The sequence below is a fragment of the Mitsuaria sp. PDC51 genome (assembly GCF_900113225.1).
Classification (GTDB): domain Bacteria; phylum Pseudomonadota; class Gammaproteobacteria; order Burkholderiales; family Burkholderiaceae_C; genus Roseateles.
The window spans coordinates 2,393,135-2,508,477 of sequence record NZ_FOZE01000001.1 but is presented as its reverse complement, the minus strand read 5'-3'; the positions used below and the strand labels follow the sequence as shown (position 1 = coordinate 2,508,477).

The following is a 115,343-nucleotide window of genomic DNA, read 5'->3' as shown; positions in this document are numbered from 1 at the left end:
CCGGCGGCGCTGGCCGGCACGGTGGGCGCCGTCGTGTCGACCTACGTCTGTCACCGGCTGCGCCAGCGCCTGTCGCGGGCGCTCGGCCACGACGCCCCGGTGGCTGCGGCAGAGGATCTGATCGCCTTCGGCGGCGCGACGCTGCTTTGCCTTGCATCGCTCGGCCAACAAGCCGACACCGCCCGGCTCGACGCGGCCTCGACTGAGGACTACGACGACGCGTTGGCAGCCCTGGGCTGGCCGCACAGCTGAGCACAACTGAGCGCTTTCGAACGAGGCCTGCGACGGCAGCGCGCCGATCACGGCGCGTCGCCGTCAGACCTTCGACGCGATTGCCGTGATCACCGCGATCAATCCCCCGCAAGCGACCATCGCGCCGAGGTAGATCCCCCACGCCAGCCACCGCGCTGTCCGGCGAGGCTCCGCCGCACCACGCGACAGCATCGCGCCCGCGGCCGACAGGCCGATCGCGATCACGGCCGCCGCGAGGAGGTTGCGGCCCTCGCCGAGCTCGTCGCTGATGTCGAGCCAGACCGCCGACGCCACCGCCGTCACGAGCAGCAGGCTGGTCGCGCGGATCTTGTCGAGCAAGCTGACCGGCGGATCAAAACGCGGCTGTCGCAGCCGGGCTTCGTCCGGAGGCGCGAAGGGCGCAAGTCCGGGCGGCGCCCAGCCGGGCGACTTGAACAACAGCCGCGCCCGATCCAACCAGCGCGGCGTGGCCCGCGCGCGGTGGAGCAGCTCGCCATAGAACTGCCCGACGGCCTGCAGCGGATACCAGCTGCGCAGCGGCTTGACCGTCCCGTAGACGCAGCGCTCGGTCTCCTCGGCGAAGGTGCCGAACATCCGGTCCCAGATCACCAGCACCGCGCCGTAGTTCTTGTCCAGGTAGCCAGGATTCACCGCGTGGTGCACCCGGTGGTTGGAGGGCGTCGAGAACACGCGGTCGAGCCAGCCGAGGCGGCCGATGTGCTCGGTGTGGATCCAGAACTGGTACAGCAGCACGAACAGCCCGGCGCCCAGGTACAGGTCCACCGGCAGGCCCAGCAGCGCCATCGGCAGGAAGAAGGGCGCGCCCATCACCGCGTAGAAGCTCTCCTGGCGCAGCGCGGTCGTGAGGTTGAAATGCTCGCTCTGGTGATGCACCGCATGCGCGGCCCAGAACAGCGCGCTCTCGTGGCTGACGCGATGCAGCCAGTAGTCGCAGAAGTCGTAGACCACGATCGCGGTCGCCCAGCCCCATGCGCCCGACCAGGTCGAGGACGGCAGCAGCGCCAGGTGCGGCAGAGCCCAGGCGTACAGGCCGCTCTGGAACAGCGGGGTTACTGCCGCCACCGCCAGACTCAGCACGCCCTGGCTGAGGCTGCTGATCGCATCGGGCAGCCGGTAGTTGTCGCGGCCGGTGAGCCGGCCCCACAGCCATTCGAGCGCGATGCAGAGCCCGAACAGCGGGACGGCGATGAGGAGAACGCGATGCATGGCTGGCGGTGGCGGCAGTCGGTGACAGGCGCGGTGACGGAAGCAGTGACGGCGAGCGGTGATGAGGGGCAGTAACGAGGGGCGGCGGGAGCGGACCTGCGATTGCTCAGAAGCGATGCCACAGGCTCAGGCTGAAGGTCTGCTGCGACTTCGAGTTCGTCAGCGGTGACCGCGCCGCGTCGCCGACCAGGCGCGCGTTCAGCCACTGCCCGCTGACGGACCAGCGCTCGGAGAACTTGTGCTCACCGCTCAGCGCCACGCTCCAGTCCATCATCCCGGCGCGCGGGCGCCACTCGGGCAGGCCGCTGGCGAGCGACTCGCCGGGACCGACGCCGTAGCTGCTGCGCAGGTGCGCGCCGTTGGCCGCGGTCGCCGCCAGCGTCACCGCGATCAGGTCCTCGCCGACGGGGAGGCCGGAGGTGATGCCGAGCTCCAGCAACTGCCCGTCGTGATGACGTGCGCTGCCCCACGACAGGCCCGATTGCAGCAGCAGCCACGGCGTCGCCTGGACGTTGGCGAAGGCCTCGGTGGTGACGCGCGGGCCCAGCCGGTCGATGCCGTTTGGCGTGAACCGCGACGGGCGGCCGAACTGCGGCCAGAGCCGGGCGCCGACCTGCCAGGTCCTGGCGGCCTCGGCGCCGGCGAGCAGCGGCACGAGGTTCCAGCCGATGCCCAGGTCGGTCGACACGAAGGCGCCGCTGGGCGCGAGGTATTCCAGCGCCGGCAGGAGGTCGTCACTGCGCGAGCGGCTACCCGGCGCCGACGGCCAGCTGTGGGCGGTCGCCCCGCCGGACCAGCTCGCGGCCTCGGGCGGTGCGTCCATCAACACGAGGCTGCCGGCGGCCCAGCATCCCGCCGAGCCGGCCATGAGGCCGGCGCCAAGCAAGGGGAGGGTGGCTCGCGCGGCGCAGCGGAGGGCGGCGGCGCCGCGCGCGGGCGGGCAAGGGACGGAGCGGCGCATGGACGAAAACAGGTTGCGGGATTCTAGGAAGAGGTCCCCGCCGCAACCTTGCGGCAATCTGTCGCCGCGAATCGACCCGTTCTCGCCCCCCGGTCGCCCCCGGTTGTCCGATCCGCTCGATCCGATCGGGCCGCCTGGGTCGTCCGAGCCGTCTGAGCGCCTGGAAGTGCCGTCAGTGCACCGTCAGTGCGCCGGCGCGGTGGCCCGCAACAGCCGCAGGTCGTAGAGCCCGCCGGCGATCGAGCCGGGCTCCGCAACCAATCGCACCCGCACGGCGCCGTCCGCCGCTCGCGGCCAGTCCTCGGGCAACGGGAAGTCGCGGCTGTAGATCTCCGCGCCCGGAGCCCGGTCGGTGGCCTCGTCCGCGCGCAGCGTCAGATCCGCCAGCCGCCGGTCGTTGACCCAGACCGAGAACCGGCGGCCATCATCCAGCGCCGAGAAGGCCAGCCGCAGCAGCCGGCCCTCGCGCTTGGGGTCGTTCAGGCGATAGCTGAACCACGCCGTCGCGTGACGCCAGCGGCGGCCCTTGTTGAGGCCGGTCTCGACGCCCTCGCCAGCGAAGCCGTGGTCGCTCTCGGGCTGCTGCTCGCCGGGCGCGACCGCATCGACGGTGCGGGCCTGCAACGCCAGCCGTTCGCGCTCTTCCAGGGCCAGTCGCTCGCGGCGCGCCTTCGCCTCGGCCGGCGTGCTGCAGGGCCAGTACAGGACATAACGCGAGTCATGCACGCGGAAGAAGGGCTCGAGCACCAGGTCCGGCATCGGCGCGCCATCCGGTCCCTGCAGCAGCGAGCCGGCGCTGAAGCTCAGCGAGCGACCCGGCACCGGCGCGAGCCGTCCGCCGAAGTCCGCCTTCGCGGTGACGAACTGCGGCGTCTGCGCCAGCGGCACGAGCGCGCCCTGCGCGACGTGGTCCATGCGCGCCTCGCCGGCCCGGTACTCGAGCCGCTCGCCGGCGATCGGCGTGGTCCGCGCCGCGAGCACGATCGGGCCGTGCAGCACCGCGACGAAGTCGCTGCGCGTGGGCAGGGCCTCGAGCGTCGTGCGCATCGGCAGGCGGACCTCGACGACATCGCCGGCGCGCCAGTCGCGCGTCAGCGCGACATAGCCGCCCGGCTGTCGGTCCGCGGCGCTCAGGGCAAGCGCTTCGCCGTTGACCTTGACCCGGAGCGCGCCCGGCGCGAGCCATCCCGGATGCCGGATCTTCAGCGTGAAGCGGGCCTGCGTTGGCGCTTCGTCGATGACGATGCGCGTCGTCGCCTCGTCGGGGAAGCGCGTGCGCTGCGTCAGCCGCAGGCCCCGCTCGCGCCAGTCGAGGGACGAGGCCACGAACAGGTTGACGAACAGCACCGGCGCGCCCTCGGCATTCGATCCCTCGTCGCGCGTGTAGATGAACTGCCCATGCCGCGCGTGGCTCTCCAGCCCCGAGCCGACGCAGCACCACATGCCGAGATCGACCTGCGAGTACACCCGGTAGTGGTTGGGCCGCATCGGCGTGAAGTAGACGAAGCCGCCCGCCGGATGCTGCGACGCGAGCACATGGTTGAACAGCGCGCGCTCGTAGTAGTCGGCGTAGCGTGCGCGCTCCTCGTCGCCGGCCGCGTGCGCGTGCAGCAGCTCGGTGAGCTTGAGCATGTTGTAGGTGTTGCAGGTCTCGGGACCTTCCACCTCGTCGAGCATGGGCTGGAAGTCGGTCAGCGGATGGAAATGCTCCCTGACGCTGTTGCCGCCGATGGCGACGCTGCGGCGCTCGCGCACCGTGGTCCAGAAGAAGCGCGCGGGCGCCAGCCAGTCCTTGTCCGCCGCGCCGGGGTCGCGCTCCTCGGCGATGCGGGCGAAGCCGATCACCTTGGGGATCTGCGTATTGGCATGCAGCCCGGTCAGCGCGTCGCGAGGCTCGCGCAGCGGATCGAGGATCGCGCGGTGCGAGAAGCGCTCGGCCAGGCGCAGGTAACGCGCGCCGCCGCTCATCGCGGCGATGTCGGCGAAGACCTCGTTCATGCCGCCGTGCTCGGCGCGCATCAAGTCCTGCAGCTGCGCGTCGCTCAGCGGCTCGAGCAGGGCCAGCGCCCAGGCGCCCAGGTCGATCAGCATCTCGCGCGCCAGCGGCTCCTGCGTCAGCTGCCACGCGTCGCGCAGGCCGGCGAAGGTCTTGTGCAGGTTGTACCAAGGCACCCAGCGCCCGTTGACGGAGAAGCTGTCGACCTTGAGCTCGCCGCGCGCGACCTCGCGCCAGGCGGCCTTGCCGTCGGGGATGCCGCCGAGGTAGCCGTCGCCATGGGCGAGCTGGCACTGGCGGAGCTCGCGCAGCACCTCGACGAGCCGTCGATGCACCTGCGGGTCGCCGGTGGACGCCGCCATCATCGCCAGCGCCGACACGTAGTGCCCGCCCATGTGACCGTCCAGGCCGCTGCTCTCCCAGTTGCCGTAGGACGGCTTGGGCTGCGGCAGGCCGGCCTCGCGCCGGAAGGGCGCGAGCAGCCGGTCCGGATCGAGCGCCATCAGGTAGCGCTGGTCGACGTCCTGCGCCGCCTTCAGCGGGCCGTCGAGCAGCCGCACCTGCGACAGCGGCACGCGGGCGGCGGTCGACATGGCCTCGGTCGCGTGGCGCCGTGTGATCGCGGAAGCGGCGTCCTCGGGGGCGGACGCCGGCGTCGCGCCGGCGTGGGCCATCGCATCCGTCGCAAGCAGCGCGCCGAAGGCGGGACCGAGGAGCGCGCGGCCCGGGCCGCCCATCGCCGCTCCGGCCGCGCTCGCGACGCCGCAGGCGCACTGGCGCAGGAAGTCGCGCCGCATCAGTCGCCCGCGCGCGCGGCCCAGAGCGACACGCCGCCGCTCGACTGCGCAGTGAAGGTCACGACGAAGGCCCCGGCCTTGGAGTTCCACTGCCGCGACAGCACGCCGGCGAAGGTCCCGCCCGCGGTCCCGCTGCCGCTCAGCGTCAGGCTGATGCGGTTGTTGCCCTGGTGCGTCCAGGTCCCGCTCGCGCCGCCGCTGACCGTGCCATCGCCGCCGAGCTTCACCGCGGTGGCGGTCTTGGACACGGCCGTGATGTCGAGCCCGTGGTTGATCAGCTGATAGCTGCCCGCCGTCTCGGCGGGGCCGACCGCGGCCGTCACCGCTGGCGTCGCCAGTGACAGGGGCGCGTAGCGGAAGGGCGCGGCGACCAGCCAGTCGTCGGCGTTGAGGAACATCTCGTGCACGCGGACCTGGTGCAGTTCGCCGGTGCCCGGGAACCGGGTGTGGAAGATCAGGAAGTACTGCCCGGTGCCCGCGTCGAAGTAGGCCGAGTTGTGCCCCGGCGAGACGTAGCCCAGCGGCGTGCCCGTCTCTCCGGCCGCCAGGCTCCATTGGTGGCCGCCCATCAGCTTCTGTCCGTGCGGCGCGATGCTGGCGTCGTCGAACAGCGTGCCCGCGGCGCCCTTGACGGTGGCCATGTCGGTGCCGCGTCCGTCCAGATATGGGCCATCGGGATTGCGCGAGCGCGACACCCGCAGGTTGTAGCCGCCGTTGGCGTCCAGCCCGCCGAAGCTGCAGAACAGGTAGTAGTACTGCGAGGCCGGGCTGTAGAGCACGTAGGCGCCCTCGATGCGCGCATGGTTGCCGCCCATCAGGTGCTTGCCGTAACCCTGGCCCGCGAGCGGCAGGCCGCTCGTCTTGTCGAGCTCCAGGATGAAGAGCCCGCCCGAGTACGAGCCGTAGACCATCCAGAGCCGACCGGAGGCGTCCTTGAAGACGTTCGGATCGACTACGTTGGGATGCACGGTGGCGTCGTAGATCGTGCCGTCCTCGCTGGGCAGGCCCCACTGGCCGGACTTCAGCAGGATCTGCTGGTTCACGTAGGGCCCGGTGACCGCGTCCGCGATCGCCACGCCCAGCGCCGAGCGCGGCGAGTCGCCCTTGCAGGCGCAGTAGTACATGCGGAACTTGCCGTCGTCGAGCCGCGCGACATCGGGCGCCCACAGGTCGGTCACCTGCGCCCAGGCGAAGGTGTCGGCCAGCGCCGTCGTGACCTTGTTGAACAGCGGATTGGCGTCGTTGACGCCGTCGGCGACCGGCGTCCAGTTCATCAGGTCGGTGGTCTTCGCCGCCGCGAGGTGCGAGCCGAACACGAGGAAGCTGCCGTCCACGCGGATCACCGACGGATCGTGCACCGAGATCTCGGTGAACGGGATCGCGGCCTGCGTCGGAGCGGGCGCGGGTGCTGGAGCCGGCGCAGGGGCCGGAGCCGGAGCCGGCGCGGGACTCGGCGCCGGTGCCGCGCTGACGTCGACGCTGGACGACCCGCCACCACCACCGCCGCATCCGGTCAGGACGAGCGCCGCCGCGCCGCCCTGCGCGAGCAGGGTGCGTCTGTTGAGGGTGCTCATGCTCAGCCCTCCAGCGCGACGACGACGATGGACTTGGGCGGCAGCGGCAGGCTCAGCGCGCCGTCCTTGGCTTGCGCCTCGTAGGCCTTGGGCTTGACGGCCTCGGGCTTGGCGAAGGTGTTCTCGCTGTCCATGGCCTCGGCGCTCAGCACCTGGCCGACGGCGCGGCGCGCGGCGGCGCCTTGCACGGCCAGCTTCACCGTCTGCGCCTCGCGCGGGTTCACGTTGATCAGCGCCAGGTAGAGCTTGCCATCCTTGCCGCGCGCGGCCGACGCGCTCACCGCCGGCAGCGACTTGCCGGCCAGCGCGTACTCGGGGTTGCCGCTCAGCGTCGCCGGCAGCGTGGTCGCGTCCTGGAACGGCGTGTACAGCGCGAAGGCGTGATACGTGGGCGTCAGCACCATGCGGGTCTTGTCCGTGTGGATCATGGCCTGCAGCACGTTGACCATCTGCGCGATGTTGGTCATGTGCACCCGGTCCGCATGCGCATGGAACATGTGGAAGTGCAGGGCGGCCAGGACCGCGTCGCGCAGCGTGTTGCGCTGGACCAGGAAGCCCGGGTTGGTGCCCGGCTCCGGGTCGTACCAGCTGCCCCATTCATCCAGGTAGAGCCCGATGCGCTTCTGCGGGTCGTTCTTGTCCAGGACCGCGATGTTGGCGGCGACGGTCTTCTCGAAGTCCTGCGTGTAGGACAGCAGCGAGATCCACTCGTCTTCCTTGAAGCCGGCCGCCGATCCCTTGCCTTCCCACTTGCCGCTCGGGAACACGTAGTAGTGATGGCCGATCGCGTCGAAGTTGAACTTGATGTTCTGCGTCGACAGCACCTCGGTCCAACGCGTGTCGTTGGCATTGCCGCCGCTGGCGATGAACTTCGGACGGTTGTTGTCCGGCGTCTTCAGGAAGGTCGCGACCTGGCGGTACTGGTTGACGTAGTACTCCGGCGTCATGTTGCCGCCGCAGCCCCAGGCCTCGTTGCCCACGGCGAAGTAGCTGACCTTGAACGGCTTGTCGCGACCGTTCTTGCGGCGCAGCTGCGCCAGCGTGGAGTTGCCCTCGGCCGTCATGTACTCCAGCCACTCGGCCATCTCCTGCGCGCTGCCGGTGCCCAGGTTGCCGTTGACATAGGCCTCGGCGCCGAGCTGCTCGACCAGGTCGAAGAACTCGTGCGTGCCGACGGCGTTGTTCTCCGCGACACCGCCCCAGTGCGTGTTGACCTTGACCGGCCGCTTGCCGCGCGGGCCGATGCCTTCGCGCCAGTGGTACTCGTCGGCGAAGCAGCCGCCGGGCCAGCGCACCAGCGGCACCTTCAGCGCCTTGAGCGCGCCCACCACGTCCTTGCGCCAGCCGCGCACGTTGGGGATCTTGGAGTCGGGCCCGACCCACATGCCTTCGTAGATGCCGGTGCCCAGATGCTCGGCGAACTGGCCGTAGACATTGCGGTGGATCACCGGACCGGGCTTGCCCGCATCGACGGTGAGCTGAACATCGGCCGCGTGCGCGCTCCAGGCGAGCAGGGCGCCCGCGGCCAGGCCAAAGGCCGTCCTCTTCATGGTCATGCTTGTCTCCAGGTGTCGTTATCGTTTCGTCGGCACTCTGCGGTGCCGAAACGACGAAGGACCGTTCCCGGTCCTTCGTTCTTCAGTCCACGCGCACGGTCAGTGCGAGTGCCGCGGCACCGCGGAACCGCGGCAGCCACGCAGGAAATCGAAGTCGCAGCCCTCGTCGGCCTGCAGCACGTGCTGGACATAGAGCTTGCGGTAGCCGCTCTGGTCCGCGGGATCGGGCTGCTGCTTCGCGGCCCAGTCGGCCAGGCGCGCCTGCAGCTCCGCGTCGCTGATGTCCAGGTGCAGCCGGTTGGCGGCGCAGTCGAGCTCGATCCAGTCGCCCTCGCGCACCACCGCCAGCGGGCCGCCGGCCTTGGCCTCCGGCGCGACGTGCAGCACCACGGTGCCGTAGGCGGTGCCGCTCATGCGGGCGTCGGAGATGCGGACCATGTCCTTGATGCCCTGCGCCAGCAGCTTGGGCGGCAGGCCCATGTTGCCGACCTCGGCCATGCCGGGATAGCCCATCGGGCCGCAGTTCTTCATGACGAGGATGGAATCGGCGTCGACCTCGAGGTTCGGATCCATGATCCGCGCCTTGTAGTCGTCGAAGTCCTCGAACACCACGGCCCGGCCGCGATGCTGCATCAGCGCGGGCGTCGCCGCCGACGGCTTGAGCACCGCGCCGCGCGGCGCGAGGTTGCCGCGCAGCACGCAGATGCCGCCGTCCTCGATCAGGGGCTTGGCGATCGGGCGGATCACTTCCTCGTCATAGATCGGTGCGTCGTGGCAGTTCTGCCAGAGCGTCTTGCCATTGACGGTCAGCGCGTCCTTGTGCGGCAGCAGGCCGTTGTCGCCGAGCCGGCGCAGCACGCCGGGCAGGCCGCCGGCGTAATAGAACTCTTCCATCAGGAAGCGGCCCGAGGGCAGCAGGTCCACCAGCGTGGGCGTGCCGCGGCCGATGCGGGTCCAGTCCTCCAGCTCCAGCGGCACGCCGATGCGGCCGGCGATCGCCTTCAGGTGGATGACCGCGTTGGTCGAGCCGCCGATCGCGGCGTTGGTGCGGATCGCGTTCTCGAAGGCCTCGCGGGTCAGGATCTTGGACAGGCGCAGGTCCTCCCAGACCATCTCGACGATGCGCATGCCGGAGAGGTGCGCCAGCACGTAGCGGCGCGCGTCGACCGCCGGGATCGCGGCGTTGTGCGGCAGCGAGGTGCCCAGCGACTCCGCCATGCAGGCCATCGTCGAGGCCGTGCCCATCGTGTTGCAGGTGCCCGCCGAGCGCGAATGGCCGGCCTCGGCGGCGATGAAGTCGTGCATCGAGATCTCGCCGGCCTTGACCTGCTCGTGCAGCTGCCAGACGGCGGTGCCCGAGCCGATGTTCTTGCCGTTCAGCTTGCCGTTGAGCATCGGCCCGCCGGTGACCACGATGGTGGGCAGGTCCACGCTGGCCGCGCCCATCAGCAGCGCCGGCGTGGTCTTGTCGCAGCCCACCAGCAGCACGACGGCATCCATCGGGTTGCCGCGGATCGATTCCTCGACGTCCATGCTGGCCAGGTTGCGCGTGAGCATCGCGGTCGGGCGCAGGTTGGACTCGCCGTTGGAGAACACCGGGAACTCCACCGGATAGCCGCCCGCTTCCAGGATGCCGCGCTTGACGTGCTCGGCCAGCTTGCGGAAGTGCGCGTTGCACGGCGTCAGCTCGGACCAGGTGTTGCAGATGCCGATGATCGGCTTGCCCTCGAACTCATGGTCCGGGATGCCCTGGTTCTTCATCCAGGACCGGTACATGAATCCGTTCTTGTCCTGGGTCCCGAACCATTCGGCGGAACGCAGCTTGATCTTCTTCTTGGCCTCGGTCATTGCAGGTAGTGGGTGATGTCTCCGTGAGCCATGCTAGGGAGACAGGTGATTCGGATCCAATCAAAACTTCCGGGATTCCGATATCGAATCGGATATCACGCCAATCCGGCGTCGCCGAAGTCGGGCATGCCGTCCGCGGTCCATCCCAGGTGCTTGACGAAGGTGTGGCGATCGGGGTTCCAGAGCGGATCGCCGACGATCTCGGTGTAGGTGCGGGCGTGATAGACGAGCAGTACCGTGCGGCCGTCCTCGTCCAGCGCGAAGCTGTTGTGCCCCGGGCCGAAGATCGGCTGGGTGGGGCTCGTGGTCAGCACCGGCGCCGGCGACTTGGTCCAGCTCGCCGGATCCATCGGATCGGCGGACTCGTCCATCCACAGCAGGCCCATCGCGTAGTTCTCGTCGGTCGCGCTGGCCGAGTAGCTGATGAAGACCTTGCCGTGGCTGTGCAGCACCGACGGGCCCTCGTTGACCAGGAAGCCGCGGCATTCCCAGTCGAACTCCGGCTTGCTCAGCATCACCGGTGCGCCGGCCAGCTGCCAGGGCGTGCGCATCGGCGCGATGTAGAGGTTGGAATTGCCCGGGATGTCGAGCGCCTTCTGCGCCCACAGGTAGTAGAGCTGGCCGCGATGCTCGAAGGTCGTCGCGTCCAGGCAGAAGGTGTCCATGCCGGTGTCGATCTGCCCGAGGAACTCCCACTCGCCGGCCATCGGATCGGGCGACCGGTTCCGCAGCGCATACATGCGGTGCTGGAACAGGCCGCCGACGATCTCGCGGCTCGGCGCCGCCGCGAAGTAGAGGTACCAGGCGCCCTGGCGGAAATGGAGTTCCGGCGCCCAGATCAGCTCGCTCCAACGCCCCGTGTCCGGCTTGCGCCAGACCACCCGCGGCGTCGCGTGGGGCAGGTCCTGCCACGCGTCCGCGGCGCGCAGCTCGATGCGGTCGTACTCCGGCACCGAGGCGGTGAAGAAGTAGCGCGCGCGGCCGGCCCCGTCCACATGACGGGTCAGGTGGGGATCGGCCCGCTGCGGGATCAGCGGGGTCAGGACTTGCGGGTCGTCGAGCATCGCGGCGGGATCAGAGCTTCCAGCGCAGGCCCACGGCCACGGTGCGGTCGTAGTAGCGCACGTCACGCACCAGCGACGGGTCCTTGTCGAAGTAGTCGTGATAGGCCTGATTGAGCAGGTTGGTCACGTCCAGCGACACCGTCATCTGCTTGGTCAGCTCGTAGCCCAGCGACAGGTCCAGGGTCTTGAGCGGCGCCACCCACAGCTGGTGCTGGGTGCTGCGGTACGGCGACTCGGCCAGGAACTTGTCGCGCCAGTTGTAGGCCAGGCGCGCGTAGATGCCGTTGCGCTCGTACATGCCGACGATGTTGTAGGCCTTCTTGGACTGGCCGAGGAAGGGGCCGTCGGTGCCGTCGGGCTGCGTCTGCTTGCCCGTCATGAAGGTGAAGTTGGCCTCCATGCCGAAACCGCCCAGCCAGCCCGGCAGGAAGTCGTAGAACTGGCGGTAGCTCAGCTCGTAGCCATGCAGGTTGGCGCGGGTGACGTTGATCGGCTGCGTGACGTTGTAGGGCACGCCGTTGATCGTCGTCTGCGTCGTCTGCGTCATGACGCGGTTCTTGAACTTGTGCTCGAAGACCGTGCCGGTGACCGAGCCGGTCTTGGCGAAGTAGTACTCGAGCGCCACGTCGGTGTTGTTGGACTCGGTCGGCTTCAGGTTGGGGTTGCCGCCGGCCAGGGTGCCGAAGGTGACGCCGCCGCCGGGAGGCGTGTTGGTCTGGCCCGGGTTGTAGTCGACGAAGTTGGGACGCTCGATCGTCTTGCCCCAGACCAGGCGGCTGACCAGGCGCGGGGTCAGGTCGGCGCGCAGCGACAGCGTCGGCAGCGTGTCGGTGCGCGAGGTGTCGACCAGCACCGGCGTGATGACGTTGGTCGACGCGTCGCGGGAGTTGCCGCGCAGCGTCTGCTCGGTGCGGACCACGCGCAGGCCGGCGACGCCGGAGACCGGCACGCCCCAAGCGTCGAAGCCGAACTTGGCGCGGCCGTAGAGGGCGCTGGTCTTCTCCGTGTCGTCGAAGAGCGTCATCGGGTCGTACGGCGTCAGCGCCGTGCTGCCGGTCAGCATCTGCCGGAAGGCCTCGCCGTTGTCGAGCAGCCAGTCGCGGGACGCGAAGACGTACTGCTTCACGCCGAAGTCGCCGTAGGTCCTGGGCGAAACCTCGTAGATGCCGGGGAAGTTGGTCAGGGTCTGGCCCACCGCCGAGAACGAGGTCGTCCACGGCATGTTGGTGTTGATCGACATCGCGTCGCGCTTGGCCAGGCGCACGCCGGTGCTGAGCTCCTTCAGGAAGCCGTCGCCCATGTCGTAGTCGGCATCGGCGCGCCAGTCGGTGGACTTGCCTTCGCGGCGGCCGCGCACGTCGACGCCGCCGTTGACGCGGAAGTTCGCGGCGTCGGTCAGGTCCAGGCCCGGGTAGTCGATGTAGCCGCCACCGCCTCGCACCGCGGCGACGGTGCTGGTCGGGCTGTAGCCGGTGTCCAGGATGCGGTTGACCCAGTCGATCACGCTGCGGGTGCGCGCCAGTTCGGTGCTGACCTTGAGGCGGTCGGTGAGTCGCCAGTTGCCGCCCAGCGCCAGCTGGTTGTTGCCGACCTCGTCATGCTTGGCCTGCGTGGAGGTGAAGCCCCAGCCCGGGTAGTTGGTGTTGGTCGCGGTGTCCAGGTTGTCGGTGCCGGGCTTGGTCGTGATGACGGTGCCGGGCACCGGGCGCCAGGCGCCGTCGTTGAACATGCCGATGCCGCCCACCAGGAAGGACAGCTGATAGCGATGGTCGATGCGGGTGCCGAAGCCTTCGAGGTAGATCTCCGAATCCTTGTTGGGCTTCCACTGCAGGGCGAAGTTGCCGGCGACGCGCTTGCGGTCGCCCAGCGCGAAGACGCGCCCCATCGAGTCGGTGCCCAGCACCGGGTTCGCGCGGCCCGGCACGACGATGGATTCCGGGTTGCCGACGAAGCCGGTCTCGTCGTGGTACTGCCCGCGCTGGTAGGACAGGCCGATCAGCGCGCCCATCTCGCCCAGGTCGGTCTTCCAGCGGTTGGAGGCCATGCCGGAGATGTCCGGGTTGTTGGTCTTGGCCTTGTCGCGATGCTCGCCGCGGGCCGACAGCACCAGCTGCGCGTCCTTGAAGTCCAGCGGGCGGTTGGTACGCACGTCGATGACGCCGGCGGTGCCGCCCTCGGGCAGCGAGGCCTCCTGCGTCTTGTAGACGTCGATGCGCTTGAGCATCGTCGCGGGCACGTCCGACAGGTACAGGCTGCGGCCCGAGTCCGAGAAGAATTCGCGCCCGTTGAGCAGCGTCACCACGCCGCCCAGGCCGCGCACGATCACGCCGCTGGCTTCGCCGTTGTTGCGCTGGATCTGCACGCCGGTGACGCGGCCCAGGATCTCGGCGACGTTCTTGTCGGGGAACTTGCCGATGTCCTCGGCGACGATGGAATCCACCACCTGGTCGCTGTTCTGCTTGATGGTCTGCGCCGATTCGGCCGAGCGGCGCATGCCGCTCACGACCACGGTTTCCAGCTTGGTGTCGTCCGACTTCTTCTCGTCGGCCGGGGGCTGGCTCTGCGCCTGGACCTGGATCGCCGCCCCGAGGAGGGCGGCCGCGGCCACGGTGGTCCGCAGCCCGAAGGGAATCTTGCTCATGTTGTCTCCGTCGTTTTTCTGGCGTGTCAACCCGGTGACCGGGCGACTCCACAACCGCCGTGGGGTTGTTGTCGAGCGGAGCAAATGCTAGGGAGCCGGGTGATCCCCGGCCAATCACATTTTCCAGTTGGCCAATGCTATTTCCGGCATCAGGGCAGGCCCCGATATCGCCCGCGCGGCGGATGGGCGTCCCCACCGAATAGGGGGTGGCGTGGACCGGCCAAGACCTATAAATAGGGAAGGGGCCTGACAACGTTGACGAATTGCACCAGCAACATGTCGTCACAAGTGTTTCGGGCGCAGCCCCTCAGGGTTCCCCCTGAAGAGGGGGCGACGCAAGTGACCATCGGCCTATCATGCGGGCCTTCTCCGGTGATCAAAGGGTGACGACGGCCGAACCGGAGACGATCGGTCAGTCAAAGAAGGGAGGCCCTATGGAAGCAGTGTCCGTTGCCCGTGCATTCGAGGCAGCAGGAAATGGCGGCTACACGATGCCCGCGCTCAAGCGCCGCGTGTTGCTGGTCGACGATCACGAACTCGTGCGCGCGGGCATCCGCACGCTCTACCAGACGCTGGACGAGATCGACATCGAATGGGTCGAGGCCGCGTCGCTGCAGGAAGGCCTGCTGGCCTATGGCGAGCGGGGCGCGGTGGACGCGGTGCTGCTGGACCTGAACCTGGGCGACTGCAAGGGCCTGCAGGGTCTGCGCCAGTTCATGGAGGCCTTCCCCGACGCGCGCGTCGTCGTGTTCAGCGGCACGCAGGATGAATTCGTCGTGCGCCAGGCGCGGGCGCTGGGCGCCGTGGGCTACCTGCCCAAGGGCGCGCTGATGGCCGAGATGCGCAGCACGCTGCGCACGCTGCTGGCCGAGGGCCAGCGCCATCGCTCGACCCAGGCCGGCTCGCTGTTCCCGCGCTTCCCGTCCTCCGCCATGTATGACCGCGTGGCCGAACTGGGCCCGCGCCACCTGGAGATCCTGGAGCTGGTGCTGTCCGGCTGCAGCAACCAGGAGATCAGCAACTCCACGCAGCTGTCGCTGGGCACGGTGAAGAACTACGTGTCCTCGCTGCTGCTGGCGCTGGACGTCAAGTCGCGCTCGCACATGATCAGCCTGTTCCGCTGACGAGGTGGCCACGGCTCACCGAGGCGATCACCCGGGCGAGGAACGCGCGCCCGACACCACCTTTCCGCCGACCGAGATCCTCATCGACTCGCCGGGCGTCGACGACGTGCCGGCGAGCGCCGTTTCTGGCGGCCCGCCCTGCCGCGACGGCGGTCACGGGGCCGCCGGCCCAATGAACTCGCCCCCCGCCGCGACGCCCACGAGCCCACCCTCGGGAGGGATGTCGGGCGGGACACCGGACGAGGAGCCGCCGGCGCCTCCCCCGCGCCAGAAGCGGTCCCGGCGCGCGCCACGTCCCAGCCTGTTCGTGGCCGTCGCCGGCGCCGCGTCCGCGACCGACGAGGCCGTGCAGGAAGGCCGCCGGCGCGAACGCCGCGCGATCGCCCGCCGGCTGCAGGATGCCGGCTTCGACGAGGCCTGGAGCCACTGGCCGTGGCTGCTGATCGCGGTCGCGGTGCCGCTGGTGTCGGCGCTGCTGCGCGGCACGCCGACGACCGGGATGATCGTCTGGATCATCGGCGTGGTCGCGCTGGCGGTGGGCTGCGTCTTCACGGCGCGCTCGATGTCCTACCGCGGCGCCAAGGTCGACGCACGCACCGGTTTCAGTGACCGGGACGGGCGACGCCTGCTCTACCTGCAGGCCGCCGGCTGCCTGGGCCTGCTGTGCCTGCACCCCTGGCTGGCGGAATCGCCGGGATCGCGCGGCCTGCTCACCGGTCCGCTGCTGGCCGCGACCGCGGCGGTCGTGGGCGTGCTGCTCGCGCCGATGGGGCGCTGGGCGGCGGTGATCGCGCTGCTGCCGGCCTCGGAGGGCGTGGCGCGGCTGTTCGATCCGGCGGCCCGACCCGGTGCCGGGCCGGTGTGGTTCCTGGCCGCGGCGGTGATCGGCGGCCTGGCGCTGCTGGAGCATTACCGCTGGCAGCGCGCCAAGCGCCTGCTGATGGAACAGGACCTGCACGTCAGCACGCTGGAGCAGGACCGCGACGGCGCCATCCGCGCCGACCAGGAGAAGAGCCGCTTCCTGGCCATCGCGAGCCACGACCTGCGCCAGCCGGTGCATGCGCTGGGGCTGTTCGCGGCCAGCCTCGAGCGGCGGCTGCAGGGCACCGAGGAGGAGCCGCTGATCCGCAACGTGATGCGCTCGATCGAGGGCCTGGAGCGCTCCTTCAACGCGATGCTGGACATCTCGCGGCTGGACGCCGGCACCGTCGAGCCCAACCTGCAGCACTTCCCGCTGCGTGACCTGTTCCGGCGCCTGCACATGCATTACGCCGGCCAGGCGGAGGCGTCGGGCCTGGGCCTGCGCTTCTCGCCGGGCGGCAAGTCGGTGACCAGCGACCCGCAGCTGCTCGAGCGCATCCTGGGCAACCTCATCCAGAACGCGATCAAGTACACGGAGGAGGGCGGGGTGGTCGTGGTGGCCCGCACCACCGAGGAGTCCCTCAATCTGGAGGTCTGGGACACCGGCATCGGCATCAAGTCCAGCGACCTGCCGCGGATCTTCGCGGAGTTCTACCAGGTGGGCCAGAGCGAGCGCAGCCGCACGCAGGGCCTGGGCATGGGGCTGGCGATCGTCAAGCGCCTGGCGCACCTGCTGGGTTACCGGCTGATGGTGGCGTCGCGGCCGGGACGCGGGACGATGTTCCGCCTGAGCGTCCCGCTGGGCGGGCTGCCCGAGATCCCCGAGTTCACCACCGCCGCGGACACGGTGCCGATGCCGGTGATGGAACCGCGCTCGGTGCTGGTGATCGACGACGAGGAGTCGATCCGGCTCGGCCTGCAGCTGCTGCTCGAGGAATGGGGCTACGAGACCATCATCGCGGCGACCGCGGGCGAGGCGGCGGATGCGGTGCGGGCGCGGGCGATGCCGCCCGACCTGATCCTGTCCGACCTGCACCTTGGCGACGGGCCCGACGGCATCGCGGCGATCCGCGCGGTGCGCGAGCTCTGCGCGCTGCAGGTGCCGGCGATCCTGGTCACCGGCGACACCAGCCGCGAGGAACTGCGCCGCGCCACCGAGAGCGGCCACACGGTGCTGTTCAAGCCGCTGCAGCCGCGCAAGCTGTTCAACGCGCTGCGCGGCATGGTGTCCTGAGCGCCTGACTTCGTGCGCCCTCGCCGGGGGGCGACCCTCGCGCGCGGTCCACGCCGCGCCGCCTACAGTAACGGCCTCTTCACGCCCTGCCGAAGATGTCCGCCGACACCTCCTCCACGAGTTCCTCCACGGCCTCCGCCTCGAGCGCCCCGGCGCCGACGCCCCGCCGCCTGTCGGCGGCCGCCTGGGCGCTGCGCATCCAGTTCTTCGTCTCCGGCGCGTTGTTCGCGACCTGGGGCGTGCATGTGCCGACGGTGAAGGCGCATTACGGCCTGGGCGAGCAGTCGCTGGCGATCGCGATGCTGGCTTCGGGCGTGGGCGCGCTGCTGGCGCTGACGCAGGCGGGACGGGTCGTGGCGCGCTTCGGCCCGCGCGGCGTCGCGGGCGTGACCGGCGTGCTGTGCGCGGCGGGCGTCTCGCTGCTCATCGTGCCGAGCGCCTACCTGGGACTGGTGCTGCTGCTGGCGCTGTTCGGCGCGACGGCGAGTCTCTTCGACGTGTCCATCAACGCCGAGGCCACGGAGATCGAGCACCTCGCGGCGCGGCCGCTGATGAGCGGCTTCCATGCGATGTTCAGCCTGGGCGGCATGGTCGGGGCCGGTGTCGGCAGCCTGCTGCCGCTGCTGGGCTGGGCGCCGCAGACGCATCTGCTGGTGGCCTGCGGCGTCGGCATGGCGCTGATCGTTGCCGCCTGCGCGGCGATGCTGAAGATGCGGACCGAGCCCGGCGAAAAGCAGCCGCTGAGCCTGCCGCGCGGCGTGCTCGCGCTGATCGGCACGCTGGCGGCGCTGGGGCTGATCGCCGAGGGCGCGATGTACGACTGGAGCGTGCTGTTCATGAAGCAGGAGCGGGCCAGCGATGCCAGCGTCTCGGCGCTGGGCTACGCGAGCTTCAGCCTGGCCATGGCGCTGGGCCGCTTCGGTGGCGACTGGGTGCGGGCGCGTGTCGCGCCGGTGCCGCTGATGGTCGCCAGCGGCCTGCTCGCCGCGGCCGGCATGGCCACGGCGCTGCTGGTGCCGGTCGCGCCGGCGGGGCTGCTGGGCTTCGCGCTGGTGGGCCTGGGGCTGTCCAATGTCGTGCCGGTGCTGTTCAGCGCCGCGTCCAAGGTGCCGGGTGTCAGCGCGGCGCACGGCATCGCGGCGGTGTCGTCGCTGGGTTACCTGGGCATGATGGCCGGGCCGCCGCTGATCGGGATGATCGCGGAGCACTCGTCGCTGACGGCGGGACTCTCCTGCGTGGTCTTCTTCGCGCTGATCATGGCGATCAGCGCCAACCGCGCGCTGGGCGTGACGCAGCAGCGCGGCGCCACCGGGGCGCCCGCAGGCGCCGCGGACTGAAGGCGAGGCAAGGGCGCCGAGGCACCATGGAGCGAGGGGCGCGCGACCGCGAGGCTTGTAGGCGATCGCCTGACAGCCGCATCGGGCGATGTCCTCCGCGACGATGCGCCGTTGCCCTCGTGCCCGCGGATGCGGACCTCCGTACAGTAGATCCTGACAACGGAATTCGAGCTTCCGTTGTTCATGCTTCTCTCTCGCATGGTCCGTCTTTTCCCTCTGCAGACGGACGAACTTTCGGCCCCGGTCTCACGACCGGGGCCTTTTCTTTTGGCGCGTCCAGGGGACCGTCCGGCCTGCCTAAGATGCGCGCCATGGACAGCACGACAACGACGCAGCGCCTGCGCATCGACTGGCGCGGCCGGCCGACCGACATCGACTACGCCTGGGTCAACGACACCGCCCGCGGACCGGCCGGCGCGCCGGCGCCGGTGATGGTGTTCCTGCACGAGGGGCTCGGGTCGATCGCGATGTGGCGCGACTTCCCGGCCCGCCTGTGCGAGGCCCTGGGCCTGCGCGGCCTGGTGTACTCGCGGCCCGGCTATGGCCGCTCGACGATGCGGCCCCCCGATGAGCGCTGGGCCCCGGACTATCTCCACCGCCAGGCCCATGAGGTGCTGCCCGCGGTGCTGGCCGGGCTGGGCATCGACTCCCCGCCCTGGCTCTTCGGCCACAGCGACGGCGGCTCCATCGCGCTGCTGCATGCGGCCCGCCTGCCCACCGCGGGCGCGATCGTCGCGGCGCCGCACATCGTCGTGGAGTCGCTTTCCATCGACGGCATCCGCGACACCGTAGCGGCTTATGAGCGTGGCCCGCTGCGCGAGCGCCTGGCGCGCTTCCATGACGACCCCGACTCGCCCTTCCACGGCTGGAGCGACTGCTGGCTCAGCCCCGCGTTCCGCGACTGGTCGATCGTAGAGGAGATCCGCGCGATCCGCTGCCCGCTGCTGGCGATGCAGGGCGTCGACGATGAATACGGCACGCTCGAGCAGATCCGCGGCATCGCCCGCGCGGTCCCGCGGACGCGCCTCTTCGAGATCCCCGCCTGCGGACACTCGCCGCACAAGGACCGGCCCGCGGAGGTGATCGCCGCGGTCCGCGACTGGCTGGTCGAGGTCGGCCCCGGCGCGCCGCGCTGAGCGGTGTCGCGCGGGTCCGGGAGAGAGCCGCTCAGACCGGCAGCAAACCCATCGTCATCGCCTTGAGCGTCGCGGCGGCGCGCGTGCTGCAGCCGAGCTTGCGGAAGGCGCTTTCCAGATGGGTGCGCACGGTCGCCGGGCTGATGCCCAGGACCTTGGCCGCTTCCTTGTTGCTCTCGCCGATCGCGATGCGCGCGAGCACCTCGGTCTCGCGCGCGGAGAGCGTGACCGTCGCGGGCGAGGGCGCGGTGGGCGTCACGCGACGCGGTTCGGCGCCGCAGACGGCCGCGGTGGCCTGCGCATCGAGCCGGCCCGCCGCCACTTCGACCTGCAGAGCCGCGCGCGCCGCGTCGACGTCCAGCGCCGGCGCACCGGGCCGGGCGGTGCGCGCGGTGACCCAGGCGGCCGCCGCCGCGAGCACCCGCGCCGGTACGGGGATCGCCGCGCCGGACGCGCCCCGGAACGCGCCCGAACCGTCCATGCGCTCGTCGACGAAGGACGCCAGTTCGGCCTCCTCCTGCAGCGCGGTCAGTCGCCGGGCGGCGCGGCCGGTCCAGTAGGGCATCAAGCGCAGGCGCTCGCGATCGGCTTCGCCGAGGCGGCGGCCCTCGCTCCACAGCGCGTTGGGCACCGACGCCCGTCCGATGCCATGCAGCAGCCCGGCGCGGTGCAGCCGCGCCTGCGCCGGCTCGTCCAGGCCGAGCGCGGCGCCGGCCGCGCGGGCGGCCTCCGCGACGCGCCGCGACAAGCCGGTCATCCAGGGCAGCTTGAGATCGATGACGTCCGCGACGAGCTCCAGCGGCGTGTGCAGCGCGGCCAGCGCGCCGTTCAGGTCGGGCGCGTTGCCGGGCGCTCGCCGACCGGGGGCACCTTGGGCGCCGCGTTCAGGGCCGGCCATCGAGCTCGCCATCGCGGCGTCACCCACGGCCTCATGGGCGCCTTCGTCGAGCGCCGCCATCCAGTCGGCCGCGTGTCGCGTGGACAGCGCCACCAGCGCCTGCGGGTACTTGGCGTCGGCGCGCTCGGCGATGTGCCGCAGTGCCGCCGGCAGCCCGTGGACGCGGCTGAAGATCTCCAGGTCGCCGGCCAGCGCCACGGCGAAGACGACCGCCGGCACCGCGTCGCCGCGCAGGCCGGCGGGCTTGCCGCGGCCGTCCCAGGTTTCGAAGAGGTGGTGCATCGCGCGCTCGATGCCCACGGGCAGGCCCAGCAGCCGGGCGATCTCGCCGGCGACCTCGCAGTGGATCAGCGCCGCGTCGCCGAGCGTGCCGGCCAGCGCCGAGGCCTCCGCGGCCGAGCCGTTGGAGAGCATCGCGTCGCGGCCGCCGACGTCGTCGCCCATCAGCACCGAGAACTCCGGCGCGTTGGCCGTGCAGCCGGACCAGCGCAGCAGCGCGACGCAGGCCGCATGGCCGGGGGCCTCGTCGGCATCGCGGCCGAGCGCGAGGCCTTCAGCCCGCGCGGCCTCGGCGATGCGGGTCGCCAGCCAGGCGGCGCGGGTCGAGTGGTCGACCGGCTGGCCCATGCTGAGGTCGCCGACGAAGGCGAGCGCGCGCACGGCATCGAGCACCGGCACGCGCGAACCCGCCGGCGTCGGGGAGGGCGTCGACGGGATTGACGGAGAGATCGGAAGAGAAGCAGCGGTCACGGCATTCCAGGAGCGAGGTCCAGCGCACCGCGGGCCGCGCAAGGGGCGCGTCCGGCGCGCCCGGCTGGCCCGCGGTCGGCGCGGACCTTACCGGGATTGCCGGACGGCGTCCAGGATGAGCCTGGCGACCGCTTCGGGCTGCGATTGCTGCGGCACGTGCGAGGTGCCGACCCGCGCCACCTTGGCGCCGGCGCGCTGCGCCATCGCGGCCTGCGCCTCGGGCGCGATCATGCGGTCGGCGCTGGCCAGCAGGTACCAGGACGGCTTGCTCTTCCAGGCCGCGACCGACACCGGCTGCTCGAAGGCCTTGGCCTGGATCGGCCCCTGCGTCGCCGTCATCACGGCGGTGGTCGCGGCCGGCAGGTCCTGCGCGAAGTGGTCGCGCATGCCGGTGGGGGTTAGGCTCAGCCAGCCCTGCGCGTCGGCCTTGAAGTGCGCCAGGCCGGACGGCGTCGGGAAACCCTTGCCCTGCTCGGCGGTGTTCTGGCCGACGTCGGGCGCGAAGGCCGCGATGTAGACCAGCGCGGCGACCTTGTCCGCGGCGCCGGCCTCGGTGATCACCGTGCCGCCCCAGGAGTGGCCGACCAGCACCACCTTGCCGGGCTGCGCGTCGATCGCGCGGCGCGCGGCGGCGACGTCGTCGGCCAGCGAGCTGAGCGGGTTCTGCACCGCGGTGACCTGCACGCCTTCGCGCTGCAGCAGCGGGATCACCTTGGCCCAGTCCGAGCCGTCGGCGAAGGCGCCATGGACGATCACGACCGAGGGCTGCGGCGCCGGCGCCGGCGCCGGCGCCGGCGCCGGCGTGGCCGCGGACGCGAGGCCCGAGGCGGCGAGGGCGGAGGCCGCGGCGGCGGCAACGAGGAGGCGGCGGGCGATGTTCATGGGGAAGCTCCTGAGGACAGTGGAGGGGGTTGGAACAGGGCTCCACTGTCGCGAATCGAGGCGCGCGCCGGTATCGGACGAATGTCCGAGGGCACAGTGCCGGTGCCATTCGCACCCGCTGCCCATCCGGATTTACGCGGAGCTCGCCACACTCGCCGAGGGGCGAGTTGCGAGGCGCGTGGTTTGCGATTCGCGCGCCTTGGGCGGCTGACGCCACGTCGGGCCGCCACGCGCGCGGTGGCCCGCCGCCGGCACTTCCCGTGACGATGCGTTTGCGCGGCCGTTTGCGCCCGCGTGCGCGACCGGACCGGGCAAGTCCTGCCCCCGTCATGGCGACCCGCGTCCCCACGCGCCTTAGGGAAACAACCACCCCCGCACCGGGGGGGAGGCACGGCCCGACCCCCTCCTGCGAACCGTGACGGGAGTCACAGAATCGACCCGCCCGAAGGCCGCCCTCCCGCCGGCCGACAGCAGTCGCGGCGGCGTCCGTCATCCCGGTGCGCCGCCGCTCGAGTCCAGGTGGTCATCCCACCTTCATCCCGAAGAAGGACGCAGCAATGTTCAAGAAAGTCTGTTTGGCCGCGGCGGTGTTCGGCGCGATGGCGTCGGCCCATGCCGAGCAATACACCCTCATCAACGAAGGCTTCGACACCACGGTCGTCAACGGCGGCACGGTGCTGGCCCCCGACCGCCTGGGCGCGGCCGACTGGCGCTTCATCAACCTGAACTCGCCGTCGGGCGCGGTGCCGGGCTGGACGCAGGGCCTGGAGTCCAACTTCCCGGCCCAGGCCGGCGCCGGCGAATCCTTCCTGCAGGCGCGCTGGGCGGCCGGTCCGGACGGCGGCTCGCTGGGCAGCTGGTTGATCACTTCCGCCTTCTCGACGGCCTTCGACACGCAGGTCTCCTTCTGGGCCCGTGGCGGCGTCGACGGCAACTACGCCGACGACCTGACCTACGGCCTGGTGGACGCGGCCGGCGACCTGGCCAGCCTGCTGCCGGTCGCCACGATCACCGCCACCCTCGGCGAGTGGAGCCGATACACCTTCACGATCGCGGGCCAGGGCGCGGGCTCGAGCGCGCGCTTCGCCCTCGGCCACGTCGGCGCCGTCGACACCTCCGACATCGCCGCCGTCGACAGCCTGGTGGTGGCGCAGGTGCCCGAGCCCTCGAGCTGGGCGCTGGCCGGCGTCAGCCTGCTGGGCCTGATGGCCGCCCGCCGCCGTCGCGCCGCGCGTTGAGCGCCGACGCGCGCTTCCCGTTTCCCGATCCCTCCGAGTCATCTCCGCAAGGACAACGACCATGATCACCCGCATCTCCCTGGGCCTGGCGATCGCCGCGGCCCTGCCGCTGGCGGCGCAGGCTCACGAAGCCGCCGCGCCGGCGACTGCCGCCCCCGCCGCCCCGTCGGCGCCCTCCGCCGCGCCCGTCATGGCGCAGGAGTCCCTCGTCGTCGTGCGCGACGCCGAGACCGGCAAGCTCCGCCCGGCCACGGCCGAGGAACATGCCGCGCTGCAGGCGCAGTTGCCGGCCGCCAAGGCCCGCGTCGCGCTGCGCGCGGTGGCGCTCTCGCCGCAGATGAAGCTGCACAGCAGCGGTGCCACCGGCATCCGCGCGACCGACGAGATGGCGAGCCAGTCCGTCGTCGTGCGCGGTCCCGACGGCAAGCTGATCGAAGCCTGCTTCGCCAGCAAGGAAGAGGCCGAGGCCTTCATGAAGAGCGCCGCCGCCGCCAAGTCGGCCCTGCCCACGGAGTAAGCCATGCCCAAGACCTTCAGCTTCAAGCAGACCCTGCTGCGCTCGGCCGTCGTGGCCGCCCTGTGCGGCGCCGGCCTGGCGCAGGCCGCCACCATCGTCATCCAGAGCCGCGATCCGGCCGGCGTCGGCTTCAACGACACGACGCCGGTCGCGCCGGTGGGCGGCAACCCGGGCACCACGCTCGGCGAGCAGCGCATGTTCATCTACCGCTACGTCGCCGACGTGTGGGAACAGGCGCTGGAGAGCGACGTGACCATCACCGTCAGCGCCGCCTGGGAACCGCTGGCCTGCACCGCCTCGTCGGCGACGCTGGGCAGCGCCAGCGCCTGGAACTTCTGGTACGGCTTCCAGGGCGGCGCGCCCGACACCTGGTACCCGCAGGCCCTGGCCAACAAGCTGGCCAAGGTCAACCTGAGCGAGGGCCAGCCCGACACCACCGGCTTCAACAACGTCGACATCAAGACCCAGTTCAACATCAACCTGGGCAAGGAAGGCTGCCTGACCGGCTCCCCGTTCTACCTGGGCATCGACGGCAACTTCGGCAATGGCGTGAACTTCGTCGAGACGCTGCTGCATGAGCTGGGCCATGGCCTGGGCTTCAGCGTGCTGTCGGTGCAGACCTCGACCGGCAAGCGCATCAACCGCGCCGGCACCGCCTACACCGACGACGGGCTGCCCAGCATCTGGGAGCGCTTCATGTTCGACAACACCCAGGGCAAGACCTGGCTGAACATGACGAGCGCGGAGCGCAAGGCCTCAGCGGTGAACCCGCTGGGCCTGGCCTGGGTCGGGCCCAACGTGGTCGCCGGTGCCGGCATGCTGGCGGCCACGCCGGTGCTGAAGGTTGCGACCGCGGCGCCGGGTTATTCGGGCCAGTACCCCTACGGCACCGCCTCCTTCGGGCCGGCGGTCGGCAGCGGGATGACGCTGGGGTCGATCTCGACGATCGCCCCGGACACGGTCGGCGCGGGCCAGGGCTGTCTGCCGTTCAACGGCGCCGACACGGCCGCCAGCGCCGGCAAGGTGGTGGTGATCGATCGCGGTACCTGCGGTTTCGCGGTCAAGGCCAAGAACGCGCAGAACGCCGGCGCGATCGGCGTGATCATCGCCAACAACGTCGCGGGCGCCGCGCCGGGCCTGGGTGGCAGCGATCCGACGGTCACCATCCCCACGATCAGCGTGTCGCAGGCCGACGGCGTGAAGCTGCGCGCCGCCATCACCGCCTCGGTGCCCTACGGCATGCGCGGCAAGGTGGGCTACGCGACCGGCTCGCTGACGACCGACCCGAGCCGCCGCGCCGGTGCCGACGCGCTGGGCCGGCCGCTGCTGTACACGCCCAATCCGCTGGTGGGCGGTTCGTCGGTGTCGCACTGGGATGTCTCGGCCTCGCCCAACCTGCTGATGGAACCCAACATCAGCCCGGACCTGGGCCTGGTGCTGGTGCCGCCGAAGGACCTGACCAAGTCGCTGCTGAAGGACCTGGGCTGGTAAGCCTTCCGGCGACCTGACGCCCCTGAAGCCCGGCGCTCGCGCCGGGCTTCGTCGTTCAGGGGGACTGAATGGCTGGGAGGGCCGTCTTCTGCGGGACGATGTCGCCCGAAAAGGCGATGCCATCCGCGATGCGGACGCATGGCGGCCCTGGCGTCGAGGCGGTTGCGTCTTCAAACAGGCGGGGGTGCCGGACTGGCTGATAATCGCGGCCCCGGCTCGCCGGACCCTGGTTTTTTACTGGAAGCATTGATGAACAAGAGTGAACTGATCGAAGGCATCGCCACCAAGGCGGGCGTCACCCGTGCCGTGGCCGCGACCGCCCTGGACGCGACCCTGGAAACCATCACCGAAGCCCTGGCCGCCGGCGACCAGATCGCGCTGGTCGGCTTCGGCACCTTCAAGGTGAGCGAGCGCGCCGCCCGCACCGGCAAGAACCCGGCCACCGGCGAAGCGCTGGACATCCCGGCCTCCAAGGTCGCCAAGTTCACCGCCGGCAAGGCGCTGAAGGATGCGGTGAACAAGTAAGCCTCCCGGCGCTTGTCTCGCGACAACGCCCGCTCCTGCGATAAGCAGGGCGGGCGTTTCTGCTTTCTGGACCGCCGCGTTGGGCTTGACCTCGGCCTGGAGCTACGACGCCGGGACGTCTTGGGGCCTTGAGGCGGAGCCGCCTTTTCCGATGAAGATCAAGGGCGGGCTGGCAGCGAGGACCTCAGCCTTCGCGGAAGAACTTCAGCGCCGCCAAATCCGGAAACGCCGTGGGCCGCTTGGCCTGCGTGGCCGCGAACGCCTCCATCAAGTTCCTGTTCTGCCAGATCGCCGCCTGCAGCCAGCCCATCTGCTGCAGGCTGTCCTTGACGCCGTGATCGCGCGCGTAGTGGATCGCCTGCTTGCTGCCCCACACCGCCACCGGGGGCTTCTGCGCGATCTCGCGCGCGCACTGCAGCGCGGCCTCGACGCATTCGGCCGGCGTCGCCAGGACATCGTTCACCAGCCCGACCGCCAGCGCCCGCGCCGCCGGCAGGCGGCGACCGGTGTAGGCCATTTCCTTGACCACCCCCAGCGGGATCAGCTTCGGCAGGCGCTGCAGCGTGCCCAGGTCGGCGGCCATGCCGATGTTGATCTCCTGGATGCAGAAGAAGGCGCCGGCGTCCGCATAACGGATGTCGCAGGCCGCCACCAGGTCCACCGCGCCGCCGATGCAGCCGCCCTGGATCGCGGCGATCGTCGGCACGCGCAGGTCGTCCAGGCGGTTGAAGGCCTGCTGCATGTCGGCCAGCAGGTCGACGATCGCGGCACGCCCTTCGGCGCTGCGGTCGTCGAGCTGGATGCCGCCGTTCTGGAACACGTCCAGCGACATGCCCGCGCTGAAATGCCGGCCCGTCGACGAGATCACCAGCGCCCGCAGCGTCGGGCTGCGATGCAGCTGGTCCAGCACCGTCTCCAGCTCGCGCCACAGCTGCGGCGACATCGTGTTCATCGCGTCGGGCCGGTTCAGCACCAGGTGGCCGACGCCAGCGTCTTCGGTCAGGGTGAGGCATTCCATGCGGATCTCCTTGTTCCGTCCCTGCCGTCGGGCGGGCAGGGGACAGGCCATGCTAGCGGCAGACCCCGCCGCGCCGCGTCATCGAGGCGACGCGACCAGCTCCTGCGTCGGGCCGAAGAACTCGTAGCGCAGCTGCGCCTCGGGCACGCCGAGCTGGCGGCCGGCGCGGTAGACCGCCTGCATGAACGGCTTCGGTCCGAGCAGGTACAGGTCGACGTCGCGGTCCTCGGGCAGGTGGCGCGCCAGCAGCGCGTCCGTCACCTGGCCGACCTCGTGCGGCTCGTCGCCTTCGCGCGGCGCGTCGTAGACGTACATGGCCTCGACGTTGCGGTGCGCCGCGGCCAGCAGGTCCACGCGCTCGCGGAAGGCGTGCACGCCGCCGTGGCGCGCCGCATGGATGAAGCGGATCGGCCGGCCGCTGGGGGCCGCCGACTCCAGCATCGCCATCGCCGGCGTGATGCCGACGCCGCCGGTCACCAGCAGCAGCGGCCGGGTGGCTTGCGGGTCGAGCGTGAACTCGCCCGCCGGCGCCTGCACCTCCAGGCGCGCGCCGACCTCGACGCGGTCGTGCATCCAGCCCGACACCAGGCCGCCGTCCTCGCGCTTGATGCTGACGCGGTACCAGGGCTTGCCCGGCGCGTCCGACAGCGAGTAGTTGCGGCGCACCGTCCGGCCGTCGATGTCCAGCACCAGCGTCAGGTATTGCCCGGGCTGGAAGGGCGGGAGCGGCTGGCCGTCGACCGGCTCCAGGTAGAACGAGGTGATCAGCTCGCTCTCGCGCTCCTTGCGCGCGACGACCATCGTGCGTTGGCCGCGCCAGCCGCCCGGCAGCGCGGCGGTGGTGGCGTAGGCCTGCTCTTCGGCGTCGATCAGCAACTGGGCCAGCGCGCCGTAGGCCTCGGCCCAGGCGTCGATGATCGCGTCGGTGGCCACCTCGGCGCCCAGCACCTCGCGGATCGCGCGCAGCAGGCATTGGCCGACGATCGGGTAATGCGCCGGCTGCACGCCCAGCGCCACATGCTTCTGGACGATGCGGGGCAGGGCCGGGGCCAGTTCATGGACCCGATCGATGTGGCTCGCGTAGGCCAGCACCGCGCCCGCCAGCGCGCGCGCCTGCGTGCCCTCGGCTTGGTGCGCCTCGTTGAAGAAGGCCTTCAGCTCGGGATGCTCGGACAGCATCACGCGATAGAAGTGGCGCGTGATCTCCTCGCCGCGCGACTTCAGCAGCGGCACCGTGGCCTGGATCAGGGCGATGGTCTGGGGCTTGAACATGAGCGTCGGAACTCCGGATTCGTTGAGGATGACCGTCAGCAATCAGGAATCGTGCCAAGCATGCGGCGCTGGCAGCGGCGCCGCAAGTCATTGAACCGCCTGGGGTTTCCGCGCTGAACGCCGGGAATGTGGTCGGAATGACCGAGAATCGGCCGCTGTCGAAAGGACAACGAAAGTGTCGAAATGACAACGGAGACGCGGTTTCGCCAATTGCTCGCCGCGGTGCGCGGCCTGGTCCGCTGCGACGCGGCCGCGCTGCTGCGCCTGTTGCCCGAAGAGGGCGAGCCGGTGCTGCAACCGGTGGCCGTCGACGGACTGGCCGAGGAAGCGCTGGGCCGGCGCTTCCCAGCGGCGGCCCATCCGCGCCTGGCCCGCCTGCTGGCCAGCGGCGAGGGCCTGCGCTTCGCCGCCGACGCGGGCCTGCCCGATCCCTATGACGGCCTGCTCGAGCACCAGCAGGAACTGGAGGCCGTCCACGACTGCATGGGCGCACCGCTGCGCGTCGACGGCCGCGTCTGGGGCCTGGTGACGCTGGACGCGCTCGATCCCCACGCGTTCGACGAGGTCGGTCCGCAACGGCTGGCGGCGGTCGTGCGGCTGCTCGAGGCGGGCCTCGCGGCCGAGGACACGATCGCGACGCTGGCCCAGCGTGCCGCGCGCGAACAGGCGCTGGCGCGCGCAGTGCGGCGCGACGGTCCGCGCGAGCTGCTCGGACGCAGCGCGGCGATGGTCCGCCTGCGCGGCGAGATCGACACCGTCGCGGCCTCCGACCTGACGGTGCTGATCCTGGGCGAGACCGGCGTGGGCAAGGAACTCGTCGCGGAGCGCCTGCATGCCCGCTCGACGCGCCAGGACCGGCCGCTGGTGCAGATCAACTGCGCCGCCTTGCCCGAGACCCTGGCCGACAGCGAGCTCTTCGGCCACAAGCGCGGCGCCTTCACCGGCGCGGTGGCGGACCGGGTCGGCAAGTTCGAGCTGGCCGACGGCGGCACGCTGCTGCTGGACGAGGTCGGCGAGCTGCCGCTGCCGGTGCAGGCCAAGCTGCTGCGCGTGCTGCAGAGCGGCGACGTACAGCGTCCCGGCAGCGATCGCGTGCAGCGGGTCGACGTGCGGGTCCTGGCCGCGACCAACCGCGACCTGCGCGAGGAGGTCGCGCGCGGGCGCTTCCGCGCCGATCTCTATCACCGGCTGTCGGTTTATCCGCTGCGCGTGCCGGCGCTGCGCGAGCGCGGCCGCGACGTGCTGGCCCTGGCGGGCAGCTTCCTGGAGGAGAACCAGCACCGGCTCGGCGCCCGCAACCTGCGGCTGTCGCCGGCGGCGTCGCAGGCGCTGCTCGCCCACGACTGGCCGGGCAATGTCCGCGAACTCGAGCATCTGATCAGCCGCGCCGCGCTCCGCGCGCTGGCGACGGCCGGGCGCGGCGGGCGATGGATCGCGATCGAGCCGGAGCACCTCGGCCTGGGCGAGGGCGCATCGACAGCGCGCCCTGCGCCCACCGAGGCCGTCGCCGGGGCCGGCCGGGAACCCGGAATGCCCCGTGATCCGGTTGCGCCGGCGGTCGATGCGGCGCCGGGAGCTGAAGCGCATGCCATGGGGCCGGGCCTGCGCGCGGCGACCGAGCAGTTCCAGCGCCGCTGGATCGAGGACGCCTTGCGGCGCCACGATGGCGCGATGGCCGCCGCGGCCCGCGAGGCCGGCATGGATCGCAGCAATTTCCTCCGTCTGGCCAAGCGGCTGGGCGTCGGCGTGGCGCGATAGAGTCGGCCGCTCAGGGCAGGTCACGGACTCACGGGACAGTGAGGCGGACGAGGTACGGGATGACGGCTGACAAGCCAGGAAACGACGGACAGGACCGAGAGGGCGACGACGTCGCACGCCTGCACCAGGCGGGCGACGAGGCCTATCGGCGCCTGGTGGAAGGCGTGCTGGACTACGCGATCTTCCTGCTCACGCCGTCCGGCCGGATCGCGACCTGGAACGCGGGCGCGCGGCGCATCAAGGGGTATGAGGCGGACGAGATCATCGGCCGGCATTTCTCGGTCTTCTACACCCAGCCGGACATCGACGCGGCCTGGCCCGACGAGGAGCTCAAGCTCGCGCGCGAGCACGGCCGCTTCGAGGACGAGGGCTGGCGCGTGCGGCGCGACGGGTCGACCTTCTGGGCCAATGTCGTGATCACGGCGATCAAGCATGCGGACGGCGACCTGCTCGGTTACGCCAAGGTCACCCGCGACCTCACCGCGCGCATGGAGCAGGAGCGCGAGCGCCGCCGCATGGCGGAGCTGGTCGAGGAGAGCCGCCGCATGACCGAATTCATCGCGGTGCTGTCGCACGAGATCCGCAATCCGCTGGCGCCGCTGACCAACGTGCTGTCCCTGCTGGACCGCGAGACGCTGAGCCCACGCGCCACCTGGTGCGTCGAGGTCGCGAGCAAGCAGGTGCGGCAGATCAACCGGCTGGTCGAGGACCTGCTCGACGTCAGCCGCGTCACCACCGGGAAGGTGCGCCTGACCATGACGCCGCTGGAGCTGGGCGAGGTGGTGCGGGAGGCCGTCGAGGGCATGCGTCCGGCGGCCGAGGCCCGCGAGCATCGCCTGCAGGCCACCTGGCCGACGCAGCCGCTGGCGGTCACGGGCGACCGCACGCGCTTGATCCAGCTGGTGAGCAACCTGCTCAGCAACGCGATCAAGTTCACGCCGCCGGGCGGCACGATCGCGCTGACGCTGCGGCGCGACGACGATGCGGCGGTGATCACCGTCGTCGACAACGGCATCGGCATGACCGCGCAGACGCTGGCCCATGCGTTCGAGCCCTTCTCGCAGGGCGAGGAGCATGCGCGCGGTCACGGCGCGCATGGGGCGCACGGCGGCCTGGGCCTGGGGCTCGCGCTGGTGCGCAGCATCGCGGAACTGCATGGGGGCGGCGCGGCCGCCCACAGCGCGGGCAGCGGGCAGGGCGCGTCGGTGTCGGTCCGGTTGCCGCTGAGCGCCGACCCGCTGGCGGACGAGCCGGCGCACGCGATGAAATGACAAGGGCCGCGGCATCGCGCCGCGGCCCTGGGTCGCGCCCGGCGCCCGAGGCGCCGAACCGATCGCGGCGACTCAGCGCGCCGCGTCGATGCTGGCCGACGTGAACGCCGGATAACCGGCCGGGCGGCCGTTGTTGAGGTTGGTCAGGAAGTTGCTGTCCTTGACCGGCACGTTGGCCGAGCCGTAGTCGAAGCCGTTGAGCAGGCCGCGCATCGTCGCGTTGCTCACGCCGTCGCCGGTCATCGCGGTCCAGCTGACGATCGCCGGCGTGAGCCACTGGCCATACGGGTTCTCGGCGGCGATCTCGTCGGTGCCGGCGAAGCGCATCGCATGCGTCAGCGCGCCGTCCTTGTGATAGACGAAGCGCACGTGCCCGTTCTGCACGGCCAGCGTGCCGACCGCCGCGTTGGTCAGGTCGCCATGCGCGCTGTAGCCGGCATGGGTGACCACGCCATTCGTGGTCCAGATCGCCGCGTGCTCCCAGTCGTGGCGATGGCCGCCGCCAAGCGCCGTCACCTGGTCCTTCAGGAAATACAGCGCGTAGAAATGGCCGCAATAGACGTTGCCGCCGCTGGTGACGCAGGCATGGCGATGCAGCGTGTTCGCGTAGTCCAGGAAGTCCGCGCGGCGGCAGCCGGCGGTGATGCCGCCCGAGGTCTTCAGTCCGCCGTTCTGCTGCCCGCTGCGGCTGACGCCGGCGCTGGGCAGGCAGCCGTCGGTGTCGAAGTCGAACAGCGGATAGGTCGCTGCGATCGACACGTTCGCCGGCCAGGCCGCCGAGAGGGCGGGGAAGTCGTCGGCCCATGCCGACGGCGCGGCGACGACGGTCGACAGGACCAGCGCGGCGGCGGCGCTCAAGCGTCTCATGCGATTCATGCGCTTCGTGTGGTTCATGCGCTTCATGCGGTTCATGCGATGTCCCCTCGTGCTCAGTTGATGCGGATCTGCAGACCGGTGGCCGTGTAGGTCGGCGTCGCGGTGAAGCCCTCGACCACCACCTTGTCGAACTTGCCCTTCAGCGTCGCCGCCTGGATCGCCACCACGGTGTCGCCACTGCGCGGCACCGTGCCGGCCTGGAACTTCACCGTCAGCGTGCCGCCAGCGATCACCACGTTGCCCGCCGCGGTCAGGCTGCCGGCGTTGGCGGCGCCCAGGTGCAGCTCCAGCGCGCCGGTCGCGAGCTGGGTGTAGTTCACCACCGCCACCGGCGTGGCCGCCTGCGTCATCAGCGTGCCGGTGTCGACGTAGACATCGCCGGTGCCCAGCGCCTTGGCGCTGTCGGCGCGCAGCACGCCGCCCGAGACCTGCGTGCCGCCGGTGAAGGCATTCGCGCCCGCCAGGGCCAGCGTGCCGCTGCCGAGCTTGGTCAGCTTGCCGGCGCCGCGGATGTCGTTGCGCCACACATCCAGCGCCTGGAAGCCGCCTCGGGCCGCATCCATCGTGACGCTGACGTCGCCATCGAAGGCGCCGTAGCCGTCCGCCGCGGCGAAGAGGTTCAGCCGGCCCCAGCCCTCGGCATCGTCCATGACCGGCGTGCCGGAGGCCAGCGCGGTCGTCTTCAGCACCACGCGGCGCTGGTCGGCGCTGAGGTAGGGCAGGCGGGTCTCCAGCAGCACCTCCGCGCCCTTGGGCACGACCGCCGCCTTGGTGGTGGCGGCGATCGGCGCCAGGCCGAAGGTCATCAGGCGCAACACCGTCGCCTTGTTGGTGGCGTAGTCGGCGTAGGGGTCCTGCGCCAGCGGCAGCGAATGCGCATAGGCCTGCAGCGCCGCGGCGTCCTTCGCGCCGACGGCGGCCATCAAGGCCGTGCGCGCCTGGTCGTAGGCGGCCTGACGGCCGGATTTGTTGGGATCGGTCGCCAGGTTGGCCGCCGCGGCCGCCACGCCCTGGATGCGACCGCCGATCACGTCCAGCGGCGAATGCATGCCCGCGTAGATGCGGTTCTCGCCCAGCACCAGGGCACGGGTGACCATCTCCTGGTAGCGCTCGGGCACGAGGTAGGCCATCGCCAGCGCCTTGCGCACGGCTTCCGCGCTGTGGCCGCTGACGAAGCCGCCATCGGTCGTCGGCGTGCCGCTCTTGGCCGGCTCCAGCGCCGGCACCACCTTGACGCTGGCGCTCCAGCGCCAGGGGCGGGCGTACTTGTAGAAGCGCTTGGCCGGCTCCGTCGACGCGTTGTTGCCAATGTTGGCCACCAGGTCGATCGCGGCGCCGAAGCCGTGGCTGTTGGCGCTGCCCGCGTTGCCGATGTCGTTGCCCTTGTCGTTGTAGAGCACCGTGGTCGCGTCGGCCGCGATGTCCGTGATGGTGGTGCTCTGCTCGCTGAGCGTGCGCCAGGCCGTCGTCAACGGGCCCATGCCGTCGCTGATGCTGTAGCCCTTGCCGCGGCGATCGTCGAGGTAGGCGGCCAGCTCCTGCGCCGGCGTGCGGCGCGCGGTGGCATCGACGACGTACTGCACGTTGGCGGCATGGACCGCCGCGTTGAGCACCTTGCCGTCGGTCGCGTCGCCGGGCAGGCCGCTCCAGCTCGATGCGGCCACGGCCGCGAAGCCGTCGCGTGCCGGAGCGCTCGCGCCCGCGTCGACGAGCAGCGTGCTCGGCTGCCAGATGTCCAGGAAGCCCGACACCACGCGCACGCCGGCATTGGTCTGCAAGGTGGCGTAGCGCGCGTCGCCGCGCTGGTTGCTCGCGATGTTGTCGATGAAGGGCGGGACCTGCGTCTCGTCCTGCACCGCGGCGCTGTCGGTCGTGCCCAGGCCCTTGGGCGCGGCGGGGATGACCAGCGGCTGCTCCGGGCTGTCGTCGTCGTCGGAGGAGCAGGCGCCGAGCAGCAGCGCGGGCACGAACACGGGGAGCAGGGCGAGCAGCAGCGGGCGGCGCTTGGCCGGGAAGGCGGAGAGAGACATCGGTGGTGAGACAAGCGGGTGGGAACGGCGGCGGACTCTAGGGCGCCTCGATGTCGTGCCGATGACAACGCAGTCATATGGCGTTACCCATTCTCACCAGGGCTTGCGGACGAAGCCGGGACACTGCGGCGGTCCAGTGGGATGGACCACGGATTCACCAGTGTTCATCGAGGTCAAACGGGGGAAATCGTCATGACATTACGGCTTGCGGCGCAGCGCCGCGCGTTCCTGCCGCTGCTGGTTGGCGGCTTGCTGGCGGGCTTGCAGCTCACCGCCGCGGCGCAGGGCAACTACCAGCAGACCCATACCGGGCAGGGCACCTTCTACGGCTACGGCGGAGGCGGCAACTGCTCCTTGCCCAAGCCCACCGACATCCTGACCGCGGCGATGAACACCGCCGACTACAACACCGCGCAGGCCTGCGGCGCCTGCATCGAGGTGACCAACCTCAACACGCAGCAGAAGGTGGTGGCACGCGTCGATGACCGCTGCCCCGAGTGCGCGCCCGGTGACGTGGACCTGTCGCAGGAGGCCTTCGCGAAGATCTCGCCGATCGAGGCCGGACGCATCCCCATCAGCTGGCGCTACGTGTCGTGCAACGCGCGCTCGGCCAAGCTGTTCTTCAAGGAGGGATCGAGCCAGTGGTGGGCGGGGGTGCAGGTTCGCGATCACGCCGGCCCGGTGGCCTCGCTCGAATACCGGCCCAGCAGCGGCGGCGCGTTCACGACGCTCGGCCGCGAGATGTACAACTACTTCATCGCCCCGAGCGGCATGGGCCCCGGCCCCTACGACATCCGGATCACCGACGTCTTCGGCCAGCAGATGCTGGCCCCGAACGTGACGCTGGCGGTGACGACGGAGATCGACCTCGGCCAGCAGTTCCCGCTGGTCCTGCCGGCGGCGGGCTCGGGCGGATCGTCCGGCGGCGGCGGCACGCCGACGACCCCGACGACACCCGCGCAGCCGGCCACGGTCAGCATCAGCGTGGCCAACGACTGGGGCCAGGGCTACTGCAACAACGTCACCGTGGGCAATCCGAACGCGACGCCGCTGAACTGGACGGTGTCCTTCCCGGTCGTCGGCGCGATCTACACCGCGTGGAACGCGACGGTGTCGCAGAGCGGCGCCAGCGCGACCGCGGTCGGCGTCAGCTGGAACCAGACGCTGCAGGCCGGCGCGACCACCTCGTTCGGCTTCTGCGCCAACCGCTGAGCGGCACGAGACGGGCGGGGGCCGGCCCGGCGCGATGACCCTGACCGGTCAGAACGCCCAGCCGGCCTGGACCCAGACGCGCACGGCGCGGTCCGGCTCGGACTGCGCCCGCTCCGCGCCGTGCCCGGCGATCGAGAGCGTCCAGTCCATCGTCCGCCAGGTGCCGCGCAGGGCGGCGCCGTAGCTGTGCAGCGTGCGACGGTTGTCCGTCGGGAGGAAGGGCGCCTCGTTGAGCCGCACGCCGCCGGCGCCCAGGAACACGCTGGGAATGAAGGCCGGATTCGCCGCGTAGTAGAGCTCGCCGGACGCGAGCCAGCCCTCGTCGCCGACGGCCTCGCCCGAGGGGTAGCCGCGCAGGCCCTGCACGCCGCCGAGGACGAACTTCTGGTACGAGTCCAGGTTGCGCGAGGCGAGCTGCCCGCTGGCCGCCATCAGCACGCCCCAGCCGCCGCCGAGTCGCTGGTTGCGCTGCAGGTCGAGGTTGAACGTGCCGTAACGCCCCGCGGTGCGCGCGCTCAGGCTGTCGATGAGCGCCGCGTCCGATGAGGTGAAGCCCAGGTGCCCGCGGCCCACGCGCACCGCGATCCGTGTATCCGCGCCGGCGCCGACATCGTCCCGCAGGCCGAGCATCAGCTGCAGCGTGCCATGCGTCGCGCGCTTGCCGGTGGCGGTCCCGGTGGCGCGGATCTCGTCGTTCAGGCGACGGCGCTCGAGGCTGGCCTGCGCGGTGAGGTTGAGGGCGGTGCCGCGGATCAGCGGATAGCTGAGCTGCCATTCCGCCACGCTGGCCTGCCCGCGCGCGTCGAGCTCGGTGAAGGACGAGCCCAGCGCGTACTGGGTGCGCGTCACGCTCAGCCCCGTGCTCCATCCGCCGTTGCCGAGGGGGAGCTGCGCCGCCAGGCGGCCGTAGTAGAGGTCGCCCTCGCTCGCGAGCAGGCGGGCGCTGATCGATTCGCCGTGCCCGGTCGGGCTGTCCAGCACGATGGACCCACCGGCGCGGCGCTGGCCGGTGTAGCGCGAGCCGTGGTTGTCCGCCTCGATCCGGCCGCTGACCAGAGGGGCGGGTTCGGACTCGATCGAGATCGTCGTGTCCCCGGGCTGCGCGCCGGCCTGCAGCCGCGCCTTCAACCGGGCGCCGGGCAGGTCGGACAGCAGCAGCAGCGTGCGGTCCACCTGCGCCTGGTTCAGCGGCTCGCCGAGCGGGATCGCGGCCATGCGGGCCTCGAGGACCGAGGCGTCGATGCGGCTGCCGGGGGCCACCTGGACACGCACCTCGGCCAAGCGGCCTTCGATCACGCGGATCTCGACCTCGCCATCGCGGATCGTCTGCGGCGGCAGGACCGCGCGTGCCAGGAACCAGCCGTGATCGCGGTAGTGCTCGGTGATGCGGGCCGCGCCGCGCGCGAGCTCGTCCAGCGTCCGCGCGCCGTCGTTCAGGTCGGCGACCAGGGCCTCCAGGGCCTCGGCCGGGAACAGCCGCGCGCCGGTGACGCGGACGCGGCGCACGGGAATGGGGGTCGCGTCTCCGGACGCCGAAGCCTGGGCGGGATCGTCCGGGCGACGGGGCAAGGCGATGTCGCGCGGCGGGGTGGTGAGCAGGCTGGGCGGCGCGCTGGCGCGATTGGCGGCCTCCGCCGCCATGGGCAGTGCGTCCGCCTGGGCCTGCTGTGCCATCAGGAGCAGCAGCGAGGCCTGGACGAGGGTTCGATGAGCTGGGGGTGTGTCGCGCGGGCGGCGGATCATGAGGGGATCGTCGTGGGACCCGGCGACTCTATCGCACCGACTCCGGCGGCGGATCGCGGGTCTCGACCGAGAGCGTCCCGGTCCACCAGCGGCCGATGCCCACCGTCGCCGGTTCCAGGTGGTCCAGCGGTGCGGAGGTCATGGTCCGGGCCTTCCAGAACAGGTCGGCGAGCGCCGAGAGGTAACGCGACGCGGCCTGCTCCGAGCCGGTCGCGATCAGGCCGGCGCTGGCCGGGAAGACGGTCAGGACGCCCGGCGCATAGCGGATGTCGTAGTTGCGGCTGGACAGGCCCGTGGCCGACACCTCGTAGCGTCCGGGCGGGGACGATGCCGTCGCGCCGGTGAGGTAGCGCAGCGTGCCGGACAGGTCGCTGGTCGCGGCCGTCTGGCCGGCGACCAAGCCGGCATAGGTCACCGAGAACGCCGGGTCGGGCCGGCCGATGAGGCGACTGGCGTTCGTGACCGAGACGAGCAGCGGTGCGGGCGTGATCTCGTAGCTGTGCCCGGGCGTCACGGTGACGAGGTAGCCGAGGCGGTCGGCCAGCGTGCCCGGCTGGACCGCGTAGCGGCCACGGTCCTGGCCGGGCGCGCGGTCCAGGCTGCCGGTGAGGATCATCGCGGCGCTGTCGCCGTGCCGCTGGCCCGCCACCGTGTAGGCGATGCCGGGATCGCTCAGGCCGCCGTCGTAGACCTTGGTGTTGGCGCCGTCGGCGGGCGTGACCGTGAGCGAGGGGCGCTCGCGATACAGGACGTAGGTGCTGCCGTCGCCGACGCCGGTCGCGCCGGGCGCGTCGCCGGCCTGCCGGCCATAGCGGAAATTGCCGCTGCCGTCGGGCGCGCGCTCGGCGAGTGTGCCCGCCAGTCCGGTCCCGTCGAGGCTGCCGGTGTAGACGGTCAGCAGGCGGCCGGGGTCCAGGCTCAGCGTGGCGGTGCTGATCACGTCGCCGCCGGCCGCATCGCCGAGCGCGCGAGCGGCGCCGGCCGACAGGAGGAGGTCGCCGCCGGTGACGCGCCAGGTCCCGGAGGCGCTCAGGTCGCCAGCGGTCGTCGTCAGCGAGACATTCCCCGTGGCGCCGACGCCATCGACGGTCATCGCCTGGCTGTTCACGACGGCGAGGCTGCCGGCGTCGACGACGCGCAGCGTGTGCAGGGCATTGAGCGGGTCCTGCAGCAGGACGGCCGCGCCGCCAGCGTTCAGCGTCGTGGTGCCGCCCACGGCCAGCGCGCCCAGCTGCGAGACGCCGGACGCGGACAGGTCCAGGTTGCCGCTCACTGCCGAAGCGCCGAGGACCAGGGGGCCGGCGGCGGCAACGCTGGCATCGTTGGCGGTCAGGCTCAGCGTGCCGCCGAAGTGGTTGTCCGGGCGGGGCAGGGCGATGTCGGCGCCACCGGCGTCCAGCGTGGCGGGACCGGTCACCGAGACGGCGCCGACCTGCTGGATGCCAGGGGCGCTCACGCGCAGCGCGCCGCCCGCGGACGAGGGCGCGAAGACCAGCGGGACGCTGGTGTTGAGCAGCACGTCGCCGCTGGTGAGGCTCACGGCGCCGGTGAACGCGTTGCCGGCGTCGGCCAGCGTGATCGCCGAGGTGCCGCCGTTCAGCGTCGAGGTCCCGGCGACCGACAACGCTCCGGTCTGCTGCAGCCCGGGCGCGCTGGCCGTCAGCGAGCCGCTGAGCGTCGATGCGGCGAAGGTCAGCGGCGTGTGGGCCACGATCGTCGCGTCGCCGCCGGTGAGGCTCAGCGCGCCGCTGAAGGTGTTGCCAACGTTGGCGAGCGTGACGGCCGAAGTGCCGCTGTCGAGCGTGGACGGACCCGCGACCGACAAGGCGCCCGTTTGAAGCAGACCCGGCGCGCTCGCGGTCAGCGAGCCGGTCAGCGTCGACGCTCCAAACGTGAGAGGCGCGTTGGCGGCCAACGTCGCATCGCCGCCCGTGAGACTCATCGCGCCGCCAAACACGTTGGCGCCGTTGACGAGCGTGATGGCCGAGCTGCCGCTGTTGAGCGCGGTCGTGCCTGCGACTGAGAGTGCGCCCGTCTGCAGCAGCCCGGGCGCACTCGCAGTCAACGAGCCGGTCAGCGTCGATGCTCCAAAGGTCAGCGGCGCATTGGCGGCCACCGTCGCACTGCCAGCGTTGAGACTAATCGCGCCGCCAAACACGTTGGCGCCGTTGGCCAGCGTGATGGCTGAGCTGCCGCTGTTGAGCGCACTCGGGCCGGCGATGGAGAGGACGCCGCCCTGTGAAATTCCCGGTGCGGTGGCAGAGAGACCACCGCTCAAGGTTGAGGCCGCGAGGAGCAGCGGCGTGCTGGAGTTGATCGCTGCGTCGCCGCTGATGAGGCTCACGGCGCCGGTGAACACGTTCCCGCTGTTGGCGAGCGTGATGGTCGACGTGCCGCTGTTGAGCGTCGTCGAGCCTGCGACCGAGAGCGCGCCCGTCTGCAGCAGCCCCGGCGCGGTCGCGTTCAGCGAGCCGGTCAGCGTCGATGCTCCAAACGTCAGAGGCGCGTTGGCGGCCAACGTCGCATCGCCGCCCGTGAGACTCATCGCGCCGCCAAACACGTTGGCGCCGTTGACGAGCGTGATGGCCGAGCTGCCGCTGTTGAGCGCGCTCGGGCCGGCGATCGAGAGGACGCCGCTCTGCGAGATGCCCGGTGCAGTGGCATTGAGGCCACCGCTCAAGGTTGAGGCCGCGAGCAGCAGCGGCGTGCTTGAGCCGATCGTCACATCGCCGCCGATGAGGCTCACAGCACCGGTGAATACGTTGCCGCTGTTGGCGAGCGTGATCACCGATGTGCCGCTATTGAACGTCGCCGTGCCGGCGACCGAAAGCGCGCCCGTCTGCAGCAGGCCGGGCGCGGTCGCGTTCAGCGAGCCGGTCAACGTCGACGCTCCAAAAGTCAGCGGCGCATTCGCGGCCACCGTCGCATCGCCAGCGTTGAGACTCATCGCGCCGCCAAACGCGTTGGCGCTGTTGGCCAGCGTGATCGCCGATGTGCCGCTGTTGAGCGCGGTCGCGCCTGCGACCGAGAGCGCGCCCGTCTGCAGCAGCCCCGGCGCGGTCGCGTTCAGCGAGCCGGTCAGCGTCGACGCTCCAAACGTCAGCGGCGCATTCGCTGCCACCGTCGCATCGCCAGCGGTGAGGCTCATCGCGCCGCCGAACGCGTTGGCGCCGTTGGTCAGCGTGATGGCCGAGCTGCCGCTGTTGAGCGCGCTCGGGCCGGCGATGGAGAGGACGCCGCTCTGCGAGATGCCCGGTGCGGTGGCAGTGAGGCCGCCGCTCAAGGTCGAGGCCGCGAGGAGCAGCGCCGTGCTGGAGTTGATCGTTGCGTCGCCGCTGGTGAGGCTCACGGCGCCGGTGAACACGTTGCCGCTGTTGGCCAGCGCGATCGCCGACGCGCCGCTGTTGAACGCGGTCGTGCCTGCGACCGAGAGCGCACCCGTCTGCAGCAGCCCGGGCGCGCTCGCAGTCAACGAGCCGGCCAGCGTCGATGCGCCAAACGTCAGCGGCGCATTCGCGGCCACCGTCGCATTGCCAGCGGTGAGGCTCATCGCGCCGCCGAACGCGTTGGCGCCATTGGCCAGCGTGATGGCCGAGCTGCCGCTGTTCAGCGTGCTCGCGCCGGAGACCGAGACCGCGCCGCTCTGCGAGATCCCGGGCGCCGTGACCGTCAGTGCGCCGCTGATGCTGGACGCCCCGAAGGTCAGCGCCGCGCTGTTGCGCAAGGTCGTGTCCGCCGCCGTCACCGCGACCGCGCCCGAGAAGGCATTGCCGGCGTTGACCAGGCTCACCGTGTTGCCCGCGCCGGCCGCGGTCATCGAGGTCGCGCCGCCGATGTGGAAGTAGCCGCCGAAGGTGGTGTCGTCGGCCACCATGCCGGCGGCCGTGGTGATGCTCAGCGCGCCGGGCACGATCAGCCCGCCCTTGTTCCACAGCGCGCGCCGCGTGGCGACCTGGCTCTCGGCGCTGATCTGCAAGGGCGCCAGCGTCAGCACCGACAGCGTCGCCGGGCCGCCGATGTAGAAGCCGGTGTAGCCGCTGACCGTGTCCAGCGCCTGCGCGGAGATCTGGATCGGGATCGCCGCCGGCGCGCTGAGCCGGACGGCGGCGGTGCCGGATCCCCAGACGCCGTCGCCCCCCGCGTTGCTGCCCGCGATGTGCAGCGCGCCGGTCGACGCGGTGATGTCGACCTTGCCGTCGATCTTCACCGCCGCGTTCCCATTGCTGGTGCTGGCGGCGCCGCCGACCGTCGTGTTCGTGCCGTTGATCGTCACCGACCCGCCCGTCAGCGTGACCGCGTTCGAACTGCTGCCGATCAGCGCCACCGTGGATTGCTGGTTCCGGTAGGTGCTCGCCGACGGATTGGAGGCGGTGCCGGTGATCGTCAGCGCCCCGGCGGTCGACAGCGCGTCCAGCGCGCCGAGCGTGACCGCGCTGCCGGACCAGGTGGCCGTGTTGCCGGTCGCGGTCCCGGCCAGGGTGATCGCGCCGCCGCCACTGCTGCTCAGGGTGTTGCCCCCGTTGAGGTAGACGCCGATGTTGCCGGTCGAGAACAGCGGCGCGCCATTGGCGTTCGTGCCGGTGACCGTCGCGATGCCGCCGCTGGTGCCGTTCACCGAGATCGACCCGGCGGCGGTGCTGAAGCTGTTTGAGCGCAGCCAGACGCCGATCCCGTTGCCGCTGCCGGCCTGCGTCCCGGTGATCGAGATGCTGCCCGCGCCGGCGGTGGTCCAGACGTTGGTGCTCAGGTCCACCGCCGCGGCCGTGGCCGCCGAGGCGCGGTTGGCGGTGACCGTGATGTTGCCGCCGTTGGCGTTGATGTCCAGGAAGCGCAGGCTGATCGGGCTGTTGCCCGAGGTGGTGGTGGTCGCCGCCGCGCTCATTGACACGTTCAGCGCGCCGCTGGTGCTGGTGATCGTGCGATGCGTGCCCGCGCTGGCATTGGTGGTGATCCGGCCGTCGGCCTCCAGGCTGAGCGTGGCGGCCCCGCCCGCGGTCTTGGCGATGTTGCCGTTGATCGCGATGTTGCCTTCCTGCGCGCCCGCGCCGACGGTGCGGATGGTGACGTTGCTGCCGCTGTTGAGCAGCGTCTGGATGCTGTTGACGCTGACCAGCGAGCCGCTCGCGCTCGGCGTCCAGATGCCGCCGGAGAAGCCGCCCCCGGTCTGCGTGCCGGTGGAGATGGTGACGTTGTACGGGTCCAGCAGCCACAGGCCGCCGCTGGAGACCTCGACATCGATGCCGGTGGTGTCCAGCACATGGCCGGAGGTCTCGATGCGACCGCCGGCGCCGCTTTGCGGTCCGCCGACGGACTTCAGTCGGCCGAAGACGTTCGCGACCTCGGTGCCCCAGACGACGATCTCGCCGCCGTCGCCCCGCGTGGTGGCGCTCGCGTCGATGGCGGCCGTGGGCGCGACATAGGCGGCGGTCGCATTCGGCGACGGTCCCGCGCCCTGGAAGTTGCCGCCGACCAGCACCTGGCCGCCCCCGCCGGCGCCGCGGGCGTCCAGCCGCGCGCCGTCGAAGACGCCGACCTTGTCGCCCAGCACGCGGATCGTGCCGCCGACCCCGCCGGCCTCCGGCGCGCTGGCGTCGAGTCGCCCCTCGACCCGCGCGACGCCGGTGGCCGGGTCGGCGATCAACTCGATCACGCCGCGGTCCTGTCGCACCGTCCTGGCCTGCACGACGCCCGACGCGTTGACGACGGACTCGGCCAGCCCGTCCAGCCCCTTGGCGGTGAGCACGACATGGCCCCCATCGGCGACGATCAGCCCGCCGTTGGCGGCCAGCGCCTGGGCCGCGCCGCGGCTGATGGTGTAGCCCAGCGGCCGGCCATCGGCCAGCGTCAGCGAGACCGCGGACGCGCCCGCGAGCAGCACGCTGCCGCCGTCCGCGTTCAGCGTGCCCGCGTTCTCGACCTTGGCGGCGATCAGCGCCAACTTGCCGCCGGCGCCCGCTTGGATCGCGCCGCGGTTGACGACGCTCGCGGCGCTGTCGCCGGAGAACGCATGACGCCCGGCCTCGAAGTCCGCGTTGCTCAGCTGCAGCGTGCTGGCGACCAGGCTGCCGACGTCGACCCGCGCGCCGCCGCCGAAGAGCACGCCGTTCGGATTGAGCAGGAACACGGTGCCGTTGGCGCTGAGCTCGCCCAGGATGCTGCTGGGTTCACGACCGGTGACGCGGTTCAGCGCGATCGCGCCGGGGCCGGGCTGGATGAAGCGGACCGATTCGCCGGCGGCGATGCCGAAGCTGGTCCAGTCGATCGCCAGCCGGGGCGATTGCTGCGTGATGGTGGTGGTGCCGTTGCCCTGGACGATGCGGCCGTTGCCCGCGGTCACCTGGCCGCCGCCCGGCGCGGCCGCCGCGGACGGCGCCAGGGCCGCGCCCGCCAGCAGGATCGCCGCGGCGCAGGCGACCGGCAACGGGGCTGGCAGCGGAGCCGGCGGGGCACTTCGATGCGGAACGCGCGGAACGTGCTTGTTCATGGGCGGGCCTGCAGACGTGACGTCGCATTCTTACGCAAGTGCGGCGGAATCAGCCATCCAGGGCCTGCCGCACCAGGTCCGCCTGCTGCTCGCGGTGCAACACGGCCGACGCGGTCGCCCCCGCCGCGGAGGGCGCCCGCGAGACCTCGCGCAGCGTCACGCCGGCCGGCAGCAGCGCCGACAACTCGTCGCGCACGAAGTGCCACGCGCCTTGATGCCGGGTTTCCTCCTGCGCCCAGACCGCGGTCTCCAGGCCCGGATAACGCCGCAGCACGGCGCCCAGTTCATCGCTCGGGAACGGGTAGAGCCGCTCGACGCGCACCAGCGCGATCTCGGCCGCCCGCTCGGGGGCGTACACCGACATCGCGTCCCGTCCGTCGCGCAACTCGTAATGCAGCTTGCCGCTGCACAGCACGACGCGCCGCACGACGGCCGGATCGGCCGCGACCTCGTCCAGCACGGGCTCGAAGCGACCGTCGGCGAGCATCCGGACCGGCGTCTGGCTGCGCGCGTCGCTCATCAAACGGGTCTTGGGCGTGAGCACGATCAGCGGCTTGCGCCGCGGCGTCATCGCCTGGTCCAGCAGCAGGTGGGCGTACTGGGCCGAGGTCGACGGGCAGGCGACGCGCAGGTTGTCCGCGCCGCACAGCTGCAGCATGCGGCCCAGGAAGGCGTTGGACTGCTCCGGCCCCGCGCCCTCGTGCCCATGCGGCAGCAGCAGCGTGAGGCCGCTGGGCAGGCCCCATTTCTCCTCGCCGCAGCTGATGTAGTGGTCCAGGAAGATCTGCGCCCCGTTGACGAAGTCGCCGAACTGCGCTTCCCACACGGTCAGCGTGTCGCGGGCCTGCACGCTGTGGCCGTACTCGAAGCCGAGCACCGCCTCCTCGGACAGGAGGGAGTTGTGGATCTCCAGCCGCGCGCCGCGCCGCGCCGCGGGTGCGAGCGGCGTCCAGCTCGACGGCGCGGTGTCGGCCTGGTTGTGCCAGACCGCGTGGCGATGCATGAAGGTGCCCCGCTGCACGTCCAGCCCGGACAGGCGCAGCGACACGCCGGCGCGCAAGGCCGTCGCACAGGCGAGCGCCTCGGCCGTGCACCAGTCGACGCCCAGGTGCTCGTCCGCCGCGAGGGCGCGTCGACGCACCAGCAGCGCGGCCAGCATCGGATGCGGCTCGAAGCGCGGCGGCGGCGTCGTCAGCAGCGTCAGGGCGAAGCGCACGGCGGCCGTCGTCAGCGCGGCGGTGGGCTCGCCATGCGCGGGCGAGGGCGAGGGCGCGGCGACGCTCCCCGTCCGATCGGTTTCCCGCACGGCGGGCGCGGTCGCGTCGTGGCCGAGCGGCCGGGCCATCGCGCCGGGAAGGTCGCGAACCGGCCGGCCCGGCGCCGCGTCGGGATCGAAACGGTCGCCGGCGGCCGCCAAGGCGCGCCCCTCGGCGACCGACAAGCGGCCATCGGCCACCAGCCGGTCGGCGTAGAGCGCGGTCACGCTGGCGCGACGCGCCAGGCGTCGATACAGGGCGGGGCTGGTCAGCGCGGGAACGTCGTGCTCGGAATTGCCGTGGCGCCGATAACCCACCAGGTCCAGCACCACGTCGGCGGCGAAGCGGGCGCGATAGTCCACCGCCAGGCGCGCGGCCTGCAGCACCGCCTCGGGATCGTCGGCGCCGACGCGCAGCACCGGCGCATCGATCATCCGGACCGGATCGGTGCAGAAGCGCCCGGCCATCGGGTCCATCCGGTTGGGTTCGGTGAAGCCCAGCTGGTTGTTGATGACGATGTGCAGCACGCCGCCGACCTCGTAACCCGGCCGCAGGCCGAGCGCCAGCGTCTCCATCACCACGCCCTGGCCCGCGAAGGCGGCGTCGCCATGCAGCACGACGGCGATGCTGCGCTCACGCCCCGGGCCGTCGGCGCTGCGCGCCGCGCGGGTCCGGCCGAGCACCACCGGATAGACGCTCTGCAGGTGGGACGCGTTGCTCGCGAGCGCGACCCGCAATTCGCCTCGCGGGGTGTGCAGCCAATAGTCGCCGCCCAGCTGGTGGACCAGCTCGCGCTGGCGTTCCGGATGGACCGGCTCGGTCGCGAAGTGGTCCAGCAGCTCGGCGACCGGATGCCCCAGCAGGGTGGCGAGCAGGTTGACGCGCCCGCGATGCGGCATGCCCATGAAGACCTGGTCCACGCCCTGCGCGGCCGCCGTCTCCAGCACCTGCTCGAGCAGCGGCAGCAGCGCCTCGCAGCCTTCGAGCGAGAAGCGCTTGGCCTGCGGATGCAGGCGCGCGACATGCCGTTCCCAGGCCTGCGCATTGGCCAGGCGGCGCAGCAGCGTGGCCGCCTCCGGACCGGTCAGCACCGGCCGGTCCGACTCCATCCGGCGCTGCAGCCAGTCGCGTCGCTCGGCGCTGCGCACGGCCGAGGCGTCCAGCGTCAAGGTGTCGCAGTAGATCGCCCGCAGCCGGGCGAACAGCGCTTCGACATCGGTCGCGCCCATCACCGAACCGCCGTCGCCGGTCAGCGCATCGCCCGGCGCCAGGCCGAAGTCGGCAGGGCGGGGCGGCCGCACCCGCGAGCTCGTCGCCAGCGGGTCGAGCAGCGCATGGCGGTGGCCGTCGCGTCGGAAGGCCTCGATCAGGGCCGTGACGGCGGGGCGGGGCGCGTCCGTGCCCACACGGAAGGAACTCATGGGAGGTTCGCGCCGGGTCTGCTCACTCCAGTGCGGCGACGAAGCGGTAACCGACGCGGTGGTAGGTGCGGATGATCTCGACCGAGGGCGGCAGCGCCCCCTGCAGCACCGCGCGGATCCGCGCGATCGCCATCGCCAGCGCGCCGGGCTGCACATCCTGCTCGCCCCAGACCACGTCCAGCAGCTCGTCGGCGCTGACCACGCGGTCGCGGTGCTCGATCAGGTGGACCAGCAGGTCGAAGGGGCGCGGTTGCAGGTGACGCGACTGGCCGCTGACAACGATGTCACGACAGGCCGGCCGAACCATGCATTCACCGAAACGCCAGCTGGCGTCGGAGAAGGGCACCGAGGGTCGAAGAGGGGGTTCCGCGCGGCTGTCCGCATCAAGGCCCGTCGGGAGGAAAGCCGCATGACGCGGTGGCACGGCAATGAACATCGTGGGATCCTGAAGAGCTACTGCGAGCGTGTAGGTGAAACTCTACAGGACGATGCAATGAAAAACCTGTGCAGGAATCCGCACTTTTGCCACTTCGTGTAGTCGAACAACTACGTACCGTAGGGGGACGGTGGCGCCGCGGGCGTGCCGGGCACGACGCGCAGTTCGACCACCGTGCCCTGACCGGGTGCGCTGTGGATCGACAGCGTCCCGCCCAGCAGGCGGGCCCGCTCATGCATGCCCATCACGCCGTAGCCGGCGGGCCGGCCACCGGGGTCGAAGCCGCGACCGTCGTCGCGCACCGTGAGGATCCACAGGCCGTCGTCGAAGGACAGCGACAGGGCCGCCCGGGTCGCGTCGGCATGACGGCGCACGTTGTTGAGCGATTCCTGCGCGACGCGGAACAGCTGTGTGGCGGCCTCGGAGCCCAGCTGGCCGGCGCCCGCCGCGACGGCCACGTCGCAGGGCAGGCCGGTGTCGCGGCTGAACTCGGTGCCGAGCCAGCGGAAGGCCGCTTCCAGGCCGCCATCGAGCGCCGGCGGACGCAGTTGCGAGACCACCGCGCGCACGGCGGCGACGAGCCGGTCGACCCGCTCATGCAGCAGGTCCAACTGGCCGGCGTCGATCGAGGCGGTGGCCCGTGCGGCGCGCGCGCGCATGACGGCGATTTCCAGGCGCAGCGCCGCCAACTGCTGCCCCAGCTCGTCGTGCAGCTCGCGCGACACCCGGGTGCGCTCCTGCTCGAGCGCCAGCGCGTTGTGCTCGCTCAGCCGGTGCAGGGCCTCGCGGGAGGCGTGCAGCTCGGCGGTGCGCTCGTCGATGGCCCGTTCGAGCGTGCGCCGGCGCGCCCGCGCGCGGCGCTGGGTCCACAGCGTCAGCGCCCACCAGAGCGCGCCCAGCAGCGCGAGGTAGGTCAGCCGCATGCCGGGCGAGTTCCACCACGGGGGCGCGATGGTGAAGGGCAGCGCCAGCTCCGGTCCCGGCGGCTCCAGCGGCACGCGGCCGGCGGCACGCAGCGTCAGCACATGCCGGCCCTCGTCCATGGCGCCGACGTCGATCGACGCGCCCTCGACCGCACGCCACGGCGCCTGCGGCGACAGCCGGTATTCGATGCGGCGGTCGCGCGGCAGCGAGAGCGTCGGCGTGCCCAGCGTGATGCGCAGCTGGCGGTCGGTCCAGGGCACCGGCGCGGTCGGCGGCCCGCTGAACTGGTGGGTGCCGAATTCCAGCCGGTCCACCCGCAACACGGCGGGCGGGCCCGGCGGCGGCGGCCGCCGGCGCACCCGCGTCGCGCCGCCGCTGGTGCCGATCCAGGCGTCGCCGGCGGCGTCCAGGAGGAAGCTGTCGTCATTGACGTCGTTCCACACCAGGCCGCTGTCGCGGTCCAGCAGCCCCAGCCACTCGCCCTGCGGGCCGAGGCGGAAGACGCCCCGTCCGGTGCCCAGCCAGATCTCGTTCCCCGGGCCGTGGACCACCCACATCGGATCGGCCCCGCCGAAGGACGCCTTGGGGATCCGCCGCCGCAGCTGCGCGCGGTCGCCGGACAAGGTGTAGGTCGCCACGCCCTGGTCGTTCGAGGCCCATAGCGCGCCATCCGCGACCGTCGCGGTGTAGGCCGTGAGCACCCGGCCCTGGTCGTCGCGCAGCGGCACCCAGGCGTCGCCTTGCGCGCGGAAGACCTGCCACCGGACGTTGATGAACCAGTCCGTCGTGCCGTCGCTGAAGACCGAGATGGCCGGCTCGCCGCCGGGCAGGTCGGCGGCGACCGGCTCGCGCTTCACGCCGCCCCGGGGCTGGGGGATCAGCCGCTCGATCCGCGAGCGGCTCGTGACGTAGAGCTTTCCGCCATGCCCGGCCAGCAGGCCCAGCAGCGCAGGCTCGGTGAGCACGCGGCGGGCCGTCGTGCCGCCCGCCTTGATGGTGTTGAGCTGGCCGCGGTCCAGCCACCAGAGGTCGCCCGCGGCATCGATGGCCGCGCCCGCCACGATGCCGGCAACGCGGGGCGCCGTGGCGGCGGAAGGGGGCAGCGGCTGGAAGCGGCGGGCCGCGGCGTCGAACCAGGCCAGGCCCTCCCGGGTGATGGCCCAGTGACGGCCACTGCGGTCCTGCAGCAGGCGGAAGACGACGTCGGACGGCAGGCCCGAGGCCCGGCTCCAGTGGTCCACGTCGCCGTAGCCGATCCAGCGATGGAAACCCTGGCCGGACGCGCCCAGCCACAGCGCGCCGTCGCCGTCCACCAGCAGGCTGCGCACGGCCGAGTCGGGCAGGCCGTCATCGCGGGACCAGGTTTGCCAGGCCCGGCCGTCCCAGCGGGCGATCCCGGTCGCCGCGGCCATCAGGATGCCGCCGCGGGGATCCTCGATGAGGGGACTGCTGGCCTCCCATTCCTGGTTCACCATCGGCGCCTCGACGGTCTCGAAGCGCTGGGCGCCGGGCGCCAGGCGGGCCAGGTGGCTGCGACCGCGCGCCCACAGGCTACCGTCCCGGCCGACCAGCAGCGTCGCCCAGGTTTCCGGCGGCAGGCCCTGCGCGGCGGACCACAGCGTCACCGCCGCCTGGCGTCGGTCCCAGGCGCACAGGCCGTCGCCGCAGCCGAACCAGAGGCGGTCGCCAAGCCGCCGCAGCGGGATCGTCTCGACGTAGCCGGCCGCCGGCGGGCGGTCGAGGGCAGCCACGGGGAGGGGCTCGGCGCGGACCGTGGACGGTCCGGCATCGCTGACCGTGGCCGTCCAGAACCGATGGTCGCGATCGACCGCCACCAGCACGCCGCGCTCGTCGACGTCGAACTGGCCGTCGAAGGCCACGTCCAGCGGCTGGCCGTCGGCGCGCCGGATCTCCACCCAGTCCGCGGCCTCGCCGCCCTCCGGGCGTGCCGCGTCGCTCGACGGGCGCCGCAGGAACAGCCCCTGGTCGGTGGTCAGCCAGAGCCGGCCGAGCCCGTCGACACGGCCGCCCCAGATGCCGTTGCCGACGGCGGCCGGCAGCGGCTCGCGATGGACCCGGAAGCCGTCGAAACGGAACAGGCCGTTCTCGGTGCAGATCCACAGCACCGCGCGCCGGTCCTGCGTGAGGCAGGTGGGGGTGAGGTTCTGCAGGCCCTCGCGCTCCTGGTAGGAGGCCAGCACGATGCGCTCGGCGCGCGCGGGCAGGGGCAAAAGCACCGCCAGCAGCGCCAGGGCGAGGGAGGCGACGACAGCGAGGAGCGGGAGACGCGCCCGGCGCGAGGCGGCGGGTGGGCCGCTTGAGGGGAGCAGGTCGAGCAGGCGCCGCGCCGGCGACACGACCGGGGCGAGCCCGGTCGCGTGCTCAGTCGACGATGCCATGGCGCACGGCGTATCGCACCAGGTCGCTCAGGGAGGCCTGGTCCAGCTTGTCCATGAGGCGGGTCTTGTAGGTGCTCACCGTGTTCGGCGCGACCTGGAGCGCGGCGGCGATGTCCACCAGCGACTGGCCGCGCACCAGCGCGACCAGCACCTGGCGCTCGCGCGGGGACAGCGATTCCAGCGGCTCCGGCGCTTTCGGTTCCTGGCGGATCAGCGCGGCGCTGAGCGAGGGGTCGACGTAGCTGCGGCCGGCGGCCACGTGGTGCATGGCGTCGATCAGCAGCTCGGTGGAGATGTCCTTGGTCAGGTAGCCGCCCGCGCCGGCCTCCAGCGCGCGGCGCGCGATGTGCGGATCGGCATGCATGGTCAGCACCAGCACCGGCAGCTCGGCATGGGCGGCATGGATGCGCTGGATCAGCTCGACATCGGTGCAGCCCGGCATCAGCAGGTCCAGCAGCAGCAGGTCGACGCCGCCCTGCGCCAGGCGGGCCATCACCTCGTCGGCGTTGGCGGCCTCGCCGGCCAGCTCGATGCTGTCATCGAGCTCCAGGACCTTGCGCAGACCCTCGCGCACCAGCGCATGATCGTCCGCGATCACCACGCGGGTCTTGGCGGCGGGGCTCACCGCCAAGCCCCCCGGTCGCGCGCGGCGGGTCCGCGGGGATGCGAGGCGGATCGCGGGAAAGGAGCCGCCCGCGCAGGGCGCGGGCAGGGGCGGTCGCTGGATATGCTGGGTGTCATCGTCAATGCACGAACTTGCCTCCGGGGCCGATCATTGTCATCTCAACCCGATGGGTGCCGGCGTGGTCGGTGGGCGAGTAGGAGATCCGGTAGCCGCCCGCGTCCCAGCCCTGCATCGACTCGAGGGCGGCGATGAGCCGGGCGCGGTTCGGTTCCTTGCCGGCGCGGCGCAGTCCTTCGGTGAAGACCTTGGCGGCCAGGAAGCCCTCCATCGACCCGAAGCTGCGGTGCGGCACGCCGGCGCGCTGCAGCGCCTGGTTGTACTCGCGCTGCAGCGCGGTGCCTTCACCCCAGGGGAAGGGCACGACCTCGGAGATCCACACGCCGCTGCCCTCGCCGCCGAGCTCATCGGCCAGCGACTTGCCGCCGACGTAGGAGGTCGCGACGAACTGGCCGGCGTAGCCCTGCTTCTTCATCGTCTTGATGAGGGCGGCGCTCGAGGTGTAGGAGGCGATCAGGATCACCGCCTGCGGATGACCGGCGGCCAGCTTGCGGGCGACGTCGGCCACCTCGGTGGCGTCGCGCTCGACGGCGGCCATGCCCACGTTCTTCACGCCGCGCTGCGTCAGCGCGCGTGTCACCGACTCCAGCGCCGCCTTGCCGAAGGCGTCGTCCTGATGGAGCACCGCGACGCTGCGCAGGCCGCTGGTCGAGAGCTGCTCGACGATGTAATCGGCCTCCTGGTTATAGCCGGCGCGCACATGGAAGATCTGCCGGTTCAGCGGCGTGCGCAGCGCCTCGGCGCCGGTGGACGGCGCGAACAGCGGCACGCCCGCCGCGGTGGCGACCGGCACGGCCGCCAGCGTCGTGCCGGTGCCGACGGTGCCGAACAGCGCGAACACGTCGTCCTGCTCGATCAGCGCCTTGGCCTGGCGGGCGGTCTCGGCGGGGTCGTAGCGATCGTCGCGGGTGCGCAGCTCGACGCGATGGCCGTTGACGCCGCCGCGCTCGTTGAGCGCCTGGAAGTAGGTCCGTGCGCCCAGGTTGTATTCCTCGGCCAGCTTGACCGACGGGCCGCTGAACGGCGCGACCTGGCCGAGCAGGATGGTCCCGGTGACCGCAGGATCGGCCGCGGCGGCGGCGCCGGCCACCGCCATGGTGGAGAAAAAGACACCCAGTGTGGAGAACATGCGCATGGCAAGACTGCTGGTTGGAAGGGGTGGCCGCAGCTTACGGAGGGACCGCGCTGCAGACATCACCGAGCGCTGACGCCGCGTTCACCGGCGCGGAAATTTGCCCGGAAGACCGCCAGCCGCACTGCCGCACTGCCGCTCAGCGCCCGAGGTGCAGCTTGAAAGCGCCGACGAGCTCGGTCAACCGGCGCGCCTGCTGGCTCAGGCTGTCCGCGGCGGCGGCGGATTCCTCGACCAGCGCGGCGTTCTGCTGCGTCACCTGGTCGAGCACGTGCACCGCCTTGCTCACCTCGCCGATGCCCAGGCTCTGCTGGCCGGTGGCGGTGCCGATCTCGGTGATCAGCTCGGCCACCTGCCGGATCTGCCGCACGATCTCGTCCATCGTGGTGCCGGCGCCCTCGACCAGGCGCGACCCGGTCTCGACGCGGCTGACGTTCTCGCCGATCAGCGCGCGGATCTCCTTGGCGGCGGTGGCCGCGCGCTGGGCCAGCGTGCGCACCTCGCCGGCCACCACCGCGAAGCCGCGGCCCTGTTCGCCGGCGCGCGCCGCCTCCACGGCCGCGTTGAGCGCCAGGATGTTGGTCTGGAACGCGATGCCGTCGATGACGCCGGTGATGTCGGCGATCCGGGTCGAGCTGGCGCTGATGTCGCGCATCGTCGCGACGATCTCGGCCACGGCCGAGCCACCGCGGGTGGCGACCTCGCTGGCGGTGGCCGCGAGCGCCGTGGCGTTGCGCGCCGAGTCGGCGCTGCGCTGCACGGTGGAGGCGACTTCCTCCATCGCCGCGGCCGTCTGCTCGAGGCTGGAGGCCTGCTCCTCGGTCCGGTGCGACAGGTCCATGCTGCCGGTGGCGATCTGGGTCGAGCCGGTGGCGATGGACTCGCTGCTCAGCCGCACCTCCCCGACGATGCGCACCAGGCTGTCGTTCATCGAGCGCAGCGCGGCCAGCAGCTGGCCGGTCTCGTCGAGTGCGCCCACCGCGATGGTGGAGGTGAGGTCGCCGGCGGCGACCGTCTCGGCCACCCGCACCGCCTGGGCGATGGGCCGGGTGATCGAGCGCGTGAGCAGCACGGCGATGCCCACCGCCAGCAGCACCGCGATCACCGACAGCACGATCATCAGCGTGCGGGCGCCGCGGGCCAGCGCCGAGGCCTGCGCGCCGAACTCCTCCATGCTCTCCGCCTGGGTCTCGACGAAGCGCTCGACGGCCCCCAGGTAGACGGTCTGCAGCGGCAGGATGTCCGTCACCAGGAGCGTGCGGCCCTCGTCGACCTTGCCGGCCTTGATCAGGTCGACCAGCTGACGCTCCTTGTCCTTGAACTTCGCCCGGCCCTCGACCAGCGCCTGCAGCGCCGCCTTGCCGCGTTCGCTGTGCACCGTCGCGCCGAGCTGGTCGATCGCGCGACCGACCAGCGGCAGCGAGGCCTCGAGCTTGGCCAGCTCGCTGTCGACGATGGCGCGGTCGGACACGATCAGCGCGGTGCGCATCGCGCGGAGCTGCTTGTTGACCTCGTTCTCGACGGTCTGGGCCAGCTGCACCTTGACGAAGCGGTCATGCAGGATGACCTCGGTGTTGGCGTCCACCGCGCTGATCTTGGTGACGCCGATCACCGCCAGCACGATCAGCAGCGCGATCACTGCCGCGAAGCCGCCGGTCAGGCGGACACCGATCTTCAGGTTGCTGAATGCGGTCACGATGGTCTCCCTCGTTCGATGAGAGGGTTGTATCGCATCGGCAGGCCATCGCGCCACCGCGATAGCCCGCGTTCAGATCGGCGATTCGGCCAGGGGGAAGGGCGGGAAGGCGCTGTCGCAGGCCCGCGGTGCCTGGGAGCCGGCGCGCTGGTCGATCAGCTTGAAGGTCGACGACGCCGCGAAGGGGATCGTCACCGGTCCGGGGCCCAGCGTCAGGGTCGCGTCATCCGGCTGCGTGGGGCCGCCCTTCTTGCCGTCGGCGGTGAGGAAGCTCGTCGAGTCGAAGACGACGTTGTCCAGCGTCATCTTCAGCGGGTTGACGACGCTGCCGTTGCGATAGCCGCGGAAGACCAGCTTGCCGGCGCCGAACTTCGCGCTGCTCAGCACATGGATGTTCTGCAGCAGGATGTCGTTGATGTTGGGCGCGGTGCTGTGGTTGCCCGAGCTGTAGTAGGGCGTGAAGATCAGCGGCTGCTTGACGTTGCGCATGCAGACGTTGGCGAAGATCACGTTGCTGACCGTTCCGCCGACGCTGTCGTAGGTCTTGATGCGCAGGCCGTTGACCTGCGCGTCGTCGAAACCGTCGATGCTGAGGTCGTCGACCCGCACCTGGTTCACGCCTTGCGTGGTCTCGCTGCCGATCGACATGCCATGGCCGTGGTACAGGTCGTTGTGGGCGATGTAGATGTCGGAGGCCGGCGCGTCGGCGGCCTTGATCGCGATGTGGTCGTCGCCGGTGCTGATCGACGAATGCGCGATCCTGACCTTGGAGCTCTCGACCACGTCGATGCCATCGGTGTTGGCGGCCGTGGCCGGGGTGAAGCAGGTGCTGGGCCGGGTGGCGGCGACGTCGGGGTCGGGCGTGGTGCCGGCGGCGCAGGCGTAGTTGGGCTTGGAGTAGGCCAGCGACGGCGCCAGCACCTTGGTGCCCCAGGCCACGAAGCCGGTGAGCCCGCTGACGACGACGTGCGAGTTCGGCGAGTTGAGCAGCGAGATGCGATAGAGCGTGAAGTTGCTGCCGCCGATCAGGTTGACCAGGCGCGGATTGTTCTGCTTCTTGCCGGTCGCCTCCAGCAGGTTGGCGACGTCCCACCAGGTCATCTTCCCGGCGTTGGGGCCGGAGGTGAGTACCGCGCCGCCGCGGCCGTCGATGCGGCCGTCGCCGACGATGCGGCTGTTCGCGGCATTCTTCAGGCGGATCAACGCGTTGCACGACTTGCCGTCACCGCCGGCGGTGCCGCAGCGGCCGCCGCCGTTGTCGAAGTCCTTGGGGCTGCGGGACGCGAAGAGCGTCACGTTGCTGTCGACCCACAGCGTGACGCCGCTGTTCAGCACCAGCGGTCCCGACAGGAAGGCGTTGGCGTTGCCGCTGGCGACCAGGCGCACCGCCTGGCCGGCGGGGCAGTGATTGATGGCGTCCTGGATCTGGGCGGTGTCCGGTTGCGAGTGCGCGGGATCCGCGTCGACCGAGCTCGGCAGCAGGCCGCCGGTCTGCGTCAGCGAGGCGGTCAGGGTCTTGCAGACCTCGGTGGCGGTGGGCAGGCGCGGTTCGGCCGGCAGCGTCGGGTTGAACGACGCGGCGTGCGCCGCCGGCAGAGCGGCCGCGCCGAGCGCGGTGACGGCCGCGAGGTGACGGATCGAGCAGGACAGGGACATGGGATCCTTGAAGTCGGTGCGCCGGCCGGGCGGGCCGAGGCAGGCGCGAAGCGTTGATCAGGGGCCGGAGCTTACGGAGCAGCCGCCACCCAAACATCACCGAGTCCCCACCGTCGCGTCACCGGCTTGGAAACAGGCGGTATCGGTGGATGCACCGCTTCGGAGGTCACGCCCCTTCGTTAAGCTCGCCGGCAACCATGACCGCTGGAGACGACATGAGGAATGCGTGGGACGACGTCCCCGAGGCCGACGAGGCGCGGGTCTCGCGCCGGACGGTGCGCCGGCCGCGGCTGTGCACGGCGCGTGCAGCGCTGACGGTGCTCGCCCTGGGCCAGGCGCTGGGCGCGGCGGCCGATTGCGGCCCGGCCGCGCTGGGCACCTCGCGCGTGCTGACGCTGCCGCGCGAATCCGCGGCCTACGGTCGCGCGCAGCACGGGCCACTGCCGCTGCAGCCGGGCGAGGTGGTGATCACCTTCGACGACGGGCCGCGGCCGGCCTCCACCCCGCTCGTGCTCCAGGCGCTGAAGGCCGAGTGCGTGCGGGCGACCTTCTTCATGAACGGCGAGCCGATGCTGGCCGATGCGGCGCTCGCCAGGGAGGTGAAGGCGCAGGGGCACAGCGCCGGCCTGCACGGCTTCCGCCATCCCCACTTCGCGTCACTGCCCGCATCGGAGCAGCTGGATGACCTGCGGGCCGCCGAGGCCGCGTACCGCGAGGTCTTCGGCGGCCGGGCGGCGGCCTACCGCTTTCCCTTCCTCGAGGAAACACCGGTCCTGCGCGAGGCGCTCGCGGCCTCGCGCTACACCGTGATGTCGGTCGACCTGGGCGTCGAGGACTGGGAGCCCCAGAGCGCCCAGCAGATGCCCGACAAGCTCGCGCAGCGCCTGGGCGCCTCGGGTGGCGGCATCGTGCTGCTGCACGATGCGCAGGACCGCACCGCCGCGGCGCTGCCGCTGCTGCTGCGCACGATCAAGGCCCAGGGCCTGCGCGTGGTGCACCTGCAGTGGCGCGAGGAGTAGGTCCCCCGCCACGCGTCATGCGGCGCGGTCGGGCGCCTGCACTGCCATCGTGGCGAAGGCCACGCGGTTCCTGCCGTCGCGCTTGGCCTCGTAGAGCATCTCGTCGGCCCGGGCGAGGCAGGCCGCCGCGGGCGCGCTGCCGTCCGCCACCCAGGCCACGCCGATGCTGGTGGACACCGGCAGGGGCGTGCCGTCCTCGACGATCTGCAACTGCTCGACGCTGGCCCGGAGTCGCTCGGCGATGGAGCGCGCTACCGCCTCGGTGACGTTGGGCGTGTACACCAGGAACTCCTCGCCGCCGGTGCGGGCCAGCAGATCGGACTCGCGCAGCTGCGCCTTCAGGCAGCTGGCGAAGGCCACCAGGACCGCATCGCCGGCGGCGTGTCCGTACTGGTCGTTGATGCGCTTGAACCGGTCCAGGTCCAGCTGGAGGACCGCACTGTGGCCTCGCAGCTGCTTGGGCAGGCGCGTGCCGAGCCAGCGGCGGTTGCCCACGCCGGTCAACGGGTCCGTGTCCGCCAATTGGGCGAGGCGCACTTCCGCGCGCTCCTTGGAGATGGTGGCCACCATCAGGGCGATGCCGAAATGGCAGAACATCTGCACGAAGAACGCCAGCGAGAAGCCGGCGCTGCCCGCGGTGCCATTCAGGATGAACACCAGCCTGAGCGTGTAGACGCCGCCGCTGAGCGCCAGGAGCGCCGCGAGCAGCCGGCTCGATGGCAGGGCCTCGAGGCGATGGTTGCGCAGCATCTCGTGGGCGCTGCACGCGAGCGACAGCACGGCGGCCGCATGGAACACGCCGGCGCGGCTCAGGTTGTCGCGGGGGAACCCGGTGACCAGCCCCACCAGAAAACACAGCAGCACCGGCGTCAGCAGGAGCCCCCAGTGGACGCGGCGGCGGCCGCTCATCGCGAGGATGCCGGCGTGGAAGACCGCATAGCCGGCCGTGCCGAGCAGCAGGCTGCCGTGCGTCCAGACCGCCGCGGGCAGGGCGGCTTCCTCGCCGTTCCAAGCCAGCGCGGCTCCGGCGGCCAGCATGAGGTAGGCGGTCGCCAGCCCCATGAGGCCCTCGGGGCGGCATGAATTGCGACGGACGTGGACGATGGCGAATGCGCCGGCGAGCAGGGACGTGTTGTAGAACAACAGGACGGTCGGCAGATCGAGACGGGACAGCATGCGGGGACTCGGCCGGCGCACGAGCGGTCGGGTGCGCGGATCTGGCGGTTGGGGACCACCCCGCGCAGGCCGGCCCTCGGTATCGAACCTCGGTGGCTGTCGCCGGGGCAGGCGATCGCGGGGCGGTCCGCATCCCGAGGGATGGGCCGCGCCGCGCGCGCATTCTCGTCGCAGAAGCTTGCCGATGGACGACCGGGCGCCGCGGCGACGCGGGGCCGCCACGCGCCCGATGCTGGCTGCCGCTCAGCGCAGCGGTGCCGGATTCGCCAGGTAGGCCTTGAACAGGCGGGCGAACTGGCCGCCGTCCGTCGTGATGTTGACCGAGCCGCTGCCGCCGCCGCTGAACACGATCGCGAACACGCCGTTGGCGGTGTACTCGGTCGGATGGGTCAGCATGTACTGGACGTGGTTGTCGCGGTAATGCCCCCAGGTGCCGCCTGGCGTGGATGAGGGCACGCCCATCGGCGTCTGCCAGAACAGGATGGGCAGGTTGCCGAGCTTGCCCTGCACGGCGACCCATTGGGCGAGGTCCTGATGGAAGTTGGGCGTCGCCACGTTGTTCTCGTCCCAGTAGAACGGCCCGTTGCCACGACCGGCGCATTCGGACGGAGGCGGCGAGACCTCGAAGCAGCCAGCATCGCGGTCGCTGGTCTGGGCCACCATGAAGTCGGCCTTGTCTGCGCCCAGCTTCAGCATGAAGTTGCCGACGGTGGTGGCGTCGCGGCCCCAGAAGGACGGCGGGAAACCGATCCGGGCCTTGGGCGCGTAGGTCCGTCCCAGCGCCAGCAGGCAGCCCGCCATGCCGACGGCGTTGTCCGGCTGGTTCGCGCATTCGGCCACCTGGCTCACGCGCGCCGGCACCTTCGTCGGGTCGCCGCCCGGGGCGCCGGTCAGCACGAAGCCCCAGAAATCCGGCTCCAGGTTGACCAGCGTGGGCAGGTTGGTCGCGCCGATCTTCTGGTACATGAGCTTGACCTGGGCCCAGTAGGGGGTCATGAAGCTTGCGTCGTTGATCGCGGCCAGATTGCCCTCGCCCCGGCTCGCCATCTGGTAGAGCGTGAACATCGGCACCGCGCCGACGGCCGACACGTTCGCGGCCGTGTAAGTGACATAGGCCCCGTCCGGGCTGTTCCAGGTGGGCCACGCGCCGCCACCGACACCAACCAGGTAGGTGTCGATGATGTCGGGACGGATCTGCTGCGTCGTCATCTCCGCGATCGGGTTGCCGGCGCCCAGGCCGCCTAGCAGCCGGTTGGCCGTCCCCAGGGCCGTGGTGATCGAAGCCGCAGGCGAAGGTGCGGGCGCTGGAGCAGGCGCCGGAGCGGGTGCAGGCGAAGGCGAAGGTGCGGGCGCCGGAGTGGGTGCTGGTGCCGGCGCGGGGGAAGGTGCCGGGGCCGGGGCCGGCGCTGGAGCGGGCGAAGGCGAGGGCGAGGGCGAGGGCGAGGGCGAGGGCGAGGGCGAGGGCGAGGGCGAAGGTGCCGGTGCGGCACCAAGCGGCGGTGCCGGCGCGTCGGTCGCTGGCGATGAGGCCGATCCGCCGCCACCGCAGGCGGCGAGGCCTGCCGTCAGGAGGGCGAGCGCGAGCCGCTGGACCGCGGGCGTGGCGTTCGGGATGGACGACATGGGTTCCTTTCGAATGATGTGAAGCGTCATGCGCGCGCGGCGGTGACAGGTCCGTTGCAAGTTGGTGGCATCGCACTGACGAAATTTGTCAGCGTTTTCATCCAACGCGGCCAAGGAATGTCAGACGCGGCTCGGATGGAGCCGCTTTAGGTGCCTCGCGCGTCGTGCGCGCGAAGGCGTGCAATTCGCGGGCCAGCACTTGCCCATCGACAGCGAGGGCTTGTGCGATTCACCCCGGCTTGCCTTGACGCTTGCGCCAGGCCTCGATCACCCGCGCGGCCAGCGCGTCAGCCTCGCGCTGCTGCTCGGCCGTCAATGGCGACGGCACCATGCCCCACTGGCTCATCGTCTTTTCCGTGTCCGCCATCGCATCGCGGCTGGCCTTTTCCATCTCCGCGCCCGACATCAAACCCTGGATGCGAAATTGCGCTTCCTTGTAGGCCTGCCGCTGGACCTCGGTGATGCCCATCGCGCCCGGATTGAAGGCGAAGCTGAAGGTCACCAGCGCCATGAAATCGCCGTCCTCGGCCGTCTGGCGCGCCTCGCGCTGCAGCTGCCCGCGCAGCGCCGGATCGATCGGCTGCCGGTTCGCGTCCAGCCATTGCAGGTAGGGCAACGCGGCGTCCTTGGCGCCGCCATCGTGGGCACGCTTGAGCAGCTCGCCCTGGCGGGCGAGCGTGGCGGCATCGAAGACCTGGCAGTGACGCTGGAAATCCTGCGAGCGGCGGATCCACTCCTGGCTGGACAGGCCCGTGATCCGCTCGAGCTGCCGACCCGTCGCGGACGGCTGGTCGCGCTCCCTGTACTGGTGGTCCACCATCGCGTCCGCGCCCTGGCAGGCGGAGAGCATCATGGCCGCCTCCATCATGTCCTTCGGCGTCCCATGGCCGTCCAGCGCCAGCTGGACCCGACGCAGCGCGTCCTCTGGCCAGCCGGGCGCAGGAGGCGGGGCGCTCGTCGAGCCGGGCGCCGACGAGGCGACCGCCATCACGGCCGATGCCGCCTCGGACTTCGCCGCCGGAAGCGACGAGCCGGGTTCATTCGTGGGCGAGCTCGCCGCCGTCGCCTTGGCGGGGCCAGCGGCATCACTGGGCCGGCTCGACAGCCAACCGCCGGCCGCCAGCAGCAATGCGCCGATGACCACGGCCAACGCCATGCGGCGACGCGACCGATCCGCGCGCGAACCCTGATTCGATGCCATGCCGATGTGTCCTTCCTTCGTTCGAGCCTGCCCGGGCCGCGCCCAGGCGATGGCGGCCGGACAGCGTAACGCCGTGGACCGGTGCGACGCCCGCTCAGAACGCCGGCAGTCGCGCGCGGCCGGTGACCTGCAGGGTCAAGGCCCGACCCGGCGCGCGCACGCCGGTGATCGCCGGCACCGGTTGTCCTCCGCCGATCCACAGCCACACCGGCCCGTCCTCCACGACGCGCTGTCCATCGGACTGCACGACGCTCATCGCCTTGGCGTCCAGATCGAAGCTGAGCCGGCGCGATTCGCCGCCGCGCAGCACGACCCGCCGGAAGGCCACCAGCGTGCGTTCCGGCGCGAGGGCACCGGGGCGCCGGGCATAGACCTGGACGACCTCGGCCGCCTCGCGTCCGCTCTCGTTCTTCAACAGCACCGACAGCCGCGTGCCTTGCCCGGCCTGGACCCGGGGGCTCGCGAGCCGGGCCTGTGCATAGCTGAAGCGCGCGTAGCCCAGCCCGTGGCCGAAGGGGAACAGCGGCTCGCCCTTGAACCAGCGGTAGGTGCGCCCCTGCATGCCGTACTCCTTGAAGGGCGGCAGTTGCTCGGCGGACCGGTAGAAGGTGACCGGCAGCCGGCCGGACGGACTGAAGTCGCCGGCCAGCAGCTCCGCCACCGCCTGGCCGCCTTCGCCGCCCGGATACCAGGCCTGCACGATGGCCACGGCCTGCGATGTCGCGGCGCCGAAGGCCATGGCGCTGCCGCTGAAGTTCACCAGCACCAGCGGGCGGCCCAGGCCGGCCAGGCGCTCCAGCAGCTTCTGCTGGGGTGCCGGCAGATCGATCCGGGTGCGGTCCCCGCCCGCGAAGCCGGGCGCCAGCACCGTCATCTCCTCGCCCTCGAACTCCCAGGTCAAGCCGCTGGCGAAGACCACCAGGTCGGCCTCGCGCGCGGCGGCCAGGGCGGCCTCGTCGCTGGCGCCGGGCCGGCTCCACTGCAGGCGCTGCTCGCCTTCCCAGCCGGTCTGCAGCGCCTCCACGCGCAGGGCGTAGGTCCGCCCCGCCTCGAGCTGCACGCCGCGGGTGCTGGTGGGCCAGGCGATGTCCCACAGGTCCACCACCCGTTCGCCGTCGATCCAGACGCGGTAGCCCCGGTTCCCCTTCAGCCGGAACAGATGCTCGCCGCTCTCGGCGGCGCGCACGAAGCCGCTCCAGCGCGCCGATTCCTGGCGGTCATGCGCATCCGGCCAGCCCCATCGGAAGCGGGCTTGCGCCTCGACCGTCGACGAGATCGGCGGGCCCTCGAGCTGGAGATTGGCGAAGCGCTCGAAGCTCAGGCCGGGGCGGGTGCAGGCGGCGTCGGCACACAGCCGCTCGGCCGGCAGGTCTTCCAGCGGCGGCGCCACCCAGCCCGTGCCTTCGACGAAGTCGATCCGGGCGTCCGGATAGCGGGCCTTCAGACCGGCCAGCAGCGTGACCGGCCGGGACGGCGTCCCGTTGTAGTTGCCCACCAGCGCGTCGACGCTGTCGGCGTTGGGGCCGATCACCGCGATGCGCCGGGGCGGCGTCTTCAATGGCAGCAGCCCATCGTTCTTCAGCAGGACCAGCGAGCGACGGGCCGTCTCCAGGTTGAGCGCGCGATGCGCGGGCGTGTCGAACTCGTCCGCCGTGATCCCGGCGAAGGGCCCTTGCCCAGGCGGGTCGAGCAGGCCCAGGCGCAAGCGCACGTCGAACAGCCGATGCAGCGCCCGGTCGAGGTCGGCCTCGGCCAGCAGGCCCTGCCGCACGGCCGCCACGGTGGTGGTGGGCGAGGCGGTGCTGTTGCCGCCGAAGTCGCAGATCAGGTCGGTGCCGGCGCGCACCGCCAGGGCCACGGCGGCCTCGGGCGTCTTCACATGGTGGTGGGCGCTGTCCTGGTGGATGTCGGCCACCGCGCCGCAGTCCGACACCACATGCCCCTGGAACTTCCATTCCTCGCGCAGCCGCTGCCGCAGCAGCGGCTCGCTGGCGCACGCGGGCACGCCGTCGACCGCGTTGTAGGCGCACATCACCGATTCCGCGCGGCCTTCGGTGACCGCCGCATGGAAGGCCGGCAGGTAGGTGTCCACCAGGTCGCGCGGCGAGACCCGCACGTCCTCCTTGTGGCGATCGGCCTCGGGGCCGCTGTGCACCGCGAAGTGCTTCACCGCCGCGGACACGCGCGGATGCCGCGGGTCCGGTCCCTGCAGCCCCTGGATGAAGGCCACGCCCATGCGCGCGGTCAGCGCGGGGTCCTCGCCATAGGTCTCCTGGCCGCGGCCCCAGCGGGGGTCCCGGAAGATGTTGACGTTGGGCGACCACACCGTCAGGCCGCGGTACAGGCCGGACGAGCCGTCGGCACCGACGGTGCCCCGGAACTTGGCGCGGAACTCGATGCCGATGACTTCGCCCACGCGCTGCACGAGCGGCGTGTCCCAGGTCGCCGCCAGGCCGATGGCCTGGGGGAACACCGTCGCCACGTCGGCGCGCGCGACGCCGTGCAGGCCTTCGCTCCACCAGTTGTAGGCCGGGATGCCGAGCCGCGGAATGCCCGGCGACTCGTGCTGCAGTTGGCTCGCCTTCTCGGCCAGCGTCATCCGCGCCACCAGCGCCTGCGCCCGTTGCATCGAGGGGCTCGGCGGCGCACCGGTGGCGGCGGGCGGCGGTGCGTCCGCGAGCGGGGACGCGGTGGGGGCGGCCGCGACGCCGGTGGTCGACGCGCATGCCAGCGACGCGGCCAACGACGTCGCCAGCACTGTGGTCAGGGGCGAGGCCAGGACCGACATCGCGCGCCGACGCCAATCCGTCGAGGCTGCAGGCAGGGGTGTTTCAGCAGGCATGTCGTTTCAGAAGGCGTCGAGGGTCAAGGTCGCGGTCGGCAGCCCCTCGCCGCGCGCGCGCAGCGTGGCTGGGCCGCTCGCGCCGGTGGACTGCAGGATCACCTGCGCCTGCCCGTTGAAGACCCGGCGCTGCCACGGCGCGGCCGGCGTCGTCGCCCGCAAGGTGACCCAGCGCTTGCCGCCTTGCGCGTTGTCGGTCATCGCGCGCAGGCCGCCGGCCGGCGTGGGGAAGACCAGGGCGAGCGTGTTGCGGTCGCGCAGCTGCGCAGGATCCAGGTCCACCACGCCGAGGCCCTGCTCGAGCCTCGGCGTCACGGCCCGGCCGTTCACGTAGACCAACTGGCCGGCGCCCAGGTCGCCGATGAACAGCGTTGACCGCTCACCCGCCGCCGTGGTCGGGCGCGGGAAACTGGCGCGCACGAGGTTCCAGGCGCGGTCGGCGGGCTGCTGCTCGGGCGGCACCCATCCGAAGGGCTCGCGCCAGCCCGTCGCGCCGGTGTCCGCGATCAGCGCGGCGGCGTCCTCCGGCCGCTCGATGCCGCGATGCCGCCATTCGGTGAGCGGCACGAAGCGATGGCGCTCGGTCGGCTTGTCGGCCTCGTGCGAACCCGGATCGCCGTTGCCCATGCCGATCAGCCTCGCGGCGCCGTCGACTTCGAAGTCGATCCGCTGCCCGGCCGTGGGCACGACCCGGCCCTCGCGGTCGACCACGTTGACCGTGACCAGCGCCACGTCGGTGCCATCGGCGCGGATCTTCGCGCGGTCCACCGTCAAGCGCACCGCCGCGCCGTCGCCGGTGGTGGCCACGGTGTCGGAGGCGACCCATTCGCCGCGCCTGTAGCCGCGCGCCACCAGCGTGCCCGGCTCGTAGGGCACGCTCCACTGCAGGTGCCCGTAGCGCTGCAGCGTCTTGCGGCCCAGCGAGCGACCGTTGAGCAGCAGCTCCACCTCGTCGGTGTTCCCGTAGACCCGCACGTCGATCGGCTGGCCTTCGCGGCCCGGCCAGTTCCAGTGCGGCAGCAGGTGGACCATCGGCTCGGTGGTCCAGGCGGCCTTCAGGTAGTAGCCGCTGTCCTTCAGCGCGCCGGTCGTGTCCATCATCCCGAACTGGGACGAGATGGCCGGCCAACCGAAGGGCGTGGTCTCGCCGCGGTAGTCGAAGCCGGTCCAGACGAACATGCCGGCCAGGAAGGGCCGCTCGGCATTGAAACGCCAGGCCTCCTCGATGGTCGAGGTCGACGCGCCGCCCGAGCGCCGGTCATAGGCGGCGACCTGCACCCGCGCCGCGTCGTCGGCGTAGACGCCGCGGGTGGCGTAGGTCAGGCCCTCCTCGGTCACGACCATCGGCCGCTGGGGGAAGCGGCGGTGCATCGCGTCGATGTCGTGCTGGCCCTTGTAGTTGAAGCCGATCACCTGCGAGCCGACCGAGGTGCCCTCCGGCTGGCCCGAGCTGGACGCCGCCAGCGTCGCCGGGCGGGTGGGATCCAGGCGCGCCACGATGGCCTGCATCTCCCGCGCCAGGCGCGTGCCGATCTCGGTGTTCTCGATCGCCCATTCCTCGTTGCCCACCGACCACAGGATGATGGACGGATGGTTGCGGTCGCGCCGCACCATGCGCTCGAGCTCGTCGCGGATCTGCGGCGCGGTGCCCATCATGCGGTGCTCGTCGATGACGAGGATGCCCAGGCGGTCGCAGGCGTCCAGCAGCTCCGGCGTGGCCGGATGGTGGGCCGAGCGGATGGCGTTGACGCCCATGGCCTTGAGCATCCGCAGCCGCGCGTCGTGCATGGCGTCCGGCAGCGCGATGCCGATGCCGGCATGGTCCTGGTGGTTGTTGGCGCCATGCAGCTTGACGGGGCGGCCGTTGAGGAAGAAGCCCTGGTCGGCGTCGAAGCGGATCGAGCGGATGCCGAAGGGCGTGTCGTAGCGATCGACGACCCGGCCGTCGCGGCGCACTCGCGTCGTCAGGGTGTAGCGCTGCGGCGTCTCCAGCGACCACAGCCGCGGCATGGCCACCCGCAGCGTCGCGCCGCTCGTGACGGCGGTATCGGCGGCCACCTGGCGCGCCGGCACGGCGGTGCGCGCGACGACGCGGCCGTCCGGGTCGCGCAGTTCATGTTCCAGCGTGAACGAGGCCGCGCCCTTGCCGTCGTTGCGCACCGTGGTGTCGACGGCGACTTCGGCCCGCTGTCCCGCGACGGTCGAGCGCACGAAGGTGCCCCAGTGGTCCACATGCAGCGGGTCGGTCTGGCTGAGCCAGACATGGCGATAGAGGCCCGCGCCCTCGTACCACCAGCCCTCCTGCGTGGTGGCGTCCACCCGCACGGCGACGACATTGCGGCCGCCGTAGTTCAGGTAGTCGGTGAGGTCCACCCGGAAGCTCGAGTAGCCACTGGCCTCGCGCCGCAGGTAGTGCCCGTTGATCCAGACGACGCTGTCGCGGAAGACGCCGTCGAACTCCAGCGCGATGCGCCGACCCTGCGCCGACGCCGGGATGGCCAGCTCGCGCCGGTACCAGCCGATGCTGTTCTCGGGGAACGCGCGGCCGATCGCCTTCGAGCCATGGGGCGAGCTGCCGCGCTCGCTGAACGGCAGTTCCACCGCCCAGTCGTGCGGCAGGTCGACGCGGCGCCACGGCCGGTCGTCGAAGTCCGCCGCGGCGGGCCCGTCGCCGAAGCCGGCCTTGGCGAAGAAGAAGGCACGCGTGCCATGGTCGAAGTCCTGAGCCGGGTCCCAGGCGTGGCCCAGCGCGAAGCGCCAGCCGTCATCGATGCGCACGCGTTGCCGGACATCGTCGGCCGCGGCGGGGCCGGCGATCACGAGCATCGCCAGCGCGAGCAGCCAGGAGGTGAGCAGTGAGGGTCTCATGAGGAAGAGGGACTCGGGAGGCGCTGTCGATCGCGCCGTCCGGTGGTGGGACCTCGCGAGGCCGGCAGGGCCTGGCGAGGGCTCGATCGTCAGTTGGCCGGCTTGCCGATCACCCGCACTTCGCTGAGCGCGGCGGGATGGTCGGGCGTGACGGCGGGGAAGCGGATGCGCAGGAAGCGCGCGGCGACCACCGGCTCGAACAGTGCGAACTCATAGCTCTTCCGACCGGCCTTGGCCTCGCCGACCTGGCGCCAGTCGCTGGCGTTGTTGCTGATCTCGACGACGAAGTCGGGCGCCCGGTCATCGGGCAGGATCACCGACAGCCAGTGCAGCGTGTACAGGTTCTCCAGGTCCACGGCCCAGAACGCCGGACCGTCCTTCGCGGCCGCGCGCCACGCGGTCTGCAGCTGGTCGTCGTTGGCCAGCGGCGCCTCGTGGCCGGGCGCGGAGCCGCTGGTCGAGGTCGGCCGGCTGATGGTCACGTTGATCGGGTCGCCCTCGAAGGCCTTGCGCGTGACTGGCGGATAGGCGATGACCGGCTGGTCCGGCGCCAGCGGCGATTGCCCCGGGATGAAGGGATCGGGCCCGGTGGTTGTGATCTCGATGCGCGCCGGCTTCAGGCCGGGCGAGCTCGCTTCGATGACGCTGCGCCCGGCGAAGTAGGACCGGAAGCTGATCGCGGCCTGGCCGTCGCGGATGGCGACCAGGGACTGGTGGCTGAAGCGGATGCTGCGGCCCGTCGGGAACTTGCCCGGACCGCTCACGATGGTCAGCGTCACGTCCGGTGAATTGCTCAGCGCGCGGCCCGCCTCGTCCTGCACCGACACCACCAGCTGCGCGTCGTCCAGGCCTTGGGTGCCGTGGATGACGGTCTGGCTGGCCGCCAGGTGCAGTTGCGCGGGCTTGCCGTCGACCGGCCAGACCGGCGGCGGCACGCCGGCGTAGGCGTTGCGATACCAGTGGTACTGCCGCTTGGGCAGGCGGAAGTAGTCGATGAAGCCCATCGAGCCGAACTCGATGGAGGCGATGGAGCCATGGTCGAAACCGGCCCACAGCGCCTCGCCCGAGCGCCACGGGTAGCGCCAGGCGTAGGTGGGCGAGCCCGGGGCGCTCGGCGCGGCGCCGGCCTTGGCCTTCTGGTCCGGCGTCTCGGGCATCAGGCCGAAACCGGGCTCGTACTCCCCCGGGCGGTCGACCATCGTGGACCCGTACTCCGACACGATGGACGGCACGCCCGGATCGAGGAAGAGCGTGGCGCCATCGCCGTTGTAGCCGGCCACGTCGCCGAGCTTGTCGATCTCGCCGCGCTGGGCGCCGCCGATGGCCACGGGGCGCGTCGGATCGATGCGGTGGAAGAAGGCCACCTCGCGCCGCAGGAAGTCGCGCATCGCCGGCATCGCCTCGCCCTTGGTGAAGAAGGGCTCGTTGCTGGCGCTCCAGAGGAAGACCGACGGCCGGTTGCGGTGGATGCGCACCATCTCCTGGACCTGCTGCAGCACGCTGGCCTCGAAGGCGGGGCGATCGGCCGGGTCCGGCGGATAGGCGCTGGACAGCCAGTTGCCATCGGCGCCGAAGCCGCCGATGCCCCAGAAGGGCGCCTCCGACCAGAACAGCAGGCCCAGTTCGTCGGTCGCCTGCGTGAAGGCTGGCGAGTGCGGGTAATGCGAGCCGCGGATGAAGTTGAAGCCGGCGTCCTTGATCATCCGGACGTCGCGGCGCGCGGCGCCGTCGGTCACGCCGTCGCCCCAGCCGGCCTGGTCCTGGTGCACGTTGGCGCCGACCAGGTAGAGGTGCTTGCCATTGAGGAAAAAGCCGCGGTCGGCGGTGAACCTGAGGCTGCGGATGCCGAAGGGCGTCTCGAAGCGATCGACCGGCCGACCGTCGACGTACAGGCGGCTGATCATGCGGTAGAGATGCGGATGGTCGGGGGACCACAGCCGCGGGGTCGGGATCGCGGGCATCGTCTGGTCGTAGGTGACGGTGGTGGCGGCGGGCACGCTGCGCTCGCTGCGCCGCGAGGCCACGCGCCGGCCGGTGGCGTCGAGCACTTCGGACACCAGCGCGACCCGGGCCGCGGCGCGGGGGCGGTCGTTGCGCACCTCGGTCTGCACGCGCACGGTGGCGCGTTCGTCCGACACCTGCGGCGTGGTGACGAAGGTGCCGTACCACGCGACATGGATGGGGTTGGTGATGACCAGCCGCACGTTGCGATAGATGCCGCCGGAGAACACATGCTCGCCGGCGCGAGGCGCGACCCGCGCGTTCCATTCGTTGTTCACCCGCACGGCGACCAGGTTGGCCCCCGGTGTCGCGAACGGGGTGATGTCGATGCTGAAGCCGGTGTAGCCGCCGACGTGCCGGCCGGCGCGCTGGCCGTTGACGAAGATTTCGGCGTCCTGGAAGACGCCGTCGAACTCCAGCGAGACCCGCCGGCCGGCGACAGAGGCGGGCAGCGTCAGCTGCTTGCGGTACCAGCCATGGCCGACATAGAAGCCGGTGCCCAGGAAGTAGGGCTCGGAGAACGAATGCGGCAGGTCCACGCGGCGCCAGTCCGCCGTGTCGCGGTCGACGGCCTGGCCATCGGCCGGGTCGCCGAGCGTGAAGGTCCAGTCGCGGTTGATGAGCTCGCTGGAGCGCTCGCTCGCCGCGGCCGTGGCCGTCGCGGGGACGGCGGCGGTCGCCGCGCGCGCCAGCGGCGCGAGCAGGGCGGCGCACAGCGCGATGGCCAGGACGGGCAGCGTGGTCACGGGGCGGAAACAGGGGATCGGCGTGGTCATCGAGGGGATCTTCCGGCGCCTTGCGCCAGGTTCATGAGCCTGGCGAGGTAGGCGTGATGCGGGGGCAGCGGCGCGACGGCGCGGGCGATGGCCTCGCGACGCTGCCGCAGGATGTCGCGGGCGTGGTCCAGCGGCAGTTCCTCCAGGACCGGGTCGGTCCGCTGCGGCCAATGCCGCATGCCGGCGTGGATCGCGAGCCAGCTGGTCTCGTCGAAGCCCTCGTCCTGCTGCTGGTGCAGCACGCCGTGATGGCGCCAGAGCTCGATCTTGTAGGCCAGGGTGTCGGGTAGCTCCATCGTCGCCATGTCGCGCCAGAGCGCGCTGTCGCGGCGCGCGGTGAGGCAGTAGTGCAGGAGGATGAAGTCGCGGATGCGGCGGAACTCGCGCGTGCCGCGCGCGTTGAACGCGTCGATCGCCGCCTCGTCGATCGGCGCCTTCGCTTCGAGCAGCGTCATCAGGTGGGCCAGGTTGGTCTGGATGAGGAAGATGCTGGTGGACTCCAGCGGCTCCAGGAAACCCGAGGAGAGCCCGAGCGCCACGACATTGCGGACCCAGAAGCGCTCGCGGTGACCGGTGCTGAAGCGCAGCAGCCGCGGCTCCGCCAGCGGCTTGCCGTCGAGCTGCGCCATCAGCTGCGCGCGCGCGGCGTCCGGGTCGATGTACCGGCTGCTGAAGACGTGGCCATGGCCGGTGCGGCTCTGCAGCGGGATGCGCCACGCCCAGCCGCCCTCCAGCGCGGTGGCGCGGGTGTAGGGCGTCAGCGCCTCGCCGACGCGCTCGCAGGGGCAGGCCCAGGCGCCGTCGACCGGCAGCCAGTGGCTGAAATCGACGAAGGGCTCCTTCAGCGCGCGCCCCAGCAGCAGCGAGGCGAAGCCCGAGCAGTCGATGAACAGGTCGCCCTCGACCTCGCGGCCGTCGGCCAGGCGCAGCCGCTCGACGTCGCCGTCCTCGCGCCGGAGCACCTCGACGATGCGGCCCTCGATGCGCCGTGCGCCCCGGCGCATCGACCACTCGCGCAGGAAGGCCGCATACAGCATCGCGTCGAAGTGGTAGGCGTACTTGTAGGGCGCGCCGCCGTCCTCGTCGGGCACCACGAAGCGGCCCTGCATCGCCATCGCCGTGGGCAGGCATTGCTCGCCGAGCTCGCCCAGCGAGGCATCGGCCGCGCGCCGGTACTGGCCCCACAGCATGTAGGGGCCGAGCAGGCTGCCGAAGTTGCCGAAGGTGTGGAAATAGCGATCGCCGATGCTGTGCCAGTCGCGGAACTCGATGCCCAGCTTGTAGCTGCCGTGGGTGGCGTGCAGGAACTCCGCCTCGTCGATGCCGATGCGCTCGTTGAAGGCGCGGATCGAGGGGAAGGTCGCCTCGCCGACGCCGATGATGCCGATCTCCTCGGACTCGACCAGCGTCACCGACCAGCGCCCCTGCCGACTCGACGCCAGCGCGGCGGCGGTCATCCAGCCGGCGGCGCCGCCGCCCACGATCACGATGCGTTGGACCATCTGCTTCTCCTCTTTCGCAAGCCGGCGCCGACGCACGCGCGCAGCCTCGCGCGGGCGATGCCAACGCCACGATGGCCTCGCCCAATTTTTGGTATTACCACTTTGCCATGATGTTTTGTTGGTCAGACCGGTAGATACCCTGTTCCTCGGGGGCGAGGGCTCCCCCTATAAAAGGCCCACAAGGACAGGAGTCGCGTTTTCGCGCGCAGGGAGCCATGGCACAACATCCGTACGGCGGCGAGGTCCGCCGGCAATACCAGGTCGTGGCCGACCGGGTCCGCGTGCTGATCCGCGATGGGGCCTACCTCGCCGGCGCGAGGCTGCCGGGGGAACGCGAGCTCGCCCAGCAGCTCGGCGTGTCGCGTCCTTCCTTGCGCGAGGCGCTGATCGCGCTCGAGATCGAGGGCCGGATCGAGATCCGGGGCGGCTCCGGCGTCTATGTCTGCGCCGCGCCGGAGGAGCTCGGCGCGACGCCGACACTCGGGGAAAGCCCCGCGGAGCTGATGCACGCGCGGGTGGTGGTGGAAAGCGCGGTGGTCACGCTGGCGGCGGCGCGGGTCGACAAGGCCTCGCTGGATCGCGTCCGCGACGCGCTCGAGGCGATGCGGGCCGATGTCGCCGCGGGGCGCAAGCCGGTCGAGGCGGATCGGCGCTTTCACGTGAGCATCGCCGAGATGAGCGGCAATCTGGTCCTGGCCGGCGTGGTGGGAACCCTGTTCGACGGGCGCCACGGCGCGATCTCCACCCGCATGAGCGGCCGCATCGAGTCGGTGACCCCGCCGTGGCGGGACGCGCTGGACGAGCACGAGGCCATCCTGCGCGCGCTCGAGTCGCGCGATCCGCAGGCGGCCTCGGCGGCGATGTGCCGTCACCTGTTCGCGGCCCATGACCGCTGGGTCGGCGTGTCCGACTGAAGCGCCTTGCGGCGCGGCGACGACCGGCCCGCGCGTCAGGACCGGCGGGCGGGTCCGGCCTCCGGTGGCGGTCAGGGCGCAGCCGACAGCGTGACGACGGCGATCGAAGCCGGCGGCAGCATCAGCGTCAGGCCGTCCTTGCCGGGCTGCGCATCGAACGGGACCGGCACCACCGCACGGGGCTGCGCCACGGTGTTGTGGGCATCGATCGCGGTGGCGGTCAGCAGCCGGCCGTGCGCCGCGCGCTTCAGGCCGGTGGCGAGCTTCGCCGGCTGCTTCGGATCCAGATTGACGAGGGCCAGGACGACCTGGCCGTCCGGCGTGCGGGCCGCGCTGACGTCCACCGCCGGCAGCTCGACGTCGTCGATGCGGAAGCGGGGCGTCGTCAGCGTGGCGCGCAGCGGCGTCGCGCCGCGGAACGGCCGGTACAGGTCGAAGGCGTGATAGGTCGGCGTGAGCACCATGGACGGGCCGTCGGTCAGCACCATGGCCTGCAGCACGTTGACCATCTGCGCGATGTTGGCCATCCGGACCCGGTCGGTGTGGCGATGGAAGACATTGAAGCTGAGCGCCGCGATCAGCGCGTCGCGCAGCGAGTTCTGCTGGTGCAGCGCCGGCGCGCCGGGCGGCGTGTCGTACCAGCTGCCCCATTCGTCGACATACAGGCCGATGCGACGCGTCGGGTCATGCTTGTCCATGATGCGGGAGACGGCGGCGATGCGGCCCTCGATGCCCATGGCCGACTTCAGCGTGCGCGCCCAGGCGGTGGCGTCGAATCCGGTCGCCGCGCCCTTGGCGGACCAGTCTCCGGGCATCGTGTAGTAATGCAGCGTGAACGCGTCCATGTGCTTGCTCGAACGCGCCATCAGCACCTCGACCAGTTGGTCGTTGCCTTCCCCATCGCCGGAGGCCACGCGCACCACCTGGTTCAGGAAGGTGGCGTAGCGGTTGTGCAGGTCGGACTGGTACTCGCCGCGCATGTTGCCGCCGCAGCCCCAGCTCTCGTTGCCGACGCCGACGTACTTGACCTTCCACGGCTGCTCGCGGCCGTTGCGGCGGCGCTCCTCGGCCAGCGTGGAGGCGCCGTCGGCGGTCATGTACTCCAGCCACTGGCTCAGCGCGCGCGGCGGCATCGAGCCCATGTTGCCGGCGAGGTAGGCCTCGCTGCCGAGCTGCTCGACCAGGTCCATGAACTCGTGGGTGCCGACGCGGTTGCTTTCCGTGCCGCCCCACCAGCGGTTGACCCGGACCGGCCGTTTCGCCGGATCGCCGATGCCGTCGCGCCAGTCGTAGTCGTCGGCGAAGCAGCCGCCCGGCCAGCGCATCACCGGGATGCCGACCTGTCTCAGCGCCTGCACGACGTCATTGCGCCAGCCCCGGGTGTTGGGAATGGGGGACTCCGGGCCGACCCAGAGGCCGCCATAGACGCCGGTGCCCATGTGCTCGACGAAATGGCCGTAGACGGCGGGTTCGATCGCCGGGCCGGCGGCGGCCTGGCCGAGATCGAGGCGCGCCTGCGCCGGCGCGGTCGGGGCGGTCTGGGCCGGGGCCGCCGTGGTCAGGAGGGTGCAGCTCAGCGCCGCGAGGGAAAGCAACTGCGTCATCTGTCTCTTCTCATGGCGCTTGACGCCTGGGTTCTTGGAGAGCCGCCGAATCGGGAGGCCGCTTGAGAGCGCTACCATTGGTCAGTCCACTTGAGAGCGTTGGGAAGAGCATGGCCATGCCACACCGCGGCGGCGAGACCCGCCGGCAATACCAGTTGGTTGCCGACCGCATCCGGTCCCTCATCGAGACCGGCGGCTTTTCCGCCGGGGCGCGCCTGCCGGCGGAGCGGGAACTGGCGCTGCAGCTGGGGGTGTCGCGACCCTCGCTGCGCGAGGCGCTGATCGCGCTGGAGATCGAAGGCCGGATCGAGATCCGCGGCGGCTCCGGCGTCTATGTGACCAGCGTCCACCCGCTGGAGGACAACGGGACGCCGTCCCTGGGCGACAGCCCGGCGGAGCTGATGCATGCGCGGCTGGTGCTGGAGAGCGCCGTGATCACGCTGGCCGCGGCCCGCGTCACCAAGGCGGGACTGCAACGCGTGCAGGAAGCCCTGGACGCGATGCGCGCCGAACTGGCCAGCGGGCTCAAGCCGGTGGAGGCCGACCGCCGCTTCCACCTGAGCATCGCGGAGATGAGCGGCAATTCGGTCCTCGTCGACATGGTCGGATCGCTCTTCGATGGCCGCCACAGCCCGCTGTCGTTGCACATGAGCGGCCAGATCGAGTCGAACGACACCTGGAAGGACGCGCTGGCCGAGCACGAGGCCATCTACCAGGCGCTGGAGGCCCGCGACCCGCAGGCCGCGTCGGCGGCGATCTGCCGTCACCTGATCGCCTCGCATGCGCGCTGGACCGGCGATGCCGCGGAGATCCCGTCGCGCGGCGCCCTGATGCTCTGAGCCGCGGCGCTCACATCACCGCCCCGAGCTGCCAGGGCACGAACTCGTTGTCGCCCAGGCCGTGTTCCTCGCTGAGCGTGCGGCGGCCCGAGGCGGTTTCGCGCATCAGCTCGAAGAGCGCCGCGCCAGCCTCGGCCACGGTCTGCGTGCCGTCGACGATGCCGCCGGCATTGAAGTCCATGTCCAGGCGCATGCGTTCGAACAGCGCGGTGGTCGTGGCCAGCTTCAGCGAGGGCGTCGGCTTGCAGCCGTAGGTCGAGCCGCGGCCGGTCGTGAAGCAGATCAGCGTGGCGCCGCCCGCGACCTGACCCGTCGCCGACACCGGGTCGTAGCCCGGCGTGTCCATGAAGACCAGCCCGCGCGCGCGGACCGGCTCGGCGTACTCGATCACGTCGTTCAGCGGGCTGCCGCCGCCCTTGGCGACCGCGCCCAGCGACTTCTCCAGGATGGTGGTGATGCCGCCCGCCTTGTTGCCGGGCGAGGGGTTGTTGTCCAGCCGCGCGCCATGGCGCGCCGCGTACTGCTCCCACCACTGCAGGCGGTCCAGCAGTCGCCGGGCGACCTCGGGCGACGCGGCCCGCGCGGTCAGCAGGTGTTCGGCGCCATGGATCTCCGGCGTCTCCGACAGCAGGGCGGTGCCGCCATGGCGCACCAGCAGGTCGACCGCGGCGCCCAGCGCGGGATTGGCGCTGATGCCCGAGTAACCATCCGACCCGCCGCACTGCAGCCCCACCACCAGCGCCGACATCGGCACCGTGCTGCGGCGCGCCAGCCCCGCCTGCTCGGCGAGCTCGCGCACCAGCGCCTGGCCTTGCTCGACGGCTTCCCGGGTGCCGCCGGCCTCCTGGATGGTCAGCAGGCGCAGGCGTTCGCGGGTGGCCGCCGGCAGCGCCTGGACGAGCGGCTCGATCTGGTTGACCTCGCAGCCCAGGCCGACCAGCAGCACGGCGGCGAAGTTGGGATGCGCCGCATAACCGCGCAGCGTCCGCTGCAGCAGCACCAGGCCGTCGCCCTCCGCGCTCATGCCGCAGCCGCTGCCGTGGGTGATGGCCACCACGCCGTCCACGCCCGCCGGCAGGCCCGGCCCCTGGAAGACCTGCGCGATCGCCTTGCAGACGGTCGCGGAGCAGTTCACCGACGCGATGACGCCGATGTAGTTGCGGGTGCCGACGCGGCCATCCGCGCGCCGGTAGCCCTCGAAGGTCGCCGCCGAGTCGACGGGCATCACGGCAGCCGCGGCGTCCGCGGCCTGCGCCGCCGCTCGCGGCGGCATCACCTCGGCCATCTCGAGGTTGTGCCCATGCACGTGGGCGCCGGGCTCGATCGGCGCGCTGGCCAGGCCGATGGGCTGGCCGTACTTGAGCACCAGCTCGCCGCGCCCGATCGCGCGCAGCGCGACCTTGTGCCCGGCCTCGATCGGCGCCAGCACTGGCAGCGTGCCCCCTTGGAGGCCGGCGATGCGTGCGCCGGCGGGCAGCGCGAACCGCGCGACCGCGATGTTGTCGTCCGGATGCAGGACGATCAGCGCCGAGGCCGGCAGGGGCCCCGGATCCGCGGCGGCGCCTTCGCCCGGTGATTCAGTCGACATGGAACACCTGCTCCATCGCGGCCCAGTGCTCGCCCTCGGCCCGGCTGTCCAGCGGCCGCTGGCAGGGCCCGCAGAAGGTCCACCAGCGCTGCGTCTCGGGATCGGCGGCGATCGCGGCCATGTCGGCCGCGTAGTCGCTGCCGTGGTACTCCCAGTAGCCGAACAGCAGGTGCTCCGGCTCGCGCAGGAAGATGCTGTAGTTGCGCACGTTCGACGCCGCCAGCCGGGCCAGCACCGCCGGCCAGACGGCCGCGTGCAGGCGCTTGTATTCGGCGATGTGCTCCGGCGCGATGCCGATCACCATGCCCATGCGTTCCATGTCCTGCTCCTTGATCACGAGGTCCTGAGGGCGGTCCGCAGCCGCGACTGGGACAGCGCCGGCACATGCCGCCGCGCCAGCTCGACCACCGGCAGCAGGCGGCGGGCCTTCTTGCTCGCGTGGTGCTGCGCGATGTCGGCGAGCCGGTGCTCGAGGAAGGGGTTCAGCAAGCGGTCGCGCAAGCCGTCCAGGTAGACGAGCGCCTCCTCGCCTTGCCCGAGCGCCGCCAGCACCGGCAGCACCTCCTCCTGCCAGGTGTCCTCGAGCGGCTGGCGCAGCGCGGGGTCTTCCATGGCCTGCCGCACCGTCATGTCCGGCGCCCGGTCGAGGACGCGCCAGAGCTCCGCCAGCATCGTGTGGCCCAGGTTCAGCAGGAAGAGCTTGAGTCGTTCATGGCGCGCGAGGTCCTCGGTCACGATGAGCGCCGGGTGCCGGCACGGCAGCTGCAGGCCCGGCTGGGCCTGCACGGCCCACAGCGCATAGGGCTCGGCCACCGCGCCGACCGGCTCCAGCGCCTGGGCCACGATGCGGTCGACCAGCGAGCTGGCCCAGACGACGTGGCCGAGCAGCCAGTCGATGAAGGCCGGCGGGCAGTGCCAGGACCGCGCCAGGGCCACCACCAGGTCGCCCAGGACGGCGCCGTTGCGCGAGACCAGCTCGCAGGGCAGCAGCGTCAGCCCGGCGTCCGGGGCCGCCTGCCAGCGGTCGTGCAGCAGCACCAGCAGCCGGGCCGGGAAGGCCTCGGGCGCGGGCGCCGCGTCGGCCAGCAGCGCCGGGCCGTCGCGCAGCGACAGCGCCCAGCCCTCGTCGCCGGTGTTGGACACGATCACTCGCACCGGTCCGCGCACGCGCTCGCGCACCGCGGGCCAGTCGGCGGCGGCATGCAGGACCTCGCGCACCGAGCGGCAGGTGCGCTGCATCTCCACCGGCACGCCGCCGACCAGACCGCGCAGCACGACGGGAAACCCCTGCGCGCGGGCCAGTTCCCGCGCGCGGCGGGTGCTGGCCGGATGGTCGGTGCTCTGCACCACGGTGATGCCGCCCAGCGCGTCGCCGGTCTCCGCCGCCTCGCTGACGAGCAGGTCCACATGGGCCTGCAGGAAGCGCCCGGTGCCGAATTGAAGGATCGGCGGCGCACCGTCCAGGCCAGGGCTCAGCATTCGACCAGCGCCTTGATCACGCCTTGCCCGGGATCGAGCAGGTCGGGGAAGCGCGCCGGCAGGTCGCCCAGCGCCAGGCGATGCGTCGCCAGCGCGGCATGCGGCACCTGGCCCGCGCGCATCGCGGCGATCACGGTGTCGAAGTCCTCCATCGTGGCGTTGCGGCTGCTGAGCAGCGTGGCCTCGCGCTTGTGGAACTCCGGATCGGAGAAGCGGATGTCGCCCTGCACGATGGACAGCAGCACGTAGCGGCCGCCATGCGCGATGAAACGGAAGCCGCGCTCCATCGCCTGCGGATTGCCGCTGGCGTCGAACACCACGTCGAAGAACTCGCCGTCGGTCAGCCGCGCGAGTTCGGCCTCGTCGCCGTCGCCCAGCGGCACCGCGGCCGCGATGCCGGCGTGGGCGCGCGCGACCTCGAGCCGGTCCCGCCGGCTGTCCAGCGCCACCACGGTGGCGCCGCGCAGGGCGGCGAACAGCATCGCGCCCAGCCCGATCGGACCGGCGCCCACCACCAGCACGCGCTGTCCGGCGCCGACCTCGCCGCGACGCACCGCGTGCGCCCCGACGGCCAGGAACTCCACCATCGCGGCCTGGTCCAGCGTGAGGCCGTCCGCCTTGCCGACGAAGCGGCGGGGCAGGCAGAGGTACTCGGTGAAGGCGCCGTCGCGATGCACGCCCAGCACCTGCATCTGCACGCAGCAGTTGGACTTGCCCTGGCGGCAGGCCCGGCAGCGGCCGCAGGACAGGTAGGGCATCGCATACACGGTGTCGCCGGGCTGCAGGCCGCTGTCGGGATCCGCCTCCTCGACCACGCCGGACAGTTCATGCCCCATGACCCGCGGGTAGGCGAGGTAGGGCTGGTGGCCGGTGAAGATGTGGAGGTCGGTCCCGCACACGCCCACGCGGCGGACGCGCAGCAGCACCTCGCCGGTCTGGCGTTGCGGCTTGGGACGATGGTGGACGGCAAGGGTGCCCGGGGATTCGCAGAGGACGGTCAGCATGGCGTGAGGCGGTAGAGGGCGGCGGCATTGCCGCCAAACAGGGCATCCAGGTCGGCGGCGGCCGGTGCGGGGTGGAGCTGGCTGGCCAGGCGCTGCGCCTGGTGCCACCAGGGCGCGTAGTCCGCGGCCAGGCGCAGCACGGGCCAGTCGCTGCCCCACAGCAGCCGGCGCGGACCGAAGAGCTCCCACAGCGCCTGCATGTAGGGCCGCAGCGCCGCGTCATGGAGGCGGTCTCCCGCCTCGGTCAGCAGGCCGGAGACCTTGCAGTGGACCTGGGGCAGGGCGGCCAGCGCGGCGAGGTCGGTGCGCCAGGGCTCGAGCTCGCCGCGCGCGATGAAGGGCTTGGCGGCATGGTCGACGACCAGGCGCAGGCCGGGATGGCGCCGGGCGAAGCGGCCCAGCGCGGGAAGCTGGCGCGGCAGCACCAGCGCGTCGAAGACCAGGTCGTGCCGCTGCATCGCGGCGGCCGCGGGCGCGCAGGCCGGATCGTCGATCCAGTCGTCCCGCGGCAGGTCCTGCAGCATCGGTCGCAGGCCCCTGAGCGCGGGGTCGCGCGCCAGCTCGTCGATCTGCGCCGCGGCGTCGGTCGCCTTGAAGTCGACCCAGCCGACCACGCCGCGCACCCAGGGCGTCCGCGCCGCGACGGACAGCATCCAGCGCGTGTCCTCGACGCTGGGCAGCGACTGCACCAGCACCGTCGCGTCGATGCCGCAGGCGCGCAGTTGCGGCTCGAGGTCCTCCGGGCCGAAGTCCCGGTGGATGGCCGCCAGCGACGGCGGCGGCCATTGCCCCTCGCGGTCGGCGAGGCGCCAGAAATGCTGGTGGGCATCGACCCGCATGTCAGCCCGCCCCCGGTTCGTCCGGCAGCGGCACGCCGGCATGGATCAGGCCGCGATCGCGCAAGGCGTGCCACAGCGCGCCGGGAATCGGCTGCCGCATCCAGTCGACGTTGCGCCGCACCTGGTCCGGCGAACGCATGCCCGACAGCACGTTCGCCACCGCCGGATGGGCCAGCGGGAACTGCAGCGCGGCCGCCGGCAGGGGCACCTCGAATTCGGCGCAGACGGCGGCCAGCGCCTCGGCGCGCTCGCGCACCGCCGCCGGCACGGCGCCGTAGTCGTACCTGGCCTGGCCCGCCAGCAGCCCGGAGTTGAACGGCCCGCCAATGAGGACGTCCACGCCGTCCGCCACGCAGCGGTCCATGAAACCGAGCGCCCCCTGTTCCAGCAGCGTGTAGCGGCCGGCCAGCAGCACGCAGTCGATCGGCGCGGCCGACAGCGCATCCCAGGCCACCTCCCATTCATTCACCCCCAGCCCGATGGCCTGCACCGCGCCCTGGTCGCGCAGCGACTCGAGCGCGCGAAAGCCCCGGCCCTGGGTGAGCGCGCGCCAGTGGCGCCCGTGCTGCTGGCCGTGGGTGGCGCGGCCGATGTCATGCACCAGCAGCAGGTCGATGCGCGCGCCGCCCAGGCGCGCCAGGCTGTCCTCGAACGAGCGCATCACGCCGTCGTAGCTGTAGTCGAAGACGGGGCGGAAGGGCAGCGGATCGGCCCAGCCGTCGCTGCCGGGCTGCACGCTCGCGTCGGGCCGCAGCAGGCGCCCCACCTTGGTCGAGAGCACCAGCCCGTCGCGCGGCCGTCCGGCCAGGAAGGCGCCGACGCGGTGCTCGCTGCGCGTGTAGCCGTAGAACGGCGCGGTGTCGATGCAGCGCAGGCCGGCGTCCCAGGCGGCCTGCAGCGTTGCGGCGGCCGTGGCCTCGTCGACCGCGTCGTAGAGCCCCGCCAGCGCGGCGGCGCCCAGGCCCAGCGGACACGCGCGCAGGGCCTGGCGCAAGGGACGGTCCGGTGCGGGCATGACGGCGGCCGCGCGGTCGGCGAGGGGCGGGGGCGCCAGGGACGAAGGCACGACGCTCATCAGTAGAGGACCGCCCGGGCCTCGGGCGATTGCAGGTTGGTCTTGTTGACCCAGACCACGCCGGTGTCGCGGAACTTGGGCACCGGCTTGCGCTGCAGCAACTCGTCCACGGTCTTGACGCCCAGGTAGCCCATGCGGAACGAGCTCTGCACCGCGATGCCCTCCAGCGTGCCGTCCTGGACGAACTTCTGCAGGTCCTGGTTGCCGTCGAAACCGATGGCCACCACCTGGCCGGCGCGACCGCTCTGCACCAGCGCGCGGCCCATGCCGACCGCGGTCGGCTCGTTCGCGCCGAACAGGGCCTTGAGGTCGCGATGGGCCGCCAGCACGTCGGTGGTCTGGTTCATCGCGGTGGCCATCTGCGACTGCGAGTAGTACGGGCCGACGATCTCCAGCTTCGAGTGGGCCTGCAGGTAGCGCTTGAAGCCGCCGACACGGTCCGCCTCCGAGCCCGCGCCGGCCACGTAGGACATGAGCGCCACCTTGCCGGTGGTGCCGACGCGCGCGATCAGCGCCTTGGCGCAGAGCTCGCCCGCCGCGATGTTGTCCGTGGACAGGAAGGACTGGTAGTAGGTCTTGCCGGCGTCGGACACCCGGGAGTCGATCAGCACCACGGGGATGCGGGCCTCCCACGCGCGCTTGATGGCCGGCACCAGCGCATCGGGGTCGGACGGCGCGAGCACGATGCCCGCGACGCGGCGGTTGACCGCGTTCTCCACCAGGTTGACCTGGTCGGCGACCGCCGATTCCGACGCCGGGCCGGAGAAGGTCAGCGTGTGGCCGGTGGTCTCCTTGATCGCCGCGTCGGCGCCCTTGTTGACGTTCTGCCAGAAGCTGGAGTTGGTGGTCTTGACGATGACGGCGATCTCGCCCGCCTGGGCGCTCGCGCCCAGCAGCGCGAGGCCGGCACCGAGCAGCGCGCGCCGCAGCGCGCGGACCGTGAAGGGAGCGAGGGACGAGGGGATGCGGGGCATGCGGGTCTCCTGGTGGGATGTGCCGGTCTTGCGCCGGTGTTCTGCGCCGGTCTTCAGCGCCGGTTGCGGAGCTGGTCGATCCACACGGTGAGGAGGATGACCAGGCCGATGATGATCTGCTGCGAGAACGCCGACACGCCGTTCATGTTCAGGCCGTTGCGCAGCACGCCGATGACGAAGGCGCCGATGACGGTGCCGGACACGCTGCCCACGCCGCCGCTCAGCGAGGTGCCGCCGATGACCGCGGCGGCGATGGCGTCGAGCTCGTACATCACGCCCTCGTTGGGCTGCGCGGTCACCAGGCGCGACATCAGCACGCAGCCGCACAGGCCAGCCAGTGCGCCGGAGCAGGTGTAGGCGAACATCGCCACGCGCGCCACGTGGACGCCCGACAGGCGTGCGGCCTCGGCGTTGGAGCCCACCGCATGCAGGTGCCGGCCCAGCAGCGTGCGGCGCAGCAGCAGCCCCACGATCACCGCCAGCGCCACCATCAGCAGCACCGGGTAGGGGATGCCGGGAAAGATCACGTTGGGGAAGCCCTGCGCATCGATCTCCTCGATGCGCCACAGCGCGCCGTTGCCCAGCACGCCGAAGGCCTCGCCCAGGCCAGAGACGGCGCGCGCGTCGGTCAGCTGCAGCGCCAGGCCGCGCGCCACCAGCATCATGCCCAGCGTCGCGATGAAGGGCGGCAGGCGCAGCCGCGTCACGCAGAGCCCGTTGACGGCGCCGCACAGCCCGCCCACCACGATGCCGGCGGCCATCGCGGGCGCCACCGGCAAGCCCTGCTTGACCAGCAGCCCGGCCGTCACGCCCGACAGGGCCAGCACCGAACCCACCGACAGGTCGATGCCGCCGGTCAGGATGACCAGCGTGGCGCCCAGGCCGAGGTAGACGATGGTGCTCACCTGCAGCGACACCGTCATCGCGTTGCCCACGCTGAAGAAGGCGTTGCTGGTCAGCGAGAACACCAGCACGAGCGCCAGCAGGCCGGCCAGCGCGGCGAACTTCTGGAGCAGGTCTTTCTGTCGTTCGTTCATGGGGCAGTCGTCTCGGGCGCCGCGTCCGGCGCTGGGGATGGGGAAGCCGGGCCGACCGAGGCCAGGTGCATCACGTCCTGCTGGCTGCTGCCGCGCGTGTCCAGCACGCCGGCGATGCGGCCCTGGCGGAACACCGCGATGCGGTCGGTCAGGCCGAAGATCTCGGGCAGGTCGGAGCTGATGAGCACAACGCCGACGCCCTGGGCCGCCAGCTCGTCCATCAGCGCATAGATGGCGTATTTCGCGCCGACATCGATGCCGCGCGTGGGCTCGTCGAAGACGATCACCCGCGCCTGGCGGAACAGCCACTTGGCGATGACCACCTTCTGCTGGTTGCCGCCGGACAGCAGCCGCGCGACCTGGTCCGGCGAGGGCGTGCGGATCTGCAGCTGCCGGATGAAGCGCTCGGCGGTCTCCCGCTCGCGCGCCGCGTCGATGAGGCCGGGCCCGCGGGTCAGCGCGCCCAGGTTGGCCATCGTGATGTTGTGGGCGACGCTCATCGCCACCGCCAGGCCGTGGGCCTTGCGGTCCTCGGAGACATAGGCGATGCCGGCGTCGATCGCGTCGCGCGGGCAGCGGATGTCCAGGGCTTGTCCGCCGAACTCGATCTCGCCGCCGTCCAGCGGGTCGGCCCCGAAGAGCGCGCGGGCGGTCTCGGTGCGACCGGCGCCGACCAGGCCCGCGAAACCCAGGATCTCGCCGCGCCGCAGCTCGAAGTCCAGCGGCCCGAAGACGCCGTGGCGCCGCAGGCCGCGCACGCGCAGCAGCACCTCGTCGACCGGCTGCCGCGTGGCCGGCGGGAACTGCTGGTGCAGCTCGCGGCCCACCATCAGGCTGACGATCTCGTCGATCGAGGTCTCGTGCCAGTGGCGGGTCGCGATGTACCGGCCGTCGCGCAGCACGGTGACGCGGTCGGCGATGCGCTCGAGTTCATCGAGCCGGTGCGAGATGTAGAGGATCCCCACGCCTTCGCGCCGCAGCTCGCTCACGACCTGCAGCAGCCGCGCCGCGTCGGCCTCGCCCAGCGAGGAGGTCGGCTCGTCCATGATCAGCAGCCGTGCCTGGAGCGACAGCGCCTTGGCGATCTCGACCAGCTGCCGCTGCGCGATGGGCAGCGTCGCGACCAGGGCGTCCGGGTCGATGTCGGCGCCCAGCCGGGCCAGGCAGGCGCGCGCGCCGTCCCGCTGGCGCTGCCGGTCGACGAACCAGCCGCGCCGCGGCTCGCGGCCCAGCCAGATGTTCTCGGCCACCGTGAGCTGCGGCACCAGGTTCAGCTCCTGGTGGATCATCACGATGCCCAGGCGCTGCGCATGCGCGAGGCCTTCCAGGCGCACCGGCTCGCCATCGATGCGCAGCTCGCCGTCGTCGGGCGCATGCACGCCGCTGAGCACCTTCATCAGCGTGGACTTGCCGGCGCCGTTCTCGCCGCAGATCGCATGGACCTCGCCGCGATGGACCTCCAGCGCGACATCGGCGAGCGCGACGACGTTGTCGAAACGCTTGCACACGCCGCGCATGCCCAGCAGCGCGGGGAGGGCGGGGAGGGTGGACGTGTCGGGCAGCGCGTTCATCGGCGCAAGCCTCCCATCGCATGCGGCCGGGCGGCGCCTCTCATGGCGCCGCCTTCGCCTGGCCGCGTTCGAGCGTGACCCGCCCGATGAGGCCCGAGGGCTGGCCCGGCTGCGCGCGCACCAGCACGGTCATCGTGCGCCAGCCCGGTCCCTGGGCCAGCGGCAGGCTCAAGGGGCCGGGCGCCGGCGAGGTCTTCTCGCCGATTTTGACGCCGTCGACCCAGACTTCGGCCTGGCCCGCGATCTCCTGGAACAGCAGCTGGCCCTGGCCGTCGTTGCGGTCGGCGCGCAGGCGCAGCGAGGCGCGGTAGGCGCGCCAGGGCGCGGCCTCCGCCACCTGCCGGATCGGCGGCTCGCCCCAGCCCCAGCTGTTCATGTCGTTCTCCGCCAGCACCTGGTTGGGATCAGGACGCGTGGCCTGCGGCGGCGAAATGCGCCAGCCACCGACGCGGCTGATCGCCTCCGCGGCCGGCACCGACGGGACCCGCGCGGGGCGCACGTCCAGCACCAGCTCGGCGGCCGCCAGCCCGTCCGCCGTCGCGCGCAGCCGCAGCGGTCCCTGGCCGTCACGGTCGGTCTGGAGGATCGCCTGCGCCAGGCCGTTGAAGAGCGAGCGCTCCGGCGCCTTGGACGCCTCATGCGAATTGGGGTCGCCATTGCCGACGCCGATCAGGCGGCCGGCGCCGGTGGTCTCGAAGCGCACCATCAGGTTGGCGGTCGGCACCGCGCGACCCTGCGCATCGACCGCGCTGACGGTCACCGCCACCGCATCGCGGCCGTCGCCGGCCAGCGTGGCGCGGTCGGCGGCAAGCACCAGGCGGGCCGGGGCGCCGCTGGTCTCCACCAGGTCGCGGGCCAGTTCACGCGTTTCCTCCAGCGCGACGGCCTCGAGCCGGCCCGGTGCGTAGGGCAGGTCGACGCTGACGATGCCGTCACGGTCCGCCGCCTGCTCCGCGACCGTCTGGCCGTTCAGCAGCAGGCGCACGCGCGGCGCGTTGGTGGCGACCATCACCTTCACCGGCTGGCCCTCGCTGCCGGCCCAGTTCCAGTGCGGCAGGATTTTGACCACGGTGCGGTCCTTCACCCATTGCGCCTGCCGGATGTAGAAGGCCGCCTTGGGGAAACCGCACAGGTCCAGGGCGCCGAAGAAGGTCGAGGCGCTCGGCCATTCGAAGGGCGTGGGCTCGCCGTGGTAGTCGAAGCCGCTCCACACGAAGCCGCCCGCCATGAACGGCCGCTGCGCGAGGTGCCGCCAGGCGTCGCGGTGGGTCTGGCCCCAGGACGCGGGCTCGTCGTCGTGGCTGCCCAGCACCTGCGCCTGCCGGTCGCTGCGCCAGGCGCCGCGCGTCATGTAGGCGGAGGTGTCCTCGGAACTGAACATCGGCCGGCCCGGATGCTCGCGGTGGTAGCGGTCGTAGGCATGGACCTGGTAGTTGACGCCGACCACGTCCAGCACCTCCGAGGCGTTGCGATCGGCGAAAAGGCCGTCGTGCATGCCCGCGGTGACCGGCCGGCTCGGGTCCAGCCGCTTGATCTCGGCGGCCATGCGGCGCGCCATCTCGCGGCCTTGCCAGGTGCCTTGCAGCGGCTCTTCGTTGAACAGGGACCAGAGGATGACGCTCGGCCGGTTGCGGTCGCGCCGCACCAGCCAGGTCAGTTGGGCCATCGCGTCCGGGCTCGCACTGAAGTTGCGGTTCTCGTCCATCACCAGCAGGCCCAGGCGGTCCGCGAGGTCCATGACCTCCGGCGCCACCGCGTTGTGGGCGAAGCGCACCGCGTTCACGCCCATCTCCTGGAGGCGGCGCAGACGGAATTCCCAGATCGCCGTCGGCACCGCGACGCCGACGCCGGCATGGTCCTGGTGAATGCACACGCCCTGCAGCTTGAGCGCTTCGCCGTTGAGGAAGAAGCCCCGCTCGGCATCGAAGCGCAGCGTGCGGAAACCGGTGTGCAGCTCGGTGGCGTCGATCTCGCGCAGCGGCCCGGCGCCGGGTTGGCGCAGCACCGCCCGCACGCGATACAGCCGCGGCGATCGCGGCGACCAGAGCGCGGGTTGCCGGATGTCCAGCGTCAGGCGCGCGGTGGCCGAGTCCAGCGCGGCGACGCTGACGCGGGTCTCCTTCCGGGCCACCACGGCGCCGTCGGGGCCGGTCACCTCAAGCGACACGACCGCGGCCCGCGCGGCCTCGCCGGTGTTGTCGACCTGCACCTCGACCGGCAGCGTCCAGTGGCCGTCGCGCTGCACGGGATTGGCGTAGAGGCCGTCGGTGGCGATGTGCAGCGGGTCGCGCTTGACCAGCCAGACATGGCGGTAGATGCCGGCGCCTTCGTACCACCAGCCTTCCTGGGCGTCCGCGTCGACGCGCACCGCGATGCTGTTCACCTCGTCGCCGTAGCGCAGGTAGGGCGTGATGTCGATGGCGCGGCCGTTGTAGCCGGACCAGTTGCGATTCACCACGATGCCGTTGACCCACACCGTGCTGTGGGTCGCGATGCCGTCGAACTGCAGTTCGATGTGGCGGCTCCGGTCGGACTCCGGCAGCTGCAGGTAGCGCCGGTACCAGCCGATGCCTCGGGCGCGGTAGCCCTGCGACGCGTTCTCTTGACGGTCGAAGGCGTTCTCGATCGCCCAGTCGTGCGGCAGGTCCAGCCGGCGCCAGTCGGAGTCGTCGAACTCCGCCCCACCGGCGCCGACGACGCCGCCCGCCTTGGCCTGGTGGTAGCTCGCGCCGTGTCCCTTGACCGGCTGCGGCGGCACTTCGCCGCGGTGGAACAGCCAGCCGGCGTCCAGCGACAGGCGCTCGCGCGGCCCCTCGGCGCGCGCGGTAGCTGGCAGCAGCGCCGCGATCGCCAGGCAGGCGATCAACAGCCCATGAACCAGTGACGCAGGGCGCGTCATCGTCTTGAACATCTTGTCTCCATGACGAGGACCGCGGCGCCGGAAAGGCGGCGGTCCTTCGAGGCTCTGACGGCCGTTGATGTGGTCTTACCAGTTTCTCAGAATCTACTTTCGGTCTTACCGGTGAAAACACCGAGCCGACGGCTCAGCCGCGGAAGCGATACCGCTCCAGCGACTCCGGCTTCATCGTGATGGAGAAGCCCGGCGCGGTCGGCAGCAGGTAGGCGGCGCCACGCACGACGCAGGGATCGACGAAGTGCTCGTGCAGATGGTCGACGTACTCGATCACCCGGTCCTCGCGGCTGGCGGAGACGCACAGGAAGTCGATGACGGAGAGGTGCTGCACGTACTCGCACAGGCCGACGCCGCCCGCATGCGGACACACCGGCAGGCCATGCTTGGCCGCCATCAGCAGCACCGCCAGGATCTCGTTGACGCCGCCCAGGCGGCAGCTGTCGATCTGCACCACGTCGATCGCGCCGCGCATGATGAACTGCTTGAACAGGATGCGGTTCTGGCACATCTCGCCGGTGGCGACCCGCATCGGCGCGATGGCCTCGCGGATCGCGCGATGGCCCTCGACGTCGTCGGGGCTGGTGGGCTCTTCGATGAACCAGGGGCGCGCGAAGGCCAGGTCCTTCAGCCAGTCGATGGCCACCGGCACGTCCCACACCTGGTTGGCGTCGATCATCAGGCGGCGGTCGGGCCCCAGCACCTCGCGGGCGATGCGCAGGCGGCGGATGTCGTCCTCGCGGTCGCGGCCGACCTTGAGCTTCACATGGCCGAAGCCGGCGTCCACCGCCTCCTGGCACAGGCGTCGCAGCTTGTCGTCCGGGTAGCCGAGCCAGCCGGCCGAGGTCGTGTAGCAGGGATAGCCCTCGCGCTCGAGCAGGGCCAGGCGCTCGGCCTTGCCCTCGGCGGCGCGGGTCAGCAGCGCGAGCGCCTCGTCCGGCGTGATGCAGTCGGTGAGGTAGCGGAAGTCGATGCAGCGCACCAGCTCCTCGGGGCTCATGTCGGCGACCAGGCGCCACAGCGGCTTGCCCTCGGCCTTGGCCCACAGGTCCCAGACCGCGTTGACGACGGCGCCGGTGGCCAGGTGGATCGCGCCCTTGTCGGGTCCGATCCAGCGCAGCTGGCTGTCCGAGGTCACGTGCCGCCAGAAGCGCCCCATGTCGGCGGCGATCCAGTCCAGATCCAGGCCGACGACGAGATGCCGCATTGCCTCGATGGCGCGGCAGCACAGGTCGTTGCCGCGCCCGATGGTGAAGGTCAGGCCGTGGCCCTCCAGCCCCGGCCAGTCCGTCTCGAGGATGACGTAGGCGGCCGAGTAATCCGGATCGGGATTCATCGCGTCGGAGCCGTCCAGGTGGGCCGACGTGGGGAAGCGCACGTCGACGGTGCGCAGATCGGTGATGCGGGTCATGGGGTCGGGGTGAGGTGGCGGGCTTCAGGCGGCGACGGTGCGCTGGGTCTGCGTGCCCAGTCCGGCGATGCCCAGTCGCATCGTCTGGCCGGGCCGCAGGTAGACCGGCGGCTTCTGGCCCAGGCCGACGCCGGGCGGCGTGCCGGTGGAGATGACGTCCCCCGGCTGCAGGCTCATGAAGCGGCTCAGGTAGCTGACGATCTGCGCCACGCCGAACACCATCGTGCGGGTGTTGCCGTTCTGGTAGCGGTGGCCGTCGACCTCCAGCCACAGGTCCAGTTGCTGCGGGTCCGGGATCTCGTCCGCGGTGACCAGCCAGGGACCGAGCGGGCCGAAGGTGTCGCAGCCCTTGCCCTTGTCCCATTGGGTGCCGCGCTCGAGCTGCCATTCGCGCTCGGACACGTCGTTGACGACGCAGTAGCCGGCGACGTGTTTCATCGCGTCGGCCTCGTCGATGTAGGCGCCGCCCTCGCCGATGACGACGCCCAACTCGACCTCCCAGTCCGTCTTGACCGAGCCCCGCGGGATGCGCACCGGGTCGTCGGGACCGCTGATCGCGCTGGTCCATTTGGCGAAGACCACCGGCTCCTGCGGCACCGGCAGGCCGGACTCCGCGGCGTGGTCGGCGTAGTTCAGGCCGATGCAGATGAACTTGCCGACCTGGCCGACGCAGGGACCGAGCCGCAGGTCCCGCTGCGGCGTGCCCGGGACCCGGGGCAGGGTGGTGGTATCGAGCTGGCGCAGCAGCGACAGGCCGGCGGGGGTCAGCACCTCGCCGGCGAGGTCGTCGATGTGTTCGGAGAGGTCGCGCACCTGGCCGTCGGCGTCCAGCAGGCCGGGGCGTTCCTGGCCGGGCGGGCCGTAGCGGAGCAGTTTCATGGCAGTCCTTGCGAGAGAGGCGAAAGGGGCGAGAGGAAATCGGAGGGGCGGCTTGAAGGCCGGAACGGCCCGAAGGCCTGTCGGCCTGGCGACCGGGAAACGGCGACGGCCACGGGGTTCAGATCGTGACGCCGCCGTCGACGCTGACCGCCTGGCCGGTGATGAAGCGGGACGCATCGCTGAGCAGGAACACCACCAGCGGCGCGATGTCGTCCACCGTGGCCAGGCGTCCCATCGGCTGGCGCGCGATGAAGTCGCGCTCGGCCTGCACCGGATCGGCGGCCGCGGCGATGCGTCCGCGCAGCGAGGGCGTGTCCACCGTGCCGGGGCACAGCGCATTGCAGCGCAGGCCCTGCTTGACGTAATCGGCCGCGACCGACTTGCTCAGGCCGATCACCGCCGCCTTGCTGACGCCATAGACGCAGCGGTTGGGAAAGCCCTTCACCGAGGACGCCATCGACGCCATGTTCAGCACCGAGGCGCTGCCGCCGGGGCGCGCCGCCTCGGCCAGCATGCCGGGCAGGAAGGCGCGCAGCATGCGCCACATGCTCTTGACGTTGAGGTCCATGCTGAAGTCCCAGGCCGACTCGTCGCAGTCCAGGACCGAGCCGTGATGGACGAAGCCGGCGCAGTTGAAGAGGCCGTGCAGCGGCGGCAGCTCGCGCGCCAGGGACTGGATGGCGGCGGCGTCGCGCACGTCGAGCGGCGCGGTCCGCAAGCGGGACGAATCTCCGGCGTCTTCGCGCAGGCTGTCCAGGCCAGGGGCCGCGAGGTCGGTGGCGATCACCTCGGCGCCCGCCGCGAGGCAGGCCAGCGCGCTCGCGCGGCCGATCCCTTGAGCGGCGGCGGTGATCAGCACGGTCTTGCCAGCGAGGGAGCCAGCGGCGGAAGAGGGCGGAAGGGGCAGGTTCACGGTCGAAATCCGGCCAAGAGGTCTGACCAGTTTATGCCAGACAGGGTTGTCACCCCCACCCGGGAACTACCCTTGATTCGTATCGTTTCAAATTGGTCCGACCGGATGGGTGGCCTGTCGAGCGGCGATCCGCCTTCCCGCGGCGGGCGGGGCCGGGTAGGGCGGGCCCGGCAAGGATTCCGTGTTTATGCCGGTAAGACCGAATTAAGATGTTGCGATACTGGTCAGTCCACATCCGGGATGCAGCCCATGACCTTCCGCTCCTTCGATCCCCTGCCTGGCGCGCTGTCGGGCGCGCTGCTGAGCGCGCTCGTGCTGGCCCTCGCGCCCACCGCGCAAGCGCAGGACGCCGGCCCGGTGACACCGGACGCGGCCCGCGCCAACTTTGCCCGGCCGATCGTGCTGGCGGCCGACGATGTCCGCTCGACGCCGCCGCCGCCGCGAGGCTTCGACGAAACGCGGCCCGGCGTCGTACCGGGCCGGGTGGAGACGTTCAGCTACGAGTCGGGCGTCACCGGCGGGCGGCGCCAGGCGCTGGTCTATCTGCCGGCCGGCTACACGCGCGAGCGCCGCTATCCGGTGCTCTACCTGCTGCACGGCATCGGCGGCAACCAGCACGAATGGACCGGTTACGTGCGGGCCAACGCCGTGCTGGACAACCTGATCGCCGACGGCAAGGCGGTCCCGATGATCGTGGTGATGCCCAATGGCCGGGCCCTGCCGGACGACAGCGTGCCGCCGCCGGATCGCGTCTTCACCGAGGCCAACGCGGCCGGCTTCGCGAAGTTCGAGCGCGACCTGCTGGACTTCCTCATTCCCGCGGTCGAGGCCGCCTACCCGGTCCGGGCGGACGCGAGGCATCGCGCGCTCGCGGGGCTGTCGATGGGCGGCGGGCAGGCGCTCAACATCGGCCTGGGCCATCCGGAGACCTTCGCCTGGATCGGTGGTTTTTCCTCCGCGCCCAACACGCGGGCCACGGCGGAGTTGACGCCCGATCCCGGCGCGCTGCGCCGGCAATTGGCGCTGCTGTACCTGTCCTGCGGCAACCGGGATGGCTTGATCAGCGTCTCGCAGCGGGTGCACCGGGACCTGCTCCGGCAAGGCGTTCCCCACCAGTGGAACGTCGACGCCAGCGGGCACGACCGCGAGAGCTGGAGCGACAACCTGTACCAGTTCTCGCAGCGGCTCTTCCGATGAACCGCCGTGCCGCCCGGTGGCGCCGGGTCGCTCAGACCTTGAGGCCGCGCTCGATCTCGGTCAGCTTGTAGCGCGCCAGGGCCAGGTTGCCCTTGGCCCGGTCCAGCACCAGGTAGAGGAACAGGCCGGCGTTGTTGGGCACCAGCCGGATCAGGTGGTACTGGTCCGCGAGCGTGATCAGGATGTCCTCGATGCCGCCCTTGCGCAGGCCCAGCGCTTCCATGGTCTGCAGCTTGGCGCGCACCACCTGCGTGTTGCCGGCCGCGGCCAGTTCGAGGTTGAGGCCGGAGCCCGCCTGGGCCAGGCACATGCCGCTGCGGTAGTCCACCAGTGCGGCCGACATCGCGCCGTCGATCGTCATCGCAGCCGACATCGACTGCTGCAGGTTGTTGCTCATGGGTACTTTCGTGAGGTCAGAGGGAGGGAAGGCGGCCGGGCCCTGCGGGGTCGGCCAACGGTCGAGTTCGTCGATGAGGACGAACCACAGGGTTTCCGCGCTGCTGTCGGGCAGGCGGTAGAGACGCCGGGCGTCGTCGCTTCGCGGCACCATCGATCGCAGCGCCGATTCCTCGACGAGGGCGTTGGGCGCCAGCAGCGCATGGATGCGGGGCACGCCGGCATCGACGGCGCGCTGGAAGACCTCGGTGGCGGCCCGGACCGAGCCCGGCCCCACCAGCAGGAAGAGGGCGTCCGGCCCGGCGCCGGGCGAGAGCTCGTCCAGGTGCCGGGGCGGCTTGACCCATTCGAGGGCCGGCCCCGACGGCGAGGCGCCGGGGCGGACGATCCGGCGCCCGTCGCTGCCCGGCGGGGTCGGGGGCGAGGTGCCGGCGCATTGCGCCAGGGCCTGGTCGCCCAGGCGCGCCGTCAGGTCAACGACGCGGATCGCGGGTCGGGTCATCGCTCGTTCCTGTCGTCGAATCCGGAGGGTGAAGGTGCGTGGCCATGTCCGTGGGCCTCGGACGTCGATCAGGTCGCGCGACGAGGAAACAGATGCGTTGGGCGGATTGTCCCGAGCCCTCCCCGGCATGCCTTCACTGACCCGTCACTGCCGTCCCACCGGGGGCTGCCGGCGTGCAGGACGCGTGTCCGGCCCGTGCGCGCTGCGCGCTTCGAGGCATTTCTTCACTTGCCCGCGCGGCTCGGTGATGTCGCCGGCGTGCGCTCGGACGTCGGCTCGGTAAGCTCGCCAGCGAAGACGACAGCCGGAGACGACATGAGGAACGCATGGAGCCGCGCGATGGTGCGCGGCGCATGGCTGCTGGCGTCGATCCTCGGATCGTCGGCCGGCTTCTGCGAGCAGATGAACCTGCGGGAGTTCGGCCAGCCGGACGGCCTGGGCAACCTGGCGCTCAACGCGCTGCAACAGGATGCGCAGGGTTTCCTGTGGGCCGGCACCGACAACGGCCTGTATCGCCACGACGGGCAGCGCATCGAGCGCGTCGCCACGCAGGAACTGCGGCGGGTGGCCGCGCTGGCCAGCGGCGGCGGACATCTGTGGATCCTCTCCGACACCGGCACCTGGTGGTGGCACGACGGCCGGCTGGAGCGCGTGCTCCCCCGGACGGCGAAGCTGCCGCAGGACGTGCCGATGGCGATCGCCGCGCGCGGCGACGAGGCCTGGTTCGTCACCGTGGGCGGGCTGCAGCACGTGGTCGTCGACCGGCAGACCGACAGCTGGTCCTCGAGTCCGGTGATGACGCCCGAGCAACTGGCGCGTCATCCGGAGATGGGCCGCCTGGCCAGCGTCATGCTGGCGCGCGACGGCGCGCTGTGGGCGGGTTGCGGCGACGCCATCTGCCGCTGGCATCGCGGCGAGCTCCAGCGATGGGATGCGCGCAGCGGGGTTCCGCGCCAGCAGTGGCATGCGCTGCTCGAGGCCAGCGACGGCAGCGTCTGGGCGCGCTCCACGCAGGCGACGCTGCAACTGTCCGCGGGCGCCGAGGGCTTCGTCGACCGCACCGCGCCCAGCGACCGCGGCGACCCGATGCATCGCTATCCGCTGGTCGAGGATGCCGCGCACCGCATCCTGACCGCGTCGCAGCTGGGCGTGCTGCGCTGGCAGGGCCAGCAGTGGCAGTCCTTCGGCAAGCGGCAAGGCCTGCCCGGCGACGGTCGCGTCCACGCGCTGCTGAGCGACCGCGAAGGCGGGCTCTGGCTCGGGCTGCGCGGCACGGGGCTGCTGCAGTGGCGCGGCTACGGCCGCTGGGAGAGCTGGACCGATGCGGACGGCCTGCCCAGCAGCGTGGTCTGGACGATGCAGCGCGACGGGGAGGGGCGCGGCGCGCTGCATGTCGGCACGGGACGGGGCCTGGCGGCGTTCGACGCGGCGCAGGGCGTGTTCCGTCACGTGCCGCTGCCGCATGCCGGCGACCTCTTCGGGCTGGTCCCCGATGGACAGGGCGGCCTGTGGGCGGCCACCGATGTCGCGACCTTCCACCACGTCCGCGACGGACGGGCCCTGCCGGGCCCGCTCGCGACGCCCGGCGGGACCGAGGACGGCTTCCTCTGGGCGCTGGCCTCGAAGGACGGCGCGCTCTGGGTCATCACCGCCGGCAAGCTGCATCGCTGGCCCGAGTCGGGCCGAGGCCCGGTGCAGGCGGTGCCCGGCCCCCCGGGCAACGCGCAGGAGCACTTCTACGACGCCTGCGAGACGCCCGACGGCGCGTTGTGGCTCGCCGGGGATCATGGGCTGTCCCGACGCCAGGCGGGCCAATGGCTCCCGTCCCTCGCGATCGAGGACGGGGCGACCTACGTCGCCTGTGGACAGGACGGCGCCGTCGTCGCGGCCAGCGAGGCCGGTCAGGCCTGGCGGGTGCGGACGCCCGGGGCGGCGAAGCCCTCGCTGGAACGCCTGGACGCCCCCGTCCTCAAGGGCCGGATGATCGTGTCCCTGCTGATCGACAGCCGGCGCTGGCTGTGGCTCGGCACCGACGCCGGGCTGGTGGTGCACGACGGGACGCATTGGAAGCTGCTGGATCGCTCGCAGGGGCTGGCCTGGAACGACACCTCGGGCCACGCGCTGTACGAGGACGGCGACCGGTCGATGTGGATTGGCACCAGCCGCGGCTTGTCGCGCCTGATCGATCCCTCCCAGGTCTTCGCGACGACCTTGCCGCGCCCGGTGCTGATGTCGGCGACGCGCGGCGCCGGCCAGGTGCCGATGTATGACGGCGAGACGCTGGCCTGGTCGCGGGACCGGATCCATCTGCGGGTCGCGCCCTTGCAGTTCAGCGACCCCCGGGTGCGCGTCGAGTACCGCCAGGTCGGACGCGACGAGGGCTGGACCGCGACCGCGACGCCCGACATCGACCTGGCGGGCCTGGAGCCGGGCGCGATCCAGGTCGAGGTGCGGCTCGCGGATCCGGAGACCGGTAGGTATTCCGCGACGACGAGCTTCGGCTTCACACTGCAGCCGCCCTGGTGGCGACGGGCGTGGGCGACGGCGCTGGGGCTGGTCGCGCTGCTGGGGCTGTCGCAGGGCTGGCACCTGTGGCGGCGCCGTCAATGGCGGAGCCAGCAGGCTCGGCTCGAACAGTTGGTGGGCGAGCGCACGCGCGAGCTGGAGGCCTCCCGCGCGCAGCTCGAGGAACTGGCCAGCCGCGACGCGCTGACCGGGCTCTGGAATCGGCGCGCCTTGACGGAGATCCTCCAGCGCGAGGTCGTGCGGGCCCGCCGCGAGCGCACGCCGCTGACGCTCGCGATCGTCGACATCGACCACTTCAAGCGGGTCAACGACACCCACGGCCATCCGGCCGGGGATGCGGTGCTGAAGGACTTCGCCGGCCGCCTCGCCGCGACGGTGCGGCCCTACGACGCGGTGGGACGGCTGGGCGGCGAGGAGTTCTGCCTCGTGCTGCCGGGGCTGGACCTGTCGCAGCCGGAGGATCGCCAGCGCCTGCGCCGCATGCAGGTCGACGTCAGCCGCGCGCCCACCGTCATCGGCGTGGTGACCAGCTCGTTCGGCGCGGCCATGCTGGGCGTCGACACCGGCGACGGCGAGCAGCTGCTGGAAGCCGCGGATCGCGCGCTCTATCGGGCCAAGCGCGGCGGGCGCAACCAGGTGGCGTTCCACGAGGCGTCGCCGGCCCAGCTGGCGGAACCGGTGGGAGCGGCGACAGCGGCGCCGCCAGAAGTCGCCGTGGTCGCGGCGGAGCCGGTCGCGCAGGCCTTCGCGGGTGAAGACGACGCCGCCATCACGGTCGGCGGCCGTCGGTGATCCGTCGCCCCGGGGCGGTCCTCAGCGCGACGCGGCCGGCGGCTCGAGCCATTGCAGGCCGAGCTGCTCGCCGATGTGCGTCTGGAGGGTCCCCAGCGAGACCGGCTTGGTCAGGAACACGTTGACGCCGGCCCGCAGGCAGGCGGCGCGGTGCTCGGCCGTGGCCGTGGCCGAGATCGCGATCACTGGCACCGTGGCCGTGTCGGGATGGCGGCGCAGCTGGCGCGTGGCCTCCACGCCGTCGGTCGTCGGCATCATGCTGTCCATCAGGATCAGGTCCGGACGGAAGCGGCTCACCGCCGCGGCCAGCTCAGCGCCGTCGCTGGCCTGGGCCACCTGGAAGCCGGCGTCCGACAGGAAGTCGCACAGCAGCGCGCGGTTGGCCGCGACGTCGTCGACCACCAGCACGCGCCGGGGCGCGCCGAGGTAACGCGGCACGCCGGGCGCGATCTTCGGCGTGGCGTCGGCCTCCGCCTCGGTGGGCGACAGCGGCAGCTCCAGCTGGAACCGGGTGCCGACGCCGAACTCGCTGCTCACCCGCACCTGGCCGCCCATGTCGGTCACCAGCGCCCGGGTGATCGCCAGGCCCAGCCCGGTGCCGCCGGCGCGGCGCTGCGCGGCGCCGACCTGCACGAAGGGCTCGAAGATGCGGTCCAGGTCCTCGGGGCGCATGCCGATGCCGGTGTCCTCGATGTCCAGGCGCAGCCGCACCTGGTCCGCCGCGAGCGGCTCGGCGCCCGCGCGCAGCGTGATCGTGCCGGCGTCGGTGAACTTGATGGCGTTGCCCAGCAGGTTCAGCAGCACCTGGCGCAGCCGGCGGCCGTCGGTCAGCACCGTCGCCGGCAGGGCGCTCGCGGTGTCGAACACGAAGGCCAGCTGCTTCTCCTCCGCCTTGATGCGCATCAGGTTGACGACCGATCGCAGCAGCTCGGGCAGGTTGACCGGCGCCAGGTCCAGCTCGGTGCGGCCGGCCTCGATGCGGGCGAGGTCCAGGATGTCGTTGATCAGCGCCAGCAGGTGCAGCCCGCTCTGCTGGATCGTCTCCAGGCCGCGCGCCTGCCGGGCGCTCAGTCCGCCTTCCATGCTCAACAGCTGGGCATAGCCCAGGACGCCGTTCAGCGGCGTGCGCAGCTCGTGGCTCATGCCGGCGAGGAACTCGCTCTTGGCGCGGTTGGCGGCCTCGGCCGCATGCCGGGCGGCCCGCTCGGTCTCGAGCATGCCCTGGTGCAGGTCGGTCGCGGCGGCGCGCGTGCGCTCCTGCTCGTCGAGCTTGGACAGCAGGCCCTGCACCTGGCTTTCGACCACCGTCGGGCCCAGGCCCAGCACCTTGGAGATCTCCTCGTACGCATTGCCCTGGGCGATGAAGCGCAGCAGGCCGATTTCCGCCGGCGTGAGCGCATCCACGGGGATCTGCGCGGCCAGCTCGAAGGAGGTTTCGGAGGGCAGGGCCATGCGCCCGGCATGCACGGCGCGGATCGCGTCCAGCAGCTCCTTGTGCAGCGCGTTCTTCAGCAGGTAGCCCAGCGCGCCGGTCTGCAAGGCCTGCTGCGCCTGCGCATCGTCGACATAGGTGGTGAGGACGATGATGCGGGCGTCCGGGAATTCGGCGCGGATCGCCGCGATCGCGTCCAGCCCGCCCATGCCGGGCATCTGCAGGTCCATCAGCGTGACGTCCGGACGATGGGCGCGGAAGCGCTCGATCGCCTCGCGGCCGTTGGACGCCTCGGCCACCAGCGTCATGTCCGGCTCCACCGACAGCAGCGTGGCGATGCCCTGCCGGACGATGGGGTGGTCGTCGACGCAGAGCACCTGGATGCGGCTCGATTCTTCAGTCATGCGGGATCTCCCAGGGCGGGCGTTTCTTGAAAGGGAACCACGACCGGGCTGACGCGACGGGACTATAAGCCCGCGCCGCCGGCACGCTGAACTCCACTTCGGTGCCGGCCCCGACGCCGCTGCGGACGGTGAGCCGGCCGCCCAGCAGCTCGGCGCGCTCGCGCATGCCGCTCAGGCCGAAGTGCCCTTCCTTGCGGCCCGCCTGCAGGACCGTCGGGGCGATGCCCCTGCCGTCGTCGCGCACCCGCACCCGCAGCTGCCGCGGGTCATGGCGGATCTCGACCTCGACCTGCGTCGCCTCGGCATGGTGGAAGGCGTTGCGCATCGCCTCGCCCGCGATCAGGAAGGCCTCGTCGCGCACGACCGGGCTCAGCGGCCGCGGCGGGCCTTGGACCTCGACCTGCGTCGCGGGCGCCGGGCCGTGTTCCCGGGCCAGCGCCTGCGCGGTGGCGCGCAGCGCCTGCGCGAGGTCGTTCGCCGGGGCCGCCGCGGTCCGCAGGCCCTGCACCGCGTCGCGGCCTTCGGTGATGGCCTCGGCGACCTGGTCGATCGCGACGGCGAGGACCTGCCTCGATTCGCGCGGCCGGTCGGGCAGGAGGTTGCAGGCGGCCTGGAACTGCAGCAGCAGCCCGTTGAAGCGCTGCAGCAGGGTGTCGTGCAGGTCGCGGGCGATGCGGGTGCGTTCGGCCACGCGCGCCTCCACCGTCGCCTCGAGCTGCAGGCGCAGCCGGCGCATCCGCATCCGCATCCGGACCTGGAAGACGCTCACCACCAGGAGCACCAGCAGGAGGCCTGTCAGCACGCGGAACCAGGTGGTCTGGTGGAAGGCCGGCTCGATCGAGAACGCCAGCTGCGCGCCGTCCTCGTTCCAGATGCCGCTGTTGTTGGCCGCCTTCACCTGGAAGCGGTAGGCGCCGGGCGGCAGGTTGGTGTAGCTGGCCTGGCGCCGGTCGACGACCTCCTGCCAGTCGGTGTCGTGGCCGTCCAGCCGGTAGCGGAAGCGCGTGTTCTTCGGGTCGACCAGGCTCAGGGCGGTGAACTGGATGGTCATGTCGCGCACCTGCGGCGGCAGGCGCAGGCCCGGGGCGACGGCGTAGGCGGTGTGGTCCGCCACCAGCGACTCGATGTGGACCGGCGGCGGCAGCGGATTGAAGGGCAGCCGGGCCGGGTCCAGCACCTGGGCATCGGCGCCCGAGACCATCCACAGCCGGCCGTCGCCGGCCTTGGCCACCGGGGGATTGAAGTAGGCCGGCGTTAGGGCCAGCAGCGGCACACCGTCCGCGGCACCCCAGGTCTTGGGCGCGACGCGGTGCGCGGGATCGGCCTCCCACGCGGCCAGGTCCTCGCCCAGGATGCGGATCAGCCCGCAGGCCGTGTACAGCCACAGCGCCCCGTCGTCATCGACGACCGACCAGTGGATGGTGTTGCAGGGCAGGCCCTGGCCGACGCCCAGCGTGGCGACGCGGCCGTCCTTGATGCGGCTGAGGCCGCCGTCCTCGGTGGCCGCCCAGACCGTGCCGTCGGCCGCCAGGCGCAGGCCCGCCACATGGCCGGCGCCCAGGCCTTCGGCGGCGGTGTAGGTGGCCAGGACCTTGCCGTCCTTGACCCGCATCACCCCGCCGTCCTGCCAGAAGGACAGCCACAGGCCGCCCCGGTCGGCGACGATGACCTTGGCCTGCTGGCGGCGGCCGAAAGCGGACCAGGGCAGGCTCTCGACGAAGCGCCCTTGATGCAGCCGGATCAGCCCCTCATTGCCCGAGAGCCAGAGGTTGCCGGCGTCGTCCCCGGTGATCGAGTAGATCTCCCGGCCGGGCACGCCGTCGACGCGGACGAACCGTTCGGCCGGCTGGCCGGGCGCCGCACGCGCCCCCCGCGGCGGCGCCAGGGACGCCAGGCCCGCGGCGGTGCTGGCCCAGAGCCGCCCGTCGTGGTCCTCGTACAGCGAGTGCACCCGGGCGTCCGGCAGCCCCTGCGCCTCCTTGTAGACGGCGATGGCGCCGTCCTTCCACCGGGCCAGGCCGTCGTCGGTGGCGACCCAGACGCTGCCGTCCCGGCTCGCCAGCACCGACCGCGTCGCCTCGTTGGGCAGGCCCTGTGCCTTGGACAGCGTGGTGACGGGCAGCTTGCGGAAGCGGTCCACGCCCTTGTCGCTGCCGTACCAGATGTTGCCTTCGCGGTCCTCGAACAGGCTGCAGGCGATGTTGCCGGACAGGCCGTCGGACCGGGTGAAGGCGGAGGCCTGGTCCTCGCGCACGTGCAGCAGCCCCAGGCCGTCGGTGCCGATCCACAGGCCGCCGTCGCGGGCTCGCAGCAGCTTGTTGGCCAGGATCTGGCGATCGGGCAGCAGCTCCGCGGGCCGGGTGGCGCTGCGCAGCGGATAGGGGTCGAGCCGGTCGCCGGCGGGGCGCTTGAGCCCGGCGCCGCGGACGCCGACCAGCAGCTGGCCATCGGCGGTCTCGGTCAGGTCGCCCAGGCGCTGGCCGGGGGCCTCGATGCGCTGGGGCGTGCCGGGCCGCCAGCGCCACAGGCCCGAGTCCGCGCTGGCCCACAGGTCGCCCGAGCGATCCTGCGCCAGGCTCCACACGAAGGTGCCGAAGCCGCCCTGCGCGTCGTCGCAGCGGGCCTGTCCGCCGCGCACGGCGCAGAGCCGGCCGGGGGGACCGAGCAGGCCGGCCCAGACGGTGCCCTCGCTGTCCTCCAGCAGGGAGGTGACGAGCCCGCCGTCGGTCTCCGGATAACGGGTCAGGCGACTGCCGTTCCAGCTGACCAGGCCGTTGAAGGTGCCGATCCAGAGCGTGCCGTCGCGCGAGACCAGCAGGGCGTAGGGATTGCTTGGCAGCGAGGAGCCTTTCGGCGGCTGCCAGGGCACGAAGCGCAGCCCGTCGAAGCGGAAGAGGCCGTAGGAGCCGCCCACCCACAGGTAGCCGTCATGGGTCTGTGCGAAGGCGAAGACCAGCCCGAGCTGCGCGCCATCCCGCGCGGTCCACGAGGTGTGGGCGTACTGGGAGATCTGCGGCGCGGCGTCGGCCGCCCGGGCTGCGGAGGGGGCGCCCAGCAGCCAGGCCCAGGCCAGGAGCAGGCAGAGGATCAGCGGCGGGAAACGGTGGCCTTGCAGGCGACTCACGAAGGGTCCTTCGCTGCCTGTCGCGTCGGCGGCGTGGCCCGACTATCGCATCGGCGCGGGCGCGCGTCCCCACCACGAATGGGCGGAGGGCGTCGGGGAAACGCCAATCCGGTCACAGCGCCAGCCAGGCCACCAGCGGCGCGCACACGGCCAGGAAGGGCAGGCTGATGCGGTGGAACTCCTTGAGCGCGCCCGGCGCGCGGGCCAGCCGCAGCGCGATCAGGTTGGCCATCGAGCCCGCCACGAAACCGAAGCCGCCGACGTTCACCGCGATCGCGAGCACGGCGACGCTCGGCACCGCGTCGGCCAGCACCAGCGTGGCCGGCACGTTGCTGATGACCTGGGAGGCGCCGATGGCGGCCAGGTAGGCCGCCAGCGGCTGGTCCAGCGGCAGCCCGCGCAGCAGCGCCGCCACCTGCGGCAGGGCCGCCAGCTGGTGCAGCACCACGAACATCAGCGCGAAGGTCGCAAGCAGCGCCCAGTCCAGCTTCATCAGCACCGGGCGGTGCCACAGCGCGTAGATCGCCAGGACCACCGCGAGCGCCGGCGCCCACTGGTGCAGCTCGAGCGCCAGCACGAAACCCACGAACAGTGCGCCGGAGAGCGCGAGCAGCCCGGGCCGGGTCGGCGTGCGGCGTGTGTCCGCGGCCAGCTTGATCGGCGCGCGCGGCATGGTGATCAGGATCGTGGCCACCAGCAGCAGCAGCATGAGGCCGACGGTGGGCGCCATCATCGCGATGAAACCGCCGAAGGACTCGCCGGACTTGTGCCAGAGGTAGAGGTTCTGCGGATTGCCGATCGGCGTCAGCGAGGAGCCGGCGTTGACCGCCAGCGCCTCCAGCGCGACCAGCCGCGCCAGCGGCAGGTGTGCCTGGGCGGCCAGCTCGCGGGTCAGCGGCACCAGCAGGAAGAGGCTGACGTCGTTGGTGACCAGCGCGGCCAGCCCCGCGGCGACCGCGCACAGCAGCAGGGCGAGCTGGCGGGCGCTGCCGGTGCGGGCCAGCAGCGCGCGCGCGGCGGACTGGAGCACGCCGCTGCGTTCCACGCCCTGGGTGATGGCCAGCAGGCCGGTCAGGGCGCCCATCGTCTGCCAGTCGATCAGGCCCAGCCAGGCCTGTGGCGACATCGGCCGCAGCACCGCGAAGACCACCGCCGCGAACAGCAGGAACCACAGCAGCTTGTTGCCGCCGGGGCCGAGGTCGTGGTCGCCGGGGCCGGCAGCGGCGGGAGCGGGGGAAGGAGAGGGCGGCGGAGGCGTGGAGATCGTCATGAAGCGTGGGACGGGCGAGGGGGCCTGAGCCGAAAACCGCCGATTGTCCTGCACGAACGAGGCGGCGATCGCCCCCGCGTCCCGTCCTCGCGGTGCCGGATCAGCGCGCGGGCGTGAGCCGCACCATGATCACGCCGTGCGAGGCGACGGTGCCGCCGTAGCCGCCCGCCACGCCCTTGGCGACCCGCTTGCTCCACAGGTCCTTCACGTCGACCTTCTGGTCGGCCGGGAGCTTGAGCTGGGCCCAGTCCACGCGCATCGCGGCCGGGGCCTGGCCGCGGTTGAACAGCACGACGGCCAGGTCGCCGCCCTGGAGCGGGCGCGACCAGATCTCGAGCTCGCCCTGCTTCCAGATGCGCTGTCCCTGCCGGCCCAGCGGGTCCTGGTCGACGGCGATGACGTCGGCATTGGTGAGGATGCGCAGCGTGTCCGCGTCCATCTTCGACAGGTCGTTGCCGGCGATCAGCGGGGCGGCCAGCATGGCCCAGAGCGAGAAGTGGGACTCGTACTCGGTGGTCGTCATCCCGCCGTTGCCGACCTCCAGCATGTCGGGGTCGTTCCAGGCGTTGGGGCCGGCATGGGCGGCGCGCTCGACCTGCATGTCCAGGATGTCGGTCATGCCGTGCGACCAGTCCTTCTTGCCGGACCACGCGTCGAAGATGTCGCCGGTGGTGCGCCACAGGTGGCCGACGGTGGGACCCCAGCGCTCGGGATGGTCGGTGCCCCATTCGCAGATCGACAGCACGATGTCGCGGCCCGATTCGCGCAGGGCCTTGGCCATGATGGTGTAGGCCGCCTCGGCGTTGCGGGGGCCGGTGTGGCACCAGTCGTACTTGAGGTAGTCGACGCCCCAGCGGGCGTACTGGCGCGCGTCCTGGAACTCATGGCCCGCGCTGCCGGGCCGGCCGCCGCAGGTCAGGGAGCCCGCGTCGGAATAGAGCCCGAACTTGAGGCCCCTGGCATGGACGTAGTCGGCCAGCGCCTTGATGCCCGACGGGAAGCGCTCGGGGTCGGCCTGGATGTTGCCGTCGGCGTCGCGGCTCTTCTGCCAGCAGTCGTCGATGACGATGTACTGGTAGCCGGCGGCCTTCATGCCGGAGGCGGCCATCGCGTCGGCCTGCTGCCGGATCAGCTGCTCGCTGACGTTGCAGGCGAACTTGTTCCAGGAGTTCCAGCCCATCGGCGGCGTCGGCGCGAGATTGGGCTTGGGCGCGTCGAGCTTGAGAGTCTCGTGGGCCTGAGCGGGCAGCGCGGCCGTGGCGACCACGGCGACGAGCGCCAGCGCGGCGCGTCGGAGGAAGGGCGGCATGAACAAAGTCCTTTCAGGAAACGGATCGCGCGGGCACGGCCCGCGCGTGGCGATGGGGACGGACAGGGCGCGACGGCTCAGCGCCCGTAGCGGCGGCCGGCCGAGGCCAGCGGCCAGTCGTCGGTGCGCAGCGGCGGCAGCGGCAGGCCGTCGCCGCCGACGATGTTGGCCTCGCCGGGGTTGTCGACCCAGGCGTAACGCGCCGCCACCGGCGCCGCCACCGCGTCGCTGCGCAGCACGATGCGATCGCCGTCGAAGCGCGCCTGCGCCGGCGCCCAGCGGCGATCGGCGCCGGCCAGGTAGAAGCCGCGCAGCGGCTCGCCGGCCCGCGTGGTGCGCAGCCCGCCTTCGGTGCGGTCGAAGCGCAGCTCGAACTCGGCGCCGCGGGCCTGACCACCGATCAGTCGCGGCCCCATGGCCGGCGCGTCGCGCAGGCCCAGCTCATGCATCGCGACGGCGGCCAGGCGCTCGCCCACGGTGCGCTTGTTGCGCGGATGGATGTCGATGGCGTCGCCGATGTCGATCGCGGTGGCCATGCCGGTGTGCGGCAAGGCGAGCGCGGCGGCCTGGCTGCCGCGCAGCTCGGCGAAGCCGTTGCCGTCGGGCCGGTTGTCGGCCAGCGGCCGCCAGGCGGCGAGCTGCACGAAGAGGAAGGGCAGGTCCGGGTCGCCGAACTGCTGGCGCCAGTCCTGGATGAGGCGCTTGAAGCCGTCGGCATAGGCCGCGGCGCGTCCTGCGTTTTCTTCGCCCTGGTACCAGAGCACGCCACGCACCGACAGTCCCTGCAGCGGCGCGATCAGGCCGTTGTGGCCCAGCGCCGGCGCGTTGTTGGCGACCGGGCCGGCCGCCGGCGCGAGCTTCTCGACGCGGGCACGCCAGGCACCGACCAGCGTCACGGCACCGGCCGCCGTGTCCAGGCGCAGGTCGGCGGCGTCGCCGTAGATGCCGCCACCGCCGCCGGTGTCAGTCACGCGCACGGCGATCCAGTTGGCGCCCGCGCGCAGCGTCCCGGTGGGCACGGCATAACGGCGGGACAGCTCCCAGCCGCACTGGCCGCCGATGCGCTGGCCGTTGATCCAGACCTCGTCGCAGTCGTCGACCTTGGCCAGGTGCAGCTCGGCCGCGCCGGCCGCCTGCGCCGCGGTCAGCTCGACGCGCTTGCGCATCCACACGATGCCGTCGACATCGGCCAGGCCCTGGCCTTCCCACGCGCCCGGCGCCTGCAGCGTGGGCCACTTGGCGTCGATGTCGCCCGCCGCGTTCCAGCCCGAGGCATCCACCCCCGCGAGCGACAGGCCGGGCTGCCAGGCCGCCACCCGCCGCTGCAGCTGCTGCCCCAGCACGGCGCTGAAGGCGGCGTTGTCCGCGGGCAGCGCCCGCACCGTCGGCGCCAGGTCCGGGTCGCGCAGGGCGGCGCCACGGCTCATCCAGGTCTCCAGCATGGAGCCGCCCCAGGCGGTGGCGATGAGGCCGATCGGGATGCCTTGCACCGCCTGCATCCGGCGGGCGAAGTGGTAGCCGACCGCGCTGAACTCGCCCACGCGTCCGGGCTCGGCGACGACCCAGGGCGCCGGCGCGATCTCCGCTTCCGGCCGCACGCTGGCGCGCAGCGGCACCCGCAGCTGGCGCAGTCGCGCATCCTGCGGCGACGCCACCTCCTGCGGGCCGGTGTCGGTCTGCGCCAGCGGCCATTCCATGTTGGACTGGCCGCCCAGCAGCCACACGTCGCCGATCAGCACGTCCTCCAGCGTGACGGTCTGGTCGCCGGTCACCTGCAGCCGGTGCGGACCACCGGCCGGCAGCGGATCCAGCTGCACGCGCCAGCGGCCATCGGCGCCCACGCGGGTGGTGGCCTCCCGGCCGCCCAGTGTCACGGTCAGCGACTGGCCGGGCGTGGCCTGGCCCCAGAGGCGCAAGGGACGGTCGCGCTGCAGCACCATGTGCTCGCCGAAGACCTCGGACAGGCGCACCTCGGCCTGGGCGGCGGCGGCCAGCAAGGCCAGGATCAGGGGAAGGACGGTCTGCTTCATGGACGGGAGGAAGGGGAGTCGATGAGGGCGTTGTCGCGGGAGTCGATGCGGGAGTCGAAGGACAGGGCCAGGGCCCGGCCCTGGTACTGCACGGAGCGGGTCTGCTCGACCCGGTCGGGGGTGGCCATGACGCGCACCCGCAGCGTGCGATGCGTCACCAGGCCGGGGAAGCGCCCCTGACGGGCGCCGATGTGCAGCGTGCGGCGGGCATCGTCCCAGCGCAGCGCGACGGTGGCGCGCTCGCCGCGCTCGTAGCGGTAGGTCTCGCCGTCGTCCTCGTAGAGGACGAAGCGGCCGTCGGCGCCGGGATAGACGCGGATCTCCCACGGTGCGCCGGCGTCCTGGCCGGTGTGCTCGACCACCGGCCCCAGGGGCACGATGGCACCGGCGCGCACGAAGAGCGGGAACTCGTCCAGCGCGTAGTCGCGCGCGACGCGGCCGCCGCCGGCGTGGCGCTGGCCGGTCCAGAAGTCGGTCCAGTCGCTGCCTTGAGGCAGCAGGGTTTCCTGCCGGCGGTCCAGCCGGCCCTGCATCTCGACCAGTTCGCGCGCCTGGGTCGGCGTGCGCCAGGCCAGGCGCAGCAAGCGGCCGCGCGTCTCCTGGAAGTAGTCGATGCGCAGCTTCAGGCGCTGGCCGGCGCGCAGCGTCAGGCGATGGCCCTTGAAGCGCGGAGGGCCCAGGTTCCAGTCGTCGACGACCAGTTCGTCGTCCAGCCACAAGCGGAAGCCGTCGTCGCCCTCCAGGCCGATCTCGTGATCACCGCTTTCGGCGGCGATGAGCTCGCCGGTCCAGCGCGCGGAGAACCGCATCAGGCCGCTCAACCCCGGCGGCACGCTGCCCAGCGGCGGATCGGGCCAGCGATGCTCGATCACCGTGTCGACGGTGCGGCTGGCCGGCTTCTCGAAGTCCATGCCGTCGAAGTATTCGAGCAGCAGGCCGCCCTGGCCGTCCGGCGTGCGCAGCTGCGCGGCCGGCACGGTCGCGGGCGGCGGCAGCACCGCATGGAACATCGGCCGCGTGATCGGCTGCACCAGGAAGGCCGGGCCGAACATGTAGGTGTCGTCCACCTTGCGCAGCGCGGCCTGGTCCGGGAAGTCCATCGCCAGGCCGCGCATCATCAGGGTGCCCTCCTGCGTGGCGCGCCAGGCGAGGCTGTAGAGGTAGGGCAGCAGCTGGTAGCGCAGCTCGGCGGCGCGGCGCAGCGAGCCGTACACCGCCGGGTCCAGGCTCTTGAACAGGTAGGGCTCGCGCTCGACCGAGGTGCCGTGGATGCGGTAGATCGGATTGAAGATGCCGAACTGGTTCCAGCGCGCGTAGAGCTCGCGCCAGGCGGGATTGCGCTCGCCGTCGGCGAAGTTCACGAAGAAGCCGCCGGTGTCCTGCGACCAGTAGGGCAGGCCGGCCATCGCGACGTTCAACCCGCCGGCGATCTGCGCGCGCAGCGAGGCCCAGCTGGATTCGGTGTCGCCCGACCAGGGCAGGGCGGCGTAGCGCTGCTGGCCGGCCCAGGCCGAGCGCGTCAGCGTGAACACGCGCCGGCCTGACGGGCCCGCCGCGCGCTGGCCCTCGTAGACGCCGCGGGTCGTCAGCAGGCTGTAGACGTTCAGGTAGCGCGTGAAGTCGCCCATCGCGTTGCGGCCCAGGCGCTTGATGTCGGCCTCGACCTCGGCCGGATCGTGCGCCGCGCCGCCGACCTCGACCTCGGTGCCGTCCATCCACAGCGCGTCCACGCCGACGTCCAGCAGGCCCTGCTTGACGTGCTTGAAGTAGATGCGCCGCCCGGCGGGGCTGAAGGCGTCGTAGATCCGCGCGCGCTTGGAGATCCAGTGCAGTGGCTCGAAGCGCAGGTGCTGCGCGTCGAGCTCACGGGCCAGCGCCGTGTCGTTGCCCACCGACGGCCAGATCGACACCATCAGCCGCGTGTGCAGCGGCCCGTGCAATTCGCGCGTCATCGCGGCCGGATCGGGGAAGCGCTCGCGGTCCCAGACCATGCCGCTCCACTTGCCGTCCCAGACGCCGTCCTTCTCGCCACCCCAGTACTGCCAGTCCTGGACGATGGTGTCGAGCGGGAAGCCGTCGGCGCGGAAGTGCCGCACCACGTCCAGCAGCTGCTGCTGGGTCTGGTAGCGCTCCTTGCTCATGAAGAGCCCGAACGCGGACTTGGGGAACATCGGCGCGGCGCCGGTCAACTGGCGGTAACCGGCGATCACGCCGTCCATGTCGGTGCCGGCCACGAGGTAGTAATCAGCCCCGGCGGGAGCGCTCTCCGCGCGGAAGGTCGCGCCCTGCGGCCCGTCGCTGAAGCTCATCTTCGAGTACACGTCCCACAGCAGACCCCAGCGGCGCGTCGACACCATGAACGGCACGACGATGCCGATGTTGGTCTGCACCATCAGGACCTCGCGGCCGCGGTAGTCCATGTAGGGCTCGTTGTACTGGCCCAGGCCGTACAGCGACTCGTCCGGCGTGAGGCTGAAGTGCTGGGCGAGCGCATAGCTGGGACTGCCGGCGATCTCGACCTGCTGCAGCTCGGTGGGCGCGCGCTCGCGCTCCCGGGTCAGCAGGCGGCCCGCGCCGTCGAGGAAGGTCAGCGCGCCACTGTGCTTGTCCACGAGGACCTGCACGCCGGGCGCGACCACCCGCAGCGTGTCCGCCTCCTCGCGCACTTCGATGGCGAGCGGACGCGGCCTGGCCACGACCACCAGGCTGGGCTGCGCGGTATGCGCCACGCCCAGGTGGGCGGTGACCCGCACCAGTCCAGGGCCGTAGAACAGCACGCCCTTGGTCAGGCCGTCGACGCGGAACTGCACCCCTTCGGCGACGCGGCGCCAGCGGAAGCCGTCCTGCGAGCCGTCCAGCGGCAGCGCGTTCAGTTGCCCGGCCGCGTCGAGCGCGGAGGGCAGCGGCGTGGCGCTCCCGGTGGTACTCGAGGCGACGGCCAGCGGGCCGGCCGAGGCCAGCGCCATCAGCCCGAACACATCACGGCGTCTCATGTCGGTGCGTCCTCCTTGGCGTTGGCTGGCGCGAGCGCGCGCGTCCTCACGGCGCCGGCTCCAGGATCACGGCGGCGCCGCCGGCCGCGGCCAGCGACAGCGTCAGCACGTCGGCGTTCGTCACGCTGCGCGTGCTGCGACGGACCTCGCGCACGACCTCGCCGTCCTGCCAGATCGTCGCGCGCCACCGGCCGGGCGGCAGGAAGCGGAGCGGGACCTTTTCGGTGCGGGCGCGTTCCGACGTCATCGCGCCGAGGTACCAGGACTTGCCGCTGCGCCGCGCCAGCACGATGTCCTCGCCGGGTTCGCCGGCGAGGAAACGGGTCTCGTCCCAGGCCGCCGGCACGCGGCGCACGAAATCGAAGCCGGTCTCGCCGCGGTAGTTGGACGGGTCGTCGGAGACCATCTGCAGCGGGCTGTCGTAGACCACGTACATGGCCAGCGCCTGGCCGCGGGTCGTCTGCGTCAGCGGCATCGAGGCGCGCACCTCGAAGTCCCGCGGCGTGGCGTTGCGGAAGCCGCCGGGCGTGTAGTCCATCGGGCCGGCCAGCATCCGGGTGTAGGGCAGCATCAGGTTGTGCCGCGGCGTGATGCGCCGGTCCATCTTGTTCCACTCCGCGCCCAGCACGCCTTCCTGGGTGATGAAGTTGGGATAGGTCCGCTGCAGCCCGGCGGGCACGTAGGCACCGTGCAGGTCCAGCAGCAGGTGGCGTTTGGCGGTGGCTTCGGCCACGCGCTGGTAGAAGGCGACCATCTCCTGGTCGTCCCGGTTCATGAAGTCGACCTTGATGCCCTTGATGCCCCAGCGCGCGTAGGTGTCCAGCACCTCGTCCATCCGCGGCGCCAGGTGCTCCCAGTGCACCCACAGCAGCAGGCCCACGCCCTTGTCGGCGGCGTAGCGCACCAGGGCCGGCATGTCGATGCCGTCGGCCGCGCGGGTGATGTCGGTGGTGGGCAGCGGATCGCAGCACGGTCCGGTGCCGAAGGCCCAGCCAGCGTCCATCAGGTGGTAGGGGAAGCCCGATTCCGCCGCGAAGTCGATGAATCGCTTGTAGGCGGCCAGGTCGGGCTTCACGCCCTCGAGCGGCCCGGACCACCAGTCCCAGGAGGTCTTGCCGGCCTTGACCCAGCTGAAGTCGCCCCGCGGCGGCGGGTTGAGGTTGCCCACCAGCTGCGACTCGATCAGCTGGCCGGCGCGGTCCGCCATCATGACGGCGCGCCACGCGGTCGTCAGGCCGGCGCTGGAGACATAGGCCGGCCCCTCGCGCTTGGGCACGCCGGACAGGCGCACGCGCAGCGCGGCGCCGTCGCGCCACAGCGAGGCGCCGGTGTAGCCCTCCAGGTGCGCCTGCGTGATGGCGTAATGCGTGCGGCCCGAAGGCGAGGCGCAGACCAGCGGCACGTCGTAACCCGCATCGCGCTTGAGCTCGGAGATCCGCAGCCGCTCGAAGGGCAGTTCATGCGCGCCTTCCACCGGGGTGACGAGGCAGGCGGGATCGCCGGCCGGCACGAAGGCCGTGCGCTCATCTTTCAGCCGCACAGGGGCCTGGCCCTCGAGCCGGTAGCGGAAGGCCACGCCCTCGTCATAGGCGCGCGCATCGATGAAGAGGCGCCGTCCGCCGCCCGCTTCCCGGAAGGTCAGCGTCGTGCCGAGGTAGTGGTCGCGCGCCGTGGCCGCCTTGGTCGCGACGAGCGGGATGACGCGGTCCTCCCGCGTGTCCTGGCGCAACTCCAGCGTCAGCGCGCCGAGCGGCGGCTGGCCGTCCAGCTCCAGCCCCAGCGGCGAGTCGGCGATGACCGTCTCGCCCTTGCGGCTGATGCTGAAGCGGCTGGCGTCGTCGGCGATGCGCAGCGTGATGCGCCCGTCGGGCGACGAGAGCAGGGCGTCCGCCGCCTGGGCACCGGACGCGCCCAGGGCCAGGACGGCCGCGGCGATGGGGGTGATGATCTTCATGCGGAGAAAGGGAAGGGGCCCGTCGCCGGGCCCGTTGGTCAGTTGCTGTACACCACGCCGCGGCAGCTGCCGCCGGCGTAGATCCGTCCGTAGAGGCCTTGGTCGGCCGCCATCACGCCGAGGCCGGCGTACTGGTGGGCGTCGTCGTTGTGGCGTACCCAGGTGGCGCCGGCATCGTCCGAGCGCCAGACGCCCCACACGCCGTTGATCACGCCCACCACGTAGACGGCCGCCGAGTAGCTCGAGCCCGGCTTGGCCTTGCCCAGCGCGACGATGCTCGCGCCCGCCACTTCGGGGCCGAGCCAGTCCTGCCGGCCGCCCCAGATCGGCGCGAACGCGCCCACCTTGGTCCAGTTCGCGCCCGAATCCAACGAGTGGTAGACGGCCAGGCCGTCGGCCACCCACAGGTCGCCTTCGGCGTTCGGGTTCACCGCCATCGACGACGCGCCCCACGGCGCGAAGCGCATGTTGGCGGCCACCGAGCCCTGGCTCAGCGCGAAGCTCCGGCCGCCGTCCGTCGAGACGTAGACCTTGGCCGGGGTGTAGGTCCACCAGGCGCCGCCCGAGTCGTAGGCATAGACCTTGTTGGCGTTCCTGCGGTCGGCCACCAGGCGATAGCTGCGCGGCACGCCGTTGACGACGGTGAGCGCCGGCAGGTTGGTGGCCGTCCAGCTGTTGCCGTTGTCGGTGGTGTAGGAGGGCACCGAATCGGCCGGCGCCCAGACGACGCGGTTGCGCGCCGGCACGGCCAGGTTGGACGCCTGGTTGATGTTGGCCGCGGCGCCTGCCGGCAGACGGGCGAAGGCGGCCCAGCTGCGGCCGCCGTCGCCGGACCAGTAGCCGGTGCCGACATGGCCGCTCGCGGTGCTGGTGACGTTGGCGTTGGCGATGTAGTTGGGGTCGGACCAGGCCATGTCGGCGGAGTTGCCGTTGCTCCACTGCTTGTAGGGGCTCAGCGTCGGCGTCGTGCCGAGGTCGGTGTGGATCCAGGTGCCGACGTCGCCCGAGTTGTTGATGAAGGTGTAGGAGGCGCCCGCCGGCGGCGTGGCCAGGCTCAGCGTGCAGGTCTCCTCCAGGCCGTTGACCGCGAAGTTCCAGCTCGGCGTCGACGAGGACGCGTTGCGCGTCTCCCAGATGCCGCCGCCGAAGACATGCAGCACGCGATCGCGGTTGAAGGGATCGATCTCCACGTCGTCGATCCAGCCGGAGAAACCGTCGCTGGCCGGCGTGTGCGGCATGGTGGCCGCGATCTCGCGCCAGTTGCGGCCGCCGTCGTCGGACAGCTGCACCACCTGCTGGCCGCTGTAGTTGCCCCAGGTGCCGCTCACGCCCAGCGCGATGCGCGCCGTGGCGCCGGTGCCGAGGACCGACAGGCCGCCGTAGCCGGCGCCATCGTTGCTGTTGAGCAGCGTCCAGGTGTTGCCGTTGCTGGCGTCGTACCTGTAGAGCCGCGCGGGGCCGGCGTCGCCCGGGCCGGCGCCCTTGGTGAAGAGCAGGTACAGCGCGCCGTCGGCGGTGCGCACGATGTGCGGGATGTGGAATCCGGACACCGGCGTCGCGACCGGCGTCCAGGTGGCGCCGCCGTCGACCGACTTGTAGAGGTTGGACCCCAGGCCGGCCGCGTTGACGTAGTCCGGCGCGATGGCGGCCCACAGGGTCCGCGTCGGCGAGCCGCTGCCCTTGGTCGAGGTGTCGAACACCAGGTGCTCGACGCCCATGACCTGGCCGCCCAGATTGTTGATCTGGTCGGCGGTCAGCTTTGTCGACGACAGCCCGCTCACCTGGGCCCAGGTGCGGCCGGAGTTCACGCTCCTCCACAGGCCTGCCGTGCGCGAACCGTAGAAGAGGATCGACGGATTGTTGGGGTCGACCGACAGGCGCTCGCCGATCGCCCGGCCGTTGTTGTTGCCGCCCGCCGAGAACGGCAGGTTGAAGAAGGTCCAGCTGCCGCCGCGGTTGTTGGAGATGTACAGCCGCGCGGTCGCGTCCGCCGAGGCCGACATGCCGGTGACCATGTAGACGCGCTGGTCGTTGGTGGGATCCAGGGCGATGCTTTCAACGCCGTGATGGAAGCCCTCGGCCGCGGTGAAGCCGTCGTTGATGGGAATCCAGGACGACGAGCCGGCGTCCCAGCGGTAGGCGCCGCCGACGTCGGTGCGCGCGTAGAGCAGGTCCCGGGCGCTCGGATGGAAGACCAGGCCGGTGACATAACCGCCGCCGCCGAACTTGGCGCTGGCCCAGGTGCCGGCCTTGATCGAGAACGCCTGCTGGCTCTTGGCGCCGCAGGCGTTGGTGTAGGTGGCCGTGGCGGTGCAGGCCGCGGCGGGCTGAATGGTCTGCTCGCGGGAGGCGCCGACGGTGCCACAGCCGCTCCAGCTCCAGCTGCCGCCCGAGACCGGCTGCGGACCCAGCACGGCCGAGCCGCCGGTCTTGAGCGTGGCCGAGGCCGTCGCCGACCAGCTGCCGCCGACATTCACGAAGGGCTTGATCGGCGTCGGCGTGCAGGTCTGCGCCATGGCGGTGGACACGCCGGCGGCCGCCAGGGCCAGCAGCAGGGGGGAGGATCGCAATCTCATCGGTCGACCTTTCAGCAACGGGCCCGGCCGGTTGTCTCCTCCGGGCGCGAGCTTGATGGAATCTGGTTACGGCCCTGTTGTGGGCGCGTGATATTCCGCTAAATCAAGGCGACGCGATGTTAGTTTGTGTATTGAATGAACTATCTAGGGGAAAGACCTCACCGGGACGGTGCGACGCCCCAGCGCGGGGCGCGATGACGAGGCGCGACCTCAGACGTCCGTCAAGCGCGCGTCAGGAGATCGCCAGGCGCTCGCGTCGCGGCGCCCCCAGCGTGACGCCGGCAACGAGTTCGGTCGGCAGCACCAGGTGGCCGGGAGCGGGCAGGGGCTTGTTGCGCCGCATCGCATCGATCCGTTCCACCAGCAGCTCGACCGCGCGGCGCCCCATGTCGTGCAGCGGCTGCCGCATCGTGGCCATCTGCACCGAGCGGGCCATCAAGGTGTGGTCGTAGCCGACGACGGAGATGTCCTCCGGGATGCGCAGGCCGCGCGCGCGCAGCGCCTCGATGCAGCCGAACGCGATGGCGTCGTTGCAGCCGAAGACCGCGTCGGGCAAGGGGCGTCCGCGGTGACGGCGCAGCCAGGCCTCGATCGCGTCGCGCCCGCCGTCGATGGTCAGCGGCGCCCGGATCACGTGGCCGGCGGCGGGCTTCACGCCGGCCTCGGCATGGGCGCGCAGATAGCCGTCGACCCGCCGGTTGGCGCCGGCGAAGGCCTCCGGGCCGCCCACGTGGAGGATGCGGCGATGGCCGCGCGCGAGCAGCTCGCGCACCACGTCGTAAGCGCCGACCTCGTCGTCGGTTTCCAGGTTGGCCACGCCGGCGAGGGGGCGGTCGGCGTGGACCGAGACCATCGGCGTGTGCTGCGGCAGCCAGCTGGCGTGGTCGTCCGGCAGGCGCGGGCCGAGCAGGACCAGGCCGTCGACGCGGCCGTCGCACAGGGCCGGGAGGCGGGCGCGAGCCTCCGCCCAGTCGCCCAGGGTGAAGACCACCGCGGTCTGGCCGGCGGCGGTCGCGCCATGGATGACGCCGGTGAACACCTCCAGGACATAGAGGTTGGGCTCCTCGCTCTCGAAGTTGGCGACGAAGCCGATCGCATTCGTGCGCTGGCTGGCCAGCGCGCGGGCCGTGGCGTTGGGGCGGTACTGGAGCCGCTCGGCCGCGGCCAGGACGCGTTCACGGGTTTCGGCCGACACCCGCGCCGAGCCGCGGCGACCGCCGTTGAGCGCGGACGAGGCCGCCATGCCCGACACGCCGGCCGCGCGCGCCACATCCGCCAGCGTCGGCGCGTCGCTGCGGCGACGGGTCGATGGGGCCGGCGAAGCGACCGCCTCGGCAGGCGGTGGGGCCGGCGCTTTGAGGGGTGCTTTGGAGGGCGCCTTGGGGGCCTTCGACGCCTTGGCAGGCGGCTTGGCGGGCGGTTTTGGCGGCGAGGCTGGCACGGAGGAGCGGAGGCGAAGTCGTGACGGCGCGAGGCCGCGGACTGTAGCACCGGCCCTCCATCGCCTGCCGCCCCCGAACCGCGTATCGCCCGCCTGGCCGCGGGGTGCCCGATCAGGCCGGTTCGTGGCAGGGGCCGGTGGTCTCGCGCACCTCGAGGTGGATGGCCGGGACCGTCGGCGCCGGCTCGTCCATCTCGCGGCCCAGGGCGTTCAGCAGCGCCCAGGCCGCCGCCAGCCCCATCGCGAAGGTGTGCTGGCGCACGGCGGTGACGGGCGGCGTCATGTACTTCGATTGCGGCAGGTCGTCGAAGCCGACCAGCGACAGGTCTTCAGGCACTCGCATGCCGCGGCGGTGCAGCACCAGCTTGGCGCCCCACAGGGACTGGTCGTTGGCGCAGAACACCGCGGTGAACCCATGGCCTGCGCCCAGCAGCGTTTCCATCGCGGCGATGCCGCCGGTTTCCATGAAGTCGCCCTCGACGATCAGCGCCGGATCGACGCTCAGCCCGGCCTGGCGATGGGCCAGCATGAAGCCTTCCTTGCGTTCCTGGCCGTCGACCTGGTTGGAGGGCCCGGCGATGTGGGCGATGCGGCGATGCCCCAGCGCGATCAGGTGGGCCGTGGCCAGCCGCGCCCCTTCGACCTGGTCCTGGGAGAAGGAGAAGACGCCCGCCGCGTCCGTGCGCCGGCCGATGATCGCCACCGGCAGCTGCTGGGCCAGCTCCGCGAGCCGGGCGTCGCCCAGCCGCCCGCCCAGCACGATCAGGGCATCGACCTTGCGCGCCGTCAGCAGCGCGACCCGCTCCGACTCCTCGTCCGGATTCCAGTGGCCCGGCACCACGATCGGCGTGTAGCCGCTGCCGGTCAGGCCTTCGTCGACGCCCTTGACCGCGTTGGCGAAGTAGGGGCTCTCGAGCTCCTGCGTCAGCACGCCGATGGTGTGCGTGGAGCCGCTGCGCAGCCCGCGCGCCGACAGGTTGGGGCGGAACTTCAGCTTCTGGATCGCCGCCTCGACGGCGCGCCGCTTGTCCTCGGCCACGCGGGCCGAGCCGGTGAGGATGCGCGAGACCGTGGCGGGCGAGACGCCGGCCAGCCGGGCGACGTCCTGCACCGTGGCCGGCTCGGATTTCGGGCGGGTGAGGGGAGGGCTCGGATCCATGAAGAGGGAGCGCCACGGGCGCCCTGTGACGGGAACGTCGCATGATAACGATTTCGCGGCGTCCGCGAGACAGCCATCGCATGTCGCCCTAGGGGACTTCCCTCAAGAGCGTCGATTCGTGCGATGACAACGTTGACAACGCAATTCCCGTGCAGGCAGACTGCGTGAATTCGATTTCAAGCCAACGAGACAAGGCTGCGATCCGAGGCGTCGGATCGTCGACAACAGGAAGAACCATGAGATCGCTGAGACGCCGAGAGGCCTTGATGCTGCTGTCCTGCGCCGCCGCCGGTGGAGCACGGGCCGCGCCGGCCCGGATCACCGTCGCCAGCTATCCCGACCTCGATCGGGCGCTGAAACTGGCCCTCCCGGCCTTCGCCCGGCGCCACCCCGGCGTGGCGGTCAACGTGGTGACGCTGTCGCACAAGGACCACCACACCGCGATGACGACGGCCCTCGCGGCCGGCGCCGCGCTGCCCGACCTGATCGCCCTTGATATGGATTTCTTGGGCAAGTTCGTCGACTCGGCCGGATTGGAGGATCTGTCGCGCGCCCCGTATCTCGCGGGTGGCCAAGCCGCCCGCTTCCCTGGTTACGCCTGGCGCGCCGGCGTCAACCGCCGGGGCGAGATCAAGGCACTGCCGGTGGACACCGGTCCCGGCGCGCTGTTCTACCGGCACGACCTGCTGGCGCGCGCCGGGCTGCTTGAAACCGATCTCACGCACTCGTGGTCAGGTTTCATCGAGGCCGGCCGGACGCTGCGGGCCCGCACCGGCGCCTACCTGGTCGCGCATGCGCAGGACCTCAAGGACATCCGCATCCGCGCCGGTCTGGCCGACGGGGAGGGGGTGTTCTTCGATCCGCAGGGGCGCAGCCAGGTGCAGACGGCGCGTTTCCGCCGCGCCTTCGAACTGGCTCTGCAGGCGCGCGATGCCGGCATCGACGCGCGGGTGCGCG

74 protein-coding genes (2 of these 74 running past the window's edge) are annotated in these 115,343 nt (G+C 71.8%); 19 read left to right on the top strand and 55 right to left on the bottom strand.

Annotation, left to right across the window (positions count from 1 at the left end):
- Positions 1–252, top strand: partial view of a DUF4126 family protein gene (locus tag BM393_RS10495; protein WP_091724707.1) — the 3' end only. It extends 867 nt beyond the left edge of the window; only the last 252 of its 1,119 coding nucleotides appear in the window; its start codon lies off the left edge, out of view; the stop codon is at positions 250–252.
- A 63-nt stretch (positions 253–315) separates the two neighbouring features.
- Here BM393_RS10495 and BM393_RS10490 read toward each other — a convergent pair whose 3' ends face one another.
- From BM393_RS10490 to BM393_RS10455, 8 genes are all read right to left on the bottom strand, one after another.
- Complete coding sequence (locus BM393_RS10490; RefSeq protein WP_091724706.1) at positions 316–1,479, bottom strand: sterol desaturase family protein; 1,164 nt, start codon at positions 1,477–1,479, stop codon at positions 316–318.
- A 106-nt stretch (positions 1,480–1,585) separates the two neighbouring features.
- Entirely contained in the window at positions 1,586–2,302 is a 717-nt protein-coding gene (locus tag BM393_RS10485; RefSeq protein WP_175538277.1) for a MipA/OmpV family protein, read from the bottom strand.
- Positions 2,303–2,623: 321 nt separating this feature from the next.
- Positions 2,624–5,233, bottom strand: a complete 2,610-nt coding sequence (locus BM393_RS10480) for a glycoside hydrolase family 127 protein (protein WP_254783335.1) — start codon at positions 5,231–5,233, stop codon at positions 2,624–2,626.
- Positions 5,233–6,807: a glycoside hydrolase family 43 protein gene (locus tag BM393_RS10475; protein WP_091724704.1), complete on the bottom strand. Its 1,575-nt coding sequence runs from the start codon at positions 6,805–6,807 to the stop codon at positions 5,233–5,235. The genes BM393_RS10480 and BM393_RS10475 overlap by 1 nt, the downstream gene beginning before the upstream one ends.
- 2 nt (positions 6,808–6,809) lie before the next feature.
- Positions 6,810–8,363, bottom strand: a complete 1,554-nt coding sequence (locus BM393_RS10470; protein ID WP_310732150.1) for an alpha-N-arabinofuranosidase — start codon at positions 8,361–8,363, stop codon at positions 6,810–6,812.
- Between the two features lie 99 nt (positions 8,364–8,462).
- Complete coding sequence (locus BM393_RS10465) at positions 8,463–10,211, bottom strand: IlvD/Edd family dehydratase (RefSeq protein WP_091724703.1); 1,749 nt, start codon at positions 10,209–10,211, stop codon at positions 8,463–8,465.
- A gap of 95 nt (positions 10,212–10,306) precedes the next feature.
- Complete coding sequence (locus tag BM393_RS10460; RefSeq protein WP_091724702.1) at positions 10,307–11,275, bottom strand: family 43 glycosylhydrolase; 969 nt, start codon at positions 11,273–11,275, stop codon at positions 10,307–10,309.
- Positions 11,276–11,285: 10 nt separating this feature from the next.
- Positions 11,286–13,916 (bottom strand): TonB-dependent receptor, encoded by a 2,631-nt coding sequence (locus BM393_RS10455; RefSeq protein ID WP_091724701.1) that lies wholly within the window; start codon positions 13,914–13,916, stop codon positions 11,286–11,288.
- Positions 13,917–14,350: 434 nt separating this feature from the next.
- Here BM393_RS10455 and BM393_RS10450 point away from each other — a divergent pair, with 434 nt between their 5' ends.
- From BM393_RS10450 to BM393_RS10435, 4 genes are all read left to right on the top strand, one after another.
- Entirely contained in the window at positions 14,351–15,040 is a 690-nt protein-coding gene (locus tag BM393_RS10450) for a response regulator transcription factor (RefSeq protein WP_217648414.1), read from the top strand.
- Positions 15,041–15,347: 307 nt separating this feature from the next.
- A complete protein-coding gene (locus BM393_RS10445) occupies positions 15,348–17,135 on the top strand; it encodes an ATP-binding protein (protein ID WP_175538276.1) in 1,788 nt (595 codons plus the stop codon).
- A 95-nt stretch (positions 17,136–17,230) separates the two neighbouring features.
- Positions 17,231–18,472: an MFS transporter gene (locus BM393_RS10440; RefSeq protein ID WP_091724698.1), complete on the top strand. Its 1,242-nt coding sequence runs from the start codon at positions 17,231–17,233 to the stop codon at positions 18,470–18,472.
- 302 nt (positions 18,473–18,774) lie between these two features.
- Complete coding sequence (locus BM393_RS10435) at positions 18,775–19,608, top strand: alpha/beta fold hydrolase (RefSeq protein ID WP_404932562.1); 834 nt, start codon at positions 18,775–18,777, stop codon at positions 19,606–19,608.
- Positions 19,609–19,639: 31 nt separating this feature from the next.
- On the opposite strand, the gene BM393_RS10430 is transcribed toward BM393_RS10435, so the two are convergent.
- Both BM393_RS10430 and BM393_RS10425 read right to left on the bottom strand, forming a co-directional pair.
- Positions 19,640–21,184: an HD domain-containing phosphohydrolase gene (locus BM393_RS10430; protein WP_310732149.1), complete on the bottom strand. Its 1,545-nt coding sequence runs from the start codon at positions 21,182–21,184 to the stop codon at positions 19,640–19,642.
- A gap of 159 nt (positions 21,185–21,343) precedes the next feature.
- Entirely contained in the window at positions 21,344–22,138 is a 795-nt protein-coding gene (locus BM393_RS10425) for an alpha/beta fold hydrolase (protein WP_091724697.1), read from the bottom strand.
- A gap of 557 nt (positions 22,139–22,695) precedes the next feature.
- Between BM393_RS10425 and BM393_RS25715 the strand changes: the two genes are divergently transcribed.
- The 4 genes from BM393_RS25715 (at position 22,696) to BM393_RS10405 (ending at position 25,909) form a co-directional block, all read left to right on the top strand.
- Entirely contained in the window at positions 22,696–23,376 is a 681-nt protein-coding gene (locus BM393_RS25715) for a choice-of-anchor J family PEP-CTERM protein (protein WP_091724696.1), read from the top strand.
- A 61-nt stretch (positions 23,377–23,437) separates the two neighbouring features.
- Positions 23,438–23,893 carry a post-PEP-CTERM-1 domain-containing protein gene (locus BM393_RS10415; RefSeq protein ID WP_091724695.1) on the top strand — a complete coding sequence of 152 codons (456 nt, stop codon included), beginning with the start codon at positions 23,438–23,440 and terminating at the stop codon, positions 23,891–23,893.
- Between the two features lie 3 nt (positions 23,894–23,896).
- Positions 23,897–25,384, top strand: coding sequence for a PA domain-containing protein (locus BM393_RS10410; protein WP_091724694.1), 1,488 nt, complete (start codon positions 23,897–23,899; stop codon positions 25,382–25,384).
- Between the two features lie 249 nt (positions 25,385–25,633).
- A complete protein-coding gene (locus BM393_RS10405; protein WP_091724693.1) occupies positions 25,634–25,909 on the top strand; it encodes an HU family DNA-binding protein in 276 nt (91 codons plus the stop codon).
- Positions 25,910–26,093: 184 nt separating this feature from the next.
- Here the strand turns inward: BM393_RS10405 and BM393_RS10400 are convergent, their stop codons facing one another.
- Together BM393_RS10400 and hmpA are read right to left on the bottom strand one after the other, a co-directional pair.
- Complete coding sequence (locus BM393_RS10400; RefSeq protein WP_091724692.1) at positions 26,094–26,927, bottom strand: enoyl-CoA hydratase-related protein; 834 nt, start codon at positions 26,925–26,927, stop codon at positions 26,094–26,096.
- 78 nt (positions 26,928–27,005) lie between these two features.
- Positions 27,006–28,199, bottom strand: a complete 1,194-nt coding sequence (gene hmpA, locus BM393_RS10395) for an NO-inducible flavohemoprotein (RefSeq protein WP_091725314.1) — start codon at positions 28,197–28,199, stop codon at positions 27,006–27,008.
- A gap of 183 nt (positions 28,200–28,382) precedes the next feature.
- On the opposite strand from hmpA, the gene norR reads away from it, so the two are divergent.
- Together norR and BM393_RS10385 are read left to right on the top strand one after the other, a co-directional pair.
- On the top strand, positions 28,383–29,957 hold the full coding sequence (norR, locus tag BM393_RS10390; RefSeq protein WP_091724691.1) for a nitric oxide reductase transcriptional regulator NorR: 1,575 nt from the start codon (positions 28,383–28,385) through the stop codon (positions 29,955–29,957).
- Positions 29,958–30,016: 59 nt separating this feature from the next.
- Entirely contained in the window at positions 30,017–31,228 is a 1,212-nt protein-coding gene (locus BM393_RS10385; protein ID WP_091724690.1) for a PAS domain-containing sensor histidine kinase, read from the top strand.
- A 72-nt stretch (positions 31,229–31,300) separates the two neighbouring features.
- Here BM393_RS10385 and BM393_RS10380 read toward each other — a convergent pair whose 3' ends face one another.
- Positions 31,301–32,140 (bottom strand): NPP1 family protein, encoded by an 840-nt coding sequence (locus BM393_RS10380; protein ID WP_217648413.1) that lies wholly within the window; start codon positions 32,138–32,140, stop codon positions 31,301–31,303.
- A 17-nt stretch (positions 32,141–32,157) separates the two neighbouring features.
- A complete protein-coding gene (locus BM393_RS10375; RefSeq protein ID WP_091724689.1) occupies positions 32,158–34,134 on the bottom strand; it encodes a phosphatase PAP2 family protein in 1,977 nt (658 codons plus the stop codon).
- A 192-nt stretch (positions 34,135–34,326) separates the two neighbouring features.
- Here BM393_RS10375 and BM393_RS10370 point away from each other — a divergent pair, with 192 nt between their 5' ends.
- Entirely contained in the window at positions 34,327–35,346 is a 1,020-nt protein-coding gene (locus BM393_RS10370; protein WP_175538275.1) for an expansin EXLX1 family cellulose-binding protein, read from the top strand.
- A gap of 48 nt (positions 35,347–35,394) precedes the next feature.
- Here the strand turns inward: BM393_RS10370 and BM393_RS10365 are convergent, their stop codons facing one another.
- The 9 genes from BM393_RS10365 to BM393_RS10325 all read right to left on the bottom strand — a co-directional run bounded on the left by BM393_RS10365 (position 35,395) and on the right by BM393_RS10325 (position 55,235).
- Positions 35,395–37,020, bottom strand: coding sequence for a ShlB/FhaC/HecB family hemolysin secretion/activation protein (locus BM393_RS10365; RefSeq protein ID WP_254783333.1), 1,626 nt, complete (start codon positions 37,018–37,020; stop codon positions 35,395–35,397).
- Positions 37,021–37,117: 97 nt separating this feature from the next.
- Positions 37,118–43,573, bottom strand: a complete 6,456-nt coding sequence (locus tag BM393_RS25710; RefSeq protein ID WP_091724686.1) for a filamentous hemagglutinin N-terminal domain-containing protein — start codon at positions 43,571–43,573, stop codon at positions 37,118–37,120.
- 49 nt (positions 43,574–43,622) lie between these two features.
- On the bottom strand, positions 43,623–46,250 hold the full coding sequence (locus BM393_RS10355; protein WP_091724685.1) for a 2-oxoglutarate dehydrogenase E1 component: 2,628 nt from the start codon (positions 46,248–46,250) through the stop codon (positions 43,623–43,625).
- 22 nt (positions 46,251–46,272) lie between these two features.
- Positions 46,273–46,596, bottom strand: a complete 324-nt coding sequence (locus BM393_RS10350) for a winged helix-turn-helix domain-containing protein (RefSeq protein WP_175538274.1) — start codon at positions 46,594–46,596, stop codon at positions 46,273–46,275.
- 200 nt (positions 46,597–46,796) lie between these two features.
- Complete coding sequence (locus BM393_RS10345) at positions 46,797–50,009, bottom strand: histidine kinase (protein ID WP_141225289.1); 3,213 nt, start codon at positions 50,007–50,009, stop codon at positions 46,797–46,799.
- On the bottom strand, positions 49,993–50,634 hold the full coding sequence (locus BM393_RS10340; protein WP_141225288.1) for a response regulator transcription factor: 642 nt from the start codon (positions 50,632–50,634) through the stop codon (positions 49,993–49,995). The genes BM393_RS10345 and BM393_RS10340 overlap by 17 nt, the downstream gene beginning before the upstream one ends.
- A gap of 118 nt (positions 50,635–50,752) precedes the next feature.
- On the bottom strand, positions 50,753–51,886 hold the full coding sequence (locus BM393_RS10335; protein WP_091724681.1) for an ABC transporter substrate-binding protein: 1,134 nt from the start codon (positions 51,884–51,886) through the stop codon (positions 50,753–50,755).
- A 136-nt stretch (positions 51,887–52,022) separates the two neighbouring features.
- Positions 52,023–53,579: a methyl-accepting chemotaxis protein gene (locus BM393_RS10330; protein ID WP_091724680.1), complete on the bottom strand. Its 1,557-nt coding sequence runs from the start codon at positions 53,577–53,579 to the stop codon at positions 52,023–52,025.
- Positions 53,580–53,651: 72 nt separating this feature from the next.
- Positions 53,652–55,235: a glycoside hydrolase family 28 protein gene (locus tag BM393_RS10325; protein ID WP_091724679.1), complete on the bottom strand. Its 1,584-nt coding sequence runs from the start codon at positions 55,233–55,235 to the stop codon at positions 53,652–53,654.
- 215 nt (positions 55,236–55,450) lie between these two features.
- Here BM393_RS10325 and BM393_RS10320 point away from each other — a divergent pair, with 215 nt between their 5' ends.
- Entirely contained in the window at positions 55,451–56,254 is an 804-nt protein-coding gene (locus BM393_RS10320; protein ID WP_175538273.1) for a polysaccharide deacetylase family protein, read from the top strand.
- 15 nt (positions 56,255–56,269) lie between these two features.
- On the opposite strand, the gene BM393_RS10315 is transcribed toward BM393_RS10320, so the two are convergent.
- From BM393_RS10315 to BM393_RS10300, 3 genes are all read right to left on the bottom strand, one after another.
- The gene (locus BM393_RS10315) at positions 56,270–57,430 is read right to left on the bottom strand and encodes a GGDEF domain-containing protein (RefSeq protein WP_091724677.1); all 1,161 of its coding nucleotides are present in this window, start codon (positions 57,428–57,430) and stop codon (positions 56,270–56,272) included.
- Positions 57,431–57,673: 243 nt separating this feature from the next.
- Complete coding sequence (locus tag BM393_RS10310) at positions 57,674–58,639, bottom strand: hypothetical protein (RefSeq protein WP_091724676.1); 966 nt, start codon at positions 58,637–58,639, stop codon at positions 57,674–57,676.
- A gap of 643 nt (positions 58,640–59,282) precedes the next feature.
- Complete coding sequence (locus tag BM393_RS10300; RefSeq protein ID WP_141225287.1) at positions 59,283–59,906, bottom strand: hypothetical protein; 624 nt, start codon at positions 59,904–59,906, stop codon at positions 59,283–59,285.
- On the opposite strand from BM393_RS10300, the gene BM393_RS25230 reads away from it, so the two are divergent.
- Positions 59,905–60,243, top strand: a complete 339-nt coding sequence (locus BM393_RS25230; RefSeq protein WP_141225286.1) for a hypothetical protein — start codon at positions 59,905–59,907, stop codon at positions 60,241–60,243. The genes BM393_RS10300 and BM393_RS25230 overlap by 2 nt on opposite strands.
- 105 nt (positions 60,244–60,348) lie before the next feature.
- Here the strand turns inward: BM393_RS25230 and BM393_RS10295 are convergent, their stop codons facing one another.
- The 4 genes from BM393_RS10295 to BM393_RS10280 all read right to left on the bottom strand — a co-directional run bounded on the left by BM393_RS10295 (position 60,349) and on the right by BM393_RS10280 (position 70,243).
- Positions 60,349–62,883, bottom strand: coding sequence for a glycoside hydrolase family 3 C-terminal domain-containing protein (locus BM393_RS10295; protein WP_217648412.1), 2,535 nt, complete (start codon positions 62,881–62,883; stop codon positions 60,349–60,351).
- Positions 62,884–63,102: 219 nt separating this feature from the next.
- Positions 63,103–65,964: a beta-galactosidase GalA gene (galA, locus tag BM393_RS10290; RefSeq protein ID WP_091724673.1), complete on the bottom strand. Its 2,862-nt coding sequence runs from the start codon at positions 65,962–65,964 to the stop codon at positions 63,103–63,105.
- A gap of 89 nt (positions 65,965–66,053) precedes the next feature.
- On the bottom strand, positions 66,054–68,711 hold the full coding sequence (locus BM393_RS10285; RefSeq protein WP_217648411.1) for a glycoside hydrolase family 2 TIM barrel-domain containing protein: 2,658 nt from the start codon (positions 68,709–68,711) through the stop codon (positions 66,054–66,056).
- Positions 68,712–68,737: 26 nt separating this feature from the next.
- Positions 68,738–70,243, bottom strand: a complete 1,506-nt coding sequence (locus BM393_RS10280; RefSeq protein WP_091724671.1) for a tryptophan halogenase family protein — start codon at positions 70,241–70,243, stop codon at positions 68,738–68,740.
- A gap of 215 nt (positions 70,244–70,458) precedes the next feature.
- Between BM393_RS10280 and BM393_RS10275 the strand changes: the two genes are divergently transcribed.
- Complete coding sequence (locus BM393_RS10275; protein ID WP_091724670.1) at positions 70,459–71,157, top strand: FadR/GntR family transcriptional regulator; 699 nt, start codon at positions 70,459–70,461, stop codon at positions 71,155–71,157.
- 71 nt (positions 71,158–71,228) lie between these two features.
- Here BM393_RS10275 and BM393_RS10270 read toward each other — a convergent pair whose 3' ends face one another.
- A complete protein-coding gene (locus BM393_RS10270; protein ID WP_091724669.1) occupies positions 71,229–72,761 on the bottom strand; it encodes an alpha-N-arabinofuranosidase in 1,533 nt (510 codons plus the stop codon).
- 116 nt (positions 72,762–72,877) lie between these two features.
- On the opposite strand from BM393_RS10270, the gene BM393_RS10265 reads away from it, so the two are divergent.
- Complete coding sequence (locus BM393_RS10265) at positions 72,878–73,600, top strand: FadR/GntR family transcriptional regulator (protein ID WP_254783331.1); 723 nt, start codon at positions 72,878–72,880, stop codon at positions 73,598–73,600.
- Positions 73,601–73,610: 10 nt separating this feature from the next.
- Here the strand turns inward: BM393_RS10265 and BM393_RS10260 are convergent, their stop codons facing one another.
- From BM393_RS10260 to BM393_RS10200, 13 genes are all read right to left on the bottom strand, one after another.
- On the bottom strand, positions 73,611–75,188 hold the full coding sequence (locus BM393_RS10260) for a UxaA family hydrolase (RefSeq protein WP_091724667.1): 1,578 nt from the start codon (positions 75,186–75,188) through the stop codon (positions 73,611–73,613).
- Positions 75,178–75,507, bottom strand: coding sequence for an L-rhamnose mutarotase (locus BM393_RS10255; RefSeq protein ID WP_091725310.1), 330 nt, complete (start codon positions 75,505–75,507; stop codon positions 75,178–75,180). Before BM393_RS10255 ends, BM393_RS10260 begins: the two co-directional genes overlap by 11 nt.
- 14 nt (positions 75,508–75,521) lie before the next feature.
- A complete protein-coding gene (locus tag BM393_RS10250) occupies positions 75,522–76,667 on the bottom strand; it encodes a D-mannonate oxidoreductase (protein WP_091724666.1) in 1,146 nt (381 codons plus the stop codon).
- Positions 76,661–77,671, bottom strand: coding sequence for a zinc-binding alcohol dehydrogenase family protein (locus BM393_RS10245; RefSeq protein WP_091724665.1), 1,011 nt, complete (start codon positions 77,669–77,671; stop codon positions 76,661–76,663). Before BM393_RS10245 ends, BM393_RS10250 begins: the two co-directional genes overlap by 7 nt.
- A complete protein-coding gene (locus BM393_RS10240) occupies positions 77,665–78,510 on the bottom strand; it encodes an amidohydrolase (protein ID WP_091724664.1) in 846 nt (281 codons plus the stop codon). Before BM393_RS10240 ends, BM393_RS10245 begins: the two co-directional genes overlap by 7 nt.
- 1 nt (position 78,511) lies before the next feature.
- Positions 78,512–79,525 (bottom strand): aldo/keto reductase, encoded by a 1,014-nt coding sequence (locus BM393_RS10235; RefSeq protein WP_091725308.1) that lies wholly within the window; start codon positions 79,523–79,525, stop codon positions 78,512–78,514.
- 59 nt (positions 79,526–79,584) lie between these two features.
- Entirely contained in the window at positions 79,585–80,559 is a 975-nt protein-coding gene (locus BM393_RS10230; RefSeq protein WP_091724663.1) for an ABC transporter substrate-binding protein, read from the bottom strand.
- Positions 80,560–80,612: 53 nt separating this feature from the next.
- A complete protein-coding gene (locus BM393_RS10225) occupies positions 80,613–81,596 on the bottom strand; it encodes an ABC transporter permease (protein WP_091724662.1) in 984 nt (327 codons plus the stop codon).
- A complete protein-coding gene (locus tag BM393_RS10220; RefSeq protein ID WP_091724661.1) occupies positions 81,593–83,167 on the bottom strand; it encodes a sugar ABC transporter ATP-binding protein in 1,575 nt (524 codons plus the stop codon). Before BM393_RS10220 ends, BM393_RS10225 begins: the two co-directional genes overlap by 4 nt.
- 40 nt (positions 83,168–83,207) lie before the next feature.
- Positions 83,208–86,078 (bottom strand): beta-galactosidase GalA, encoded by a 2,871-nt coding sequence (galA, locus tag BM393_RS10215; RefSeq protein WP_254783329.1) that lies wholly within the window; start codon positions 86,076–86,078, stop codon positions 83,208–83,210.
- 133 nt (positions 86,079–86,211) lie between these two features.
- Positions 86,212–87,489 carry an L-fuconate dehydratase gene (locus BM393_RS10210; protein WP_091724660.1) on the bottom strand — a complete coding sequence of 426 codons (1,278 nt, stop codon included), beginning with the start codon at positions 87,487–87,489 and terminating at the stop codon, positions 86,212–86,214.
- A 24-nt stretch (positions 87,490–87,513) separates the two neighbouring features.
- Complete coding sequence (locus BM393_RS10205; RefSeq protein ID WP_091724659.1) at positions 87,514–88,368, bottom strand: ureidoglycolate lyase; 855 nt, start codon at positions 88,366–88,368, stop codon at positions 87,514–87,516.
- Positions 88,369–88,486: 118 nt separating this feature from the next.
- The gene (locus tag BM393_RS10200) at positions 88,487–89,281 is read right to left on the bottom strand and encodes an SDR family oxidoreductase (RefSeq protein WP_254783327.1); all 795 of its coding nucleotides are present in this window, start codon (positions 89,279–89,281) and stop codon (positions 88,487–88,489) included.
- 249 nt (positions 89,282–89,530) lie between these two features.
- Here BM393_RS10200 and BM393_RS10195 point away from each other — a divergent pair, with 249 nt between their 5' ends.
- Positions 89,531–90,478, top strand: coding sequence for an esterase family protein (locus BM393_RS10195; RefSeq protein ID WP_091725300.1), 948 nt, complete (start codon positions 89,531–89,533; stop codon positions 90,476–90,478).
- Positions 90,479–90,509: 31 nt separating this feature from the next.
- Here BM393_RS10195 and BM393_RS10190 read toward each other — a convergent pair whose 3' ends face one another.
- Positions 90,510–90,875, bottom strand: a complete 366-nt coding sequence (locus BM393_RS10190) for a hypothetical protein (RefSeq protein ID WP_404932597.1) — start codon at positions 90,873–90,875, stop codon at positions 90,510–90,512.
- An 816-nt stretch (positions 90,876–91,691) separates the two neighbouring features.
- Between BM393_RS10190 and BM393_RS10185 the strand changes: the two genes are divergently transcribed.
- Positions 91,692–94,694 (top strand): diguanylate cyclase, encoded by a 3,003-nt coding sequence (locus BM393_RS10185; protein ID WP_141225285.1) that lies wholly within the window; start codon positions 91,692–91,694, stop codon positions 94,692–94,694.
- Between the two features lie 21 nt (positions 94,695–94,715).
- On the opposite strand, the gene BM393_RS10180 is transcribed toward BM393_RS10185, so the two are convergent.
- From BM393_RS10180 to BM393_RS10135, 10 genes are all read right to left on the bottom strand, one after another.
- Positions 94,716–96,530, bottom strand: a complete 1,815-nt coding sequence (locus tag BM393_RS10180; protein WP_091724657.1) for a response regulator — start codon at positions 96,528–96,530, stop codon at positions 94,716–94,718.
- On the bottom strand, positions 96,523–99,654 hold the full coding sequence (locus BM393_RS10175) for a sensor histidine kinase (RefSeq protein WP_091724656.1): 3,132 nt from the start codon (positions 99,652–99,654) through the stop codon (positions 96,523–96,525). Before BM393_RS10175 ends, BM393_RS10180 begins: the two co-directional genes overlap by 8 nt.
- A gap of 112 nt (positions 99,655–99,766) precedes the next feature.
- Positions 99,767–100,924, bottom strand: a complete 1,158-nt coding sequence (locus BM393_RS10170; protein WP_091724655.1) for an SLC13 family permease — start codon at positions 100,922–100,924, stop codon at positions 99,767–99,769.
- A 100-nt stretch (positions 100,925–101,024) separates the two neighbouring features.
- On the bottom strand, positions 101,025–102,233 hold the full coding sequence (locus BM393_RS10165) for a glycoside hydrolase family 27 protein (protein WP_091724654.1): 1,209 nt from the start codon (positions 102,231–102,233) through the stop codon (positions 101,025–101,027).
- Between the two features lie 77 nt (positions 102,234–102,310).
- Positions 102,311–104,263, bottom strand: coding sequence for a sialate O-acetylesterase (locus BM393_RS10160; RefSeq protein ID WP_091724653.1), 1,953 nt, complete (start codon positions 104,261–104,263; stop codon positions 102,311–102,313).
- Complete coding sequence (locus tag BM393_RS10155; RefSeq protein WP_091724652.1) at positions 104,260–107,256, bottom strand: TIM-barrel domain-containing protein; 2,997 nt, start codon at positions 107,254–107,256, stop codon at positions 104,260–104,262. The genes BM393_RS10160 and BM393_RS10155 overlap by 4 nt, the downstream gene beginning before the upstream one ends.
- Before the next feature lie 46 nt (positions 107,257–107,302).
- Positions 107,303–109,210 carry a glycoside hydrolase family 97 protein gene (locus BM393_RS10150; RefSeq protein ID WP_091724651.1) on the bottom strand — a complete coding sequence of 636 codons (1,908 nt, stop codon included), beginning with the start codon at positions 109,208–109,210 and terminating at the stop codon, positions 107,303–107,305.
- 38 nt (positions 109,211–109,248) lie between these two features.
- Positions 109,249–111,786 carry a sialidase family protein gene (locus BM393_RS10145; protein ID WP_217648410.1) on the bottom strand — a complete coding sequence of 846 codons (2,538 nt, stop codon included), beginning with the start codon at positions 111,784–111,786 and terminating at the stop codon, positions 109,249–109,251.
- 232 nt (positions 111,787–112,018) lie between these two features.
- Entirely contained in the window at positions 112,019–113,056 is a 1,038-nt protein-coding gene (locus BM393_RS10140) for a LacI family DNA-binding transcriptional regulator (protein WP_091724650.1), read from the bottom strand.
- Positions 113,057–113,339: 283 nt separating this feature from the next.
- Positions 113,340–114,386: a LacI family DNA-binding transcriptional regulator gene (locus BM393_RS10135; protein WP_091724649.1), complete on the bottom strand. Its 1,047-nt coding sequence runs from the start codon at positions 114,384–114,386 to the stop codon at positions 113,340–113,342.
- A 236-nt stretch (positions 114,387–114,622) separates the two neighbouring features.
- Between BM393_RS10135 and BM393_RS10130 the strand changes: the two genes are divergently transcribed.
- On the top strand, positions 114,623–115,343 hold the 5' portion of the coding sequence (locus BM393_RS10130; protein WP_091724648.1) for an ABC transporter substrate-binding protein. It continues 536 nt past the right edge of the window; the window shows 721 of its 1,257 coding nt (coding positions 1–721); it begins with the start codon at positions 114,623–114,625; the stop codon falls past the right edge of the window.

Bases quoted from the DNA above. Each gene is read 5' to 3' on its own strand.
- BM393_RS10255 (WP_091725310.1), bottom strand. From the start codon at position 75,507: ATGGAACGCATGGGCATGGTGATCGGCATCGCGCCGGAGCACATCGCC.
- BM393_RS10380 (WP_217648413.1), bottom strand. From the start codon at position 32,140: ATGAACCGCATGAAGCGCATGAACCACACGAAGCGCATGAATCGCATG.
- BM393_RS10145 (WP_217648410.1), bottom strand. From the start codon at position 111,786: ATGAGATTGCGATCCTCCCCCCTGCTGCTGGCCCTGGCGGCCGCCGGC.
- BM393_RS10460 (WP_091724702.1), bottom strand. From the start codon at position 11,275: ATGCTCGACGACCCGCAAGTCCTGACCCCGCTGATCCCGCAGCGGGCC.
- BM393_RS10295 (WP_217648412.1), bottom strand. From the start codon at position 62,883: ATGCAACGGGCGCAGGCGCTGGTGGCGCGGATGACGCTGGCCGAGAAG.
- BM393_RS10485 (WP_175538277.1), bottom strand. From the start codon at position 2,302: ATGGACGCACCGCCCGAGGCCGCGAGCTGGTCCGGCGGGGCGACCGCC.
- BM393_RS10405 (WP_091724693.1), top strand. From the start codon at position 25,634: ATGAACAAGAGTGAACTGATCGAAGGCATCGCCACCAAGGCGGGCGTC.
- BM393_RS10480 (WP_254783335.1), bottom strand. From the start codon at position 5,233: ATGCGGCGCGACTTCCTGCGCCAGTGCGCCTGCGGCGTCGCGAGCGCG.
- BM393_RS10450 (WP_217648414.1), top strand. From the start codon at position 14,351: ATGGAAGCAGTGTCCGTTGCCCGTGCATTCGAGGCAGCAGGAAATGGC.
- BM393_RS10355 (WP_091724685.1), bottom strand. From the start codon at position 46,250: ATGAGTTCCTTCCGTGTGGGCACGGACGCGCCCCGCCCCGCCGTCACG.
- BM393_RS10185 (WP_141225285.1), top strand. From the start codon at position 91,692: ATGAGGAACGCATGGAGCCGCGCGATGGTGCGCGGCGCATGGCTGCTG.
- BM393_RS10465 (WP_091724703.1), bottom strand. From the start codon at position 10,211: ATGACCGAGGCCAAGAAGAAGATCAAGCTGCGTTCCGCCGAATGGTTC.
- BM393_RS10385 (WP_091724690.1), top strand. From the start codon at position 30,017: ATGACGGCTGACAAGCCAGGAAACGACGGACAGGACCGAGAGGGCGAC.
- BM393_RS25715 (WP_091724696.1), top strand. From the start codon at position 22,696: ATGTTCAAGAAAGTCTGTTTGGCCGCGGCGGTGTTCGGCGCGATGGCG.
- BM393_RS10225 (WP_091724662.1), bottom strand. From the start codon at position 81,596: ATGAACGAACGACAGAAAGACCTGCTCCAGAAGTTCGCCGCGCTGGCC.
- BM393_RS10190 (WP_404932597.1), bottom strand. From the start codon at position 90,875: ATGAGCAACAACCTGCAGCAGTCGATGTCGGCTGCGATGACGATCGAC.
- BM393_RS10155 (WP_091724652.1), bottom strand. From the start codon at position 107,256: ATGAGACGCCGTGATGTGTTCGGGCTGATGGCGCTGGCCTCGGCCGGC.
- BM393_RS10335 (WP_091724681.1), bottom strand. From the start codon at position 51,886: ATGCGCATGTTCTCCACACTGGGTGTCTTTTTCTCCACCATGGCGGTG.
- BM393_RS25710 (WP_091724686.1), bottom strand. From the start codon at position 43,573: ATGAACAAGCACGTTCCGCGCGTTCCGCATCGAAGTGCCCCGCCGGCT.
- BM393_RS10235 (WP_091725308.1), bottom strand. From the start codon at position 79,525: ATGCCCGCACCGGACCGTCCCTTGCGCCAGGCCCTGCGCGCGTGTCCG.
- BM393_RS10240 (WP_091724664.1), bottom strand. From the start codon at position 78,510: ATGCGGGTCGATGCCCACCAGCATTTCTGGCGCCTCGCCGACCGCGAG.
- BM393_RS10490 (WP_091724706.1), bottom strand. From the start codon at position 1,479: ATGCATCGCGTTCTCCTCATCGCCGTCCCGCTGTTCGGGCTCTGCATC.
- galA (WP_254783329.1), bottom strand. From the start codon at position 86,078: ATGTTCAAGACGATGACGCGCCCTGCGTCACTGGTTCATGGGCTGTTG.
- BM393_RS10195 (WP_091725300.1), top strand. From the start codon at position 89,531: ATGACCTTCCGCTCCTTCGATCCCCTGCCTGGCGCGCTGTCGGGCGCG.
- BM393_RS10310 (WP_091724676.1), bottom strand. From the start codon at position 58,639: ATGACGACGCAGCAGATCCGTCCCGACATCATCGACACCTACCTGGTT.
- BM393_RS10210 (WP_091724660.1), bottom strand. From the start codon at position 87,489: ATGACCCGCATCACCGATCTGCGCACCGTCGACGTGCGCTTCCCCACG.
- BM393_RS10300 (WP_141225287.1), bottom strand. From the start codon at position 59,906: ATGATGCTCTCCGCCTGCCAGGGCGCGGACGCGATGGTGGACCACCAG.
- BM393_RS10470 (WP_310732150.1), bottom strand. From the start codon at position 8,363: ATGACCATGAAGAGGACGGCCTTTGGCCTGGCCGCGGGCGCCCTGCTC.
- BM393_RS10435 (WP_404932562.1), top strand. From the start codon at position 18,775: ATGCGCGCCATGGACAGCACGACAACGACGCAGCGCCTGCGCATCGAC.
- BM393_RS25230 (WP_141225286.1), top strand. From the start codon at position 59,905: ATGGCCGCCTCCATCATGTCCTTCGGCGTCCCATGGCCGTCCAGCGCC.
- BM393_RS10375 (WP_091724689.1), bottom strand. From the start codon at position 34,134: ATGTCTCTCTCCGCCTTCCCGGCCAAGCGCCGCCCGCTGCTGCTCGCC.
- BM393_RS10165 (WP_091724654.1), bottom strand. From the start codon at position 102,233: ATGCCGCCCTTCCTCCGACGCGCCGCGCTGGCGCTCGTCGCCGTGGTC.
- BM393_RS10245 (WP_091724665.1), bottom strand. From the start codon at position 77,671: ATGCTGACCGTCCTCTGCGAATCCCCGGGCACCCTTGCCGTCCACCAT.
- BM393_RS10270 (WP_091724669.1), bottom strand. From the start codon at position 72,761: ATGACGCAGTTGCTTTCCCTCGCGGCGCTGAGCTGCACCCTCCTGACC.
- BM393_RS10475 (WP_091724704.1), bottom strand. From the start codon at position 6,807: ATGAGCACCCTCAACAGACGCACCCTGCTCGCGCAGGGCGGCGCGGCG.
- BM393_RS10260 (WP_091724667.1), bottom strand. From the start codon at position 75,188: ATGTCGACTGAATCACCGGGCGAAGGCGCCGCCGCGGATCCGGGGCCC.
- BM393_RS10425 (WP_091724697.1), bottom strand. From the start codon at position 22,138: ATGAACATCGCCCGCCGCCTCCTCGTTGCCGCCGCCGCGGCCTCCGCC.
- BM393_RS10370 (WP_175538275.1), top strand. From the start codon at position 34,327: ATGACATTACGGCTTGCGGCGCAGCGCCGCGCGTTCCTGCCGCTGCTG.
- BM393_RS10170 (WP_091724655.1), bottom strand. From the start codon at position 100,924: ATGACGATCTCCACGCCTCCGCCGCCCTCTCCTTCCCCCGCTCCCGCC.
- BM393_RS10275 (WP_091724670.1), top strand. From the start codon at position 70,459: ATGGCACAACATCCGTACGGCGGCGAGGTCCGCCGGCAATACCAGGTC.
- BM393_RS10345 (WP_141225289.1), bottom strand. From the start codon at position 50,009: ATGGCATCGTCGACTGAGCACGCGACCGGGCTCGCCCCGGTCGTGTCG.
- BM393_RS10440 (WP_091724698.1), top strand. From the start codon at position 17,231: ATGTCCGCCGACACCTCCTCCACGAGTTCCTCCACGGCCTCCGCCTCG.
- BM393_RS10455 (WP_091724701.1), bottom strand. From the start codon at position 13,916: ATGAGCAAGATTCCCTTCGGGCTGCGGACCACCGTGGCCGCGGCCGCC.
- BM393_RS10135 (WP_091724649.1), bottom strand. From the start codon at position 114,386: ATGGATCCGAGCCCTCCCCTCACCCGCCCGAAATCCGAGCCGGCCACG.
- BM393_RS10400 (WP_091724692.1), bottom strand. From the start codon at position 26,927: ATGGAATGCCTCACCCTGACCGAAGACGCTGGCGTCGGCCACCTGGTG.
- BM393_RS10320 (WP_175538273.1), top strand. From the start codon at position 55,451: ATGAGGAATGCGTGGGACGACGTCCCCGAGGCCGACGAGGCGCGGGTC.
- galA (WP_091724673.1), bottom strand. From the start codon at position 65,964: ATGAGACCCTCACTGCTCACCTCCTGGCTGCTCGCGCTGGCGATGCTC.
- norR (WP_091724691.1), top strand. From the start codon at position 28,383: ATGACAACGGAGACGCGGTTTCGCCAATTGCTCGCCGCGGTGCGCGGC.
- BM393_RS10230 (WP_091724663.1), bottom strand. From the start codon at position 80,559: ATGCCCCGCATCCCCTCGTCCCTCGCTCCCTTCACGGTCCGCGCGCTG.
- BM393_RS10365 (WP_254783333.1), bottom strand. From the start codon at position 37,020: ATGGCACAGCAGGCCCAGGCGGACGCACTGCCCATGGCGGCGGAGGCC.
- BM393_RS10180 (WP_091724657.1), bottom strand. From the start codon at position 96,530: ATGACTGAAGAATCGAGCCGCATCCAGGTGCTCTGCGTCGACGACCAC.
- BM393_RS10415 (WP_091724695.1), top strand. From the start codon at position 23,438: ATGATCACCCGCATCTCCCTGGGCCTGGCGATCGCCGCGGCCCTGCCG.
- BM393_RS10250 (WP_091724666.1), bottom strand. From the start codon at position 76,667: ATGCTGAGCCCTGGCCTGGACGGTGCGCCGCCGATCCTTCAATTCGGC.
- BM393_RS10315 (WP_091724677.1), bottom strand. From the start codon at position 57,430: ATGCTGTCCCGTCTCGATCTGCCGACCGTCCTGTTGTTCTACAACACG.
- BM393_RS10325 (WP_091724679.1), bottom strand. From the start codon at position 55,235: ATGTCCCTGTCCTGCTCGATCCGTCACCTCGCGGCCGTCACCGCGCTC.
- BM393_RS10410 (WP_091724694.1), top strand. From the start codon at position 23,897: ATGCCCAAGACCTTCAGCTTCAAGCAGACCCTGCTGCGCTCGGCCGTC.
- BM393_RS10160 (WP_091724653.1), bottom strand. From the start codon at position 104,263: ATGAAGCAGACCGTCCTTCCCCTGATCCTGGCCTTGCTGGCCGCCGCC.
- BM393_RS10150 (WP_091724651.1), bottom strand. From the start codon at position 109,210: ATGAAGATCATCACCCCCATCGCCGCGGCCGTCCTGGCCCTGGGCGCG.
- hmpA (WP_091725314.1), bottom strand. From the start codon at position 28,199: ATGTTCAAGCCCCAGACCATCGCCCTGATCCAGGCCACGGTGCCGCTG.
- BM393_RS10280 (WP_091724671.1), bottom strand. From the start codon at position 70,243: ATGGTCCAACGCATCGTGATCGTGGGCGGCGGCGCCGCCGGCTGGATG.
- BM393_RS10220 (WP_091724661.1), bottom strand. From the start codon at position 83,167: ATGAACGCGCTGCCCGACACGTCCACCCTCCCCGCCCTCCCCGCGCTG.
- BM393_RS10205 (WP_091724659.1), bottom strand. From the start codon at position 88,368: ATGAAACTGCTCCGCTACGGCCCGCCCGGCCAGGAACGCCCCGGCCTG.
- BM393_RS10265 (WP_254783331.1), top strand. From the start codon at position 72,878: ATGCCACACCGCGGCGGCGAGACCCGCCGGCAATACCAGTTGGTTGCC.